Below are 102,651 nucleotides of genomic sequence, written 5' to 3' on the forward strand. Positions count from 1 at the left end.
GCGTCCACCCTGGCGGCTTAGCAAACCCCGTCGATGGACAGCAACTTGTTTTGTGGTCGGGTTGTGACTTTGATAACCGAGTGAAGTTTACTAAAACGTCGGCTAATGCTATTAAGCATGTATCAGGAGGTAAATGTGTTCAACCAACTAACACATCAGACGGTAGTAATTTAGTTGTTAAATCGCAGTGTGGTGCAAATCAAAGTAAGTTTGTTGTTGAGCAACAAATAAATAGCGGTGCAAACGTTAGTAACGATACAGTCAAGGTACAGTTTAATATTGATACTAAGCATGCGGTGGGTCAGTTTGATAGTTTTGATCGTCGTAAGTTTATTACATTACATTCATCAAATACCGAAAGTGACTGGTTTGGAAATAATGCTCAAAGTTTAAATGCGCCTAATGCTGATCCTAATTTAATGACGAACTTTTTAGAAAATTATGATGTATATTTTGGCCGCGATACCGGCAGCATGAAATATCAATTAACACAGTTACCAGAAGATTCGGCTAAACCAGGTTATGTAAGTGCGGTAACGGCTACAACTAATGGTGGCGGTGTTAAATGGAATTACTCCAATATTACCACAGATGAAGCTAAAGCAATGCGAAAGCATGAAGGGCGTAACAGTGATTTAATTGTCGCAGCACAGCAGCACCCTTATTACCCAGATGGTACTAAAATTGGTAACCAAAACTGGTCTTTTTCGCAAACTGATACTGCCGGCGAACCACTAGGCACCGCGCTTGGTGATTATATGGCGCAGTTTTTACAAAAGTACTTTAAAGCTGGCGCATCAGATACTCTAGGTCAAAAGCGCCCAACATACCTTGAAGTTATGAACGAGCCACTATTTGAACTACACGACTTTCCTCATAAAGGTTATGACAAAGAAAGTCTATATGACATCTTTAGGCTACATAACTCAGTTGCAGATGTAGTTCATAATAATTCAGCATTGAACGATGTAAAAGTAGGCGGTTTTACAGTGGCATTTCCTGATTATGAAAAAGGGGCAAACTATTTTGATAATTGGAAGCAACGCGACAAGGCATTTCTAGATATTGCAGGAGATAAAATGGATTTTATTTCGATGCACTTATACGATTTTCCAAACTTTCCAGGCGGCCCTGGTGGTCAACATCAAGAGCAATACCGTAAAGGTAGTAACATGGAAGCGACTCTTGATATGGTTGAGCAATACATGGCTTATAAATGGGGGAGTATTAAACCAATAGTCATTTCGGAATATGGATCGCAACTGCAAGGGTCTTTTGGCACTAAATGGACACCGCAACGTGATTGGCTATGTTTAAAAGCAATGAGCTCTATGCTTATGAGCTTTATGGAAAGGCCTAACCGTATTGATAAAGCCATACCGTTTATTCCATTAAAAGCAGAGTGGGGCCGTATAAGCGATACCATTCCGTATTACTGGCGTTTACTACGTCAAGCTAAAGAGGGAGAAGGTGAAACCGGCGAGCAGTGGGTTTACACCGAAATGGTTAAGTTTTACCAGCTTTGGTCAGATATTAAAGGGACGCGAATCGATAGCTGGGCGAGTGATTTGGATATACAAGCAGATGCTTATGTTGATGGCAAAGATGTTTATTTGGTATTAAACAGCCTTGAAAATTCACCAACCAATATTGATTTAAGTGTTTTAGGCGATGGTTCTAATAGCGTTACTGGCGTAAACATTAAGCATTTACATCCTGATGCTCAAGGTAAACCAGTCCTTGATGATAACGATAGTACAGTATTACCTGATTTAGTTAATTTGGGCACAGAGTCAACGATGATCATTAAAATTAGTCATCAAAGTAATGTGATAATTAATAATATTAATCAAGAAACTAAGCACTACGCAAGTGCTGTGGTTAAAGATATTGTTGCTAACTCAACTCAGTTTTTTACAATTAATAACGTTGATAAAGGAACTAATGGCGAGGCAGTATTACGCTTAGGTGTTGGTCGTCCTCATGGTAAGTCGCTTACACCTACGGTTACTGTTAATGGTAATAAAGTCGCTGTACCTACTGATTTTAGAGGGTACGACCAGGTTAATGGAGGGTTAGGACGCGAACGTTTCTTTGGTGTACTTGAAATACCGGTACCTTATAGCGACCTTGCAAAAACGAATAGTATTGAAGTGACATTTCCAGACACTGGCGGCGCTGTTAGTTCACTTACATTACAAAACTTTAAAATGAGTAAAAGCATTACTCGCTAAAAACGTGTAATAAAGGTTTAGTAATAAACAAACTGCGGGTTTATCTATATGATAGCTTCGCAGTTTTTTATTTGTATCGCTACAACTGCCTAACACAATACAAATAAACTAATACTAAATATGCGAGGAATGGCTTTAGGTGTATTTTTGCTGTTAAGCCTGTGAGTTTTATGCTTTATAATGAGTACAAGGTACTCATTATTAAAAATAAACACTATTCTCAGAGCGTTAAACTTAGCATGGTTGTTTTATTAATTTAATTGGGTATGTTTTAGAGGAGTTCCACTGGCCTACATATAAGTTGTCGTCTTGATCTACGCAAATACAATGCACGTGATTAAAAATGTCCCCGTTACTTTGCATCGGCTGTAGTTCACCATTTTTGTACTGGGGTTGCGGTGCTCCTAAATTAGCTATGAGCGTGTTATTTTTATCAAATATACTAATAAAGCCAGAGTCGTCAGCATTTTTATTGTCAATATGCGACCAGCAAACAGGTGCATAAAATAGTTCGCCTTTGAACACGGGACCGCCAATATATGCCCCATTAGCGCTAATTCTATCAAGGTACTTACCATCAAACGAAAATACTTTTAAACATTGCTCAAAACGAGAGCTTACTATTAATATGGGATTTGATGGATCGCGTAAGTCTACTTCAATACCGTGGGTGTTGTGTAAATTGTAATTTTCGTCATCATTATGGTGACCGCCCCAATGGTTTATATAGCGGCCTTGTTTATCATAATGCAGTAAAAAGTCGCTGCCATAACCATCGGTTACATATAAGTCCCCATTGGGGGCAATGGCAATATCAGTAGGACGAAAAGGTTGCTCGGGTTTATAAGCACCGCACGTTTGTGGGTGGCCAATACTGTAAATCAGTTTGCCATCTAAGGTCATTTTGGAAATAAAGCCAGCCTGTGGAATGACATTGTTAGTAGGGCTATCCCATTGCTCTGTGCTGTGACCATCCCAGTGGCGATTAACAATCCAGCCACTATCTACAATGTATAAAAATTCTTGCTCGCCTTCTTTTACAATTTTTATAGCGTGTCCACCAGGAAAAGAGCTTCCAAAAGCGTCAAGTAATTCACCGTTTTGGCTATACACTAAAATATTATTAGTCGTGTTATCGGTGATCATAAATATTCTCCCTTGTGAGTCCATCACCATCGCATGACAATTTTCTATAGGGTATTTATTGGGGTTTAACTTCCCCCAGTGGGCGTCTATTTTGTATTTAAATTGACCCTGGCCAATTATTTTCCCGTGCGGGTCTTCGTCATTTTTAGGAGTAGCGTGAGGTATAAGGTGTTTTTGCTCTGAGGTTAACATACAGAATTTTCCATATAAAAAAACCAGCTTATGCATTGGGCTATAATGCATAAGCTGGTTTAGGCTAGAAGGTTACTTTAAGTGCGTTCTTTTGCTTTAAAATTTAAAATAGCATCATCGTTAACGCGATTTAAAGGATAATAAACAGCTTCGTTTTCTTTAAATGGTTGGTTGCTAATCGCATTGTAAGCACTGATCATTGACCAACGAGGTTCTGCAGCACGGTTTTGATTTGATTTATGCAGTAAATTACAGTGGAAAAACAGTACATCACCTGGTTCAAGTTCTACATTGATAAGTTCATGGTACTTCATTGCTTCTTCTACAAACTCTAAACAGGCGCCTTTTTGGTCACCCGTTTTACTGTGATCCAATCGTCCCAAATGATGTGAGCCTTTAAGTACTTGCAAGCAACCATTTTCTTGCGTCGCTTTATTAATGGCGACCATACAGCTAATTGATTTTGGATAAAGCATGTAGTTATCACGATGCCAGTAGCCAAAATCTTGGTGCCATTCCCAGGCACCACCTACAAATGGTTCTTTCATCATAATTTTAGTGCTGGTGTGGTACACCTCTTCGCCAATAAGTGTTTCGCATACTTCAATTAAGCGACGACCGCGAGAAAACATACTGTATAAATCGTCGCCTGTTTTTTGCCATAAACAGACTTTACTTACAGCGCCGTCGGCGTCTTTTTTGTCCCATGCTCGCTCATAGAGTGTATCGTCATTAAAAGCAGTTTGTTGTAATAGCTCAATTTCATCAGCGCTGTAGTAATTTTTGACAATAATATAACCATCACGATGAAAATCAGCTATTTGTTGTGGTGTTAAATAAGTGTGTGACATAAATATATTTCCATTTTCTCTTACAGTTGTATATTGTTAACAATGATTGCTCGGTTAAGCATTTAGGTCAAGCGTAATTTATATAAAAATATAGAATTCATATATGAATGAATTTTGTTTTATTAAGTTATTGATTTTAAATTATTATTGAAAATTTCAAGCTAAAAAAAAGTTTTAAATTTATATATAAACAAACGTATTGTTTATCAATTTTAAAAGGCATAAATAAGTACAAATGAACGATAAATCAAAAACTAAATATGCAGTTCCTGCTTTAGATAAGGGGTTGGATATATTAGAATTTTTAGCAAAAAATAAAAGGCCTTGTACACAAAGTGAGATAGCGGCTGGTATTTTAAAAACACCTAACGAAGTCTATAGAGTACTTATTGGGCTTGAAAAACGCGGTTATCTAATTCGCTCTGAAACCTCTGGTCGATATCATTTGTCATTAAAGTTGTATAATTTATCGCGAAGTATTTCACCAATGGATAATGTACTAAAATCGGCCTTGCCACATATGGAAGATCTAGCTGTAAATATTGAACAGTCATGTCATCTAAGTATGCTTTATCAAAGCCAAGCTATGGTGGTAGTGCAAGCGCGTAGCAAAAGCCCTATGCATTTGAGTATTGCAGAGGGGGCTTTATTTCCACTTAGTAGCTCAAGCGCTGGTAAACTGCTTTTAGCCAACAGTAATGACGAAGTGCGGCAAATGCTTATCGAACACGATGAAATTTACAGTGCTAGTAAAGACGTCTATAAAGCATTATTAAATGAGCTAAACACAATCAAAGTGCAAGGGCACATAATGCAAAGCAATCCACTTATCGCCGGAGTACACGATTTTAGTGTCTTAATTGGCAGGCCTAATGCAAATTTAATAGCTGCATTGACCATTTCTTCTTTTGACTCAACCCTAAACACTCACGCTAATAAACACAGTGTAATTAGCGAGCTTAAAAATACCGCCCAAAAAATAACCTCATTATTAGAGCGCTAATACCAACTAGCGCTTTTGTAGGGAGCAACCCGCTCAACAGTCATGCATAAGTCTCAGTACTTTACTGCTTGCTTACAATGTCGAATAAAAAACCAACGCTAACTGTAAAATAAATGGTCAATTTGTTTGACTTAATTAGCTAAACTAATTTATTGTAAAGTTAATTGTTAACAATATTATGATGACAATAATCATCCCGTAAATAATCCGTCAACGATTACACGTAATAAACACAATATTTAGGTGCAAAAATGACTAACACACAATTTAAATTAAATGCGATTTGCGCAGCAATGCTGATAACGTCTCCTGTAAGTTATGCCGCACAGGAAAACGAGACAACTGTACAAAGTGATGTTGAAGTTATCCAAGTAACAGGTATCAGAAGCGCATTAAGTAAATCTGCTTCAATAAAGCAAGATTCATCAGGCGTAGTTGATGCTATATCAGCAGAGGACATTGGTAAGTTACCTGATACTAACTTAGCTGAATCGCTGCAACGTATAAGTGGTGTATCAATCGACCGTGCAAACAATGAAGGCAACCAAGTTAGTGTCCGTGGTTTTGGTCCAGGTTTTAACCTTGTCACCTTAAATGGTCGTCAAATGCCTAACTCCTCTGTATTGCAAGAGGCGGGTGTTTCACGCAGCTTTAACTTTAGAGAAATAGCGGCTGAAAGTGTGTCGGGCGTAGCCGTTTATAAAACGGGCAAAGCGAATGTGGCCTCAGGCGGTATTGGCGCAACGATTAATATAAATACAGCAAAACCATTTGATTTTGACGGTTTTAAAGCATTTGCAAATGCAAAGGCAATTAAAGACACCAGTTCAGAGAAATCAAACGTAACACCAGAAATTTCGGGAATGGTTAGCCAAACATTCGCTGATGATATGTTTGGTGTTTTACTTGCCCTGTCGCATTCAGAGCGAGAAAGTGGCCGAGAGCGCGTAGGCACATCGCAAGGTTGGGTGCGTAACCGAGCAAATGCTGCAGGTGTTGATAGCAGTGCAATTGATACAACAGCTAATCCAACGGGTACTTATTGGGTACCTTGGACGCCAGAAATGGAGCGCTTTGAAACTAAGCGAGAACGCCAAAATGCGCAGTTGGTTTTACAGTACGCTCCTAGTGACAACTTAACGGCTACCCTTGATTACACTTTATCGCGCTTTGAAGAAACTAGTAACACAAATAAAATGGCATTTTGGTTCGATAATCCAACCGGTACAACTGATGCCAACGGTACGTTAGTTGATATTAAAAATGCAAATGATGAGTTAAATTTTTGGGCGTGGGAACTTTACGAAAAAAAAGAAAATGATTCACTAGGCCTTAACTTAGCGTGGCAAGCCAGCGATTCATTGAAACTTACGTTTGACGCTCATAACTCTACATCGCACTCAAACCCTGATGGAGATACTGCCGAAACGATTGCTAACTTAAAAAATGTACCTGGTTCTGTTAAATCAATTGGTGCTAACTTTTCGGGTGATATTCCGAGTATTACTGTCGATGACTCTACATTGCCAGGCGGTGCATACGATCCTGCTAATATCGTATCTGATTTATATCAGCGCCGTGGCTATGAAATGAAAAATACCATTAAGCAGTATCATGCAAGTGGACAATGGGAGAATTTGAAGAGTGGGGCACTCAGCGCTATTAATTTTGGTGTAATGTATACCGATTACCAAATTGATACTTATCTTTCTGAGCAGTTTTCATTTGTCGATATTCCCCTAGACAACCTAGGGCTAACCTTTGATGAACAAGGTGACTTTGCTGATGAGTTTTCAGGTTCGGATCAGCTATTTCCATTTATTCCACGTTACAGTGCCAACGATTTTGTAGATATTGTCAGAGATGAAGGATTATTTATTGAGCCAAATATTTCTACAAATGGGGTTGAGGAGCAAACGCTCGCGATATATGTATCATTTGATCTTAAAACCGAATTTAACGATATTCCAATTGATATGAATGTCGGTGTGCGCTACGAAGACACCGATGTAACAGGTTATTCAGTCAAGCCTGGGGTTGTTGCTTTTAACTATCGTCATGCTGAAGAACTTCGCCCTGTATTTGCTGCAACAGCAACACCGCAGGAGCTTGAAGGTGGTTATACACGTATATTACCAAACTTTGATATAAGCGCCGACTTAGATGACGGCTTTAAAACTCGTTTTTCATATAGTCGTACATTAGCCCGTGCAGGTATTGGTGGTATGTTCCCATCAACTACCATTAATGCCCGTCCTGAAGGACCGTTTAATGCATCGCAAGGTAACCCTAACTTATTGCCAATTACATCAGATAACTTTGATTTTTCAGTTGAGTGGTATGGAGACGACGGAAGCTATGCATCGGTTGGTTACTTTAAAAAGTTTGTTGAAAACTTCATTGGTGCAGGCGTAGTGCAAGGTACGCTAAATGATGTAAATGGCGAGCCGTTACGCGATCCAAGTGTTAACCCCCGCCCTGGTTGTCCTGATAGTTCAGATACACCTAACCCAGCATGTTTAAGCCAAGCGTCAGACCCGATTGTTAAATTTGATATTGCAACGCCAGATAATCTTCAAAATCGTGAAGTAGATGGTTGGGAATTAAATGCGCAGTACATGGTGCCTGATACAGGCTTTGGCGTCGTTGCTAATTATACGATAGTTAATAGCGATGAATCGTTTAAACCGTATGATTTTGACCAAACAATTGCACTAGCAGGACTAAGCGACTCAGGTAATTTGGTCGGCTTTTACGAAAACGATGATTACCAAGTTCGTTTAGCCTATAACTGGCGCGATGATTTCTTACTGTCTTTGGGAACTGAGCCTACATTTACAGAGGCGTACGGTCAGCTAGATTTTAGTTTTAATTACACCATTAACGACACCTTGGGTGTTAGCTTTGATGCACTTAATTTAACTAATGAAACAACACGCCGCCATGGTCGTTTTGCAGAGCAATTAGTATCTGCTGAGCAATATGGTCCGCGCTTTAGCATTGGCTTAAGTGCTAAATGGTAAATGATAAGTTAGTTTTTGACAAATAATACAAAACGACAGCTCAGCGCTGTCGTTTTTGCCTTTTAACTAACGAGGTTGCTATGAACGATGATATTAAATTAATAGTAATAGTTGGCGGTGGAACAGCAGGATGGCTAAGTGCAGGAATAATTGCAGCTTATTTACAAAAGCATCACAGTAAAAAAATAAATATTACGCTGTTAGAGTCATCTGATATTCCAACAGTGGGAGTAGGTGAGGGGACGTGGCCTACTATGCGAAGAACCCTTAAAGATATGGGAATACGTGAGAGTGAGTTTATTCAAAAGTGTAATGTGTCGTTTAAACAAGGCGCCAAGTTTGCCAAATGGATTACAGGTGAAGAAGACGACTATTACTATCACCCGCTTGAACTACCAACAGGGATGTATGAACATAACTTAGCTACTAGTTGGCTAACTAAAAACGAGCCAAAACTTCCTTTTGCCCAGTATGTAAGTGCGCAGCAATCAATATGCGAAAGCGGATTAGCTCCCAAACAAATCACCACACCCGAATTTAGTGCAATAGCAAATTATGCTTATCACTTGGATGCAGGCTTATTCGCTACATTCTTAAAAAACCACTGCATTAATAATCTTAATGTTAAACACATTGTAGGCACTGTCGTCGGTGTAAACAATTGCACAAATGGCGATATTAAAAGCGTTAGCCTTAATAATAAAATAGAGATAGCTGGGGATCTATTTATTGATTGCAGTGGCTTTAAATCGTTATTACTAGGTGAGAACTTAGGGGTGGGGTTTAAATCTTGTAAAGATGTATTATTTGCTGATAGTGCGCTTGCCATACACATGCCATACAAAGATGACGAACCAATATGCTCGCATACTTTATCTACAGCACAAACATCTGGCTGGATTTGGGATATAGGGTTACAAACACGCCGTGGAGTAGGGCATGTGTACTCTAGTAAACACATTAGTGATGAAGATGCTAAGCAGCAATTATTTGATTACTTAAATATTAATAAAGATCAGCAAAGCGAATACAAAGTTAAAAAGCTTAGTTTCGAACCAGGACATCGTGAAAAATTTTGGCATAAAAACTGTGTCGCAGTAGGCCTCTCAGCTGGTTTTTTGGAGCCACTGGAAGCCTCTGCTTTATTACTGGTAGAAATATCAGCCAATTTTGTTGCCCAGCAATTTCCGGCCAATAGGCATGTAATGAATATAACTGCGCAGCGTTTTAACCGCACATTTAGTTATCGATGGGAGCGAATAATCGACTTTTTAAAGTTGCATTATATGTTGAGTAAACGAACCGACAGCCCATTTTGGCAAGCGCACTGTCATCAAAGTACTATTCCACAAAGCTTAAAAGATAACTTATCACTTTGGGAATTTCATACACCAAGCGATAACCACTTTGATCATTCACAAGAAGTGTTTCCAGCAGCAAGCTATCAATATGTGATGTATGGCATGGGGTTTACAGGCTCAAGCGAACTGTATGGCAACTCAGAAAGTTATTTTAAAAAGGCCATTGCGCTTGTTAATAACAACCAGCAAGTCACCCAAAAATTACTTAATAAATTACCTACAAATAAAGAATTATTAGTGCAAATTAATCAATTTGGTATGCAGCAAATATAGTTAAAACATAAGAGCGACACACTATGACAAACTCAGTATTACTCGATAAAAATACACATAAGTACACTCGCATTAAAACTGAGCGAGGTGCACAGTACGGTGAGGCAATAAACTACATTCCGGTTGTTGCCGATGAGCTTTCTCAACTTGCATTAGACTACCCAGTCTATTTTATGAAAAATAATCAGACTGGGCAATTTGAGCTGTTTGCTTTAACCGGTTTTGATGAGGGACAAAATCTATTTTTACAAAAGGATATCTGGCAAGCTACTTACGTGCCATTACACATTCAGCGACAACCATTTAAGCTAGGCGTAGGTAATAGGCTTTCAAATAATAGTGAGCAAACCCAGTTAGCCGTTACAATTAACGAGCAGCACCCAAGAGTAAGTAATAGCGAAGGGGTACAATTATTTGATGAAAATTCAGAGCCAACTGCTTATCTAACTAATGTGAGTGAGCAATTGATAAAGCTTATGCATGGCGGCGAACGTACAACCGCTTTTATCAATACCTTACTAAAACACGATTTAATTGAAGCAGTGCAGCTAAACATCACTAAATCAAATGGCAAAACACAAGGCTACAATGGCTTGTATTCTATTGCCGCAGATACACTACAACAACTACCGACAGAAACACTAAACGTTTTGCACTCAATGGGTTACATACAAGCTTGCCATCTAATCTTATGTTCGAGCGGACATGTTCAAAAATTAGTAAAATGGTTACACGATTTAAAATAAGTTTTTTATTAATTAGCGTTACTTACACCCACTGATTGTTCGTGTGAATTAGTTAATGCTCATACCTATGAAATAAGGAATGAACTACAACTCGAGACTATTATGTGTTCACTTCTTAGGTTTTGGAGTTCGATTATTTGCCTTGGTTTTGGTATCATTTAACTTATCGGCTTGTATCGCAATGGGAAATGTCTAGCCAGTAAACATTGATGATTAAGAGAATGGACATGCTCGAACAAATAGAACAATGGATTGATGCAACAAATATTAAATATAAAAACCAAAGAATTAGCTGTGAAAAATTTGCCAGTGAGTTTGCTGGGTTTTATCCTACTGAATTTTTAAAAAATGCCTTTTACGTTATTGTCGATGAAATACCCAAACCTAACTTTCCTTTTTTGCGTGAAATGGGGCTAGGCGATTTTATTGACATGGATGCGGCTGGTACTACATACAAAAACACTTACTACATGCTTCCTTACGTGGCTGATAATTTAGCTGTGCATTTTCATGAACTTGTTCACGTAGCCCAATGGAGTGAACTTGGCGCCGAGGCTTTTATGTTGCGTTACATAACCGAAATTCAGCAGGTTGGTTATGCAGCTGCGCCACTTGAAGTAATGGCGTATGGTCTTGATAAGCACTTTACAAATAATGGCAAGAAAATAAACGTGCCTGAACACGTGGTTCAAGCGTTGTAGTTAATGAACATTTTCAAAGGATTGCATATGACACGCTTTACTGTTTTTTTACTGAGCTTACTTAGTGTAAATGCCTATGCGGCATCGTTTGATGACGATATTGTTGCAGCGCTGCTTGAAAGAACAACATACAACGTTACCTACGATGGGTCTTATCGCTCTATTACTTATCCGGGTGGCGATGTGCCCGCTAATGTAGGGGTGTGTACCGATGTAGTTATTCGATCATATCGACTTTTAGGTATTGATTTGCAAAAGCTTGTGCATGAGGACATGCTAAAAAGCTTTGAGCTATATCCCTCTAAGCGTATTTGGGGTTTAACCAAACCTGATAAAAATATAGATCACCGCCGAGTGCCAAACTTACAGGCTTACTTTAAAAATCATGGTCAAGTGCTCACTAAATCAAGTAACGCGAACGACTATAAAACGGGTGACATTGTAACGTGGATGCTGCCAGGTAATTTGCCGCATATTGGTATGGTTGTGAATGAGTTAGCAAAAGACACAGGGAATCCATTAATTGTTCATAATATTGGTAGAGGACCTGAAAAAAGCGACATGCTTTTCGATTTTAAAATTACGGGGCATTACCGTTTCGTCCCACAAGAATATAAATAATCAGATTATAAGTATGAGTTCTCTCATTTATTGATATGCAGTATAAAGAAAAAGGATTTTGAACGTGAATACAAAAACCGATTCAAAAGAGGCTAACCCAAAAGAGGTTAATCTTAAACAAAGTAAACTCGCTCCCAAAATAGCGAGCTTATTTATGAGTATTGTTTTTTCAGCCATAGGAACGGGCTTGTTTGGTTTGGTTGCAAGCTTATTTGGCAACGTAAATGTAACCGAAAAAACAGTTGGCAGTGTGTGGATTTTACTGACCACGTTTTTTGTTATTTTAAATGTATTTGGTGTCATTATTTGGCACAAGCCAAAGTGGTTAATTACTGCTATAAATAATGTGCTTAGATTTGCTAAAGAGCGTAAAACAGCATTTTTTAGCGCCGTGCTAATGCTGATATTAATTATAGCAGGCTATTGTTTTTTTCTTTCCTTACCACAGCCAATTAGTTACAAAGCAACTCACTCTACACCTGCTGTTACCACTTTATCTGATGTTTTAAACCCTGAACCGCTTTATATTGATTTTACTCCCGCTTTAGATGATGTAGAGAACACGGATGCAGTGTCTTACTCTGTGGCCAAGCTTGCGCTTGTTGGTAAAGTGATCCCCAAAGGTATTAAAGTCACGCCAGAGCTCATTGGACAGTGGTCTTGGAATAGTGAAAGCCAGCTTAAATTTATCCCAAAACAAGATTGGTCAGCAGGGCAAGAATATACAGTACGTTTTGATTCGTCTATTTTTAAAAGCGATATACACCTAAGCGATAATGAGCATGTATTTAAAACTCCCAACTTTGAACTAACGCTTAGCTCGCTCGCTTTTTATCAAGATCCTAACGTTAAAAAAAGTCACAAGGTGGTTGCAACATTAAAAGCGACTCACCCAACAGATATAAGCACCATAAAAAATAATTTAAAGCTGACTCAATCACTTGATCAAGATGGCAAAAACGAACTCGCGCAATATAAATTTGATGTTACTTACGACAAACATCAACGAGAGATTTACATTACTTCAGAGCAAATACGTATTCAAGATACCGAAAGCTATCTGTATTTTGTGCTTAATAGCGGTGTAAAGCCGGTTATGGGTCCTTCTAAAACAACAGTAGAGATTAAAGACGCTGTGTTGATCCCAAGTGTAAATAGCTTTTTTAGAGTAAATACTGCCAATGTGTTGATGGTAAAAAATACGCAAGGGGAGCCCGAACAAACACTTGTTTTAGACTTCACAGACGATATTTCATCGCAAGATGTGATTAGTAAAACGATTGCTTACGTATTACCGACTAAAGATTCAAAAGGTAATTATAAGTACTTCGGTAGTCCACGAGAGGTTACTGATGCAGTGCTTAAGCAATCTCAAAAAGTTAAGTTAAATGCGATTCCTACCGCGCAAGATACAACTAAGTTACACAGTTTTACGTTTGACGCCCCTCAAAACCAGCAAGTTTATATCGCGATTGATAAGGGATTAAAGTCGACGGGTGAATTTACAATGGTGAATAAATACGACACTATTTTAGATACGCCGGCGTATCCGACACAAGTAAATATTATGTCTAAAGGGTCTATATTATCAAAAAATGGTGACCATAAATTGTCATTTTTGACCCGTGGTGTAAACGCACTTCAAGTTAAAGTAGGTAGGGTAGAAGCCAATCAAATTAACCACCTTATAAGTCAAACCAGTGGTGATATTTCTAATCCAGAATTTAATAATTATTACTTTACAGAAGAAAACATAAGTTCAATTTTTACCAGACAAGTTAATTTAAAATCGGAGCACCCTAAAAAAGCGGTCTATTCATCTATTGATTTGAGTAGTAAGTATAATGAGTCAGTTGGTTTAGGCTTATTTTTTATAAATGCTCAAGCGTTAAATACAAAAGATAATTACGTATATGGACCCCAAGAAAAACGACTTATCCTTATTACTGATTTAGGTATTTTGGTAAAAAATAATGCAGATGGATCTCGCGATATATTTGTCCAATCTATTGAAACAGGAAAACCGGTAGCAAAAGCGAAGGTGTCGTTATTGGGTAAAAACGGATTAGTTATTTTAAATACTAAAACAGATTCTGAGGGGCACGCATTTTTCGACAACACAAAGTGGTTTACTGATGATCAAACTCCCGTTGCTTTTGTAGTAGAAACTAAAAGTGACATGTCTTTTATTCCTTATAATCGCTATGCCCGAATGGTTAACTACTCTCGGTTTGATACCGGCGGTGTAAGTTCTGGGCTCAGTGGTAGTAATAAAATAGATGCGTTTGTTTTTTCTGACCGTGGAATTTATCGACCAGGCGATAGCGTTAAACTTGCCACGATTGTGAAGCAACAAAACTTTACAAAACTGGGCGATATACCGCTTGAACTTATAATTACCGATCCTAAAGGGGCAACTGTTTATAATAAACGTGTGAGCTTGGATAAGTACGGATTGCTTGATTTTGACTTTAAAACACAAAATAGCGCCAACACTGGAACGTATTATGTATCGGTCCAGCTTATTAAAAATAATAATAGCCGCGACCAATTAGGCAGTACTGAGTTTAAAGTTGAAGAGTTTGTACCCGATAGATTGAAAATCAGCAGTCAATTTTCTCAGTCATCTGCAAAGGGGTGGGTAAACAGCTCAAAATTTAAAGCATTGGTGAGCCTTCAAAACTTATTTGGTACACCTGCTCAAAATAGACGTGTTACTGCTGATTTACGTTTATCTCCAGCTGGTTTTTACTTTAATGAATACAAAGATTATGTGTTTTCTGATCCCCACAGTGAAGGGAAAAATATTAGACACAGTAATGAATCATTAACCGAAACCAAAACTGATGAACAAGGCAAGGCAGAGTTTGATATTGACTTAACCCGCTATGAGGCAGGTACTTATCAGTTAAATTTTGCAGTACAAGGGTATGAAGAAGGCGGTGGTAAAAGTGTTCGCGCAAGCAGCTCGGTGCTTGTTTCGCCAGTTGAGCAATTAGTTGGTTATAAAGCCGATGGCGATTTAAGCTACATATCAAAAGAGTCAAAACGTGTTGTAAAATTTATTAATATTAATTCAGAAACTGAGCAAGTAGCTCGTGATGATTTATCGCTAAATTTAATAGAACAACAATATGTATCTACGTTGGTGCAACAAAATAACGGCACTTATAAGTACCAATCGGTTAGAAAAAACAAACAGGTATCAAGCAATCCGTTTTACATTAAAGAAGATGGCGCAGACTACGAATTACCCACTGCTGAGCCAGGTGATTACTTAGTAGAACTCGTTGATGGCAAAGGGAATACCGTCAGTAGAGTATCGTTTACGGTAACCGGTACGGGTAACATAGCGGGTAAGCTTGAAAAAAATGCTGAACTGCAAGTTAAATTAAATAAACCGGATTACAAACCGGGCGAAACAATTGAAATAAGTATTGTAGCGCCTTATGTTGGCTCGGGTTTAATTACAATTGAAACCAATAAAGTACACGCTTTTAAATGGTTTGAGAGTAAAACAACAAGTAGCATACAAACAATAACGCTACCTAAAGGAATAGAAGGCAATGCGTATGTTAATGTTTCATTTGTTCGAAGCCTTGAATCGAAAGAAATATTTACAAGCCCATTAAGCTACGCAGTTAAACCATTTGCGATTGATCGTAGTAAACGCGCAATAGATTTTGACGTAAACATACCTGATAAAGTAAAACCAGGTGACGATTTAGTCATTTCATATAGTGCCAAATCACCGTCACGTGTTCTTTTATTTGCTGTAGATGAAGGTATTTTACAAGTGGCGAATTATCGGACGCCAAAGCCGTTAAATCACTTCTTACAAAAACGTGCATTAGAAGTTAGCACTATGCAAATTGTTGATCTTATTTTACCTGAATTTAAGCTAGTGCAAGAGCTTGCAGCTGCCGGTGGTGGTTATGCTGACTCAATGGCAATGAACCGCAAGAGCAAGCAACTTAACCCGTTTTCTCGTAAGGTACAAAAACCAGTCGCATTTTGGTCTGGTATTTTATCGGCTGATGCTAAAACGAAAAAACATACGTTCACTATTCCAGATACTTTTGCAGGTCAGGTACGTGTAATTGCGATTGCCGTAAATGACGAGGGTGTTGGTGTTAAAGAAAGTACAACACTTGTAAAAGGGCCCTTTGTATTAAGCCCTAATGTATTAACGACAGCGGCACCAGGCGATGAGTTTGATATTGTACTTGGTATTGCCAATGGCGTTGAGGATTCAGGTAAACAACTCCCAATTACGGTAGAAGCGCTTGCTTCAAGCAACATTGAAATAATAAGTGATAAAAAACTAACGCTAAATATTGATGAAAAATCAGAAGACACATTGACGTTTAGAGTAAAAGTGCTCGATAAGCTTGGCGCTGCATCAATTACATTTACTGCGCTGTCGGGTGACAATGTTAGCCAACGTACGGCTACGTTAAGTGTGCGCCCTGCGGTTGCATTTGTTAGTAGTTTTGAAAGTGGCTTTAGTGAATCAGGTAAAAAAGAAATAGCGGTTTCGAGACAGCTATATCCTAATTTAGCACAAAATAATATTACCGCTTCACAAAGCCCGTTAGCGCTTGTTGATGGTCTTATTAGTTATTTAGATAACTTTCCTCATATGTGTACCGAGCAAGTGGTAAGTAGTGTGTTTCCGGTGCTGAGTTATTTAGAACACCCAAGTTATATGGGCGATGTATCTTATAAACATGAGCGTATAAACAACTTAATAGATACCCTTCGTCAACGTCAGTTACCTGATGGCAGATTTATGTTATGGCCGGGTAATGCTAGTGCATCTATTTATTCTTCTCTTTATGTTATGCATTTTTTATTAGATGCAAAAGAAGCGGGCGTAGCAATACCTTATGATATGTGGAGCAGTGGTTTTGAAGGTGTGCGCAGTATAGCGAGCGGATCTTTAGAGACGAATGACAGAAACCGCGCTTATGCTATTTATTTGCTAACACGACAAGGTGAGGTAACAACTAATTACTTATCTGATTTAGAAAAAAGCGTAAATGCGAGTAATAGCAAAGTATGGCAGCAAGATATAACGTCCGCGTTTATGGGCGCAACTTATCAGCTATTACGTGCAAGCGATAAAGCGCAAGCACTGATCAATAGCTATAAAATTGGGCAAAATACGCAACACGATAATTGGGGCGCTTACGATTCTCGTCTAGCTCACGACGGACAGTATATTTATTTATTATCAAAACATTTTCCGGCTCGCTTAAAGCAGTTAACTAAAGATGATTTGTTTACTGTAGTAGACCCTATTTTTGAAGGAGACTACAACACGTTGTCGTCTGCTTGGTCGGTACTTGCTATGACGGCATACTCAAAAGTTGCGTTATCACAAGCCCAGCCTGAAGATGTAAAAATAATGGCAACAACGACAAAGGCAGATAAAAAGGCATTAGACGTAACCTATACACCTTATCCTAAAGCCTCGTTTTTAAATGACGTTAAAACGCTTGATGTATTAGCGCAACCTCGCTCATTTTACATGATGAGCCAAGCTGGTTTTGATACAAACGTGCCACAAAAGTCATTAAGTAATGGCTTAGAAGTTGTCAGAGAATACCAAGACGATAAAGGTAATATTGTAACCACCGCAGTTCAAGGTCAAGAACTAAACGTTGTATTGCGAGTGCGTAGTACAACGGGTAAAAATATTTCGGATGTTGCTGTTATTGATTTACTACCTGGTGGCTTTGAAGTGCTCAGAGACAGCGTTCGCAATAGCTATAACCGCTGGACCTCTGACTATAAAGATATACGAGAGGATCGCGTTATATTGTATGGCAGCTTTGGCGATAGCATGAGTGAGCTTACTTACAAAGTTAAGGTTACTGCATCTGGCAGCTTTGTAGTGCCATCGGCTTATGCTGAATCTATGTATGATTTAAGTATTAAAGCGCACTCAAAATCGGGTCGTTTTGATGTTACCGCCGCTAAATAAAAAGTTTAGTTTTATAATAAAAACGGCTTTTTTTACAACAGCACTGCTTGCAGTGCTGTTGTATTTATTTACTCCAAAGCCTGATATTACTCAGCCTAATGCTTACTCAACGGCTTTTTACGATAGCAGTGGTAAATTACTGCGTTTAAATTTAGCCGCAGACGATAGATATAGATTATGGACGCCAATAGATAAAATCCCTTTGAGCGTTCAACAAGCGACTTTATTGTATGAAGACCAAGACTTTTATGAGCATGTTGGTGTCGATTTTATTGCTTTAATAAATGCGTTTTATACTAGTTATATTAAAAGAAGTCACCGAGTCGGTGCATCAACAATAACTATGCAAGTAGCTCGGTTACACTTTGGGATGAACACGCATGTTATTTCTGGAAAAGTAGAACAAATATTTCGAGCGTTACAAATTGAGCGACACTACAGTAAAAACCAAATACTCGAGGCGTATTTTAACTTAGCGCCTTATGGATCAAATATTGAAGGTGTTGGTGCAGCCAGTTTAATTTACTTTAAGAAACCAGCCATTGATCTTAATTTACCTGAGTCATTATTACTTAGCTTAATTCCGCAAAACCCTACCAAACGAAATCCCATTAAAAAATCGGCTAAATTGATATTGCTAGAAACAAGAAAAAAACTGTTTACTCGTTGGCTTGAAAAATACCCAGACGATAAACATTGGCTAGCAGCTATGCAATTACCGATAAAGGTATATGCCTCTTCAGACTTGCCTTTTGAAGCCCCACATTTTATTAATAATTTACAAAGCGAATACCCGCACTTAAAGCCTGGAGAATATAAAACGTCGATAGACCTTAATTTACAAAACTTACTTCAGCGCAATGCAAAAAATTATATTAATCGTAGGCAAAGAGACGGGCTTAGTAATACGTCTGCTATTTTACTAAATTATAAAACTATGGAAGTAGTTGCTGAATTAGGCTCTGTGGATTTTTTTAATAATGACATTAGCGGTCAAGTAAATGGTGTAAGGGCTAAACGGTCGCCAGGTTCAACCCTTAAACCCTTCATTTATGCTCTGGCGATAGATGAAGGGTTAATTCATCCATTAACGCTTGTAAAAGATGCCCCCAAACGCTTTGGAGGATATACACCAGAGAACTACGATCAGCAGTTTTTAGGCCCTATATCAGCCACTGAATCGCTCGTGTTGAGCCGTAATGTGCCTGCCGTTAATTTGATGTATCGCTTACAAAAAGTTGGGTTATACGATTTACTCGTTGCAGCCGATGTTAAAAAGCTTCAGCCTAAAGAGTTTTATGGTTTAGCGCTTGCGCTGGGCGGCAGTGAAGTAACGATGCTAGAGCTCGTTAAGTTATACGCTATGTTAGCTAATTTAGGGGTGTATAAGGATGAAGTTATATTAAAAAAAGACGCCACGGTTATTAACCAAAACAACCCAAATAATCAAAACAATCAAAACAATCATATCAAGCAACTCATCAGCCCAGAGGCAGCCTACCTGACTTTACAAATGCTAAGTGAAAATAGTGCAGTTGATGAAATCTCATTTCAAAAAGAAAGAAGACAATCATACCCTGTATATTGGAAAACAGGTACTTCATTTGCTTTTCGCGATGCATGGTCAGTAGGTATTTTTGGTCCGTATGTTTTAGCTACATGGGTGGGTAATTTCTCAGGAGAAGGGCACCCATCTTTTATTGGGCGACAAGCAGCCGCGCCTTTATTTTTTGAAATAATACGTTCATTAGATAGTTACGGCTTAATCAAAGGCAATATAAAACCAGGTGGTTTAAATATTACAGAAGTAGATATTTGTTCTACAACCGGTGATTTACCTAATGTGCATTGCCCTAAAACAGAAAAAGGGCTTTTTATTCCAGGTAAGTCACCAATTAAAGTGTCCGATGTACATCGTGAAATTTATATTGATAAAGCGTCGGGATTACGTGCTTGTCAGTATGATGAATTTACAACGACAAAAGCAGTTTATGAATTTTGGCCATCTGACTTAGTCAGATTATTTAAGCAAGCAGGTATTGTTAAACGCCAGCCTCCACCTTATTTAGATTCATGCTTAATTAATGACACGAGTACACAAGGCTCAGCACCGAGTATTACATCCCCGAGTAATTTAATTAGCTACACGATAAGAGCCAGTAAATTGAAGCAAGAAGGCCTGCCTTTTAGCGCAATCACAGATACAGATTCACGTATTTTATATTGGTTTGTAGATAACAGCTTTGTTGGTAAAGTAGAGCGAGATACGCCTTTTTTCTGGCACCCGCAAGTAGGCGAATTTGACGTAAGAGTGGTTGATAATTTAGGGCGTAGCGCATCAGTTTCAATGCGTGTAAAGCTCGTTCAGTGATATTGAGTGTTCATGCATTTAATGTAATAAATAAAGGGTAGTTTTTTATAACTGAAATTTATATAAACTAGGGCGATTTACTCTTTCTTACCTACATGGATGATGGTAAGGGGCGTGAGCTGGATGCGGAGGTTTTGCTCGGTAGCCCACTAGACTACAAATCTCGGGCCGCGATTAAATCGGCTCCTAGATTGAACAAATTTCAATCCACAAAGATCAACATGCCCTTATGACTTCATAGCCGCTAGTTTATATAACGGAGTATCAAAATGACTTCGAAAGTAGTTACTTGATATTATGTTTTACAGCCTTAACTGCTGCGGCGCTATCTTGAGCTTTAAGTGCTTCTAAAATAGCGCGATGCTCATTAACACACTCAGAGCTTGAGGTAATACGTTTGTAGTTTAAACGCATACGCATGACATACGGATACCAAATATTTACCAGCTCTTCGCCCCCAGCTTGGTATATTAAATACTGATGAAACGAAATATCGATTTTAGTTACTTCGGTATAATCTTCGCGATCGAGTGCGTCTTCTAGAGATGCTAAGATACCTTCAAGTTCAGCAATGTTTTGCTCAGTTAAATTACCGTTTAACTCTGTGATTGCGTACTCTTCTATGCTGCGACGAAGTTTAATCATTAAACGTTGTAGCTTAGGCTCTAGTACGCTGTTGACTGATGCGCCGCAATTATTTCGCGAAATCAACAGACCTTCTTTTGTTAATTGCAAAATCACATCTCGAATTGGACCTCTGGAGAGACCAAAGCGCTCTGCCAGCTCTTTTTCATTTAACTTAGTTTGTGGTGGCATTTCACCAGAGATTATATCTGAACGTAATTGTTCAGCGATTTGATCTTTTACAGACAAAATTTTTGTTGCTCTGTTACCAGCCATATTTATTCCTAGATTTAATTTACTTTATGTGACCTTAGCTACGGTTAATAAATAGTCGTTATTCGAGTTAAGATCATGTACTTATCTCAGTGTATATAAAAAAAAAGGAATGGTCTATTGTTAACACATTACAACAGACCAATAAATATACAATTAAATGATGAATGTGTAATTATTTTTTAAATCGTCGCTCATACATAGACTCATTCATCGCTTTAGCGGCTTCAATCATTTCAATGTAGGGTCTATCAGTGACACTTATAAAGCCTACATTATAATTTTCGCCATCGTAAGCTCTGCCTGTAATTGGAGAATCTATATACTGAAACCAATGAGCACCTATAAAGTAGGGGTTGTCGATCACTGAGTTCATATAATCGGTATACATATTTGCTCTGTCTTGTTGATTAGCAGCATGTATTAACCCAGGATGAAATAATCCTGAATCAGATGAACCAACATGAAACTCACCAATTATAGCGGGTTTGTCAAATTGTGATAAAAACGCCCACTTGTCATCCCTTAGACCTTCTTTGTATGCGTTAAAACTTATTACATCAACATATTTAGCTGAGGCTTTAACAACTTCTATAGGCATGCCCCAATCAGGAAAACGCGCTCCTAAATACATATGATTTGGTAGGTATTTATCCATAGCGGCATTTACCACACTAAAGTACTTATCAGCATAGGCGGTGAGTAATATAGAAAAATCGACCAGCTGCTCTTCATTTTTTATATCAACCGTTACACCTTTGTCAAACTCAACCCATGAGGCTAAGTTTAAGTGCCATACCTTATTAAGTTTAGCGACATCAGTATATTTTTCTTTCATTAAGCGAGAAAATTCAGCTTTAGTAGGCACTGTTTTAGCATCACGGCCTAATGTGTTTATTACAATACCATAATGGCTTTTAACAGAATCAGGGCGGCCAAAGCTTTTTTCGTTATCAATGAATACACCTACTGCCCAAGGCGAATTTTTAACTTCTTTTGCAACAACACTAACGGTTTCGTTAGCACGCACTGTAAATTCAGGGTCGAATACATCCGGCATGGCTCCCCAAAAATCGTTGCCGCTTGATACGGTTTTAAAATCACCTATAATCCAACCATTGGCAAAGTAGGGCACTTTTTGATTATCGTAGTAGCTTGGATCTGTCCAGTTGCCTAATGAACTAAAGCCCCATGTAATCATTCTATCGAGGGTAACTTCTCGCCATTTTTGCATGTAATCTGCATTATTTTGACCATATTTACGTTCTAAATTAGCTGCGTAAAAGCTATATGTTTCGCCGTGTTCTAACGGACCCGAATGCGCACTTTTACGATAGCCAAAATGTTTACCGAGTGGATCGGTATAATCAGGTAGCCATTCAAATAAATTTTTACGCACTTTTGACGCTACAAAGCGGCTTTTAAGCGCTTCTTTATTTACTTGGTTTAACCCTTTTGAATCCTCAGGTGTTACACCTGCATTAGCTGGTTTAGCCAACAACGCTTGATCAAAATCGTAACCAGTTAGTGTTGTTGAGTTTGCAAGACGAATAATATCAATTCCAGTTGCAAGGTATAAATAGCCATCAGGGTCGACTAATGACCATTTATCATTATATTTAGCCGTTCTAAAATAACCAGTAGCTTCTAATTTTGGACCTTCTGCCCAGCCACCAAAGCGTGAGCGATTAGTAGGGCGTTTAGAAAGTAACTGTGCTGCTTCTTGTTTTTTGTCGCTCAATAGCTCGGCTTCTGAATGTACCTTCCCTGAAAATTCTTGTTTGGCATTTTGGCCAAATTCATCAACAATTTTGGTTAAAAAAGCAGTATTAAATTGAGGGTTTTTACGAAGTGAAATAGATTTTATTGCCAGCTCTTTGTCGTGCAGATTGCTTTGCACGCTAATGGATATTTTATTTATACCTTTTAAATTAAGATTTTTTTTACCCCACATAGAAATAAACTGTACCTCATCAGACTCCCACGTATCGGGGTTTGAACGAAGTCCTGAGGTAAAGTTTAGTTCTACATTTTCCTCGCCATCAGGGGTTGCAAGGTCATGCCCATCAAGCTTTGCGTAATACGTGTTGTATCCACCTACCGGTACATTAACGCTACGCGTATAGTTAGCACCGTCAATATCGGAGATATCTAAATAGATTTGTACAGAGTGTGTTCCTGGGTTTGCCAATTCAAAGGCAAGATTAAAATCACTAAATTCACTCCAATCCCAAGGTTTTTCCGGTGAAAAAACAATACTAGCGTACGAATTTTTCTTAGATTGAAATGTCACATCTAATACAGAGTTTTCTGCCTTTACAGTGGCTGCATTACTTTTGTATTGAACTGGGGTTAGCTGTGTGTGTGCAGCATCAGCAAATAAATACATTAATGTATCTGCTGAATTAACCTCTGTAGGCTCATTGGTTGGTTTTTCAACCTTGATTTCTTGTTGGTTACAGGCACTTAGCGCAAGTAAGAGCGATGTGAGTAGTATGTTCTTTTTATATTTCATTGCTGTTCAACCTTTAATTACAATTTAACATACCATACAACAAAAAAACCAAATTGAATATTGTTGACAATATGCAATTTTTGTTTTTATGTGTTATTTATAATAAACTTTTGATTTTGTTTAACTAATTTTTAATGTTAATTGTAAAAGAGTTTAAGTTAAAGCATGATTTCTTAAAATAGATGTTGCAAGTGCGTTAATTTTGAAATAGTCTCGAAGTTATTACTCATGGTTAATTGTTAACAATGTTGGGTTTTGACACTAGCACTCGCTTTATTCTCTATATAAAGCAACACACAATGATAACAACAAAGTTGGATAGAAGTATGAATGGTAGCAAACGTAATGTGTTTTTCTTTGCATTTATCGTCGCCTTTGGTGGCTTTATTTTTGGATTAGACGCTGCTCTTATTTCAGGTACGGTTCGTTTTGTATCTGCAGAATTTAATTTATCTGACATCCAAATAGGCACTGTAGTAAGTGCGCCTGGTTTTGGTGTGCTATTTGCTTTAGTCATTACCGGTTACATATGCAATATGTTTGGCCGAAAAAATACCTTAATAGGCATTGCGTTTATATACATACTGTCGGCAATTGCATCGGTTTTCGCGCCAAGTTACGAGCTATTAGTTACTGCTCGTTTTATAGGTGGATTAGCATTCACGTCTTTATCGGTCGCTGCTATGTATATAGGTGAAGTTGCACCGTCTAAGTACCGTGGTAAATTAGTGTCTATGATTCAAATAAATATTGTTGTTGGATTATCCGCAGCGTATTTTGCTAACTACTTACTTGTTGATTTAGCTCACAGTAATTTTGAGTGGGTAACACAGTGGAATGTACAAGATAATTTATGGCGCTGGATGCTAGGCGTTGAGATTATTCCTGCTATTTTATGGTTTTTATTATTATTTACTATTCCCCAAAGCCCGCGTTGGTTAGTTATGAAAGGCAACGAAACACGTGCTATAACTATCTTGCATCGTTTAAATAAAAATACTGAATTGGCCCAAGAGCAACTTAAGAGTATTAAAGAGAGCTTGGTTGATTACAGCGAAACAGGTGGGTATTTTTCTTCATTTAAACAACTACTCGAAAGTCGTGTTCGCACAGCTGTCATTATTGCTTTTACTATTGCTATTGTGCAGCAAGTGACGGGGATTAACGCCATAATGTTTTATGCTCCAACGGTGTTTGAACAACTGGGAGTCGGCACTGATGCTGCTTTTTTTAACGCTGTTTTAATTGGTTTAGTCAGTATTGTATTTACTGTGGTAGCTATTGCTTTGATAGATAAGTTAGGGCGCAGACCCCTTGTTATTTGGGGATTAGCAGCTGCAACAATTAGTTTGTTTATGTGTTATTTAGGCTTTAGCCAGGCAGAATATAGTTTGTCGGCTGAAGATATAACCTCGTTTTCAGCGTTAAACTCTATTACAGGACTGGAGCACATAATTGGTACCGTGTATCACAGTGATATTGAATTTAAGCAGGCTTTAGCGAGCGTACTTACAGCTTCGCAACAGCAATTATTTGAAAGCGATTTAATTTCACGCGCAGCAACTATAAACGCGCCACTTATATCATTTGGTATAGCGGGCTTTATTGCAGCCTTTCACTTTTCGATTGGGCCAATTATGTGGGTAATATTTTCTGAAATATTCCCGACTCGTATTCGAGGTGTGGCCATTCCTACCTTTGCATTTATAGCCAGTGTAATTAGCTATTTTGTTCAGCAGTTTTTCCCATGGCAGCTAAGTAATTTAGGCGCTGCAAACATCTTTTTACTTTATACCGTATCGGGTGTAGCCGGCTTTGCATTGTTATTTAAGTTTATGCCAGAGACTAAAAATAAATCGATAGAAGAAATTGAAGTCTACCTAGAAGGCCTACACACTAAAAAAGTACAGGAGGGTGTGTGAGTACTTTACTCGCTATAGGCGAATGTATGGTTGAGCTAGTACCAACAGGTATTAGCGAATGCAAGCAGTCATTTGCGGGCGATACTTACAATGCTCTTGTGTATGCAAAGCGTTTTGCTAACACACTAAATTGCGCGCTATTTACAGCTGTAGGTAGCGACGTCCTGAGTGCCAATATGCTCAAATGTTGGCAACAAGAAGGTATTAATACACAAAACGTGATTACAACAGCAGACTATAACGTGGGTATTTACGCTATTTCAACGGATGCTGATGGTGAGCGAAGCTTTGATTATTGGCGTAATCAATCAGCAGCGAAGCATATGATGAGTTTATATACTCAAAAGCCATTTAATTTAGGTTTGAAAGAATCAGACTGGGTGTTTTTCAGTGGCATTAGTTTAGGTATTTTAGATGATGAATCTAAACAAGGTTTACTCACATTATTAGCTGCTCTTAAAAAACAAGGCTGCACAATTGCGTTCGACCCTAATTATCGCGCGCGTATGTGGCAATCAAAAAGCCACGCTATTGAATGGCTAGAGCGTGCTTATGCGCTTAGTAATGTAGTTTTACCAGGTCTTGATGATCACCGTGTGTTATTCGGTCATTCAAGCATTGAAGAGATTGTTCAGTACTGTACACAATTTGATATCGACGAAATTGTTATTAAAGCTGGTAGTGCCGGGATGCAGGTTTATTGCAAAGATGATCTTAAAGCGTCATGTCCGTTTACACCCGCTGCAAAGCAAGTTGATAGTACAGCGGCAGGTGACTCATTTGCCGGAACCTACTTAGCCGCCAGAATGTGTGCACAAAACCCTCAAAATGCATTAGAAATGGCTGACAGTGTTGCCTCACAAGTTGTGCAGCATCAAGGCGCGATTTTACCTCTTGACGTATACCAGTCGCTAAATATAAGCCTAGGTAAGTAAGGAATTAACATGTCTGATAAAAAATTAAGTTTAGCAAGTAAGCGTGCAATAGAGCGTGGCTACGATAAATATGGCCCGCAGTGGCTTACAGAATTTGATATAGAACCGTTGCTGGGTGATTTTGCCTATGAAGAAGGGGTTATACGTCGCGATCCTTCATCTGTTTTATACATTGATGGTGTTTACCATTGTTGGTACACCAAAGGTGAGGGGGAAACGGTTGGTTTTAACTCTACTAATCCGAATGACAAAGTATTTCCATGGGATTTAACGCAAGTTTGGCATGCCACCTCAAAAGACAGTATTACATGGCAAGAACAAGGCTTAGCTGTAAGCCCAGGTAAACCAGGTGATTACGACGACAGAGCAATTTTTACGCCTGAAGTGTTTGAACACCAAGGTCATTATTATTTGGTTTATCAAACAGTACAAACACCTTATACAAATCGTCAGTACGAACATATTGCAATAGCTCACTCTGAATCTGCATTTGGGCCGTGGATAAAATCACCAAAACCGATTGTAAGCCCAAGCAAAGATGGTAAATGGCTTGGTGATGAAGACAGTCGTTTTGCAGTAACAGCTAAAGGTAGTTTTGATAGTCATAAAGTACACGACCCATGTTTAGTATTTTTTAATAATAAATTTTACTTGTACTACAAAGGCGAAACCCAAGGTGAAGGAATGAACTTTGGTGGTCGTGAAATAAAACACGGTGTTGCTATTGCTGATGATGTATTAGGTCCTTATGTTAAATCGCCTTATAACCCTATTTCAAATAGCGGTCATGAGGTCGTTGTTTGGAATTATAAAGGGGGTATTGCTAGTTTGCTAACAACCGATGGCCCTGAAAAAAACACCATTCAATTTGCTCAGGACGGTATTAATTTTGAAATTATGGCGCATATAAAAGGCGGTCCAGAAGCGATAGGCTTATATCGACCAGCGCAAGGGTTTGAGCAAAATCCAGCACCTGGAATTAGCTGGGGGTTGTGCCATAAATACGATGCCAGTTGGAACTGGAACTATATTTGTCGTTTTACTCCTCGTAAGCAAGTGCTCGACGCCGGTACCTTTCAAAACAGTAACTAGGGAAAGTAAAGAATGAGTGAGCAACAAAATCAATTTGACCCGACAGAGCATCCACACCGGCGTTTAAACCCATTATTAAATGAATATGTGTTGGTGTCGCCACACCGGGCTAAACGCCCATGGCAAGGTCAAGAAGAAAGTGTAGATATTGAGGTTAAACCAGAATACGACGAAAGCTGCTTTTTATGTAAAGGCAATACGCGTATTAACGGTGAAGTAAATCCAGATTACAAAAACACCTTTGTGTTTACTAATGACTTTGCCGCCTTGCGTGAAGGTGTGCCTGATGTGGAGCAAACCGAACCCCTATTTAGTATGCATACAGAGCGTGGCACTGCGCGTGTTATTTGTTTTTCGCCTAATCATGCAAAAACACTACCAGAGCTTAGTGTTTCGCAAGTTACAAATGTAGTAAGCACATGGCAAGAGCAATGCATAGAGTTATCAAAAACTTACAAATGGGTTCAGGTATTTGAAAATAAAGGCGCTGTAATGGGGTGCTCTAACCCACATCCACATGGTCAAATTTGGGCACAAAATAAATTACCTAGTTTGGTTGCGCGTAAACACGAAAACCTCAAACGATATTACGAAAAGTATAAAAGTAATTTACTGCTTGATTACGCAAAACGTGAAATTGAAAAGCAAGAACGCGTGGTTTGTGTAAACGATGATTGGCTGGTGGTTGTGCCTTATTGGGCTGCATGGCCATTTGAAACACTGCTATTGCCTCGGTTTGCGATTACTCAAATGATACAGCTGACAGACCCTCAACAAAGTAGTCTAGCTGAAATTATTAAAAATATAACAACTCGTTACGATAACTTATTTCAATGTTCATTTCCGTACTCTATGGGCTGGCATGGCGCGCCTTATGATGGTCAAAGCCACTTATTTTGGCAATTACATGCGCAGTTTTTACCGCCATTACTACGATCAGCCAGTGTTAAAAAATTTATGGTTGGTTACGAGATGATGGCCGAAGCACAGCGTGATATTACACCCGAGCAAGCTGCCACTATTTTGAAGAAACAATCACTAACGCATTATAAAGAGAACACTAAATGAATGTTGAACAAAGCGCACGGTTAGCTTTTTCAAACCACTTTGGACGCGATGCCGACTTTGTTGTCAAAGCCCCAGGGCGTGTTAATTTAATTGGTGAGCACACCGATTACAATGATGGTTTTGTACTGCCTTGTGCCATTGAATACGCTACTTACATTGCGGTGTCCCCTCGAACTGACGATGTAGTAAATGTACTTGCACTTGATTGCGATAACCAAACCGACAACTTTTTAGTAAATAAACCGCTTAATAGCCACAGTACGCAAACGTGGAGTAATTATGTTCGCGGCGTAGTTGATGAACTGCAAAAACGAAATCATAAACTCAGTGGCTGCGATATATGCATCACAGGTAATGTCCCGCAAGGAGCTGGTCTTAGTTCATCGGCTGCACTTGAGGTAGGTATTGCTTATGCATTTAATCATTTATGTGAATTGTTTATTGAGCGAAAAGACATAGCTCAAATTGCACAAGCCGCTGAAAACAATTTTGTGGGCTGCAACTGTGGAATTATGGATCAGCTTATATCGGCGTGTGGTCAGCAAGGACAAGCATTGGGTATAGATTGCCGCTCACTTGATTTAATTGAAGTGAGCATTGACCCAAAGATGACTATTTTAATGGTTAACTCAAACGTTAAACGAGGCTTGCTTGATAGCGAATATAACTTACGCCGAGAGCAATGTTATGCAGGGGCAGAAGCTTTGTCTAAACCGAGCTTGCGCGATGTAAGTATTGATGAGTTTGAGGCAAAAAAACATACATTAAGCGTTGAAGTAGCCAAGCGTGTAGAGCACATTGTGTATGAAAATGCGCGCACATTAGAAGCCATGCAAGCCTTTAGCAATAACGATATAGCCAAACTAAGCACACTAATGGCACAAAGCCATGCCTCTATGCGTGATTTGTTCGAAATAACCACCTCCCAAATTGACACTCTTGTGAATATTATCGCAAAAGTAATTAATGAACACGGCGGCGTAAGAATGACGGGCGGTGGCTTTGGTGGTTGTGTAGTGGCGTTTGTTCCTAATTTTTTTGTAGAGAATGTAATTAGTGCTATTGAAACGCAGTACGAGCAACAAACAGGATTAAAAGAAACGATTTACACAAGCGTACCTTCAGCTGGTGTATCACTTATAAGAGCATAAGGACAATCTAATGAAAAAAGTACTGGTAACAGGAGGCGCGGGATATATTGGCAGCCACACTGTTTTAAGCTTATTAAAAGATGGTTTTGACGTAGTAGTAATAGACGATTTAAGTAACTCGAGTCGTGAATCGCTAACTCGCGTAGAAGCGTTATCAAAGCGAAAAGTTGAATTTATTCACGCCAGTTTACTTGATAACGATAAGTTGTCTGCCACGTTTAGCGAGCATAAATTTGATTCGGTTATTCACTTTGCAGGTTTAAAAGCGGTAGGCGAATCCATAGAAAAACCACTTGAGTATTATTATACCAACTTGGTGTCTACCTTAAATTTATGCCAATGCATGCTTAAATATAATGTTGATAAACTCGTGTTTAGCTCATCAGCTACAGTTTATGGACAAGGCGCATCGGTGCCTTATACCGAAAGTTTACCTCTAGGGCGTGCAGCAAGCCCGTATGGGCAAACAAAGGTAATGATTGAGCAAATACTACAAGAAATAGTCGCCTCAAATACTGGTTTGCAAGTAGCCAGCCTGCGCTACTTTAATCCTATTGGCGCAGATATTAGCGGCCAAATAGGAGAAGACCCATTAGGTATTCCTAACAATTTAATGCCCTTTATTGCTCAAGTTGCTGTAGGTAAACGTGACAAATTAGCTATTTTTGGAGGTGATTACCCTACTGAAGACGGTACATGTGAGCGGGACTATATACACGTTAGTGATTTAGCCAATGGTCATATTAAAGCCCTTAAATGGCTTGGCGAGCAACACCACAGTCTATATGAAGCATTTAACCTAGGCACTGGTACTCCTTATTCTGTGCTTGGCATAGTAAAAGCATTTATTGAGTATACCGGAGTTGATATTAACTTTGACATTGTAAAGCGCCGAGATGGCGACTTAGCTGCCTTTTGGGCCGATTCATCTAAAGCCCAGTCTGTTTTAGGCTGGCAATGTCAATATACCCTCGCAGACATGATGAAAGACACATGGCGCTGGCAAAGTAATAACCCTAATGGCTATCCAAATGTATAACTTCCTTATGTAAAGCACTGTCTACACAAGGCGCCCTAATCCACACACAATAATAAAGGTGATTAAAATGAAACGGAGAAGTTTTTTAAAACTCAGCGCTGGTCTACTAAGTTCAAGCCTGTTAAGTGGTTGCAGCGGTTTATTTACATCATACCGAGGTGACTTAACCTCAACTGCGCCATTAGATAATACGAATTTTAGTAAGCAGGTGTGGCTTGGTAAGCATTTTTGGGGCAACAGACTACAAGATTGGCAGCGTATAGGTAATGAGCTTTTATGTACCCGAGAAGGAAAAGATTTTGAAGCGCGTACTGTATCGTTACTCACCAGGCAACTTAATGGCTCATTACAAAGTGGGCGCATAAAAGCCACCGTACGCAATTTAACACCGAATGAAGAGGGCTTTTGTGGATTTTTATTAGGAATTGGCAAAGGTGAGCTATCAGCTAAAGGTGCTGCTTTAGCACAGCGAGCTGGTGGCGAAAATGGCGGAATAATTGCCGCCTTTGACAGTTTAGGTAAATTATCATTTAGACAGTTTGATGATGAAAGCAAAGCGCTTGATTTTACTATTATTAATCGTGCTCCATTTAATATACAACAATATAAAAGCGGCGATAAAATAACACTCGATTGCCATTTAGACCCAATAGATGCACACCATTTTGATATTCGTCTTGTGGCAAGTAACACAAATACAGCCCAGGAGTTAGGATTTGCAGTACTTCACAAAGTACCCGCAGATCAACTGCAAGGGGGGATTTCGTTATTAAGCTCCTCAGAGCCTTTTGTAGCAGGCGCACGTTGGGGGTTTAGTGATATTGAAACCGGTGGCGGTAAAATAACTCTAAATAATGCCAATACCTTAGGCCCGGTTATGGGGTGTATGTATAGCGTTAATAAACAGGTACTCAAGTTATCTTGTCAGTTAATGCCTATTAATATTAAAGAATTTTCACGCGTAGAGCTGCAATATAAGTTTGAAAACCAATTGGATTGGCAGCATGCAGGCACAGCAAAAATTGAAGATGGGTTTGTAGCAAGGTTTAGGTTAAGTAATTGGAACTATTTAAAACAAGCTCAATACAGAATTGTTAACCCACAAAAGCCTGAAGACACTTTATACTTTGGCACTATTGCTAAGGACCCACAAAATACTAAAGAATTCACGATTGCATTGTACTCTTGTATTATTCCTACCTCCAAAAGCTTAGACAACACACATTACACGCGCCTTATTAGCAGCGAGCGCGATTTAGGGCGTTACACCAAAGATAATATTTTATTCCCTCACACTGAGCTTGTTGAAAATGCCAATTATCATAACCCTGATATGTATGTTTTTTGTGGCGATCAGTACTATGAAACATACCCAACTCGTTATGGTCGGCACACAAAAGATGCCAAACTAGATACCTTATATAAATGGTACTTATGGTACTGGGCATTTGCCGATAGTATAAAAGATAAGCCTACACTTGTTTTGGTTGATGATCATGATGTACTGCAAGGTAACTTGTGGGGCGATGGAGCCGAGCACTCCGATATGCCAAAAGAAGAAGACGGTGGTTATAAGTGGGATAAAGACTTAGTTAGAATGATTTACCGTATGCAAAACGGTCACAATCCAGACCCTTACGACCCTACGCCTATTAAATATGATATTCCTGTAGCCTACGCCGCTTTTGAATATGGCGGAATTAGCTTTGCGATGGTTGAGGATCGTAAATTTAAAACGCCACCTGACTACAAAGCTAATAAGCTTGCCACAACGGGTGAGTTATTAGGTAAACGCCAAGAAGCCTTTTTAAAAGACTGGCAAACTATGCACCCGGGTAAACCTAAAATATGTATTACAGCTTCCATGTGGGGGTCGCCTCAAACCGATGAAAATGGCAAAGCATTAATAGATTACGATGCACATGGCTACCCGGCGGATGGGCGTACACGCGCAGTAAAACTAGTAAGTGACGCTAATGCATTAGTAATTGCGGGAGATCAACACCTCGGGTTGCTTGCCTACCAAGGAATAAATACCTTTGATGATGGCAGCTTATTTTTTGCAGGCCCAGCTAGTGCGGCGTTTTGGCAGCGTTGGTTTGAACCCCACGCACCTTTACCCAATCAGCGAAACAACGACAAAAATACCGGTGATTTTACCGACACGTTTGGTAATAAAATGCGTGTACTGGCCGCAGCTAATCCAAAAGTAACGCATAAGCTTTTTGCTAAACAAAATACAACGTGGGGTAAATTTTTAGCAGACCGAAACTTAAAAAGCGAAGGTTACGGAATTATTAAAATAAATCACGCTAAAAAATATTATCAGTTAGAGTGTTGGGAATGGAATACCGATCCTTCTATAGGCAAACAGTTTGCTGGTTGGCCGTATATAAAAGAATTTTGATTAGGCTAGGGCGTGTTGATCTTTGTGGATTGAAATTTGTTCAATCTAGGGGCGATTTAATCGCGGCGCGAGGTTTGTAACCTAGTGGGCTAAGTAAAAACCGAGCAACAAAGAGTTAATCGTCCCTAGAAAGAACCCAACAGGCAGCGCATGTTTGGTATTTATGCTGCGTTATCGCCTATTTATGGGGAATAACCACACTTTATAGGCTCTGCCTTGCCTAAAAACCAAACATACTGCTGCAAATTAACCCACCAAAGATCAACACGCCCTAGATAAACTCTGTGTAAATATTTACTTTAACACTGTTAATTAAGAGCAATTTAATGCTTACGCATTAAGTTGCTTTTTTATAATTAAGTAAAGATTGTTAACAAAATACAGTTGACAATTGTTTGGTTATTATATTATTGTTTACAAAAGATTAACCTGACAACATAATAATACCTTAGAAAGGGAACACACATGACAATCATCAACAAAGCGTTCAAGTTGAGCGCGATTACAGCTGCAGTACTTGCAACACAATTGGTTTACGCCAAGCAAGACGAAAGCACACAAGAAAAATCGAAAGTAGAAGCCGATATTGAAATAATTGAAGTCAGCGGGTTAGCCGCCAGTCTTAAAAAATCTATTAATGATAAGCGTTTTGCTGAAAACGTTGTTGACTCCATAAACGCTGAAGACATTGGTAAGTCCACTGATCAAAACATCGCTGATGCGCTTTCTCGTGTAACTGGTGTGTCGGTGCAATCTGTTGATGGTGAAGGCGCACGGGTGACTGTTCGTGGCGCTAATTCACAACAAAATAACATCAGTATGAATGGTGTCCAGCTTGGCTCAACAGGTTATAGTCAAGGTGTCGATTTATCGCAGTATTCTTCAGATATCTTATCTAAAATAGAAGTGGTTAAAACCCCAAGTGCCGATCATGAAGAGGGGGCATTAGGTGCCAATATAAATTTAACAACAACTAAGCCGTTAGATTTAAACTACGAAATAAACACCATGACGCTCGAAGGTCGTTACAATGACTTATCAGAAGAAGATAATTACAAAGTGTCGGGTACATTTTCAAGAAAGTTTTTTGATGATACGTTTGGCGTGGTTGTAACAGCAGTTAAAGAAACCAATGCGTATCGTAAAGATCAATACTCGGCAACAGATTGGTATGCCTTAGAATCCCCTTTAGCGAAAGATACTAACGGTAATGTTATTGAAAATGCTGTAGGTATTACACCTCGAGCCGTACAGTATCAATATCAAGAAAGTCAAAATGATCGTGTGAATTTCAGTCTAGGTTTACAATGGCGCGCAACAGAAAATACTGAATTTAACTTTAATGCTATTGTTGGTAAGCAAGATATAAATAATTCTATGCATGGAATTAACACCCGCTCAGTAGAAACTAAAAACTTGGTTGAAGGTGAAGACCCTGGTTTGGCTGGTGTAACTGCTGAATATACAGATCCTGAACAAGACTGGCGTACCATTGATTTAGAAACGAATACATTTACTAAATTTGTTAACCGCTTTGGCAGTGGTGGCTTGGTGCAATCTGAAGGGGATTTTGAAAATAACAATCAAATATTTTCTTTAGATATGAACCATAATTTTAGTGATTCATTAACGATGGATGCGGGAGTTGGTTACTCTAAAACTGAGCAAATACCCAATAATTCTGTATATGTAGCATTACAAAATTTTGCAAACATTAGTGCATGGAGTTTAAAAAATGTTCCGCCTGAAGATATGGAACCTGTGGGTTATGACTGTATTAGTGGGAAGTGTAATTTAGTAACCGGTACGGGCTTAATTGACTATGGCGAAAATAATACCTTTGGTGATCCAGAAAGCCTGTGGGATAACTATAGCACTACCGGGTTTAACCCTGACGAATTAGATGCTCAGCATTTATCTTACATGGGCAGAACTTTAAATAGGGTAGAAGATGAACAAAAGTCATTATTTGTCGACTTTGACTACGTTCTAGATTCAAATAACTTTCGTTCAATCGAATTTGGTGCTAAATGGTCTAAACGTTCTAAGTATGTTGATGCACAGCAAGGGTCTTTTAACAGTGTAGGTGAAGGCGTTGTAATTACAAACCCAAATACTGGATTACCTGCGGTTTTAGGCAGTGGCTTACGTGATATCACCGGGGCAATGGTTACGGACGGCAATGAATTCCCAGTAGATGATTTTATGGCAGGCCTTGGTTATGGTCGCGATAATGTAACTGATGGTTGGAATAGCTTTTCAGCTTTCAAAGCGTTTGAAGTTGCGTTAGGTAGCCCAGAAGTGGCATTTAATACTGATAATTCAAATACAAGAAATACAGAATTCGATAACCTAGCATTTTACACAAAGCTCAACTTTGAGTTATTAGATGGACGCATTAGTGGTGATGTCGGTGTTCGTTATGTTAAAACAACGGTTGAAGTTCAAGGTGCATCAGGTGTGCAGTTTGCTTATGACCCATCAAATAATGCCCGTTTAATGGATCCATTCAAGCTTGCAGAACTGCGTGACCCAAGTTTACCGCTTTGTGCAGCGACTCCGTTTTATGGCACTAATTATAATGAAGAAATTCGTTGGTCTAGAACGGATGGTTTGGGTTATGACACCTTAGGAACCAATGATAAGACTGATGATGTTAGGATACCAGATCAAGGCCCGTGTCATGATCCTAACGCGATACAAGGTAGCGAGTTTGAATCTGAGTGGTATTTATGGCGTCATTCTGATGTTTCGACAGAAAAACATTGGATTTACGGTGAACGAGTTTATGATGAAGCAGGAAATTTATTACCAACGGAAGACAGAAGTTTGCGCTCTTTTGCCGTTACGGATGAGCATGAATATGATTTATTTTTACCGAGTTTAAATCTAAATTACTTATACAGTGAAGATACCATTATTCGTTTCGCAGCATCAAAAACAATGGCACGCCCGCAAATTGACTCGCTTCGCCCTGGTTTTAAAGTGAGAGAAACGCAATGGGGTGGCGAAAATCGTAATAACTCAATTACACTGACTAATCCTAAATTAGACCCTCTTGAATCATTTAATTTAGATTTATCTTATGAATGGTACTTTAATGATTCCGGCTTATTAGCCGCGACGTTATTCTATAAAGATATGACTAACTTTGAAGAATCAGAAACAATCGTTACTTACATGGATGATTTACGTGACGTAGGTTTAACAGAAGGCGAAACCTATGATCCAAATGATTTAGTACTGATTGCTGGCCAAGATAGCTTAGAAGGGTGTATGCCTAAACGGTTCCAAGGTGGCCAGGATTATCAAAAAGAGTGGATGTATTCAGGTGACTTAGAGCAAATGTGTGCCAAATTTAACACTACCCGTATTAAAAATGGTAAAGGGGCAAGTATTAAAGGGTTAGAGCTTCAATACATGCAAACCTACGATAACTTACCGGGTATTTGGTCCGGCCTTGGCTTACAGGCTAACTATACATATCAAGACAGTAAGTACGATCAAGAAGTATCATCGATTGATAATAATGTAAAAATTCCTTCATTGGCGGTTGCCTATACGCCAGAGCATAGCTACAACGTAACGGGTTTTTGGGAAAAAGATGGTCATCAATTACGTCTATCTTACCAAGGGACAACCGATCAGCTTGTACAACGCTCATGGGAAAACGGATCGCTGTGGGAAGAGGGACGTAAAACGCTCGACTTTTCTGCAAGTTATAAAGTAAATAACTACATGACGGTATCACTACAAGTTGCCAATGTAACCGACGAAGGCGTACGCCAATACTTTACGAGTCGTTTCTTAAATGCTGGTGGCCAAACGTTCTCCGAAGGCAGCCCACTAGAAGGGGATGCAACTAAGTCACGCACGGTCTACCAGTATCATACCGGACGTACATTTAGACTTAATACCCGTATTAATTTCTAAATTTTTAATCTAATAAAAAGCCCGCAGCATTGCTGCGGGCTTTTTGGCTTTTGTTACTTGTCTCGTCCTGAAATGTGTTTACACATTTAGGACTTATTATGACCAAGTCAAATAATACACCGATTAAAAGAACACACCGATTAAAAGAACACAACGAGATTATTCATTAGGCTTTAAATTGCAAGTTGTCGACGCTGTAGAAAAAGGCGATATGACTTATAAACAAGCCCAAAAAATTTATTAACTGAAAGTGGAGAATCTATCTCATTTTAGAAATTGTTACTGTAGTTTTCTCATAGTGGGAAGCTCTAATCGGTTATCTAAACAAAGCTTTATATAGGGCGGGTTAAGAAAACTATCAGCAATAATACCTTTTTATAACAAGCTAGGTAAAATATTTAGTGTCTAGGTAAACATCTCTGATAATACTTGCAATTAACTTTTATCAATTTGTAACCGTTTTTAGAAAAAAAATGCTGATCTTTAGTAAAAAATCAAATATAGTTTGTTTACTGTTAACAATATTTGATTTGTGAGATTAAAACTATGAACAAAAACATATCTCGTCGTTCAGTCCTCAAAATGCTAGCTGCTGGTGTTGCTGCTACAGGAATTTCTGGTTGCACTAGCAGTTTTGGGACAGTGGCTTCAACAACTACCCGCGGTACTAAATCTCATCATGATAATTGGTATAAAACGTATGATAGAGTATGGCTTGGAAAACAATATTGGGCTAATCCAATGGAGGATTGGCGCGTAGTTAATGGTGCTGCTGAATGTAGAAGTAGAGGTGGTAATCGTAGTGTTCATTCACTCACTCACCAAATAGCGCATCTTGACCAAGCTTTTACAATGTCGGTGCAAGTGTCTCGCTTAGAGCAAAACAGCAACGATGGTGGCGCGGGTATTCGTCTTGGTGCTAAAAGTGAATTAAATGAATACCGTAGTAATTGTTTTGTCCAGCAGGGTTATGACCTTGGTATTAAAAACAACGATTTATTGTTAGGCAATAACACCGTGCCTATATCGATTCCGATAGAGGATCAAGCTGTTACTTTAACGCTGACTGGAACACCTCAATCAGGTGCCATGGCTTTAGAGTTAACGGCTAGTTTAACGTCGTCAGGAAAAGTGATAGGTACTCTCACTCATTTGGCTGCAGCCACTGAATTATTAGGCAATGTGGCGTTGGTGAGTAACTTTTCGATTCCATCCGTCACATATGAAAATGCACCTGAAGACAAGTTGGGCGCACGATATAAATTTAGTAATTGGACCATGCAAGGTGAAGCATTTTCAGTAATAGATGAACAAGCGTTTGGTCCGATACTTTGGACTATGTATTCGTTAAACGATACATTGAGTGATGAAGGCTTTGTGATGAAGTTAAGTGCTTACACAGGGCCTATAGGTGAGCAAGATAATCAGCAAATAGAACTACAAATACAGCGTGATGATCAGTGGCTCGCTATTGATTCGCAAGTCATAGACCATGATGGCTGGTTGGCGACCTTTCGTATTGCTAATTGGGATGAAACACTCGATACGCCTTTTCGGGTTGTATACCGTGAAAAACACACAGATGGTACACAAACCCCAGATATATATTCAGGGATTATAAAAGCGAACCCAGCGAGTGAAAAATTACGAATGGCCGCGCTCACGTGTCAAAATGATTATGGTTTTCCGTACCAACCGGTTGCTCAAAATGTCGAAAAACTAAACCCCGATTTGGTGTTCTTTTCTGGTGATCAAATTTATGAAAGTCATGGCGGATTTGGTGTAATTCGTACTCCAGATAATTTAGCGATTTTAAATTACTTACGCAAATTCTATCAGTTTGGCTTGGCTTTCAAAGAGGTAATGCGTAATCAACCGACAATTTGTTTGCCCGATGATCATGATGTACTCCAAGGTAATTTGTGGGGGGAAGGTGGTGCAAGGATGGAAAACATTTCCAAAGACCCTTCAGCAAGTGCATTAGGTGGTTATATTGATTCTGCACGCGTGGTAAATATGATACATAAAACCACTCTCAACCATAATCCAGATCCTTATGATCCAACGCCAACTAATGGTATTAGCTCGTATTATGGCACTATGCTATATGGCGGTGTCGGTTTTGCGATTCTTGCCGACAGACAATGGAAAAGTGGCCCAGAGCGTATTAATGTTGCGGTTGGCGAAACGGGACAAGATGAAGACCCACTTTTTTATAATCCTATATTCAATCCCCCCGGCTTAGACCTGTTAGGAAACCGCCAAGAGAACTTTCTTATAAAGTGGGGTAATGATTGGCGTGGACATAAATTAAAAGCGGTATTAAGTCAAACGGTGTTTGCTGCTATTTCTACTCATCAGCCCTTGCCTGATCGCTTCTTGAAATATGATTTTGATTCGAGTGGTTGGCCTGCATCTGCACGTAACCGTGCAATTGACGCAATGCGTGACTCTATGGCGTTACATATTTGTGGAGATACCCATTTAGGTTCTTTATCGCAATATGGCGTAAACCAGCAAAGAGATAGCAATTGGGCTTTTTGTACGCCAGCTATTTCTGCCGGTTGGCCAAGATGGTGGAAACCTGATTCGATGAGCATGCCTTACCAAAACCGGCCAGCACACGGCCTTGGAGAAACTGGCGAATATAATGACACTTTCGGTAATAAGATTTATGTCTATGCGGTAGGAAATCCACAGGTTGGTAAATCCAGTAATCGTTATGTAAAGGCACATGAGAAAGGGAGTGGTTTTGGCTTTATTACATTTGATTCTGAAAAGCTGACATACACAATGGAAGCATACAAGTTTTTAATAGATATAGCCGATGGTAAAGCAAGTAATCAGTATCCAGGATGGCCAGTAACTATTCATCAACAAGAGAATAAAGGCAAAAATATATTAAGTTAACTTATATGTATTAGTTCAGACAATATCTGACAATTCAACTTGAAAAAAGTGAGAGTTACCCGTTTTGATAAAGGTGTCGAATCTTTAAATCAAAACAAACAAAAAGGTAACTCTCATGTTGCACACTAACAACCCAACCATAAAACACAAAGCCGGTTTACTTAACCTTGCTGAAGAACTAGGCAATGTATCAAGAGCCTGTAAAGTCATGGGCGTATCACGAGATACATTTTATCGTTATCAAGAACTCGTTAATGAGGGGGGATTGATGCGTTAATCGAAAAGAACCACCGTACACTAAATATAAAGAATCGCGTTGACGAAGAAACAGAGCAAGCCGTCATTAAATATGCAGTTGACTATCCTGCTCACGGCCATCATAGAAGCAGCAATGAGCTTAGTAAATTAGGCGTGTTTTTTTCAGGTAGTGGTGTTCGTTCAATTGTTAGCTATACGCTTAAGGAAGAACTATAAAAAGATCTGGACGAATGGATGGATTACTACAACAATGATCGGACTCATCAAGGGAAAGTATGTTGCGGTCGAACACCACTTAAAACATTACTGGATGGAAAAACGGTTTGGGCAGAAAAGAATTTAGCTCAAATCTAAACTAACAGTCATCATTAGAAAAATGGGTAACTGTCAGATCAAGCCTGAGCTAGTACATATTAAACAGGACTTACTTAAATTCACCCACTTTTATTAGTGAGTCTACCTTAACATTAGTGAGCGTTTTTTTGCTGCCATCTCGCCATGTAATTACAACTGATGAAAGCGTATCAGCTTGTGCTAATCCAAAATGCACAATATTAAGTAAGCTTTGCGAGTGAGATGCGCTTTGCGAACCAATAACTTGATATTGAGCTGCACTTGGCGTTTTAATTTGTACTTTTGCACCATACGGATCAATACCACTTTTTGAGTAGCCAACTCTTATAAGGGTATAATGAGCGTCGCTTAACTCAGTGGTATTTTTATACAAATGCCACTGGCCGTTGTCTGTATCACCGCTGAGTAGGTCCAATTTACCATCTTGGTCATAATCAAAGGCAGCCCCCATATCACCATGAGAATCTTGGCCTATTTCAGTATTGGCATTATGTACTGTTGTTGCTTCAAACTTGTAATCGCCTTGATTTATTAAGAGTACATCAGAAATACGCTCTTTTAACTTACCAAAGCGATAAACCATAAAGTCTATTTTAGTGTCATTATTAAAATCTCCTGGTACAACACCCCAGTTATTACTGTTTGTTAATGCTGGTAATTTAGATGAAATATCAACTAGCTTACCGTTATCGTTACGTAGTAATACATCGGTAAGGACTTGATTTTGTGGCTGCCAATCACTTTGGTATTCAGCTACATTTTTGAACGATGCACGTATATCCCATGCAAGGTTATCTGTAAGTACCCATTCAACACGCCATTTATTATTACCTAAATAACCAATGTACCAGCCGGTTTTATCAAGCTTAGTTGGAAAACCGAGCGCTTTTTGTTGGCTAATAGTTGTATTTTTATTAGGTGTATTAATTAATTTTTTTTGCTCTCCGATATATACATCCATTTGGCTTAATAGTTTGGCGCGTGGGAAGTGATAAAAGTCACTTAATATAAGGCTTCCTGAGTTTGTGTTGTCTGTAATGAGTGTTATACCGTCGTGACTCTTGTTACCTTCATCGCGCAAATCTAACCGCTTATTTTCTTTGTTATACGAGATACTATTATTAGCTATTTGGTAATTTGGTTTACCGCGAGCTAGGTAGTAATCCATATCACCATCGTTATCAATATCAGCTTGAGCAATAACTAACGTGTTTTTATATTCTTTGTTATTTGTAATAACGTTGTTAGTTTCATCAGTAAATGAAAAGTCGTTATTTCCTTTGTATATACTTAAATTATTATAAGCATCGAAGCCAAAAATATCGAGTATGTTGTCGTTATTATAATCGGTTAATAATACGCGCTCGGCTTTTATATTTTCAAAAGAAGGTGAGGGGTGATGAGCAAATTTTCCGTTACCAATATTTTCAAAAATTATATTACGTGGCGAGTTTTCGTGAATTAATTTCTCGGCGTTTATCTGTATAAAGTCCAGATCGCCATCGCCATCTACATCAATCCAACGCACAGAGCGCCCGCGAGCTCCCATTTTAGATAAGCCAGCTTCAACAGTTTTATCTTCAAATTTGCCATTATTGTTTTTAAGTAATCGTTGTGGTTTAGGTTTGGTGCCATTTCCGCCACCTAGGGCAATAAGTACGTCGAGATCGCCATCGTTGTCGTAATCACCGGCCGACATCCCATGAAGATCTGCTCGTGGAAAAATATTATCTTGTAGTGTGTATGTATTATCGCCATTTGCCATAAATAACCGAATAGGAGTGGTGTCGTGATTTGTTAGTAGTAGGTCATAGTGACCATCACTGTTTATATCTGCAATGGTAGGGCCGCCATACTTCCAATTTTTTTGTGTTATTAAACCTGCTTGTTCAGATACGTCAGAAAAGACTACGTTGTTATTTGTTTTACTACTGGGCGTGTGTGTTTGTATGTTTTGACTGCATCCCGCTAAGTTTAGAGCGCTGATAATCACTACGCTAAGCGCAGATTTTTTGTTTTTAATCATTATTGTCCCTCTTTATACCGTGTTAATTGTTGACAATATATGTTGATATTAAAACATACAAGTAAATTTTAATAACTATTCTTAATGCTTTTTAACGTATTGGCTTTTGCGCTCTAAAGTTATATTAAATTTTGATAGTGGCTTTACAAACAACATACCTAGGTGTAAATTGTTAACAATAAACCATATTAAGGTGTGATAGTTCACTTTGATATTCCTCGTATCGGCATTGTTTTAATGATGCTTTACTTGGTTACTATTTAATTAAACATTCTTGAAGGTATAAAAATATGCAAGCTGCACAATATATAGGTAACAAGTCATTTAACATTGTTGAAGGCACATCTATTAAACCTAAAGCGGGTGAGATTAGATTGAGTGTTGGATACGTTGGGATTTGCGGTACAGATATGCACATATACCACGGCGTAATGGATCAACGAGTGTCTATTCCGCAAACAATTGGCCATGAAATATCAGGTGTTGTTGCAGAAATAGGTGAAGGCGTTGAAGGCTTTGCTGTAGGCGAAAACGTGGTAGTACGTCCATTAGATTGGTGTGGCGATTGTCCTACGTGTAATGCAGGGCATACGCATATTTGTCAAAACTTAAAGTTTATGGGAATAGATACGCCAGGTGCTTTTCAGTCAAGCTGGACAGTTAAAGCGCGTACTTTGCATAAATTACCAGCAGGCGTTGATTTAAAACAAGGCGCATTAATAGAGCCGTTATCGGTTGCGTGCCATGATGTACGACGCTCGCGCTTACAAGCGGGTGAGAAAGTGGTTGTACTTGGTGGCGGGCCAATTGGGCAATTAGTTGCTGCGGTTGCTAAAAGTGTTGGAGCAGAAGTGCTCGTGTCTGAGCCTAACGAAAGCCGCCGTGCTTTTGCCAATGAGCTAGGTGTTAAATCGGTTAATCCCATTGAAGAAGATTTAGCAGCCTATGTAGATAGCTGGACGCAAACAAAAGGTGCAGATGTTGTATTTGAAGTATCAGGCGTAAAACCCGCAATAGAGGCTATGACCGAAATAGCAGGGCGTCGGGGTCGTATAGTCATGGTGGCTATTCACAGTGTTAAACCTGAAATCGATTTATTTCAATTCTTTTGGAAAGAGTTGGAGTTATTAGGTGCGCGCGTATACGAAGCGGCAGATTTTGATTGGGCAATAGAGTTAATTTCATCGGGCCAAATAGATCTTAAACCTTTTATTAGTTCGGTTAGTTCGTTAACTGATATTGGTAGTGCATTTTCGAGTATGGATGGAAATCCAGAAGGCATGAAAGCGCTTGTTGAATGTAATCCACAATAATAAAAATTATAAAGGTATTAAAATGAATAATATGTTAGAAAAATTTAGCTTAGAAGGCAAAGTAGCCCTTGTTACAGGTTGTAAGCGCGGTATTGGTAAAGGTATTGCACTAGGTTTAGCACAGGCTGGCGCTGATATTATTGGTGTGTCTGCAAGCTTAGAGCTTGAAGGCTCAGAAGTAGAAAAAGAAGTTAAAGCCCTTGGCCGAAACTTTAAAGCCTATCAATGTGACTTTGGTGATCGTGATGCGCTTTATTCTTTTATTAATGATGTTAAAAGCGATTTTCCTAAAATTGATATTTTAGTCAATAATGCAGGTACAATCCTACGTGCTCCTGCGGCTGAGCATGGAGATGATTTATGGGATAAAGTGATTGAAGTTAACTTAAATGCTCAATTTATTTTAAGCCGCGAAATAGGCAAACAAATGATAGAACATGGCGAGGGTAAAGTTATTTTTACAGCTTCTTTGCTTACCTTTCAAGGTGGTATTACAGTACCAGGTTACGCAGCTAGTAAAGGTGCTATTGGGCAATTGGTTATGGCGCTTTCTAACGAATGGGCAGGTAAAGGCATTAATGTAAATGCCATTGCGCCAGGTTACATTGATACCGATAACACTGAAGCATTACGCAATGACAAAGAGCGTAATGCAGCCATCTTAGCGCGCATTCCACAAGGTCGATGGGGAAATCCTGAAGACTTTAAAGGACCCGCAGTGTTCTTGGCTTCTGAGGCTGCTAGTTATGTAAACGGCGCTATTTTATTGGTTGATGGCGGATGGATGGGGAGATAGTTCAATGAACTTCCATAATAATGTAAATTTTATAAACGGTGAATATGTTGCGTCTAAAGCGAGCGGCATCATTGAAATACTAAGCCCCTCTACGGGTAAAAAAATTGGTGAAATACCAAAAGGCTGTATAGAAGATGCGCAGTATGCACTTGAGTCAGCGAATGTAGGCCAGAAAAAGTGGGCTAAATTGACAGCTCGCACACGTCAAAATATATTGCGCGTGTTTGCTAATAAAATTCGTGAAAATAAAGATATTCTTGCACCAATGCTTGTTGCAGAGCAAGGTAAATTGCTATCAGTTGCACAAATGGAAGTCGACGTAACAGCGACTTTTATTGACTATGCATGCGACCATGCACTTACTATTGAAGGCGATATTTTACCTTCAGATAACGAAGATGAAAAAATATACATTCATAAAGTGCCGCGTGGCGTAGTTGTTGGTATTACTGCGTGGAATTTTCCGCTGGCATTGGCTGGTCGTAAAATTGGACCTGCGTTGATTACAGGTAACTCTATTGTATTAAAACCTACCCAAGAAACACCTTTAGCAACCACCGAGCTGGGTCGTTTAGCAAACGAAGCGGGGATTCCTGCTGGCGTGCTAAACGTTATTAATGGATCAGGTTCTGTTGTTGGCCAAGCATTGTGTGAAAGCCCAATTACTAAAATGATCACCATGACAGGCTCTACTGCGGCAGGTAAGCAAATTTATAAAACTAGCGCAGAATACATGACGCCTGTAATGCTTGAACTTGGCGGTAAAGCCCCGATGGTTGTTATGGCAGATGCCGACCTTGATGAGGCTGTTGAAGGTGCGCTTTGGGGTCGCTTTGCTAACTGCGGGCAAGTATGTACCTGTGTTGAGCGTTTATATGTTCAAGAGTCTGTGTACGATGCATTTATGGCTAAATTTATACCAGCAGTAAAAGCACTTCGTGTTGGGGATCCTATGAACCCAGATACACAAATGGGGCCTAAATGTAATCAACGTGAAATAGACAACATTGATCACATTGTTCAACAAAGTATTAAGCAAGGTGCAAGCATTGCCACTGGTGGTAAAGTTGCGTCTGTTGAGGGTTTCGAAGGTGGTTGTTGGTACGAACCAACGTTACTTGTAGACGTTAAGCAAGATAACATTGCAGTACACGAAGAAACTTTTGGCCCAGTACTCCCTATTGTAAAAGTTAAAGATATGGATCAAGCAATACAGTACTGTAACGACAGTATTTATGGCTTAAGCGCCTATATATTCACTCAAAACTTTTTTGATATTAATAAAGCTATTAACGAATTAGAAGTGGGTGAAGTTTATATTAACCGTGGTATGGGTGAGCAGCATCAAGGTTTTCATAATGGCTGGAAACAAAGTGGTTTTGGCGGTGAAGACGGTAAGTTTGGTTTAGAGCAATATCTAGAAAAGAAAACCGTTTACTTAAAAGAAAAATAATATGATAAAACAACAATCTCCCTGGGTCGTTGATTTATAAATAACAAAGCCGATAATTTATTATCGGCTTTTTATTTTGTTCATAATTATTTTAAATTTATGCTTATGTCACCATTAGGCTTGCAGCAGCACAGGAGTATTTCGCCTTCGCGCACAAACGCCAGTGGCTCTTCGTTATACTCAACACTACCTGACACTAACGTTGCCCTGCAGGCGCCGCAATAACCTTCGCGACATTGATACGCAACGTCTATTTTCATGGATTCTAAGCACTGTAAAACAGAAGGGCAGCCAGTGGTAAATTCTATACACTGGCTGTTTTCTGCAAGCGTTATGCTTGCAGTAGACTTGTCACTCATTATAAATCAAAGTCACCAAATTCAGAGGCATCTACTTGCGAGTCGATTTGACCAACAAGGTATGAGCTAATTTCAGCTTCTTGTGGTGCTACTTGCACGTTATCAGACACTAACCATGAATTGATCCATGGAATAGGGTTACTGTTATTTTCAAACTGTGCTGGTAAGCCAATAGCGGTCATACGTGCGTTAGTAATGTATTCAACGTACTGACATAAAATATGCTTGTTTAGACCAATCATAGAACCATCTTTAAATAGGTACTCTGCCCATTCTTTTTCTTGCTCTGCGGCTTCTACAAACATTTTAATAGCTTCGTCGCGGCACTGAGCTGCAACAATTGCCATTTCTGGGTCGTCTTTACCGTCTTGCATAATATTTAAAATATGCTGAGTACCCGAAAGATGAAGTGCTTCATCACGCGCAATAAGCTTAATGATTTTAGCGTTACCTTCCATTAATTCACGCTCAGCAAACGCAAACGAACACGCAAAGCTTACATAAAAACGAATGGCTTCAAGAATATTTACCGACATCATGGCAAGGTAAAGTTTCTTTTTAAGTTCGAACAAATTAACGATCACTGTTTTGCCGTTAATTTCGTGTTTGCCTTCACCGTAAAGGTTGTAAAGCGACACTGAATTAATTAAGTCATCGTAGTATGTGGTTACAGCATCGGCACGTTCGCTGATTTTATCGTTGCTAACTATGTCATCAAAAATAAGTTCAGGGGCTTGCGTAACATTACGAATAATATGCGTGTACGAGCGGCTGTGAATCGTTTCACTAAATGCCCACGTTTCTATCCATGTTTCAAGCTCTGGTAACGATACTATAGGAAGTAGGGCAACGTTAGGTGAACGACCTTGTACGCTATCAAGCAAAGTTTGATATTTTAAGTTACTTAAAAATATATGCTTTTCGTGATCTGGTAATGCTTGAAAGTCTAAACGGTCTTTGCTTACATCTACTTCTTCAGGACGCCAAAAGAAAGACAGTTGCTTTTCGATTAACTTTTCAAAAATTGGGTATTTTTGTTGGTCATAACGAGATACGTTAACAGTTTGGCCAAAAAACATTGGCTCTAGCATTTGGTTATTATGGTTTCGGCTAAATGTAGTATAAGACATGTTTATCACTCAAAAAACTATCAGAAAAAGCGGGCTAAATGCCCGCTTAAAATAAAAATTAATAACTATATTTTACACGCGCCGCCTTCACAATCATCATCTTCCACTTCTGGAGTATCTTCTTGCATATCTGAGGCACCATCGCGAGTGTTGTGGTAGTACAAGGTTTTAACACCCAGTTTGTACGCTGTTAGTAAGTCTTTTAATAAGACTTGCATAGGTACTTTACCGCCTTCGAATTTATTTGGATCATAATTTGTGTTTGCCGATATAGTTTGGTCAACAAATTTCTGCATTATGCCCACAAGTTGTAGGTAACCATCGTTTGATGGAATATCCCATAATAACTCGTAGTTATTCTTTAAACGTTCGTACTCAGGCACTACTTGTTTCAAAATACCGTCTTTACTTGCTTTAACGCTAATGTGACCACGTGGTGGCTCAATACCATTTGTTGCGTTAGAGATTTGCGACGATGTTTCTGAAGGCATTAACGCACTTAGTGTTGAGTTACGCATGCCGTGCTCTTTAATGCTGGCACGTAGTGTATCCCAATCAAGATGAAGTGGTTCATCACAAATTTTATCTAAGTCACGTTTGTACGTATCTGTTGGCATAATGCCCTGTGAATACGTTGTTTCGTTAAACTTAGGACATGCACCACGTTCTTTAGCAAGCTCGTTTGATGCTTTCATTAGGTAGTATTGAATAGCTTCAAAGGTTTTGTGAGTCAGTGCATTTGCGCTGCCATCTGAGTAACGCTTACCGTTTTTAGCTAAGTAGTATGCGTAGTTAATTACGCCTATGCCTAGTGTACGACGACCCATAGTCGCATTTTTTGCAGCCGGTACTGGGTAGTCTTGGAAATCAAGTAAGTTATCAAGTGCGCGCACTGCAAGTTCAGCTAGCTCTTCAAGCTCGTCTAGTGACTCAATGGCACCTAAGTTAAACGCAGACAGTGTACAAAGGGCAATTTCGCCTTCTTCGTCGTTTACGTTGCTTAGTGGCTTAGTTGGCAATGCAATTTCTAAACATAAGTTAGATTGGCGAATAGGCGCAACTTTAGCAATGAACGGGCTGTGTGTATTACAGTGGTCCACATTTTGTAAATAAATACGACCTGTACTTGCACGCTCTTGTGCAAACATAGAGAAAAGCTCAATCGCTTTAATACGCTTTTTACGAATCGATTCGTCTTGTTCGTATTTTACGTAAAGCGCATCAAATTCTTCTTGGTCTTCAAAAAATGCATCGTAAAGGCCTGGCACGTCTGATGGGCTAAATAACGTAATGTAATCGTCTTTAATTAAACGAGAGTACATTAATTTATTAAACTGTACGCCGTAATCAAGGTGGCGAACACGGTTGTCATCTACACCACGGTTATTTTTAAGCACAAGTAGGTTCTCTACTTCTAGGTGCCAAAGCGGGTAAAACAATGTTGCTGCGCCGCCACGTACACCACCTTGTGAACAGCTTTTAACAGCTGTTTGAAAGTGCTTATAAAAAGGAATACAACCTGTGTGGTACGCTTCGCCGTTACGAATGTGGCTACCTAGCGCACGAATACGACCTGCGTTAATACCAATGCCCGCACGTTGTGATACGTATTTAACAATCGCAGACGATGTAGCATTGATTGAATCAAGGCTGTCGCCACACTCAATTAATACACATGAGCTAAACTGGCGAGTAGGCGTACGTACACCTGCCATAATAGGCGTAGGTAATGATATTTTAAATAACGAGACTGCATCATAAAAACGCTTAATGTAAGAAACGCGTGTTTCACGTGGGTAGTCAGAGAATAAGCTTGCCGCGACTAAAATATATAAAAACTGTGCACTTTCGTAAATCTCACCCGATACACGGTTTTGAACAAGGTATTTACCTTCAAGCTGTTTTACAGCCGCGTAGCTAAAATTAAGATCGCGAGAATGATCGAGGTATGCATCAAGCTCGTCTAACTCTTGCTCAGTGTAATCTACAAGTAAGTGAGCGTCGTAGCGTTTATCTTCAACCATTTTTGTTACATGGTTAAATAAACGTGGTGGCTCAAATTGGCCGTACGCTTTTTTACGTAAATGGAATACAGCTAAACGTGCCGCTAGGTATTGGTAATCAGGCGATTCTTTTGAAATTTGATCTGCAGCAGCTTTAATAATGGTTTCGTGTATGTCTTTAGTACGAATACCGTCGTAAAACTGAATGTGTGATTTTAATTCAACTTGCGAAACCGATACGTTTTTTAAACCTTCGGCGGCCCATTCAATAACGCGATGGATCTTATCAAGATCAAGAGGCTCTTTACGCCCGTCACGTTTGCTTACAGATAACTGTTGGTTCATTTGCCTGTATTCCTTGGGAATTATGTATTTTGACCAATGCGTCATACCTCGCAATGGCAAGGTAAGTACTCATTTATTATAAGTTTCACCGTAATGGCGAATTTAATTGAATAACATTTGGCCACAATATCTGGTGTTGTTCAATTTAGAGATCACAAGATAGTGTGGTCTGAGTTGTTTTGCAAGGGACATAATTGCCCCTATATGTGGATAACTTTGGGATAACGCATTTGTGTTAGTAGACACTCACCTTCGAACAATCATTTAAGTTAGAATATGCAAAAATCAACTAATGATCTGCTAAATTTACGCATTTTAAAAATAAATTTTGACTGCTTTTTTTATCGACAAGCTTTGTGTGAAAACTAACACAATCACAATATATAGTGTTTAATAATTAACATGGCACTATATATGGTTAAAACCATCAATTGGACTTTGCCAGTTAAAATCAGCATTCCAGCTGTTGGCTTTATCAATACTTGGTATATAACCCCAAAGTGCCGTTGCAGTGTGCATACCTGCCGCTTTGCCTGCTTGTATGTCACGCTGTGCATCACCAATGTACAAACAACGGTTTGGTTTTACCCCCATAAGCTTTGCACAATGTAGCAGTGGTAGCGGTGATGGTTTGGCCTCAGCGAAGGTATCGCCACTTATTACTACACTGGCGTTTTTTAAAGCGAGGATAGCAGCCACTAAAGGCTCGGTCAAAAAGCCAGGTTTGTTAGTCATGATCCCCCATTTGATCTTTTTTTGATCAAGGGCGATAAGTAACGATTCAACTCCAGAGAAGCAATGCGTGTGTTTTGCTATGTTTGCAGCGTACTCGTCAACTAATTGCTTAATCAGCTCGCTTTGGGGTTGTTTAGCCCATAACTCTTTAAAACCAGCCTCTAATAGCGCACCTGCGCCGTTAGATGCTGCAGGGCGGTATACATCACTACTAACAGGTGTGATTTTATTACTTATAAGCACTGCGTTTAAAGCGGCGCCTAAATCATCAGCGGTATCGAGCAGGGTGCCGTCTAAATCAAATAAAAATGCATCGTACTCAATAAGAGGCAGTGGGGCTTGAGAGCTAGCCATTAAGCTAACTTCTCAAAATAAAGTATGTAATTTACGCTAACGTCGTTATTAAGCGTATATTGCTTTGATAGTGGGTTATAAGAAAGCCCTGTACTTGCACGTACTTTTAAACCCGCTTGCTCCGCCCATGCAATAAGCTGTGCAGGCTTTATAAACTTTTTATGGTCGTGTGTACCTTCAGGCACCATTTTTAAGAGTTTTTCAGCGCCAACAATCGCGTATAAATATGCTTTAGGGGTTTTGTTCAGGGTTGAAAAAAACACGTCTGCACCTGGTTTGGCAAGTGCAGCTACAGCATGAATGATAGAAGCTGGGTCGGGTACGTGCTCAAGCATTTCCATACACGTTATTACATCAAAGCGCTCAGGGTACTGCGATGCAAACTCTTCGGCAGGTACTTTTATGTAATCTACATTTACGCCTGTCTCTAAACTATGCAATTTAGCAACAGTTAAAGGCTCTTGCCCCATATCGATACCGGTTACTTTAGCACCCATACGCGCCATGCTTTGGCTTAAAATGCCGCCACCACAGCCAACATCGAGTGTTTCTTTATCGAATAAGCCTTGCGTTTTGTTTGCTATAAAATCTAAACGTAACGGGTTAATTTCGTGAAGAGGTTTGAATTCTCCGTCTAGGTCCCACCAACGCTCTGCGATGGCTTCAAATTTTGCTATTTCTGCGTGATCTACATTTTGATGTTCGGTCATAAAATACTTCCTCGTCAATCTGAGGCCATTATATAGGGCTAAATTGATAAATCGCAAAGTTTTGCGCCTGTAAATTGAAATTAATTGTGATAGCATGGCTATTAGTAATAATAACAAATACTCTTAATACCCAATACCGGGTTGTTGAGAGCTGATACTGAAGGAATGTGATATCAAATGACTGATCTCGCCAATGAAATTCTGCCAGTCAATATTGAAGACGAGTTAAAAAACTCCTACTTAGATTACGCAATGAGCGTAATAGTAGGACGTGCATTACCAGACGTACGTGACGGTTTAAAACCTGTTCACCGCCGCGTTTTGTTTGCAATGAACGAGCTTAGTAATGACTGGAACAAGCCTTACAAAAAATCGGCCCGTGTGGTCGGTGACGTAATCGGTAAATACCACCCACACGGCGACAGTGCAGTTTATGACACGATAGTTCGTATGGCTCAGCCATTCTCACTACGTTATATGCTTGTAGATGGCCAAGGTAACTTCGGTTCGGTTGATGGTGATTCAGCAGCGGCAATGCGTTATACAGAAGTACGTATGGCAAAAATGTCGCATGAGTTATTAGCCGATCTTGAAAAAGAAACGGTTGATTTCGTTCCTAACTACGATGGCACAGAGTTCATCCCTGATGTTTTACCAACGAAAGTTCCTAATTTATTAGTGAATGGTTCGTCGGGTATTGCAGTAGGCATGGCTACAAACATTCCACCACATAACTTAACTGAAGTTGTGAACGGGTGTTTGGCACTTATTCAAAATCCTGATTTAACTATTTTAGAGTTAATGGATTATATCCCTGGTCCTGATTTCCCAACGGCTGCAATTATCAACGGTAAGAAGGGCATCGAACAAGCCTACTTAACTGGCCGTGGTAAAGTGTACATGCGTGCACGCGCCGACGTCGAAACCGATGAAAAAACAGGCCGTGAAACAATCATCGTTCACGAAATTCCTTATCAAGTTAACAAAGCCCGTTTAATTGAAAAAATTGCTGAGCTTGTTAAAGATAAGAAAATTGAAGGTATTAGTGCACTACGTGATGAATCAGATAAAGACGGTATGCGTATCGTTATTGAGATCAAACGTGGTGACGTAGGCGAAGTTATTCTAAATAACTTATATTCACAAACTCAGTTACAAACTGTGTTTGGTATGAATATGGTTGCTTTAATTAATAACCAACCTAAGTGTTTTAATTTAAAAGAAATGCTTGAAGAGTTTATTATTCACCGTCGTGAAGTAGTAACTCGTCGTACCGTGTTTGATTTACGCAAAGCCCGCGACCGTGCACACACGCTTGAAGGCTTAGCGATTGCACTTGCAAACATTGACCCAATTATCGAGCTTATTCGTAAATCTCCTACACCTGCTGAAGCTAAAATTGCTTTAACAGCGCGTCCGTGGGAACTAGGTCATGTACAAGGCATGCTTGAGAAAGCGGGTGAAGATAATGTAGCTCGTCCTGATTGGTTAGCCGCTGATTTAGGTATTCGTGATGGTCAATATTATATTTCTGAGCAACAAGCTCAAGCAATATTAGATTTACGTTTACATAAGTTGACTGGTCTTGAACACGAAAAAATTATAAGTGAATACCAAACCTTATTAGATTTAATTGCTGATCTTTTATATATTTTGGCTACGCCTGAGCGTTTAATGGAAGTTATTCGTGACGAACTAGTAGAAATTAAAGAGCAATATGGCGATGAGCGTCGTACAGAAATTAACGCCGCAGCTCACGATATAAGCTTAGAAGATTTAATTACTGAAGAAAACGTTGTAGTAACGCTTTCTCACGAAGGTTATGTGAAGTATCAGGCATTGTCTGATTACGAAGCGCAGCGTCGTGGTGGTAAAGGTAAGTCAGCAACGAAGATGAAAGATGAAGATTTCATTGAACGTCTGTTAGTTGCAAATACACACGATACTATTTTATGTTTCTCTACGGCCGGTCGTTTATATTGGCTTAAAGTGTATCAGTTACCACTAGCAAGTCGTGCAGCGCGCGGCAAGCCAATTGTTAACTTGTTACCACTTGAAGCTGATGAACGTATTACAGCTATATTGCCAGTACGCGAGTACGCAGAAGATAAATACATCTTTATGGCAACTGCATTTGGTACTGTTAAGAAAACACCATTAACGGCTTACAGTCGTCAACGTGCAAGCGGTATCATTGCTGTTAACTTAAATGATGGCGATAGCTTAATTGGTGTTGATATTACCGATGGTAGCAACGAAATTATGTTGTTCACTGATGCTGGTAAAGTAGTACGCTTTAAAGAAGCTGAAGAAACAACCGTTGTTGATGAAAACGGTAACCCAGTACTTGATGAAGAAGGCAACCCTGAGATTCGTTTCAAAGGTGTTCGTCCAATGGGTCGTACTGCTACAGGTGTTCGTGGTATTAAAATGCCAGACGAGCAACGCGTAGTATCGTTAATTGTACCAAAAACTGACGGTGCTATTCTAACAGTAACTGAAAATGGTTACGGTAAACGTACACAGCTTGAAGATTATCCATCTAAGAGTCGTGCAACACAAGGTGTTGTATCTATCAAGGTGAGTGAACGTAACGGTGCTGTTGTTGGTGCTGTGCAAGTTGATGACAACGATGAAATAATGATTATTTCTAATCGTGGTACCTTAGTACGAACTCGCGTTAATGAAGTTTCTACGGTTGGACGTAACACGCAAGGTGTTATTTTGATCAGAACTATTGACGGAGAGCAAGTAGTTGGTTTACAACGTATAGAAGAGATTGAAGTTACTGAGAGTGACTTAATTGATATTGAAGACGTTGAAACAGTAGATACGGTTATTGATGAAGTAGCGGATGATAATCCTCCTTCAGAATAATTGATATTGAAAAAGCGGCCTTGGCCGCTTTTTTTAATGTTGTTGAAAAAAATTAATAGGGTGTGAAATTATACTCATACCAATTCGCTTAATTAAGAGATCTATTTTGAGGGTGGAAAAACGTGTTGATAGCTAGGCAAAAAATTCGCTATTTAGTTGTTCTAAATGAGAATTTTTTAACGCAAGTAGCGACACGTTTAGCCCCGCAAAATGATTAAGTATTATTGCGGATTGGTATTATTCATTAAATTTTAAAGGTTTAGCGGATTGGTATTAAATGTTCATGCTTAGTAGTTAAATTACTGGAATGAGGCAAAGGTAATGAGTAAATATAATTTTTGTGCGGGGCCAGCTATGCTTCCGCAAGCGGTTATGAAAAAAGCGCAAAAAGAGTTTCTAGATTGGCAAGACCTAGGTGTGTCTGTGATGGAGATTAGCCATCGTAGTAAAGAGTTTTTAGCGCTTACAGCTAAATGTGAAGCTAGCCTTCGTCGCCTAATGAATATTAGTGATGAATTTGAAGTGCTGTTTATGCATGGTGGTGGTCGTGGTCAGTTTAGTGCTGTGCCATTAAACTTACACCAAGAAGGCAAAACAGCGTTTTATTGCGAGAATGGCGTATGGTCGAAAAGCGCCAGAGATGAAGCGAATAAGTTTACTCAAACGTCTTTTACGGATGTCCGTAATGATGCTGATGGTGAGTTTTCAATTAAAGACGTTGCTGACTGGGAATTACCAGAAGACGCTGCGTACATCCACTATTGCCCTAATGAAACTGTCGATGGCTTAGAGATTTTTGATGTACCAAGCCACCCAACAGCTCCGATTATTGCTGATATGTCTTCAACTATTTTATCGCGTGAGATAGACGTTAATAAATTTGATTTGATTTACGCTGGTGCGCAAAAAAATATCGGTCCATCGGGCATATCAATTGTTATTGTTCGTAAAACATTACTTGAGCGCGAAGGTTTGCCAAAGCCCGGTATTTTAGATTACGCACTTGAAGCAAAGCAGGGCAGTATGTTTAATACCCCACCTACCTTTGCTTGGTATTTAGCGGCTGAAGTATTTGAATGGCTTGAAAGCAATGGTGGGGTAAAAGCCATGGAAGCACAAAATATTGCTAAAGCAAATTTACTGTATGATTTTATCGATAACTCAGATTTTTATTCAAATATAGTCGCTAAACACTGCCGCTCACGCATGAATGTTCCATTTTGGTTAAACGATGAAAGCTTAAATAGCAAATTTGTTGCTCAATCAAACGAGGCCGGTTTACTTGCACTTGAAGGTCACAGAATTGTGGGCGGTATGCGCGCAAGTATTTATAACGCTATGCCTCTTGAAGGTGTTCAAGCACTTGTAGATTTTATGGCTGCATTTGCAAAGGAGCACAGCTAATGGAGCAGCTCCGTTTAGAACCTATTTCTAAAGTAAATGGCACGGTAACCCTACCAGGTTCAAAGAGTCTATCGAACAGAATTTTATTATTAGCAGCACTGGCAAACGGTACCACCGTTGTAGAAAACTTACTTGATAGTGACGATATACGCCATATGCTGGGTGCTTTAAAGTTATTAGGTGTAAATGTAACTTTAAATGATGAACACACTGTAGCGACCGTAGAGGGAGTTTGTGGTGTGTTTAATACACCTACTGAGCCTTTGTTTTTAGGTAATGCGGGTACTGCTTACAGACCTTTAACGGCTGTACTTGCTGCCGTTGCTGGTGAGTATGAGCTAATAGGCGAGCCACGTATGGAAGAGCGTCCGATAGGGCACTTAGTTGATGCTCTACAAGCGCTTGGTGGTGATGTTACCTATACAAAACACAAAGACTATCCACCACTTAAAATTGTAGGTGGTCAAATAAAAGGTGGTGAGGTTGAAATTGACGGTAGTATTTCAAGTCAATTTTTAACGGCTCTATTAATGGCAGCGCCATTATTTAGCGGTGATACAACGATAACTATTAAAGGTACTTTAGTATCTAAACCTTATATTGATATTACGCTTGATGTAATGGCACGTTTTGGTGTTAATGTTGAACACAGTGATTATGCAACTTTTAAAGTTAAAGGTGGTCAACAGTATCAATCACTCGATCGAATTATGGTTGAAGGCGATGCATCTTCTGCTTCTTACTTTGTTGCTGCGGCTGCAATTGCTGGCGGCGAGATTGAAATTAAAGGCGTGGGTGCTAAATCAGTTCAAGGTGATATAGGCTTTGCTAAAGTAATGGAGCAAGTAGGCGCAAAAATCGATTGGTATGATGAGCGTTTAGTTGTTCGCAAAGGCGAATTAAAAGGCGTAGATATTGACGCTAATGCAATTCCTGATGCTGCTATGACCCTTGCAACTGTTGCTCTTTTCGCTAAAGGCCCAACTGCCATTCGTAACATTTATAACTGGCGAGTAAAAGAAACAGACCGTTTATATGCGATGGCAACTGAGCTTAGAAAAGTAGGTGCAGAAGTGGTAGAAGGGCATGACTTTATAGAAATCACACCGCCTAAACACTTCAACGATGTAGCAATAGACACTTACGACGATCACCGTATAGCCATGTGTTTTGCAATGGTTGCCGTTGGTGGAAAGCCAATAACGATTAATGATCCAAAGTGTACCTATAAAACATTTCCTACATTTTTCAATGTTTTAGCGTCAGTCAGTGAATAAGCTAATTAGAAGTAATTACAAAAGTTACACACTAATAGCAGATATATTTTAATAACTGACGTATAATGTCGCGGTTTATTTAGGTGTGCATTGCAGGAGGTTTTAAATGCAGGCGTTATTAATGCCCGTGATCACCGTTGATGGCCCAAGTGGTTCAGGTAAAGGAACTGTTTGTCGCTTGTTAGCCGACAAGTTAGGGTGGGATGTATTAGATAGCGGTGCGATTTATCGCGTTTTATCTTTAGCTGCACTTCATCACCAAATTGCATTAGACAATGAAGAAGGGCTTGTCCCTCTTGCTGCAAATTTAGATGTGCAGTTTTTGGTAGATAGCCAAACTAATGCAGGAAAAGTTATTTTAGAAGGCGAAGATGTAACTACTACTATTCGTAATGAAGAAGTAGGCGCTGCAGCATCAAAAGTTGCAGCATTACCTCGCGTTCGTGAAGCGTTATTACGTCGCCAGCGTGCATTTCGCACTGAAAACGGCTTAATTGCCGATGGCCGTGATATGGGCACTGTGGTTTTTCAAGATGCGCCGTTAAAAATATATTTAACAGCAAGTGCAGAAGAGCGTGCTCGTAGACGCTTTGTTGAGTTGAATACGCGCGGTCTTGATGTTACACTAAGTGGTCTATTACAGGACATTCAAGCTCGTGACGAGCGCGATATGAATCGTGCCGTTGCTCCGCTTGTACCTGCAGATGATGCTATTGAGCTTGATACTAGCGAGCTCAATGCACAGCAAGTGTTTGATAAGGTAATAACTTTATTGGATATTGCAATCTCTGAAGGTAAGCTTCCTAAACGAAGCTAAACACATTTTATGCGCCAGCAGGATGCCAGTGCTATTTTAACAACCCCATGCAGCATGGTTGCTTATTGGTATTAATATATGAGACGTATATTCGTATGTCAGAAAATTTTGCGCAGTTATTTGAAGAAAGCTTAAAGGGTTTTGAAGCAGAGCAAGGCTCTATCGTTAAAGGTACAGTAATCTCTATCGAGAATAACATTGTACTTGTAGATGCTGGTCTTAAATCAGAAAGTGCTATCCCTGCAGAGCAGTTCAAAAATGCTGCTGGTGAACTTGAAGTTGCTGTAGGCGACGAAGTAGATGTTGCACTAGATGCAATTGAAGACGGTTTCGGTGAAACTATTCTTTCTCGTGAGAAAGCTAAGCGTCACGAAGCATGGATCCGTCTTGAGAAAGCATGTGAAGAGCAAGAGACTGTTACTGGTGTTATCAACGGTAAAGTTAAAGGCGGTTTCACAGTTGAAGTTGATTCAATCCGTGCTTTCCTACCTGGTTCACTTGTTGATGTTCGTCCAGTACGTGACACGACTCACCTTGAAGGCAAAGAGCTTGAATTTAAAGTAATCAAGCTTGACCAAAAACGTAACAACGTTGTTGTTTCACGTCGTGCAGTTATCGAATCTGAAAACTCACAAGAACGTGAAGAGCTTCTTGCTAACCTTGTTGAAGGCCAAGAAGTTAAAGGTATCGTTAAGAACCTTACTGACTACGGTGCATTCGTTGACCTTGGTGGTGTTGATGGTCTACTACACATTACTGATATGGCTTGGAAGCGTGTTAAGCACCCTTCAGAAATCGTTAATGTTGGCGACGAAATCGCAGTTAAAGTTCTAAAATTCGACAAAGATAAAACTCGTGTATCTCTAGGCCTTAAACAGCTTGGTGAAGATCCATGGGCAGCTATCGCTGGTCGTTACCCAGAAGGTTCTAAACTTTCTGGTCGTGTTACTAACCTTACAGATTACGGCTGTTTCGTGGAAATCGAAGAAGGCGTTGAAGGTTTAGTACACGTTTCTGAAATGGATTGGACTAACAAGAACATCCATCCTTCAAAAGTTGTTAGCTTAGGCGACACTGTTGAAGTTATGGTTTTAGAAATTGACGAAGAACGTCGTCGTATTTCTCTTGGTCTTAAGCAATGTATTGCTAATCCTTGGCAGGAATTTGCTCGTCTACAAAACAAAGGCGATCAAGTTACTGGTAAGATCAAATCAATCACTGACTTCGGTATCTTTATCGGTCTTGACGGTGGTATTGACGGTCTTGTACACCTTTCAGACATTTCTTGGAATACACCTGGCGAAGAAGCTGTACGTGAATTCAAGAAAGGCGACGAAATCACTGCTATCGTATTGCAAGTTGACCCAGAGCGTGAACGTATCTCTCTAGGTGTTAAGCAAATCGAAGCTGACCCATTCAATAACTACCTTGATGCAAACAAAAAAGGTGCTATTGTTAAAGGTAAAGTGACTGAAGTTGATGCGAAAGGCGCAACTGTTGAACTTATCGAAGGCGTTGAAGGTTACATCCGTGTAGCTGATATCGCTCAAGAACGCGTTGAAGATGCAACTTCTGTTGTTTCTGTAGGCGACGAGATTGAAGTTAAATACGTTGGTGTTGATCGTAAGAACCGCACTTTAAGCTTATCTGTAAAAGCTCTTTTCGAAGCAGAAGAGAAAGAAGTACTAGAGAAGCTTAAGAAAGAAGAGCCAGTGTTTGAAAACGCAATGGCAGCTGCTTTCGCAAATGCACAAAAAGACTAATATATAATTAGTTTTTAGTTGGAAGGGCATTTTTTGCCCTTCCTATATCTCTTTTTAAGGAAACGCTATGACTAAGTCAGAACTGATAGAAACACTTGCGGAACAACACGCACACGTTCCAGTGAAAGATGTTGAGAATGCTGTAAAAGAAATTCTTGAACAAATGGCCGGCTCATTATCTACTTCAGATCGTATTGAGATCAGAGGTTTTGGTAGTTTCTCTTTGCATTTCCGCGCTCCTCGCACAGGTCGTAATCCTAAGACTGGCGATACAGTTGAGCTTGAAGGAAAGCATGTACCTCATTTTAAACCAGGCAAAGAATTACGCGACCGCGTAAATGAAAGCATTGCCTAGTTAACTTAGTGGAGTAGTTACTTGTTCAAGGTATTAAAAATTATTCTGGTTGCGCTATGCCTCATCAGTGCATTTGTATTAGGGTCACAAAACCCACAGTTAGTACAAATAAATTATATTATAGCCAGTAATACACTACCTTTAGCTGTAATAATAAGTATCTGCTTTTTATTAGGTGTTTTAGTGGGTTGTTTTATTAGCTTTAAATTGTTTTCACAATTAAAGTGGCAAAACTACCGCTTAAAAAAGCAATTAGCGCCTGAAAAAGATAAAAAAAAGCTTGCCGCGAATAAAGACACCTAACTATGATTGAGCTTTTGTTTTTACTATTACCTGTTGCCGCCGGTTACGGCTGGATTATGGGTAAAAACAGTGCTAAAAACCAAGCTCATCAACTAAATCGTCAGATCACTTCTGAATACAGCAAAGGCTTAAAGTTTCTACTCGACAGAGAAGAAGACCAAGGCTTAGAGCACTTGATTAATTTGCTTGAAGTTTCAGCTGACTCTGTTGAACACTATTCTACACTTGCCACCATGTTTCGCCGTAGAGGTGAATTAGACCGCGCAATTAAAATTCATGAACTTCTGTTAAAACACCCAGGCTTAAATGAACAACAAGCTGCAACTAGCCGTTTAGAACTTGCCGAAGATTATATAATGGCTGGTCTACTAGATAGTGCAGAAGAGCACTTAGTTTGGTTAGTTAAGGCTGGCCATGTAGAAGCGCTAGACCCTATTATTACTTTATACTCGCAAACCCGTGAATGGGAAAAAGGCATCAACATGTTTGAAGCCCACAGCGAACTATTTTCAAAAGAACAACAATTTAAAGCGATTGCTAATTTTTATTGTGAATCAGCTTTAAGTGATAACACACCCCAACTAATGAGAAAAGCGATTAGCTTAAATTATAAAGCCGTACGTCCGCTTTACGAGTTAGGATTAGTTGCTTACGCGAGAGAAGATTACGTTAAAGCTATTTATTACTGGCGTGAGCTTGTATCACAATTCACTTTGTTTGCGCCGTTGTTTATTGATGAGCTAGCTCACAGCTATAAACAATTAAATTTAACGCATCAATTTCATGAATTAGTCAGTGACTTGTTAGAAAAGGGCGGTGTATTAATTAAAATAAAACATTGCCAGGCACTGCTTGAGCAAGGACACACTAAACAAGCCTTTGAATTTCTAACTGATAGCTTAAAACGTCAACCTACTATTCGTGGTTTCAGTTTTTTACTGCAATTAATGGGTGACCAAAATAAAAATACTAAAGAAGTACTTAATGAAATTGATAAGCTTGTAACCTCTTATATTGCTACAAAACCTGATTTCCAATGTCAGCATTGCGGTTTTACAAGCTACACCATATATTGGAATTGCCCTTCTTGTAAGCATTGGGAAACCATTGTTCCAAGTCGAGGCTTAGACGGATTTTAATAACCCCTTAAATAATATCGGATTTAACTATGATAATTTTAGCAAATTAAACTGAGAGTTTACTGGGTTGGAATTTTTTGATGTTGTGTCTATATAAATTTCTCTACACCTTCTCTCAAATTACCAGCTAGCACTATTGCATTAAATCTACTTATACAATTACTTTATATCAATTCGCTTAATTAAGTGGTCTGTTTTGAGGTAAAAAAATTGTGTCGATAACAAGGCAAAAAATTTCGTAATATTATTGTTCTATATAAGAAATTTTTAACGCAGTTAGCGTCAGATTTGGTCCTCAAATTGATTAAGTATTATTGCGGATTGGTATTATAGCCATACATTAGGATAGTCATGTCTTTCGAACACTCAAAAAAAATTCTTATAGCATTAGATTACGATGATCAAGAGGTTGCTTTAAGCTTTGTTAAACAACTTTCTCCTGATACATGTCGTCTTAAAGTAGGCAAAGAGATGTTTACTTATTTTGGACCTACATTTGTTAAAGAGTTAATTGATTTAGGTTTTGATGTTTTTCTAGATTTAAAATTTCATGACATCCCTAATACAGTAGCTAAAGCTGTTACTGCAGCTGCGAAAATGGGCGTGTGGATGGTAAACGTTCATGCTTCTGGTGGTTTTGAAATGATGAGCAAAGCTAAATCGGCTCTAGAACAATTTGGCGATAAAGCGCCATTACTTATCGCGGTTACTGTATTAACAAGCATGGATGAAACAGAACTAAAGCGTTTAGGCGTTGATAAATCTGCTCAAGAGCAAGTTATATATTTAGCTAAGCTTGCAAAGGAAGCTGGGCTTGATGGCGTTGTGTGTTCTGCACAAGAAGCAAAAGCTTTAAAAGCAGAGTTAGGTGAGAACTTTAAACTTGTAACACCAGGTATACGTCCTGAAGGCAGTGATGCTGGCGATCAAAAGCGTATTATGACTCCTAAGCAAGCAATAGATGCAGGAAGTGATTATTTAGTTATAGGACGACCTATTACTCAGGCGGATGATCCCGTAAAAGTGCTTAGTGATGTTAATATATCTATAGCATAATTTAACAAAAAGCAGCAATATAGTGCTAAAAGCCCTTACCTCATGTGTATTTTATGTTACATTATTAGGATTGAAATGTAGTAGGGGTTTGTTTTGAAGTTATTATTAGGTTTTATAATTATTATTGTTGCGGGTTTTTCAGTAAATAAAAATCTTTTTTCTAATAAAGCATATGATGATGTTACATCAGTAACAGATATAATCACGAATTACCCTGTCAATATGTTCGATTTTAAACAAACAATGCAAGATTATGCACACCACCTGTGTTACAAAAATGAGGATACACTTACATCTCAGCATATAACAGTAACTGATTGCATATCTAAGCTTGATGATAAAAAATAGAATGCGAAAAGAAGATTTTTCGTTTGGCACCGCTTAACCTAGAGTCAAAAGGTGAAGTGCTTGATTATTCAAGGCAATATACGCAATGTACATTGCCTTATAAGTATATTTTAGGTTAATTACAAACAGATAATATTAGTAATTACAGCTTATTATTTATAATTAAGATCTTAAGCGAATGGATTTCGCTTCAATATCTATCAACTCTTGTTTGAATAATCCACCAATTGCTTTTTTATAGTTAGCTTTACTAGTAGAAAACATCTTTTTTATTGCTTCAGGTTCAGATTTATCACCTAATGGGATAACACCACCTTCATTTTTTAGTTTTTGCATAATAGTTTCACCAAGGTCACTTACTTTTCCCATACCTGGCTTTTCTAATACAACATCAATTTTTCCATCTTCACGTACTTTTTGAATGAAGCCTTTAAGCTTTTGACCCACAAATAAGCTTTTAAATACCATATTGTAAAAAACAACACCGAAATGCGATTCTTCAATTAATACCTTGTAGCCAATATCTGTTTTGCCAGCAACAATTAAATCTACTTCTTGTAAGTGAGTATATTGTGGCTCATCTTTAGATAGGAAGCGATTAAAGTTGTTTGATGCACAAATACGTTGGCTTGCATTATCAAGGTACAAACGAACTAAATATGAGTGACCTTCTTGCATGCGTGGTTTTTGTTCGTTAAACGGGGTTAGTACATCTTTCTCAAGACCCCAATCTAAAAATGCACCAATACTATTAATTTCTTTAACGCGAAGCAGGGCATATTCACCTACTTGTGCGTGTGGCTTTTTAGTTGTGGCAGTTGCTAAGTTAGCGTTGTCTAAAAAGATAAATACACTAATGCTATCGCCCGCTTCAAGCTCATGTTTAATTTCTTGTTTTGGTAAAAACACTTCACCTAAATCATGACCATCTAAGTAAGCACCTTCGTTACTCACTTCTTTTACAAATAATGTTTGTGTGGTTCCTAGGTAACTCATAATTATTCCTGCTCAGTCTTTTTTTTACGGCGCATTGGTGTATCGCCATCAATGTTCATTGGTGCTTTAATTGGTGCTGTTGGCTTTTTAGGTTTGGCTTTGCGTTTAAATACAGGCTTTTTAACAGCGGCGGATTTTTCTTTAGATTTATCCCACGTTGCCTCAGGCTTTTTCTCTTTTAAACCTTTAAACTTAGCTTTTAAGCCCTCTACGCTCGCAAATTTTAACTCATCATTTAAAAATGCTTTAATAGCTAAATAACTTGCCCAATCTTTTGGGCCAACTAATGAAATTGCGTTACCTTTAAAGCCAGCTCGTCCTGTACGACCTATGCGGTGTACATACTCTTCAGCGTGTTTTGGTAAATCAAAGTTAATAACATGCGTTACACTTAGTAAATCTAAACCACGAGATGCAACATCGGTTGTGATTAATATTTTAAAGTTTTCGCGACTAAACGAATCCATTATATCTAAACGTTTATTTTGTGTTAAATCACCAGCAAGCGCTACAGACTTGAAGCCTTTAGCATTAAGCGCTTCACTCAAGCGACTCGTGTCAGAACGTGTTGCTGTGAAGATAATGCATTGACCAACATCATCTTGATTCAAAAAGTGCTCTAATAGCGCTTCTTTATGATCAAGGTGATCGGCTAGATATAAAGTTTGTTTAATATCGCTATGTTGCTCGTTCGCTGCACTTAGCGTAATTTGCTTTGGTTTTTTTAATAGGTTACGTGATAGAGCATCTACTTGAGCATGGTCAAGTGTTGCAGAAAACAATAACGTTTGACGTAAACGGTGATTAGCTTGCTCGTTAATCATTTTTAACTGCTCGGTAAAGCCTAAATCTAAAATACGATCGGCTTCATCAAAAATAAGCAGTTCTAGTCCACTCAATTGTAATGAACGTTTTGTAATGTGATCAGCTAAACGCCCTGGTGTAGCAACTACGAATTGTGGGTCGTTTCTAAGTGCTTTTATTTGGTCATTAAAGTTTTCGCCACCAAGTATTTTTACGGCCTTAATGGCTGTGCCTGCAATTAATAAACGCAGCTGAGTAAATACTTGCGTAGCAAGCTCACGAGTAGGAGCAACAATAAGTACACGAGGATCGCGTTTACTGAGTGCTTTTTGTTTCATAACCCTTTGTACAGCAGGTAATAAAAACGCCAAGGTTTTGCCCGACCCAGTTTTAGACTGAGCGAAAATGTCATGCCCTGCAAGTGCGGTAGGCACTGCATGCGCTTGAATATCGGTGGGCTGGGTGATCCCTTGATGTGCTAGTTGTGTTTCAAGGCGTGTATCAATCCCAAGATCAGTAAACTGCAATGTGTGTTTCTCCAAAATGAGCAAATTAAGTCTATAAATTTATCAGCGCATTATAGCTTACACAGATAGGTCGCTAACAGTAAAAACCAATCTATAGCGCTATTTTTTGCAATTAAACTAAAAAAGCGTAAAATACGCGCCCCATATGCGCCGGATTTACGATTCGGTAAACGCCAATACTGGCTAACAAGGCAAAATAGGAAATATAATGACTGTTGTTCATAAAGATAATGTAACGGGCGATCACTTTGTAGTATGTGCGCTGTATAAATTTGTTGGTTTACCTGAATTTGAAGCTATCCGTAAGCCGTTGCTTGAAGTGATGGAAGCAAATGAAGTACGCGGTACTTTACTACTCGCTGCCGAAGGTATAAACGGCACTGTTTCTGCAAAACGTGAAGGGATAGACAACTTATTAGCATGGCTTGATGAGCAACCAAATTTAAAAAACATTGTAACAAAAGAATCTTACGATGATGAATGCCCGTTTTACCGCACTAAAGTAAAACTAAAAAAAGAAATTGTAACGATGGGCGTTGAAGGTGTAGATCCGCTTAAAGTTGTGGGTAGCTATGTAAAGCCAAATGAGTGGAACGCACTTATATCTGATCCAGAAGTAATTTTAATTGATACACGTAATGATTACGAAATTGAAATTGGTACATTTCAAAACGCAGTCGATCCAAATACTAAAACTTTTCGCGAATTTCCACAGTGGGCTAAAGAAAACTTAGACCCTGAAAAACATAAAAAAGTAGCGATGTTTTGTACAGGTGGTATCCGCTGCGAAAAATCGACGGCCTACATGAAAGAGCAAGGTTTTGACGAAGTTTATCATCTTGAAGGCGGCATTTTAAAATATCTAGAAGAAGTGCCAAAAGAAGAAACCATGTGGGAAGGCGAATGTTTTGTATTTGATAATCGCGTTGCGGTTGATCACGACTTACAAAAGGGCTCTTATGATCAATGCCACGCGTGCCGTATGCCAATTACAGAAGACGAAAAGTTAAAGCCTGAATACATGGAAGGTGTATCTTGTCATCATTGTATTGAAGAAGTGACAGACGAGCAGCGGACACGTTTTGCGGAGCGCCAAAAGCAAATAGAATTAGCGCAAGCACGTGGCGAAGGCCATATTGGTAATGAGGCACAAGCTGTTTTACAGCAACGTAAAGAAGCCAAAAAAGCCCAAAAAGACGCTCAGCGCGGTAAATAAATTTTTACAATAAGTATTACATTTAAAGAGTCTATTTAGGCTCTTTTTTTGTGCCCAAAATTGTGCAGTAATTGTTTTCACACTCCGATGATAGTGTTAATCTGCAAAACATATTTAGTCATTTTAATGCGCATACAGGAAGGGATTTATGCAAGCCGAACAAGTTGAAATCGCACAATTTTTAGCACAACATCCTCCTTTTGATGACTTACCTCAAAAAGCGCTTAATGAGCTAGCTCAACAAGTAGAAGTTGCTTATTTTAGAGCAAAAACAGACATTTTAAGTTTTGGACAAGACATATCTGATTTGTATGTGATTAGAAGTGGTTCTGTAGAAATGTATCGCCGAAATGGTGAGCTATACAATCGCTTGGCCATCGCAGGGATATTTGGTCAAATGGGTTTATTGATGAACCGTAAGGTGCGTTTTCCTGCAACTGCTCTTGAAGATACGTTAGTTTATTGTATAAATGTTGAGCTATTTAATCGTTACTGCGATGAGTTTGATGCGTTTGCTGATTACTTTGAAACAGATGGTAACGTGCGTTTACGTCAAGCTATTGTTGAACAAGCTGATGGCAACGACCTTACAACAGCTAAAGTAAAATCATTAATTCACAGAGATGTAGTCACCGTAGATGCAACCTCTACAATACAAGATATCGCTAAATTAATGACCGAAGAGGCGGTATCGTCAGTTTTGGTAACCGATGTAAATAAACCCATAAATGATGACCCAGAAGAAGATGACGGACAAGTAGTTGGTATAATAACCGATAGGGATTTACGTTCAAAAGTAGTGGCTAAAGGGCTTGATTTTAACACACAAGCAAAAGAGATTATGTCTACTAACTTAGTGCTTTTAGATGCTAATGACTATATTTTTGAGGCGGTACTGGCCATGCTCAGAGATAATCTCCATCATTTACCCGTAGTACAAAAAAGACGTCCTATAGGAGTTATCTCCCTCTCTGATATTTTACGTTACGAATCGCAAAGCAGCTTATTACTTGTACGCGGCATACTTGCTCAACAAACAATTGAGGATTTAGCGCATTATGCACGCCAATTACCCAATGTATTTGTCCGTATGGTTAACGAAGATGCAAATTCACATATGATTGGCACTGCCATGGCCGTTATAGGACGTACATTTAAACAAAGATTACTTGTATTAGCTGAAGAAAAGTTTGGTTCACCTCCTGTTCCTTATTGTTTTATTGCACTGGGCTCCATGGCTCGCGACGAGCAACTTATTGTAACTGATCAAGATAATGCACTAATTTTAGATGACAGTTACGACGAAGAAAAACATAACGCGTACTTTCAAAATATTGCCGATTTTGTGTGTGATGGCTTAGCGCAGTGTGGTTACACTTATTGTGATGGCGAAATAATGGCGTCGTTTAAAAAATGGCGTAAAACTCGCTCAGAGTGGTTCGATCAATTTGCTGATTGGATAGCCCAGCCAAAACCACAAGCACTGCTTAATAGCTCTATATTTTTTGATTTAGACGGTGTGTGGGGCAAAACCAAGTGGGCCGACGAGCTTAAAATATTTATAGCGAAACAAAGTAAAGTGAATCGTATATTTCTAGCAAATATGGCGGCAAATGCTCGAAATAGGACACCACCTCTTGGCTTTTTTAAAGGCTTTGTTATGGAGCATAACGGCCAACATAAGCGTTCAATGAACTTAAAACGAAGAGGTACTGCACCACTTTCTGATGTTATACGTGTACACGCATTAGCTATTGGTTCGCGTAAACAAAACTCGTTTGAGCGATTAGAAGATATTATTGAAGCTAAGCTATTACCGCAGGGTAAAGCGCAAGATTTACGTGATTCACTTGAGTATATTGCCATGATGCGAATTCGCCATCAAGCGTGGCAAATAGAGAAGGGCGAAGAGCCTGATAACGACTTAGACCCACATTTACTGTCTCCTTTTGAACAGCGAAACTTGAAAGAGGCATTCGCTATTTTAGAAAAAGCACAAAGCTATTTAAAATTTAGCTACACAGCAAATTCTGGTGTGAAGTAGCCTATGAATCCGCGTAATTACAAAGCAGTTGATTGGCAAGCTAGATACAACGAGCTTGCCAACAACACCGAAAATAAACTTCTAAAACACTTTTATGCAGGTGCTTATAACCAAGATAAAGCAGCAGTAGAAGATGTGCCTTTTGTAGCAATGGACTTTGAAACAACAGGTTTAAATAGCCAAAACGACGATATTGTGAGTGTTGGCTTAGTGCCATTTAATTTAAAGCGTATTTATTGTAAGCACAGCCGTCATTGGGTTGTTCAACCAAGACGTAACCTGCATGAAGAATCTATTTTAATCCATGGAATAACGCACTCTGAGGTGGATGACGCCCCTGACTTTAACCGAATTATTGAACCTTTACTTGAAGCGCTAAGTGGCAAAGTTGTCGTGGTGCATTACGCTGCAATAGAGCGACATTTTTTAAATAATGCGTTATTACTGAGGCTTAAAGAAGGTATTGAGTTTGCACTTGTTGATACAATGGAGCTAGAAAAAAGAGCACTAAAAGCAAGGCAGGGAGTATTAGGTCGATTGTTTAACACAAAACTAGGATCGCTCAGATTAACAGATTGCCGCGAGCGTTACTCATTACCTCCATATAATAACCATAATGCTTTAACGGATGCGCTTGCTACAGCCGAGCTTCTACAAGCGCAACTGAGTCATCATTACCGTGTAGATACTCCAATTTCAGAGTTGTGGCTATAATACCAATACGCAATGATACTTTAATCGTTTTTGGAGTTAAACCTGACGCTAGCTGTGTTAAAAATTTCTCATTTAGAATAACTAAATAACGAAATTTTTGCCTTACTATCGACACGATTTTCCTGCCACAAAATAGATCACTTTATTAAGCGAATTGGTATGATTTTAAATAGTTAAACAAAAAAACGCCGCAAAAATTGCGGCGCTTTTGTTACTAAGTAAAAGTGTTACTTACTCAAAGTATTATTTAATTGAGCGAGGCTCAGTTCGTAAACCTAAAACTAAGCTTAAACACATAAATAACAATACAATAGTGAAAGGTAATCCTGCTGATACAGAGCCAGCTTGAAGTGCTTGAATCGCTTCAGTCCCGCCTATCCAAAGTAATGCAGCGGCTACCGCACCTTGAGTCACAGCCCAAAAAATACGCTGTGGTACTGGAGCATCAATTTTGCCACCGGCAGTGATTGAATCAATTACCAAAGAACCAGAGTCCGATGAAGTAATAAAGAAAACCAATACTAAAATAATTGCTACAAATGATAAAATGTTCGCCATAGGTAATGCATCAAACATTTGGAACATAGCTAAAGGTACTTCAGTTAGGCCATTAGCACCTAGTTCACCTACACCGTTGATTACTTGATCAATTGCAATTCCGCCGTATATAGACATCCATAAAATAGTAACAGCAGTAGGAACAAGCAATACCGCAATTAAGAATTCACGAATTGTACGACCACGTGATACACGCGCGATAAACATACCTACGAACGGTGACCAAGAAATCCACCATGCCCAATAAGATACAGTCCACCCGTGCATCCAAGTTTCATCTTCACGACCATGAGGATTACTTAGTGGAATAATATTTTCTATATACCCCATAACAGTAGTTGGGATATTACCTACAGAAACAGCAAAGCCTACTAAAAAAACAAAGATAAGCAAAACTAAGGCGATTAGCATATTGGCATTACTAAGTACTTTAACGCCGCCATCAATCCCTCGAATTACTGAAACAATAGCTAAAAGTGAAACACCTATAATGACTAAAATTTGTGAACCAACTCCGCCTGAGGTACCAAATACATGGTCTATTCCTGCAGAAGCTTGCTGTGCCCCAAGTCCTAAAGAAGTAGCAAGACCAAACAGGGTTGCAAGCACGGCTAAAATATCGATAAGGTGACCTGGCCAGCCCCATGCTCTATCACCTAAAATAGGATAAAAGATAGAACGAATAGACAGTGGTAAGCCTTTATTATAAGTAAAAAATGCAAGCGAAAGCCCTACAACGGCATAAATAGCCCACGGGTGAAGACCCCAGTGGAACATAGTCGCACCCATTGCTACTTTTGCCGCCTCGGGTGTATTAGGTGTTACATTCAGTGGTGTTTCAAACCAGCCTGTATAATAAGCAAGTGGTTCAGCAACGCCCCAAAACATTAAGCCAATACCCATCCCCGCAGCAAATAACATAGCTAACCATGAGATACGTGAATGAGTCGGTTTAGCATCATCACCACCTAAACGAATGTTACCGTAAGGTGAAACAATAAGCGCTAAACAAAAAACAACGAAAAAATTAGCAGCCCACATAAATAAGGCGTCAAAGTTATTGATAATATCTGTTTTTATACCATCAAGAGCAGATTTAGCCGTTTGTGGATCGGTAACAAGAATGGCGATTAAAAAAATGACAATCAGTCCGGCACTTATGCCGAAAACAGAGTTATGTATATCAAGCCCCCATTTTTGTACGTTGTCTTGACCTACAGTGTAGTCTGTACTGTCAATACTATATTTGTCATGATTTTCCTTCATGCAATACCTCTTTAGTTGTCCTAACAAGCCAAAATAAATTCGGCGTCATATCGAATTACATTAGCCTTTAAATATTAAGTAAATGTAATACCATAATTATTTGAAGACTAACTAATTTGAAGAGTGATCATACAGCTAGTAGTGTATGAGTTAAATATTAAATGTAAATGAATTTGCATTTAAAACGCTGTTTATATAGCCAAATTCATGATTCTTTTATTTAAAAAGCCCTAAAATTATAAATTCAGTGAACGTTAAAATTTAGTTTGCTATTAAAAGTATTAATTTACTTGGTTAAGTAAAAAAAGATCACTTTTAAGCAACTTAATTAATGCTTAAATACTAGGGCTTGTTGACCTTTTAGGATTGAAATTTGTTCTATTTAGGAGCGATTTAATCGATCCTAAGTTTGTAACCTAACGGTGCTGTTTCAAATCTGCGTTATTCTACATGCTTACATACACGTGAGAATAATTAAAAGCTGAGCAGTAAAGAGCAAATTTCCCTCCAGGGCTAGTATAAATTTATAAGCTGATAAGCATCTTTAATCAAGTTGTAATATGAATATGATTTAACACAACACTAAGCTATATTTTATAAATAGATAGGCAAAGGATTAATACTATTATGCGTGAATGCGCTTTAAACAATACCAATCAAAACGAACTTGTTAAACGCTTTTACAGCGTTAGAGGCGAAAGCCTGGCTATTATTGAACCACTCACTGTAGAAGATTGCCAATTACAAGCTATGGCAGATGCCAGCCCAAGTAAATGGCATTTAGCGCACACGACGTGGTTTTTTGAAACGTTTTTACTTAGTGTTTATTGCAAGCAGTACACTGTGTTTAACTCTCACTATAGAATGCTTTTCAATTCTTACTACAATGGGATTGGAGAGCAATTTAAGCGCGCACACCGAGGTAGTTTATCCAGGCCTAGTTTAGATGAAGTGCTAGCTTACAGAGAGCATGTTGATAGCTGTATGGTTGAATTACTTAAAACTGAAGTTAGTCCAAAAATTAAAGATATTATTAATCTTGGATTACACCACGAGCAACAGCATCAAGAACTAATGCTTATGGACATCAAATATAACTTTTCAGTAAATCCATTATTTCCGCAATATAAAACATCGCCTTTAAACAGCCAAAACAAATCAGCAGATATTAAGCCTCTTAATTTTATAAATTTTGAGCAAGGTATTATTAATATAGGTACAAATGCTGACGATGAATTTGCATATGATAACGAGCGCCCCAAACACCAAGTATTAATTCATCCATTCAGTTTTGCTAATAGATTGGTCACCAATGGTGAATATTTAGACTTTATAAATGCAGGTGGATACAGCAATCCACAGTATTGGTTAAGTGACGGTTGGGCAAATATACAAAACAACGCTCTAACGCAACCATTATATTGGCATTGTATAGATAACGAGTGGTTTGAGTTTACACACTATGGATTAGAGCCTCTCAATTTAAATGCCCCGATCTGTCATGTTAGTTATTTTGAGGCCAGCGCCTATGCTAATTTTGTTAAAGCTCGCTTGCCTACAGAGTTCGAATGGGAATATGCAGCTAAAAATACTCCTTCAAAAGACACTAATAATCACCACCTAACACCACCGCAAGCAAAAGGTGATGCTGAAATAAACCAGTTAACTGATTCGTGTTGGCAATGGACGAACAGTGCATATTTACCATACCCCGGTTTTAAGCCTATTGAAGGAATAGCAGGGGAATACAATGGTAAGTTTATGAATAACCAAATGGTGTTACGTGGTGGGTGTGTGTTTACCCCTCAAAACCATTTACGACAAACATACCGTAATTTTTATTACCCGCATCAAGCGTGGATGTGCAGCGGGATAAGACTAGCTAAGGATATAGTATGAGCCAAGTAACAGCGATTAAGCAAAGCAACATAACCGACACTGAATTTCTAAACGACGTGATAAGCGGATTAACTCAACAACAAAAAACGCTTCCGTGTAAATATTTTTATGATGATAAAGGTGCTGCATTATTTGAGCAAATAACAACCTTACAAGAGTATTATGTTACACGTACTGAGCTTTCTATATTAGCGCAACACTCAAAGTCGATTGCTCAAATGCTACCTGAAAACCTCTCTATTATAGAGCCCGGCTGTGGCTCGGGTAAAAAGGTAGCCTATTTATTAGCGCATATGGCAAACGTTAAAACCTTTGTACCGTTTGAAATATCTGAGGAGATGCTCAGTTATTCACTTGCACATTTGTCACCGTTATTTCCAGATTTGGCAATTTCGCCATTATTAGGAGACTTTACACATAGCCAAATGGTCAAACAGCTAACCAAAGACACCGCTTTAGACAGTCAAACTAATTTGGTGTACTTTCCGGGCTCTACTCTTGGTAATTTTGCCCCAGTTAAAGCCATAGAAATTATGAATAATTTCCATCGCTTATGCGGTGTAAATGGTTATGTATTAATTGGGGTTGATTTAGTAAAAGAGCGCCAAGTGTTACTTGATGCATATAACGATAAAGCGGGAGTTACCGGTGCTTTTAATAAAAATTTACTACAACGTATTAATAACGAGCTAAACGGCACATTTAATATAGATAACTTTAGCCACGAGTCACGCTTTAACGAGCAACATAGCCGTATCGAAATGCATTTAGTAAGTAATCGTACTCAAAGCGTGATTATAAATGATCAGCAAATAGACTTTATAGAAGGCGAAAGTATCCATACAGAAAACTCTCACAAGTACACGCTCGAGTCGTTTAAGCAGCTTGCAGCGCAAGCTAATTTAAAGTTAGAGCAAACATGGCAAGACGATAGTAACTATTTTGCCCTGTGTTTATTAAGACCGCTTTAAGCATTACTTAAGTTATGTTTAGTAAATGACAACTTTAGCATTGTTAAACTCATAGTTTAGCAATGCGCCATTATTTGATTGTTGTATAAGCTTGGCTTTATTTAAACCGTACAGTCTAAATAGCAGGGGGGCAATAACAGATATCGCAGAGCCTGTAGCACTGTCTTCATTAACACCAAACTGGGGTGCAAAGTATCTAAAATGCGCTATGGTATTTTTTTTGTCTGTATTTTTTATACTGAGCGCTATAACAGCATTCTTATGGAGTTTATTCAACGCGTTAAAATCAACGTGTAAGCTTTTTAAATCATCTTTTTTAACTGATTTATCGAATTCTTTACTAAATTCCTTATTAAATTCTTTACTAAATAATACAACCGTATAACCGTTTTTGTCGCCGGTACTGTAGGCTGCTTTTATTGCTACTGAAAACACACTTTTTAACTCACCTTCAGCTAACTCGCTTTTTTTAGGCTCTATGCTTTTTAGTAACAGCTGAGCGCGTTGTTTTTTTACTCTTATAGTAAAGCGCTCATTACTCATTGAAGTAAATATTTCAGGGCAATAACCCAAATAACCTATTAAAAAATTAGCGGCCGCTAAAGTGCCATGTCCGCAGCGTTTAATTTCACTTGTTTGGTTAAACCAGCGAATATTGCAATGGCGTTTAGCTATCTCATTTTGATTTAAAAATACGGTAGCAGGGTAAGTTGATTGTGATGCAATATATTGCATTGTTTTTGATGTTAACCCATTTTTATAAATAACAATTAAAGCGCTTGAGCCTTTTAAGTTATGTGCAGAGCTATAAAAAACAGATTCGGTGGAAATGAGCTCTATAAAGCGAAGCGTAAACCATTTAGGCTTACGCTTCGCTAAACAAAGAGTATTAACCTTTGCTTGCATATGCGTCGTTATGAACGCCTGCAGCACGACCTGATGGATCAGCATTGTTTTGGAACGATGCGTCCCATGCAAGTGCTTCAGGAGTCGAACACGCTACCGATTTACCATGAGGTACACATTTAGCTGATGCATCACCAGGGAAATGCGATTCAAAAATAGTACGGTAGTAGTAAGCTTCTTTTGAATCTGGCGTATTAATAGGGTATTTAAATTTCGCATTTTCAAGCTCTTGATCGCTCACTTGCTCATTTACAAACTCTTTTAAGGTATCAATCCAGCTGTAGCCTACACCGTCTGAAAATTGCTCTTTTTGACGCCATAGCACTTCATCAGGTAAGTAACCTTCAAAGCCTTCACGTAAAATGTGTTTTTCAATTTTGCCATCTTTACACATTTTAGCTTCAGGGTTGATACGCATAGCAACATCAACAAATTCTTTATCAAGAAACGGTACACGTGCTTCTACGCCCCATGCCGCCATTGATTTATTAGCACGTAAACAGTCAAACATATGCAGTTTTGATACTTTACGGTTTAGCTCTTCATGAAACTCTTGTGCGTTAGGGGCTTTATGGAAGTATAAGTAACCACCAAATAGCTCATCAGCACCTTCGCCAGATAACACCATTTTAATGCCCATTGCTTTAATCTGGCGAGCCATTAGGTACATAGGTGTAGAGGCACGAATAGTTGTTACGTCATAGGTTTCTATGTGGTAAATCACTTCACGTAATGCATCAATACCTTCTTGAATGGTAAAAATGATAGGGTGGTGAATAGTACCAATCATGTCAGCTACTTTTTGTGCAGCCGCTAAATCAGGCGAGCCTTCAAGGCCTACTGAAAAAGAATGCAGCTTAGGCCACCATGCGTCGCTTTCGTCGTTATCTTCAATACGTTTTGCAGCAAAGCGCTGGGTAATAGCAGAGATAACCGATGAGTCTAAACCACCAGACAGTAATACACCGTAAGGCACGTCACACATTAATTGGCGTTTAACGGCGGCTTCTAATGCATCTTTAACGTCTTGCGCTTCTGCGCTGTTATCTTTAACTGCATCAAATGTTTCCCAATCACGTTTGTAATAAGGCGTCATTTTGCCATCTTTGCTATACAGGTAATGCCCTGGAGGAAATTCTTCAATATGCTTACAAATTGGAGAAAGTGCTTTTAGCTCAGAAGCAACGTAAAAGTTACCGTGCTCGTCGTGACCGGTGTAAAGCGGGATAATACCAATATGGTCACGGCCAATTAAGTAGGCGTCATTTTCTTCATCGTATAAACAAAATGCAAAAATGCCATTTAGGTCATCTAAAAAGTCAGGCCCTTTTTGTTTATACAGCGCTAAAATAACTTCACAGTCTGATTGAGTTTGAAAAGTAAAATCAACATCTAGCTCTGCTGCAAGTTCTTTATGATTATAAATCTCGCCGTTAACCGCTAAAATATTTGTTTTTTCAGGATTGTATAAAGGCTGCGCACCGCTTGATACACCAACAATAGCTAAACGCTCATGCACTAAAATAGCTTTTTCAGATGCATATACACCAGACCAATCTGGGCCACGGTGTCTAAGCAGCTTTGACATTTCAATTGCTTGGGTACGCAATTGAGTGGGATCAGATTTAATATCTAATACCCCAAAAATTGAACACATAGTAACTCCTCATTCCTATTATGTGTGCAGCAGAGCCAATTTGCTGTGCTGCGAAACCTTGTTTTATCAGAAAAAATTACTCAAGTCACATAGCTTTTACAATTAATTAAGAATAATTTATGCACCAAGCTAGATGTAATTGCACCAAAGTGGTTAATGCGTGGTTCCTGCTGCTATTTTTACGTCGCTATTATTGTTCAAAGCTTGTGCAATCATAACTCTCAGGGCATTAATAACGGTTTCTTCGCTCATGCTTGGTGCGCCATTGTGGTGCACAGCTTGGCTTGGTAAATAAGGAATATGCACAAAGCCACCTTTCATTACAGCGCAGTGATCATTTATGTAATGCATAAGACCATACATAACGTGATTACACACATAAGTACCTGCTGTATTGGAAATGGCAGCAGGTATATTGCTGTTGTGCAATGCTTGTAACATGCGCTTTATTGGTAAGTTTGTGAAATAGGCATCAGGGCCATTTTTTTCTATTGGTGTATCGATAGGCTGCTTACCTGCATTGTCTTTAATGCGTGCATCGTCAACGTTTATTGCAATACGCTCAATTGATATTTCGCTGCGCCCACCAGCTTGGCCTATACATAAAACAACCGCCGGATTGTGCGACTCAATGGCGTTTATAAGCTGACTGATAGACGTATTAAATTCACAGGCAAGGTCTAGTGTACATATTTTGTGTTTCATGATGATAGTTTCATCAAGTTTTTGCACTGCTTGCCAAGAAGGGTTTATAGCTTCGCCACCAAAAGGAGCAAAGCCAGTTATTAATACACACGGCATAGTAGAAGTTGATTTAGTCATTAAACACCAAGCTATACATTAAAATAATATTAACGGCGAGTAAGGAAACGGCCGTCGGAATTTGAACCTTTATTACATGGTACCTATTTTTTAAATCTAGGGCGTGTTGATTCTAGAATATTTTATAGGTTATTTTTAAGTGCAAGGCTCAATTGATGTAGGTGCCCGTCAAGTTTCTGCTTCGCCTTTGCTGCTTCTTCAAACGTTACATATTTAAATTCAACAGTATCTAAAGGTCTAAATTGTGCAAATTGATGTAAGTCGGCTTCAATTACAGTCCCTAAAAGAGGGTAGCCCCCGGTTGTTTGACCATCGTTAAGTAGCACAATAGGCTCACCATTCGGTGGCAGTTGAATACTCCCAGGACTCACCCCTAGTGATGGCAAAGAGTGCGAATGTGCCAAATTATTTTTATGCTCAAGCCTTACGCCCATTCGGTTGCTGTTACTACTAACTTTAAATGCGGTAGATACAAAGTTGTTAAGTAAAGGCTCGCCTAATAAATTAGCATGAGGACTTGGGTGCAGTCGTATAAGCTTGCGCTGGGCGGGAGCAATTGCGCCTACTTTTATAAACTCTCCATAATAAGGAGTAATAGGTATTTCATCACCAGTGGCGAGAGCTCTACCTTCAATACCACCAAAACATGCGTTTAAATCTGTAGATTTAGAGCCCATAACATCAGTATTTTGTATACCGCCTTTCACTGCTAAATAAGCTCTTAAGCCGGCTCTACCAGTAGCAAAGCTCAGTACTTGTTTGTTTTTTACTGCGTATGTCCAACCAGGGTAAATTGCTTGTCCATCAAGGGTTGCTTGCAAATCTGCACCATGAAGCGCAATTACTGTGTCGCAGGTGAATTCCAGCTCGCACAAACCAACGGTTATTTCTAAAACGGCATCATTGTCGTTATTGTTAAGTAATCTATTAGCAATTATTTGTGCAAATGGGTCTAAGCTACCCGCTTTGCTTACACCTAAATGGCGGTAGCCTTCACGGCCAAAATCTTGAATTGTAAGTAATACACCACTTCTAAGTACTTTAATCATGAGTTGCTCCTTTATTAACTAGCGGAACAAATTCAAGCGTATCGCCTGGTTGAATTAAACAAGGTTGCTCCGAGGTCGAATCAAACAAAGCAGTATCTGTATGACCTATTATGTGCCAACCACCAGGGGTATCTGCGGGGTAAATTCCGGTTTGTTCAGCACCTATCGCAACAGAGCCTTTAGGAACTTTAATGCGTGGCTCATCACGCCTTGGTGTATGTAATTGCTGATTTAAGCCATGTAGGTAGGCAAAACCGGGCTGAAAGCCTAAAAATAAAACGTGGTATTTGGTTTCACTATGAATATTAATAACCTCATCAGCGCTTAAATTATGATAACGAGCCACGTAATTAATATCCTCACCCTTGTATATAGTTTCGATTAAGTGATGTTGCCCTTTAAAAGTACTCGTTTTAATATCATTCCACAGCGAAGGTAGCACTTGTAACCACTTATTTAAGTGTTTATCTGATTTTAAATAGAGAGTGAGCGAGTTCATGGCTGGCACCAAATCGGTAAATTCATCAGTGCATTTACAGTGGCTGGTTAAAGCCCAAATTTTCTTTTGAACAGAGAGTCTATCTGTAGCGTCTAAATGCGATGCATCAAGTAGTAAACTACTGTTTGTTAATGCATAAATATGGGGAGCTGGCTTCATTAAATAAACCTATTTGTACAACATAATTTAAACGTAACACAGTTTTATTAATTTATTTACACCATTGCGACTAAGTGGTTATGTTTAGTGTTTATTTACCCAGCTTACCTTAAGAGTGTTTTTATATTCAATTAATCGTATTTAACTTATTGAGGACTAAAACTTAATACATTTCGTACTAAATAAGTAATTAGGTTGAAATGAAAATTAAGATAAGGAGGTCTTAATTAGCACGCACTTGTTTATGAGGTACTTTATGAAACACCAGCATTTATTATATTTATCAGGCGCTGCTATTATATTTAGCGCAGGCAGCTTTGCTTTATCTATGGAAAAGGTAGAACACAGTAATGTAGAAGCCACCATGCATGTAGAAACCATTGTACTGGGGTCTGGTTGTTTTTGGGGAGCAGAAAAACGCTACGAAGCGCTTAATGGCGTTATTGATGCTGAGTCGGGTTATGCTGACGGTAATGGGTTTAAAGCAACGTACAGAAATATTACTGATCAGTCTCGTCGTTTTGACGAGGACAATTATGCTGAAGTTGTGCAAGTTATGTATAACAGCAATATAATTTCAGCAGAAGACCTCTTAAAAAACTATTTTGAAAGTCACGATCCTACGCAAAAAAATCGCCAAGGTAACGACATCGGTACTCAATATCGTTCAATTGTATTAACGACTACTGATGCACAAGCTAAAGTAGCTGAGCAAGTTAAATCGCAATATCAGCAGCTTTTAACTGATGCGAGCTACGGCAAAATCGAAACGGTTATTAAACCGCTTACAGGTTTTGTATCGGCAGAAGAATATCACCAAAATTATCTAGAAAAGAACCCTAATGGCTATTGCCCCGATCATTCTACAGGCGTAGTTTTTAATAAAACACCCGTAGAAAAAGCAGACAACAGTGCTCTACTCGCAGGTAAGCAAATAGTGGTACTTGATTCTCGTGATTACTGCCCGTACTGTGAAAAATTTAAAAAAGCAGTCGCAAATGATTACAAAGGCACAATACCTATGACATTTCGCCATGCTGACCAACTTAATGATTTAACTATTAAGTCAGCCACGTGGGCAACGCCGACTATTTTGTTTCTAGAAAATGGCGTTGAGGTATATGGCCGTCAAGGCTATGCAACACCTGAAGAGTTTTATAAAGCATTAGGCGCTTTTAAATTAGGTAACAGTGATGCTTATAAAGTTGCATTCGATGCACGAACAGATAGACCTTATTGTAAAGAGTACAAAGAGTTTAAAAATACACCTGATGGTACTTTTGTTGATAAATTAAGTGGAGAGCCACTATTTGATACAAGCGATAGGTTTAACTCCGGTACTGGTTGGTTGTCGTTTAAGCACCCAGTAAAAAGTAGTGTAACGCAGCATGACGATAGCAGCTGGGGAATAACACGTATTGAGCTACGTTCTAAAAGTACAGGTATTCATCTTGGTCATTTATTCCCAGGAGAAGGCCCTAGAGGCACAGACCGCTACTGTATAAACGCAACAGTACTCGATTTTGTACCAAGAGATAAAAGCTAAACCTTTTACTTTGTAAAGCCTGATTTTAATCAGGCTTTTTTTTGCATAAAATAAAATAGATTTATCATATTCTTTGCAAATTTGTTAAAATTAAAGCGTTGAGCTACACATCAATAATATTACTTAGGTTGTAAATGAATCAATTTATAAAAATAACAACGCAGTTAATGTATTTGCCTTTAGCTTTATTAATTTTTATTACCGATGCTAAGTCGGCAACGCACTATGTCGTCGGCGTAGAGAATATAGAGTATAGAGTATCTACCTTACTTTGATGGTAGTGGAACAAATGGTGCAGATTATTATGGCTTCAGTCAAAAATTACTTACTTTGTTCGCCCAGCAGCACGATTTTGAATTTGAGTTTTACACGCTGCCAATTAATCGTCTTTATAAAGAATTTATTGATCACCATCATGTTGATTTTAAATATCCAGATAACCCTCAATGGAAACCAAGTTATAAAGCTTCCTTTGGTGATTTAAATGAAATTATTTATTCGCAGCCAACCGTTGTGACTAAAACGGGTATTGCGAGTTTAAATAAAAATATCACTATTGATGAATGCGTTAGTTTTGCAACGGTGAGAGGGTTTACGTCTCAAAGCTTTAAACCTTTAATGAATAACGAAAACGTTGAGCTAATTGAAACAGCTAACGTAATGGAATTAATAGAGATGCTTTTGAAAGAGCGAGTGGAGTGTATTTACATATCTAACGATGTATTAAACTATAATATCGTTAAATATTTCAAATTAACCCGACCCGTTTATTTTCAAAACGAATTGCCGACAGATTTACAAGCCTTTTTATTATCGTCGATTGACTACCCTGAGGTAGTTAAGAAATTTGATACATTCTTGCTTTCACATAAAGTGCAAATAAGTAAATTAAAAAAAGAGTATCAAATAAAAAATTAACTAAAAAAGCCCCGTAAGTTATAACTTACGGGGCTTTTTAAAAGGTATTAACCTGTATATAACTATATTATGTATGTGCTTAATAATAAAAACAGTCCAAGCCAAGTCACCACCTAACTTGAACCGCTTTTCACACTGACAACATCTTCACACACAATATAAAGATTCTGTTTACTACGCTCTCAAAGCATTTGTATTGCATATCATGTGGTTTGAGCCAAGAATAAAAACAGTTCAAGCCAAGTCACCACCTAACTTGAACCGCTTTTTCACACTGACAACATCTTCACACACAATATAAAGATTCTGTTTACTACGCTTTAGTAGCTTTGTAATGCATATCATGTGGTTGAGCCAAGAATAAAAACAGTTCAAGCCAAGTCACCACCTAACTTGAACCATTTTTCACACTGACAACATCTTCACACACAATATAAAGATTCTTTTCACTGCAAGGTTTGAGTCACTAAAACTCAAAAGGTTGCATTATTACTCTTAAAAAACAAATTAACTAAGTTGTTTTGAGCTGATGAAGTAACTTTAATATTTAACTTTATTTTCGACAAACGATAAAAATGAAACCAATGAGTGAAAAAAATTAAACTATAGACTTTAGTCTAATGCTCGGCGTTAAGTTTATGTATTTAAATAAAAAATATTATTAAAAATTGCAGAGAGGTTTAGACGAGTTCAGTAATAAAACACAGAGTGGGTTGTATTACTGAACTCGTCTAATAGGGGATTATTCTTGGATTTTTCTAAACGTATTTACAACCCACTTCGCAAATAAATCAAGCGGGTGATTAGGCGTGCTTGATTCGTGCTGCACTAAATAGTATTTATCTTTAGTTGTTAAAGGCTGCTCGAATAATTTGTACAGCCATTGCTCATCTAACCAGCTTTGACTAATAGGCAGTGGAATAAGCGCAATGCCCATGCCTTGCTGCGCTGCACGCGCTACACCAAACATGCTATCTATTTGAATAATCTGCGAAGGAGAAAAGTCATCAATACCCGCTTTTTCGGCCCACTGGTGCCATGCCCAAGGGCGAGCTTTGTGGAGGATCAGCGGAACTTGGTTAAGCGCTTGACGATGATCGTCTTTCCATTGATCGAGCAATTTTTTATTACATGCAGGGATGTATTCAAGGTTAAATAACTCTGTCGCTAACCCTTCAGTAGGTTTACCTGAGGACAATACAATAGATAAATCGCTATGACGCGTTAATTCTTTGCGCGTTTTAAGCGTGTCCATTTGCAGGTTTATATTAGGATGCTCTGACGTCCACTCACTTAATTTAGGCATGAGTAGCTCGCTGGCAAAAAACTCAGGCAACGTAATTGTCAAATTTGTATTTTGCTGCATCTGACTAAACTCGTTAATGGTGCCCTCTAACATTGTGATGATAGGAGACACTGCATCAAAAAAGTTTTTACCCGCTGTGGTTAAGCTAATTGAACGCGTTTTACGTTGAAAAAGTTCAATACCAAGTTGTTCTTCAAGTTGTTTTATTTGATGGCTTACCGCAGACGGCGTTAAGTACAGCTCATTAGCTGCATGCTTAAAACTTAGGCTTCTTGCGGCAAAGCAAAAAGAGCGAAGGCCACGAATAGGAGTTTGCATGTTTTCCAGAATTATTTAATTTATTGAGACGCCTTACTTAGGCAAAATTTGAACCAACTATTTAATATTTAAATATCAGTAGGTTAAAAATAAATTTAACGCTAGTTCACAAAAAGGGTGCAGACTATCCACAAAATAGTGCAAAGAATCTAAGCGCTTACATTTAATTTATATTTGTATTATAGATAAAATTTACTACAGATGTATGAATGACGGTAAAAATAATGGCAAAAGATAAAAAAAATCCCTCGTGAGAGGGATTTTGGGTAACTCAGCGCCATTGGCACTGGGAATGAGGTCGGTACAGGGTAAAGCGTTATTTTAAGCTAAAGCTTAAAAAACCATTTCTGGTACTTCACCGTCAACAAGTAATTTACCTGCTGTTTTACTAATGATTTCATCAACAGTTACGCCCGGAGCGCGTTCTAATAAATGAAATGCGCCGTCTTTAACTTCTAGTACGGCTAAATCTGTCACTATTTTTTTAACGCAATTAACGCCAGTAAGCGGTAAAGAGCAGGCTTCTAATAGTTTAGAGTCACCATGCTTACTTGCATGGGTCATAGTAACAATAATGTTTTTCGCGCCAGCGACTAAATCCATCGCGCCACCCATGCCTTTAATCAGCTTTTTAGGGATCATCCACGATGCGATGTTGCCGTTCTGGTCAACTTCAAATGCACCCAGAACAGTTAAGTCTACATGACCACCCCGTATCATGGCAAAACTATCTGCACTATTAAATATGGCTGCACCTTTAGCTGCTGTCACGGTTTCTTTACCCGCGTTAATCATATCGGCATCTAGCTCTGCTTTAGTAGGGTACGGGCCCATGCCTAAAAGGCCATTTTCGGACTGTAACATAACTTCAATATCATCCGGTACATAGTTTGCGACGAGTGTCGGAATTCCTATGCCCAAATTTACGTAGTAACCGTCTTGAAGTTCTTGTGCAACGCGCATTGCAACTTGTTCACGTGATAATGCCATAATTATGCTCCTGCTTAATCTCGTGTTGTTACACGTTCAATGCGTTTTTCAAAGCTGCCTTTAATAACGCGATTTACAAAAATACCCGGGGTATGAATTTGGCTTGGTTCAAGCTCACCCGGCTCTACAATTTCTTCTACTTCGGCAACGGTAATTTTACCCGCCGTTGCTGCCATTGGGTTAAAGTTCATGGCGGTGTGTCTAAACACTAAATTACCGTAACGATCGGCTTTCCATGCTTTTACTATGGCAAATTCACCTGTTATAGACTCTTCTAAAATATACGGGCGACCATTAAATTCTTTTACGTCTTTACCTTCAGCCACTGGAGTACCGTAACCTGTAGCGGTGTAAAACGCAGGGATACCCGCGCCACCAGCACGCATTTTTTCAGCCAAAGTACCTTGTGGCGTAAGTTCTACATCAATTTCGCCACTTAATAACTGCTGCTCGAATAGGGCGTTTTCGCCAACGTATGAAGCAACTACTTTTTTAATTTGTTTGTCTTGTAATAAAATACCTAAACCAAAGTCATCAACACCACAGTTATTAGATACCACGGTTAAGTCTTTTGTTTGCATGTACTTAATTTGTTTAATTAAGCCCTCAGGAATACCACATAAACCAAAACCACCGGCAATAATAGTATCGCCGTCTTTTAATCCTTCCATTGCAGCTTCGTAACTAGAAACTACTTTATCAAAACCGGCCATGAGTCTCTCCTCATTGTGTGCTATTTGTTGTTAACTATCTTGTATTAGTAGTGAGTTATCATTTTATAAGATAGCTATTTAGTGTGTAGTGCCACAGATACTTTGCTCACAGGTTGCTTACCAAGTGCTTTGGTTATCTCCCAGCCAGCATTACTTAACCTTTGTAAATCAATTCCGTGTTCAATGCCAAGCCCTTGCAGTAAGTAAACTACATCTTCGGTGGCAACATTTCCTGACGCACCCTTAGCATAAGGGCAGCCACCAAGGCCTGCAACTGCTGCGTCAACCGTTGCTATACCTAGGTTTAAGGCTGCGTAAATATTTGTAAGCGCTTGCCCGTAAGTATCGTGAAAATGCACGGCCAACTTGGTTTTATCAATGTGTGTTAAAAGTAATTCTATTAGCTGCGTTACTTTTTTAGCAGTGCCAACACCTATGGTATCGCCAAGGCTTACTTCGTAACAGCCTAAATCTAATAGCTTTTGCGATACACTCAGCACTGCTTGCGGGTCAATCTCACCTTCATAGGGGCAACCTAACACACAGCTTACATAACCACGTACGCGGATATTATTCGCTTTAGCAAACGCCATTACTTCACTAAAGCGCTCAATACTTTCATCAATTGAGCAGTTTATGTTTTTTTTACAAAACGACTCACTCGCAGCGGTAAATATAGCAAACTCTTTAATGCCAACAGCGTGCGCTGCTTGTGCACCTTTTAAGTTAGGTGTAAGGGCACTTAAATTCACATCAGGTAAATCAAGGGCTGATATTACATCCGCTGAGTCTGCCATTTGCGGCACCCATTTGGGTGATACAAACGCGCCGGCTTCAATGTCTTTTAAACCAGCAGCACTTAGCGCGTTAATAAGCGCTACTTTATCGGCTGTGCTTACTGCTTTTTCGTTTTGAAGGCCGTCACGAGCGCCAACTTCAACAATACGTACTTTACTCGGAAAAGCACTCATTATGCACCTTCCTCAGTCGTATCTTCGACTATTGCAAGCAGGGCACCATGGGTTACCAATTCGCCTTCACCAAAACAGTAGCTTTTTAAAATACCATCGTGAGGCGCGTTAAGTGTGTATTCCATTTTCATAGCTTCAATAATCACTACCGCGTCGCCTTTGGTAATTGTGCTGCCAATGTCGATTAAGTTTTTTACTACCGTACCATTAAGAGGAGCGGCAAGTGGCAAAGCTTCGCTTTCGTGCGAACTAATATAATGCTTATCAACTAGTTCAAGCTTAGTTTGCAGTGCTTTATTCATCACAGTCACACTATTACCTACTGTACTATTGCCAACGGTATTATTACCTACCGTATTTACGTGTGCGCTGTGTTTTTCACCGTTAATAAATACGCTGCACAGGCCGTTATTCAATGTGCCTTGTAGGTTAAATACGTGCTCGTTATGCGTAATACTATATCCCTCGGCCGTTTTTATAGCGCTTAGCTGTAAATCGGCAAAAGGAATTTTAATTGCTTGCGGCGCATTGAGTGTAAAACCACTCAGTTGTTGCCAAGGATTTACACTCTTTGCTGCATTTTGTGTATTAGTTAACGACTCTAAATATGCAAACGCACCAATAAGTTGGCTTGCTTGCAATAACTGCTCATCAACAGTAACTAACGAGTCTCCTTGCTCTGCAATAAAGTGCGTACTTGGCGCTCCTTTTTTAAAGGTAGGGTGGCTTGCTAAATTATGTAAAAAACCAATGTTAGTGCTAAAACCCGCTAAATGAAATTGCTCAAGGGCGTGTTGTAAACGGATCAAAGCTTGTTCGCGATTGTCGTCGTGCACAATAAGTTTTGCAATCATCGGGTCGTAAAATGGGCTGATTTCATCGCCTTGTGCAATACCTGTATCAATGCGTACAAATTCACTGTTAAGTGGTGTGTGCAGTGCTTCAATAGTGCCCGAGCATGGAATGAAGTCGTTGGCTGGATCTTCTGCGTATATACGCGCTTCAAAGCTATGACCCTGCAATTGAATATCACTTTGTGTCAGTGGCAGTGTTTGCCCACCCGCAATATTAATTTGCCAAGTGACTAAATCTACACCGGTTACCATTTCGGTCACTGGGTGTTCTACTTGAAGGCGCGTGTTCATTTCCATAAAGAAAAATTCATCACCGCACAGTAAAAACTCAACCGTACCCGCGCCTCTATAATTTATTGCCAGTGCACAACGTACAGCTGCTTCGCCCATTTCTTTGCGTAGCTCGTCAGATAAACCTGGAGCAGGGGCTTCTTCAATTACTTTTTGATGCCGACGTTGCAAAGAACAATCACGATCGCCTAAATAAACACAGTTACCGTGGTTATCTGCAAATACTTGTACTTCAACATGGCGAGGCTGATTTACGTAGCGCTCAAGCAGAACTAAATCGTTACCAAAGCCGGCAATAGCTTCACGTTGCGCACCTTGTAGTGCGCTCATAAAGTCTTTTGCTTTTTCAACTACGCGCATGCCTTTACCACCGCCACCAAAGGCGGCTTTAATAAGTACAGGGTAGCCAATTTTTTCAGCTTCACTTTGTAAAAAAGCAGGGTCTTGTTTATCACCGTAATAACCAGGTACTAAAGGCACATTAGCAGCGGCCATTATTTCTTTAGCGCGGGTTTTAGACCCCATTGCTTCAATACTGCTTGCTGGTGGCCCTACAAAAGCAATATTGTTCGCTTCGCAGGCTTTAGCAAATTCGCTGTTTTCAGATAAAAAACCATACCCCGGGTGAATACAATCAGCGCCGCAGTCTTTGGCTACTTGTAAAATTTTGTCTGCCACTAAATACGAGTCTTTACTTGGCGCAGCGCCAATATGGTAAGCCTCGTCAGCCATTTTTACGTGCTGGGCATTTTTGTCTGCATCAGAGTAAACCGCGACCGTGGTTAAGCCCATTTGTTTCGCGCTACGCATTACGCGGCACGCAATTTCTCCACGATTGGCAATCAGTATTTTTTGTAATCGTTGTGTGTTCATAATTAATCCTACAGTTGCCAAGCGGGTGGACGTTTATCAAAAAAAGCAGTAAGCCCTTCTTGACCTTCTTCAGATACACGAATTTTTGCAATACGCTCAGCGGTAAGCTCAATGAGTTCATCGGTAATTGGCTTATTTGCGACATCGTTAATTAATGCTTTTGCGGCTTTTACTGCAACAGGCCCGTTATCAACCAGTGTTTGCAACATGTTATCGAGCGCACAGTCTAAATTACCGGTTACTTGATGAATTAAACCCAGTTGCTTAGCAGTATGCGCATCAAATACTTCAGCCGTTAAAAAGTATCTGCGAGCAGAGCGCTCACCAATGGCTTTAATTACATACGGGCTAATAACAGCCGGAATAAGGCCAAGCTTTACTTCGCTTAAACAAAATTGCGCATCGTCTTTACTAAGGGCTATGTCGCAACAGGCTATTAAGCCCAGTGCACCGCCAAAAGCAGCGCCTTGTACGGCGCAAATTGTTGGATGCGGCGAGCTTGCCAACACTTGCATTAATTTAGCTAATTGCATTGAGTCAGCTAAATTATCGGCGTAGTTATTATCCGCCATCGACTTCATCCAGGCTAAATCGGCACCGGCTGAAAAATGCTTACCTTCAGTTTTTAAAACCAAAGCGCGAATATCAAGCGTATTTGCATGTTCAATACACTGAATCAGCTCGTGTATTACTTCACTGTTAAATGCGTTTCTTTTTTCTGGGCGACTTAACACAAGTACAGCCACATTAGATTTTGTTATTTGTAGTGTTACTGACATTTTGCGCTCCGGTTACATTCTAAATACGCCAAATTTCGAATCACGTTTTGGTGCGTTGTTCGCAGCCGTTAACGCAAGCCCTAATACATTACGCGTATCGGCAGGGTCTATAATGCCGTCATCCCACAAGCGGGCGCTGGCGTAATACGGATGACCTTGCTCTTCGTACTGATCAATAATTGGCTTTTTAAAGTCACTGATTTCTTGCTCGCTCATGCTTTGACCTTTGCGTGCTAAACCATCTTGTTTAACTTGCGCCATTACACCGGCTGCTTGCTCGCCGCCCATTACCGAAATACGGGCATTAGGCCACATCCACATCATGGTAGGTTCAAATGCACGGCCACACATTCCGTAGTTACCTGCGCCGTAAGAGCCGCCAATAAGTACTGTGAATTTAGGCACATCAGCACACGAAACCGCCATCACCATTTTAGCGCCGTGCTTTGCAATGCCTTCGGCTTCGTATTTTTTACCCACCATAAAGCCAGTAATATTTTGTAAAAACACCAAAGGAATATTGCGCTGAGCACACAGCTGAATAAAGTGCGCGCCTTTTTGCGCCGACTCACTAAATAAAATACCGTTATTAGCCACTATGCCAACAGGGTTGCCATAAATGCTGGCAAAACCGGTGACGAGTGTCTCACCAAAGTAGCGTTTAAATTCATCAAATGATGAGTCGTCCACTGTGCGCGCTATTACTTCGCGTACATCAAATGGCTTTTTAAGGTCGGTGCCTACAATGCCGTAAAGCTCGTTAATATCGTAACGCGGTGGTTTTACATCCTCTAGAAGAGGGGCTGTAGGGCGTGTGTAATTAATTCGCTCAATACACTGGCGCGCAATAGAAAGCGCATGAGCATCATTCTCAGCAAAGTGGTCAGCCACACCCGACACTTTACAGTGCACATCGGCGCCGCCTAGTTCTTCGGCTGTTACTTCCTCGCCGGTTGCTGCTTTTACAAGCGGCGGGCCTGCTAAAAATATAGTGCCTTGTTCTTTTACGATAATGCTTTCGTCTGCCATTGCTGGTACATATGCACCGCCTGCGGTACATAAACCCATTACCACGGCAATTTGTGGAATACCTTTACCCGACATACGCGCTTGATTATAAAAAATACGACCAAAATGCAGCTTATCGGGAAATACATCGTCTTGCTCTGGCAGGTTTGCACCGCCCGAATCAACCAAATAAATACACGGTAAGTGGCAACGCTCTGCGATATCTTGTGCACGTAAATGCTTTTTAACAGTAAGCGGAAAGTACGTACCGCCTTTAACCGTGGCATCGTTTGCAATAATCATGCATTCAATGCCTTTAACACGGCCAATACCGGCTACAACACCGGCGCACGGTATTGCTTGTTCGTACACACCAAATGCCGCAAATTGTGAAATTTCTAAAAACGGTGAGCCTTCGTCAATTAACGTACTTATACGGTCGCGTACAAATAACTTACCACGGCCTTCGTGGCGCTCTTTTAATGCGGCGCCTCCGCCTTGGCTAATAGTGGCTACTTTACTGCGTAAATCATCCACCAGCGTCGACATGTTTTTATGGTTTTGCACAAACGTTGGATCGTGAGGATTAACGCTCGATTTTAAAATCGTCATGGTTTAATCCTTAACGGCTTTCAGTGAAAAGTTCGCGGCCAATAAGCATGCGGCGTATTTCTGATGTACCTGCACCAATTTCGTATAATTTGGCGTCACGCAGCAGGCGGCCTGTGGCGTATTCGTTTATGTAGCCATTGCCACCTAAAATTTGAATCGCATCTAGCGCCATTTTGGTTGCAAGCTCTGCGGCGTATAAAATTGCACCGGCGGCATCTTTACGGGTGGTTTCACCTCGGTCACAAGAGCGAGCTACCGTGTATACATATGAGCGCGCAGCATTCATTTGTGTATACATGTCGGCTACTTTGCCTTGAATTAACTGAAACTGCCCAATAGGGGTGTCAAACTGTTTACGCTCATGAATGTACGGTACTACTATATCCATACACGCTTGCATTATGCCAAGCGGGCCTGCTGCAAGCACTACGCGTTCGTAATCAAGGCCACTCATAAGTACTTTAACGCCTTCGTTTAAGTTACCTAAAATGTTTTCCTCGGGTACTTCACAGTTTTCAAATACTAGCTCACAGGTGTTTGAGCCACGCATGCCCAGTTTGTCGAGTTTTTGCGCCGTAGAAAAACCAGGAAAGTTGCTCTCAACAATAAACGCGGTAATACCTTTAGCACCAGCATCTAAATCTGTTTTAGCGTAAATAACGAGTGTATGTGCGTCTGGGCCATTGGTGATCCACATTTTGTTACCGTTTAAAATGTACTTATCGCCTTTTTTCTCAGCTTTAAGTTTCATTGATACAACGTCAGAGCCTGCATTAGGCTCACTCATTGCAAGGGCACCAATGTGCTCACCACTAATAAGCTTAGGTAAGTATTTTTCTTTTTGAGCTTGTGTGCCATTACGGTTAATTTGATTAACACACAGGTTTGAATGCGCGCCATAGCTTAGGCCAATAGAGGCACTGGCACGGCTAATTTCTTCCATAGCAATAACATGTTCTAAGTAACCTAACCCCGCGCCACCTAACTCTTCAGATACGGTCATACCCAGTACGCCCATTTCGCCCATTTGTGCCCAAAGTTGATTTGGAAAAGCGTTATCTAAGTCAGTTTTTTCAGCAAGCGGGGCAATTTCCTGACTCGCAAAACTGTTTACGTGGTCGCGGATCATATCGGCGGTTTCGCCTAGGCCAAAGTTCATTTCTTTATATAGTGAAATAGTGCTCATGATTCATTCCTGTGTGTCGTCAGTGTGTTGTTATTCTTAAAATAGGCTACTCGTCTATTTTGTTAAGTGTGTCTCTGCAGCGGCGTTCGGCCGTCACTAATTCCATAAGAACAACTTTAATGTCGTCCATTTGTTGAGATAGGTCAGACTTTTTATCAGCTATTAAATCAAGCATGGTAACCAGCTGCTTAGCGCTCGACTTATCAGCGTCGTACAGTTCAAACAAACGGCCGGTTTCGGCAAGCGTAAAGCCCAATCGTTTACCACGTAATATTAGTTTTAAGCGAACTTTGTCGCGTTTTGAATAAATACGGGTTTGACCATTACGCTCAGGTGTTATTAGCCCTTGGTCTTCGTAAAAGCGAATAGAGCGGGTAGTAATGTCAAACTCTTTAGCGAGTTCGCTAATGCTAAATGTTTGTTCATTACTTGCTGGCACCTTGGCAGAGCTTGCAAAGTTTGTTTGATTATCTGGTTTCATAGTTGTATTTACCTCATTCGAATAACCCCAATATAAGTGAAGTTTACGTAAAGGTAAAGCTTGGCGTGATTTGAAACTATTTATAAAGGAGTGTTGGTGTAAAATGTTAAATTATATTATTAATATTCAATGGTTTAATTTCATTTGTTTGATGCAGACTTACGACTGGAAAATAATGCTTACACTTTTAAAACTAAAAATTAAGCTGTTTTTAGTTGACGTTGGCGTAAACGTTAGTATTGTGTGTAGGTATTAAATAATAAATGAATACTAAATTAATAGAGCAAATATACTAACAATTATTTGCATTAAATTACAACGGAGTTAGTTATGACTTTAGAATCAGTGGTAATTGTAGCAGCAAAACGCACCCCAATGGGTGGTTTTATGGGAGCGTTAAGTGATGCGCAGTCTACCGAGCTTGGCGCAACCGCCATTGCCAGTGCACTTGCACAAACTGGTTTAGCTAATGATGCAATAGACGAAGTAATTATGGGTTGTGTATTACCAGCAGGCCTTGGGCAAGCACCCGCACGCCAAGCCATGTTAAAAGCAGGGCTTGCACTTAGCACCGGTGCTACAACAATCAACAAAGTATGTGGCTCTGGTTTAAAAGCGGCCATGCTTGCAAACGATTTAATTAAAGCAGGCTCTATTCAATCTGCTATTGCCGGTGGCATGGAAAGCATGACTAACGCACCGTACTTTATTCCAAAAGCGCGTGGCGGAATGCGTATGGGCCACGGCGAAATAAAAGATCACATGATGAGCGATGGCCTTGAAGATGCTTACGACAACAAAGCAATGGGCTGTTTTGCACAAGACACGGCCGACGAATACGGCATTGGCCGCGAGCAAATGGATACGTTTGCACTGGGCTCATTAAGTAAAGCAAAAGCCGCTATACAAAATGGTAGCTTTGATAACGAAGTTGCGCCGCACACTATGCAAACACGAAAAGGCGATGTAACAGTTTCGATTGACGAGCAACCAGGTAACGCCCGCCCAGAAAAAATTCCAAGCTTACGTGCAGCCTTTAAAAAAGACGGCACTATTACTGCCGCTAATTCATCGTCAATTTCAGACGGTGGCGCAGCGCTTGTATTAATGAGCGAATCAAAAGCAAAAGAGCAGGGCTTAACACCGCTTTGTAAAATTGTAGCGCACAGCACGCATTCTCAAAAACCAAGTGAATTTACAGTAGCGCCAGTAGGCGCAATAAGCAGCGTGCTTGAAAAAGCAGGTTGGGCTGTAAACGACGTTGACCTTTGGGAAATTAACGAAGCATTTGCCATGGTAACCATGCTGGCTATTAACGAGTTAAAACTCGATGAAAGCAAAGTAAACGTAAATGGCGGTGCATGTGCACTTGGCCACCCAATTGGTGCAAGCGGCGCGCGTATTTTAGTCACGCTTATTCATGCCCTTAAAAATCGTGGTCTTAAAAAAGGCATCGCGTCTTTATGTATTGGTGGCGGTGAAGCGGTTGCTATGGCCGTAGAAGCTTACTAATTAGCTATTTAACAGCAACATGAATAGCTAGACGAATGCTTTAACGAATAACTTAATTAACAACTATAAAAGCGCTGCACTAATAATACTAACAAAGCGGCGCTACCAATTTTAAAAGAGAACACACAACTCACACACTAGGATTTAATCATGCACCAAGTACCACTACTTATTAATGGCGAATTTATTCAATCAGCATCCAAAGAGCTTATCGATGTTATAAACCCAGCAACTCAAGAAGTACTTGCACAAGTGCCATGTACCACCGAGTCAGAAATGGACGCGGCAATTGCCTCAGCTTCTGAGACGTTTAAAACATGGAAAGACGTACCCATTACCGAACGTGCTCGCATTATGATGAAGTACGCAGCGTTATTAAAAGAACATCACGATGAGCTTGCTACTATTATTTGTCATGAGCTGGGTAAAACATTTGAAGATGCAAAAGGCGATGTTTGGCGTGGTATTGAAGTAGTAGAACAAGCAGCTAACGCGCCATCATTAATGATGGGTGAAACAATGGAAAACGTAGCGCGTAAAATCGATACGTATTCTTACATGCAGCCACTTGGCGTATGTGCGGGCGTTACTCCGTTTAACTTCCCTGCAATGATCCCACTTTGGATGTTCCCGCTGGCTATTGTGTGTGGTAACACCTTTATTTTAAAACCGTCTGAGCAAGACCCACTTACACCAACGCGCTTAGCCGAGCTATTTATTGAAGCGGGCGCACCAAAAGGCGTATTACAAGTTGTACACGGTACAAAACCACAAGTAGACCGTCTACTAGAAGATAAAGCAGTACGCGCTATTTCGTTTGTTGGTTCGTGTGGTGTAGGTGCTTATATTTATTCTAAAGGCACGCAAAACCTTAAACGCGTTCAAGCGTGTGTTGGTGCTAAAAACCACATGGTTATTATGCCAGATGCAAGTAAATCGCACGTTGTAAACAACCTAGTTGGCGCCTCAGTCGGTGCTGCTGGCCAACGTTGTATGGGTATTTCGGTTGCTGTATTTGTAGGTCAAGCGAGCGAATGGGTAGATGAAATTAAAGCAGGCTTTGAAAATGTACGCCCAGGCGTGTGGAATGATGCAAATGCGGCATACGGTCCACAAACATCAAAAGCAGCAAAATCGCGTATTTTATCGCTTATTGCCGGTGGTAAAGAGCAAGGCGCTACCTGTTTAATTGATGGCTCAGACTTTACGGTTGAAGGGTACGAGCAAGGTAACTGGGTTGGCCCAACGTTATTTACTGACGTAACCAAAGAGATGGATTTATACAAAGAAGAAATATTTGGTCCCGTACTAGCGTGTATGTTTGTAGACACGCTTGATGAAGCAATCGCACTTATTAACGACAGCCCTTACGGTAACGGCACCTCGTTATTTACCTCAAGCGGCGCAGTGGCTCGTAAATTCCAACACGAAATTGAAGTAGGGCAAGTAGGTATTAATGTGCCAATTCCGGTGCCGCTTCCGTTCTTTTCGTTCACTGGTTGGAAAGGCTCGTTTTACGGCGATACGCACACGTACGGTAAGCAAGGTATTCGCTTTTACACAGAAACTAAAACGATTACCTCACGTTGGTTTGAAGACGATATTGCCTCGGGTCCAAACATGAGCATTAACTTAAAGTAATCGTAATAAAAAATGAGTAACTAAAAAACGAATAACTAAATAACTAATAATAATAAAGATGGGCGCGAAGGCTACTTCACACACAACACACATAAGCCTTCGCCGCTCGTCACGATATCCCCGTAACGGGAAAACACACAACAACACACACACAACTAACACAATTAAAGAGGTCTACCATGGACTTTAACTTATCAGAAGATCAGCAAGCTTTTGCGCAAACAGCGCGCCAATTTGCCGAGTCAGAACTCGCACCTTATGCAGCAAAATGGGATCGCGAACATATTTTTCCTAAAGACACGATTAAAGCCGCAGGCGAGCTTGGATTTTGTGGTTTATACACGCCAGAGGAAGCCGGCGGCCTTGGTTTATCGCGTTTAGATTCGAGTATTATTTTTGAACAGCTTGCTATGGGCTGTACAGCAACCACTGCCATGTTGACCATTCATAATATGGCAACGTGGATGGTAGCAAGTTTTGGTACCGATGCAGTTAAAGACCAATACGTAGAGCAATTAGTAATGGGCGAGCTACTTGCCTCTTACTGTTTAACAGAGCCAGGTTCGGGTTCAGATGCAGCATCACTTAAAACAAAAGCCGTGCTTGAGGGCGATGAGTACGTTATTAACGGCTCAAAAATGTTTATATCGGGCGCTGGCGAAACCGAAGTATTAGTTGTAATGGCACGTACAGGCGGCGAAGGCGCAGCGGGTATTTCGGCATTTTTAGTCCCTGCCGATGCAAAAGGCGTTGAATACGGCAAAGCAGAAGAAAAAATGGGATGGAACGCACAACCTACACGGCTAATTAGCTTTGAAGATGTACGCATTCCTGCACACAACTTATTAGGCGCTGAGGGCGAAGGCTTTAAATTTGCAATGCAAGGCCTTGATGGCGGTCGAATTAACATTGCCACGTGTTCAATTGGTACAGCGCAGGCAGCACTCAATACCGCCCGTGAATATTTAAAAGAACGCACGCAATTTGGTAAACCACTCGCTGCGTTTCAAGCGCTGCAATTTAAAATTGCAGATATGAACACCGAGCTTGTAGCTGCGCGTCAAATGGTAAGGCTTGCTGCATTTAAACTTGATAATAACGACGTTGAAAAAACCACTTACTGCGCCATGGCTAAACGCTTTGCTACCGATGTGGGCTTTACCGTGTGTAACGATGCACTGCAAATACATGGTGGTTACGGTTACATAAAAGAATACCCGCTAGAGCGCCATGTACGCGATGTACGCGTTCATCAAATTTTAGAAGGCACTAACGAAATCATGCGCGTAATTATTGCGCGCCGTATTTTAGCAGAGTCAGCAAGCGACGTTTTATAAGGAGCAATGTATGTCAGAATCTAAATCTAATCCAAGTATTGAACTTACAACCGAAGGTCATGTTGCTATTTTAACAATGTCTAACCCGCCAGCAAACACCTGGACAAAAGACACCTTAGTTGATTTAAAAAATATCGTTAACGAGCTAAACAATAATAAAAATATTTATGCATTAGTGCTCACTGGCGAAGGCGAGAAGTTTTTTAGCGCCGGTGCCGACCTAAACGTATTTGCATGCGGCGATAAAGGCGTAGCCGCTGATATGTCGCGTGTATTTGGTGAAGCATTTGAAGCGCTTACTAATTTTAGAGGTGTATCGGTCGCTGCCATTAACGGTTATGCAATGGGCGGCGGGCTAGAAGTTGCCCTTGCGTGCGATTTACGTATAGCGGAAGAACAAGCACAAATGGCATTGCCTGAAGCTAAAGTAGGGTTATTACCGTGTGCGGGTGGTACACAAAATTTAGCTTGGCTTGTAGGTGAAGGCTGGGCAAAACGCATGATTTTATGCGGCGAGCGCTTAAAAGCCGATAAAGCCCTGCAAATTGGCTTAGTAGAAGAAGTAGTACCACAAGGTGAAAGCTTTGCAGCTGCATTAAAACTAGCTAACCAAGTGGTCGATCAAAGTCCAAGCTCAGTAGCTGCGTGTAAAATATTGATTCAAAAAGGGCGTCATCAACCAATGGCAAGCATATTACCCCTTGAACGAGAGTTATTTGTTGGTTTGTTTGATACCGAAGATCAACAAGAGGGCGTAAATGCCTTTTTAGAAAAACGCCGCGCTAACTGGGTAAACGGCTAATGAGTGCTTTAACAGTATTAAATAGCGCCGAAGAGCCTGTAGTATTTGAAACTGCAACCGCAGAAAATGGCAGTTTAATAGGGCTTGTTACACTCAATGCGCCAAAAGCGTTAAACGCGCTTAATTTTGAGATGATCAAATTACTTGAGCCGCAATTGCGAGCTTGGCAAGACGATGATGCTATTGCAATGGTCTTGTTAAAAGGCGCTGGCGATAAAGCATTTTGTGCTGGTGGCGATGTTGTCAGCCTTCATCATGCAATGGCGCAAGGTAAACCAACAAGCTTAGTTGAAGCGTTTTTTACTCTTGAGTACAAACTTGATTACCTTATTCATACCTTTGATAAACCAATTCTTGTTTGGGGTAACGGCATAGTAATGGGCGGCGGTTTAGGGTTAATGGCTGGTGCTAGCCACCGCGTAGTAACTGAAACATCACGCATTGCCATGCCAGAGCAAACCATTGGTTTATACCCAGATGTAGGCGGCAGTTACTTTTTACATAAAATGCCACAAAGCGTCGGGCTATTTTTAGGGTTAACGTCGGCTTCTATTAATTGCGACGACGCGCGTTTTGTATCGCTTGCCGATCACTTTATCGATAGCAACAAATATGATGCCATGCTTGCGCAAATTTTAACTGCCAAGTGGGGAAAAACTGCAAGTCTAAATCATGACAGGTTAACCGATTTGCTCACCGATTTAGACAACCAATCGGCGCGTATGCCCAAAGGCAACGTAAAAGCTAACCTAAAAACGATTCAAAAACTGGGTGAGTTTACAACCTTGCAGGAGCAGGTTGATTATATTTTAGGGCTAACCACTGACGATAAATGGCTACAACGCGCTCAAAAATCACTTAAACATGGCTGCCCACTAAGTTGTGCACTTGTAAGTGAGCAATTAAAAAAAAGCCAAGGCAAAAGCTTATTAACGTGTTTTAAAATGGAACTGGGTATGTCGGTTCGCGCTGGCGAAGTAGGTGAATTTCAAGAAGGTGTAAGGGCGCTACTAATAGATAAAGACGGCTCGCCAAATTGGCAATACAAAACACTTAGTGATGTACCACAAACGATAATAGATAGCTTTTTTGCTAACCGCTTTGGCGAAAATCACCCGCTCAATGAGCTTGCTGTTAAATAAAATTGGTATCTAAAAGGAACAACTATGAGTAAATTAAACATAGGTTTTATTGGTTTAGGTAATATGGGCGGCCCAATGGCGGCTAACTTAATTAAAGCTGGGCATACTGTTAGCGTGTTCGATTTAAACCAGTCGGTCGTAAATATACTTGCAAGCAAAGGCGCAAAAGCAGCGGTTGATGCAAAGCAGTGTGCAACTAATGCTGACGTGCTTATTAGCATGTTACCTGCGGGCAAACATGTTAAGTCGCTTTACTTAGGTAATAACGACGACAGCGGTTTAATTAACGTGCTAAGCAAAAATACATTAGTCATTGATTGCTCAACAATAGATGCAGAATCAGCCCGTGTTGTAGGCAGTGCACTTGGCAAACAAGGCATAAGCTTTGTAGATGCACCGGTGTCGGGCGGCGTTGCAGGCGCAACTGCAGGTACACTTACTTTTATTGTAGGCGGCGAAAAAGCAGCGTTTGATAAAGCAAATACAGTGCTTAGTGATATGGGTAAAAACATATTTCATGCAGGCGATATTGGCGCAGGGCAAGTTGCCAAAATATGTAACAACATGCTACTTAGTATTTTAATGGCAGGCACCAGCGAAGCCCTGCAAATGGGCATAAATAACGGCCTCGATCCTAAAGTACTTAGCGACATTATGACCGCAAGTTCTGGCCGTAACTGGACGCTCGAACTTTACAACCCTTGCCCAGGTGTAATGGATACAGCACCTGCAAGTAACGATTACAAACCAGGCTTTATGGTTGATTTAATGGCTAAAGACTTAGGACTTGCCATGGAAGCCGCGCAGCAAAGTAATTCATCAACCCCTATGGGTTCAATGGCTAAAAATTTATACACTATGCTACAACACCAAGGTGCGGGTAGTGATGACTTTAGTGCCATTTTTAAACTGTTTTCTAAGTAGGAGCAACGCGTGGAAATTAAAAATAACACGGTAGTAATAACCGGTGGCGCACAAGGTTTAGGCTTTGCAATGGCGCAAAAGTTCGCACTTATGGGCGCAAACATTGCTTTAATAGATATGGCGCAAGACTTATTAAACACCGCATGCGAGCAGTTAACGCAGCTTGAAGGTGTCACAGGCAACATTAAAGGTTATGCCGCAAACGTAACAACTGAAAGCGAAGTAGAAAACGTATTTAATACCATTAACAGCGATTTTGGCCACATTGGTGTGCTTATAAACAACGCCGGTATTTTACGCGATGGCATGTTTATAAAGGCTAAAGATGGCAAAGTCGTTAAAAAAATGTCCCTAGAGCAATTTCAATCCGTGATTGATGTAAACCTGACAGGTGTGTTTTTAGCCGGGCGCGAAGCTGCAAGCCACATGATTGAATCAGGCAAAGGCGGCGTAATCGTTAATATGTCGAGCGTAGCGCGTGCAGGTAACATAGGCCAAACAAATTACGCGGCATCAAAAGCTGGCGTAGTGGCACTTACCACCACATGGGCTAAAGAGCTAGGTCGTTTTGGTATACGTGTAGGCGCTATTGCACCAGGTGTAATAAGCACCGCCATGACCGACGCCATGAAGCCCGAAGCCAAGCAACGTATGCTTGCAGTAACGCCAGTAGGGCGCTTAGGTGAAAGCGACGAAATTGCCCATACCGCACAATACATTATCGAAAACGACTTTTTTACCGGTCGCGTGGTAGAAATAGACGGTGGGATTCGTTTGTAAACCGATCTGGATTAAGGTTTATTTAAAAAGCATGGCGCTTGTGGGCTGTGCTTTTTTGTTTTAATTCGGGGAGTTTATAATCTTGAAAAAGTGCTAATAATGGCATTGGCAATTTGTTGTAAAACATGAGTAGGATACCCGTTGAATTAAAACGTAGAACATTCTAACGTTCTAATTAACTGCGTTAAAAACTTCTCATATAGACAAACAATATAACTAAATTTTTGCCTTGTTACTGAGATATTTATAATCTTGAAAAAGGGCTAATAACACCGTTGGCACCTTGTTGTAGTACATGGGTATATATTTGTGTAGTACGCACATCACTATGACCTAGCTGTGTTTGTAATGTGCGGATATCAGCGCCGCTTTGCAGCAAATGCGTAGCGAAAGAGTGACGCAAAGTATGTGGCGTAACGTGTTTATTAATTTCAGCTTTTGTTGAAGACAGTTTAACTGCCTTTCTTACCCCTGAATGATCTAAGTGGTGACGTCTTATTTCTCCTGTTTCAGGGTCTGTACTTAATTTATGTGATGGGAACAAAAACTGCCATTGTAAAGACTTATTAGCGCTTGGGTATTTTTTACTAAGTCGATGAGGCATCCATACACCGGCGTACGCATCATTTTTTAAATCTAACTGTAAATATTCATCAACTTGAATTATTTGATTTCTTAGCATTGGTATTAATTCTTCAGCAAGTGTCACAATACGATTTTTATTACCCTTACCGTTCCAAATGCGTATGTTTTTATAGTCGAAGTCAATATCTTGAACTCTTATTTTTACTGCTTCCATCAGCCGCAAACCACTTCCATATAGCAGGCTTGCTATCAAATAATGTCGTTTATTTATATTTCTAAAAAATAGCGATACCTCAGTTTGTGTAAGTACGACAGGAAGTTTCTGTTGGCGGTTACTTTTAACGAAATTTAAATCTAATGAGAGCTCATTCTTGATAATATGTTTATATAAAAAAGCAAGTGCATTTAAAGCGGTTGCTTGTGTTCTCGCTGCCACTTTTTTAGTGACTGTTAAGTGATTTAAAAATATTTCAACTTCATTATTGCCCATACTGGTAGGGTGCCGCTTATTATGAAAATGGATATAGGCAGTAATCCAAAATACATAAGTTTCAATAGATTTTTTAGCATAGTGATGGCTATACATATAGTTGATAATACTATTAAGAAAAGGGGATTTAGTTTTCATTTTAAATCTCAGTTAACTGTATTTATATACAGTATTGGCGTTTTTCCTCCTAAGTCAAGAAATGAGGACATTTTCCTCTTTTCTGCATTTTAATAAAAGAACAGCCTGACTTAAAGTTTAAAGCTGGCAATGTGTTACAGGATTTGTTATTAATATTAAAAATAATTAAGAGGACATACATTGCTCATAAAAAGAGGAAAGTGTCCTCTGATAAAGCTGTTATATTTTTTTGATGTTGGAGTATTCAAATGGCTCAAGGCAACAATAAGAAATTACTAACCAAAAAGGTTCGTAAAGGTGACAAAGGTTACCCTATAGCAACGATAGCTTTTTATGGTCCAAACAATGATCTTGCATCAAAAGCAGTATGCGCAATTATAATGCATGAAGGTGCAGAAACAAAACCAATGAAAAAGTGGTTTTCTTCAACAGACTTGAGAAAATCAGAACAGGTTATGAGTGAAATGTTGAATTTCATTGATGCAAACGGAGCTAAATCCGTTAGCATGATCCAAGAGGTAATAGGTTGCCCTCATGAAGAAGGAATTGATTATCCTGTAGGTGACTATTGTCCTGAATGTAATTATTGGAAAGGCCGAGATAGATTCAGCGGCGAGATGGTGCATTAAAAATATAACAAGGGTTTTCAAGTCGGACAAATTACAGTTGGCTTTTTGTTCGTGCCTCACTTATTTTAGCCAACTGCAATTTGCCGCTTAAAACGGCGTTGAGGCTGTAGAATTACTCTTTTTAGGAACGTATCCAACTATTTTTTTGTTGGTTGCTTTTTAACCTTGAATCCATCTGTTCGC

At 39.5% G+C, this 102,651-nt stretch carries 74 protein-coding genes and 3 pseudogenes (1 of these 77 only partly in view); 48 read left to right on the plus strand and 29 right to left on the minus strand.

Translation table 11 applies throughout. The annotated features are described in order from the left end of the window. A protein-coding gene (locus GQR54_RS01240; protein WP_166376296.1) for a ricin-type beta-trefoil lectin domain protein crosses the window boundary here: on the plus strand, positions 1 to 2,234 show its 3' portion. The gene continues 232 nt to the left of window position 1, outside the view; the window shows 2,234 of its 2,466 coding nt (coding positions 233-2,466); its start codon lies beyond the left edge, outside the window; the stop codon is at positions 2,232 to 2,234. Between the two features lie 234 nt (positions 2,235 to 2,468). Here the strand turns inward: GQR54_RS01240 and GQR54_RS01245 are convergent, their stop codons facing one another. Both GQR54_RS01245 and GQR54_RS01250 read right to left on the minus strand, forming a co-directional pair. Further along, positions 2,469 to 3,572, minus strand: a complete 1,104-nt coding sequence (locus tag GQR54_RS01245) for a 6-bladed beta-propeller (RefSeq protein ID WP_166376297.1) — start codon at positions 3,570 to 3,572, stop codon at positions 2,469 to 2,471. A gap of 77 nt (positions 3,573 to 3,649) precedes the next feature. Next, positions 3,650 to 4,423, minus strand: coding sequence for a phytanoyl-CoA dioxygenase family protein (locus GQR54_RS01250; protein WP_007378079.1), 774 nt, complete (start codon positions 4,421 to 4,423; stop codon positions 3,650 to 3,652). A gap of 235 nt (positions 4,424 to 4,658) precedes the next feature. Here GQR54_RS01250 and GQR54_RS01255 point away from each other — a divergent pair, with 235 nt between their 5' ends. The 8 genes from GQR54_RS01255 (at position 4,659) to pbpC (ending at position 20,511) form a co-directional block, all read left to right on the plus strand. Then, positions 4,659 to 5,426 (plus strand): IclR family transcriptional regulator, encoded by a 768-nt coding sequence (locus GQR54_RS01255; RefSeq protein WP_166376298.1) that lies wholly within the window; start codon positions 4,659 to 4,661, stop codon positions 5,424 to 5,426. 251 nt (positions 5,427 to 5,677) lie between these two features. After that, on the plus strand, positions 5,678 to 8,449 hold the full coding sequence (locus tag GQR54_RS01260; RefSeq protein WP_166376299.1) for a TonB-dependent receptor: 2,772 nt from the start codon (positions 5,678 to 5,680) through the stop codon (positions 8,447 to 8,449). Between the two features lie 80 nt (positions 8,450 to 8,529). Further along, a complete protein-coding gene (locus GQR54_RS01265) occupies positions 8,530 to 10,083 on the plus strand; it encodes a tryptophan halogenase family protein (protein WP_166376300.1) in 1,554 nt (517 codons plus the stop codon). A gap of 23 nt (positions 10,084 to 10,106) precedes the next feature. Further along, on the plus strand, positions 10,107 to 10,829 hold the full coding sequence (locus tag GQR54_RS01270; RefSeq protein ID WP_166376301.1) for a SapC family protein: 723 nt from the start codon (positions 10,107 to 10,109) through the stop codon (positions 10,827 to 10,829). A gap of 221 nt (positions 10,830 to 11,050) precedes the next feature. Next, the gene (locus GQR54_RS01275) at positions 11,051 to 11,530 is read left to right on the plus strand and encodes a hypothetical protein (protein ID WP_197119167.1); all 480 of its coding nucleotides are present in this window, start codon (positions 11,051 to 11,053) and stop codon (positions 11,528 to 11,530) included. 27 nt (positions 11,531 to 11,557) lie between these two features. Beyond that, on the plus strand, positions 11,558 to 12,151 hold the full coding sequence (locus GQR54_RS01280) for a DUF1287 domain-containing protein (protein ID WP_165740628.1): 594 nt from the start codon (positions 11,558 to 11,560) through the stop codon (positions 12,149 to 12,151). A gap of 64 nt (positions 12,152 to 12,215) precedes the next feature. Further along, entirely contained in the window at positions 12,216 to 18,140 is a 5,925-nt protein-coding gene (locus tag GQR54_RS01285) for an alpha-2-macroglobulin (RefSeq protein ID WP_166376303.1), read from the plus strand. Further along, positions 18,121 to 20,511 carry a penicillin-binding protein 1C gene (gene pbpC, locus GQR54_RS01290; protein ID WP_166376304.1) on the plus strand — a complete coding sequence of 797 codons (2,391 nt, stop codon included), beginning with the start codon at positions 18,121 to 18,123 and terminating at the stop codon, positions 20,509 to 20,511. The genes GQR54_RS01285 and pbpC overlap by 20 nt, the downstream gene beginning before the upstream one ends. Before the next feature lie 285 nt (positions 20,512 to 20,796). Here pbpC and GQR54_RS01295 read toward each other — a convergent pair whose 3' ends face one another. Then, the gene (locus tag GQR54_RS01295) at positions 20,797 to 21,411 is read right to left on the minus strand and encodes a GntR family transcriptional regulator (RefSeq protein ID WP_007586156.1); all 615 of its coding nucleotides are present in this window, start codon (positions 21,409 to 21,411) and stop codon (positions 20,797 to 20,799) included. A 172-nt stretch (positions 21,412 to 21,583) separates the two neighbouring features. Continuing rightward, positions 21,584 to 23,923, minus strand: coding sequence for an agarase (locus tag GQR54_RS01300; RefSeq protein WP_166376305.1), 2,340 nt, complete (start codon positions 23,921 to 23,923; stop codon positions 21,584 to 21,586). 326 nt (positions 23,924 to 24,249) lie between these two features. On the opposite strand from GQR54_RS01300, the gene GQR54_RS01305 reads away from it, so the two are divergent. The 10 genes and pseudogenes from GQR54_RS01305 to GQR54_RS01350 all read left to right on the plus strand — a co-directional run bounded on the left by GQR54_RS01305 (position 24,250) and on the right by GQR54_RS01350 (position 40,992). After that, positions 24,250 to 25,845: an MFS transporter gene (locus GQR54_RS01305; protein WP_165727473.1), complete on the plus strand. Its 1,596-nt coding sequence runs from the start codon at positions 24,250 to 24,252 to the stop codon at positions 25,843 to 25,845. After that, complete coding sequence (locus GQR54_RS01310) at positions 25,842 to 26,780, plus strand: sugar kinase (RefSeq protein WP_165727474.1); 939 nt, start codon at positions 25,842 to 25,844, stop codon at positions 26,778 to 26,780. The genes GQR54_RS01305 and GQR54_RS01310 overlap by 4 nt, the downstream gene beginning before the upstream one ends. A gap of 9 nt (positions 26,781 to 26,789) precedes the next feature. Next, positions 26,790 to 27,872, plus strand: a complete 1,083-nt coding sequence (locus GQR54_RS01315) for a glycosyl hydrolase (protein ID WP_165727475.1) — start codon at positions 26,790 to 26,792, stop codon at positions 27,870 to 27,872. A gap of 12 nt (positions 27,873 to 27,884) precedes the next feature. Then, a complete protein-coding gene (locus GQR54_RS01320) occupies positions 27,885 to 28,940 on the plus strand; it encodes a UDP-glucose--hexose-1-phosphate uridylyltransferase (RefSeq protein ID WP_166376306.1) in 1,056 nt (351 codons plus the stop codon). After that, positions 28,937 to 30,091 (plus strand): galactokinase, encoded by a 1,155-nt coding sequence (galK, locus tag GQR54_RS01325; protein WP_166376307.1) that lies wholly within the window; start codon positions 28,937 to 28,939, stop codon positions 30,089 to 30,091. The genes GQR54_RS01320 and galK overlap by 4 nt, the downstream gene beginning before the upstream one ends. A 10-nt stretch (positions 30,092 to 30,101) precedes the next feature. Further along, on the plus strand, positions 30,102 to 31,130 hold the full coding sequence (gene galE / locus GQR54_RS01330; RefSeq protein ID WP_165740990.1) for a UDP-glucose 4-epimerase GalE: 1,029 nt from the start codon (positions 30,102 to 30,104) through the stop codon (positions 31,128 to 31,130). A 67-nt stretch (positions 31,131 to 31,197) separates the two neighbouring features. Then, a complete protein-coding gene (locus GQR54_RS01335) occupies positions 31,198 to 33,537 on the plus strand; it encodes an alkaline phosphatase D family protein (protein WP_166376308.1) in 2,340 nt (779 codons plus the stop codon). A 465-nt stretch (positions 33,538 to 34,002) separates the two neighbouring features. Continuing rightward, the gene (locus tag GQR54_RS01340; protein WP_166376309.1) at positions 34,003 to 37,470 is read left to right on the plus strand and encodes a TonB-dependent receptor; all 3,468 of its coding nucleotides are present in this window, start codon (positions 34,003 to 34,005) and stop codon (positions 37,468 to 37,470) included. Positions 37,471 to 38,016: 546 nt separating this feature from the next. Continuing rightward, positions 38,017 to 40,380, plus strand: coding sequence for an alkaline phosphatase D family protein (locus GQR54_RS01345; RefSeq protein WP_166376310.1), 2,364 nt, complete (start codon positions 38,017 to 38,019; stop codon positions 40,378 to 40,380). A gap of 115 nt (positions 40,381 to 40,495) precedes the next feature. Beyond that, positions 40,496 to 40,992: pseudogene (locus GQR54_RS01350) on the plus strand (helix-turn-helix domain-containing protein). Between the two features lie 70 nt (positions 40,993 to 41,062). Here the strand turns inward: GQR54_RS01350 and GQR54_RS01355 are convergent. Next, positions 41,063 to 43,018, minus strand: a complete 1,956-nt coding sequence (locus GQR54_RS01355; RefSeq protein ID WP_166376311.1) for a CRTAC1 family protein — start codon at positions 43,016 to 43,018, stop codon at positions 41,063 to 41,065. Positions 43,019 to 43,308: 290 nt separating this feature from the next. Between GQR54_RS01355 and GQR54_RS01360 the strand changes: the two genes are divergently transcribed. The 3 genes from GQR54_RS01360 to aldA are packed head-to-tail and all read left to right on the plus strand — an operon-like array spanning position 43,309 to position 46,580. After that, the gene (locus GQR54_RS01360; protein ID WP_166376312.1) at positions 43,309 to 44,331 is read left to right on the plus strand and encodes an alcohol dehydrogenase catalytic domain-containing protein; all 1,023 of its coding nucleotides are present in this window, start codon (positions 43,309 to 43,311) and stop codon (positions 44,329 to 44,331) included. Between the two features lie 31 nt (positions 44,332 to 44,362). Further along, positions 44,363 to 45,127 (plus strand): 2,5-didehydro-3-deoxy-L-galactonate 5-reductase, encoded by a 765-nt coding sequence (locus GQR54_RS01365; RefSeq protein ID WP_033016439.1) that lies wholly within the window; start codon positions 44,363 to 44,365, stop codon positions 45,125 to 45,127. 4 nt (positions 45,128 to 45,131) lie between these two features. Then, positions 45,132 to 46,580 carry an aldehyde dehydrogenase gene (gene aldA / locus GQR54_RS01370; protein ID WP_166376313.1) on the plus strand — a complete coding sequence of 483 codons (1,449 nt, stop codon included), beginning with the start codon at positions 45,132 to 45,134 and terminating at the stop codon, positions 46,578 to 46,580. A gap of 86 nt (positions 46,581 to 46,666) precedes the next feature. Here aldA and yfaE read toward each other — a convergent pair whose 3' ends face one another. The 5 genes from yfaE to ubiG form a co-directional block, all read right to left on the minus strand. Continuing rightward, positions 46,667 to 46,939 (minus strand): class I ribonucleotide reductase maintenance protein YfaE, encoded by a 273-nt coding sequence (yfaE, locus tag GQR54_RS01375; RefSeq protein WP_166376314.1) that lies wholly within the window; start codon positions 46,937 to 46,939, stop codon positions 46,667 to 46,669. Further along, a complete protein-coding gene (nrdB, locus tag GQR54_RS01380; protein ID WP_165727486.1) occupies positions 46,939 to 48,069 on the minus strand; it encodes a class Ia ribonucleoside-diphosphate reductase subunit beta in 1,131 nt (376 codons plus the stop codon). Before nrdB ends, yfaE begins: the two co-directional genes overlap by 1 nt. 65 nt (positions 48,070 to 48,134) lie before the next feature. Then, positions 48,135 to 50,417, minus strand: a complete 2,283-nt coding sequence (gene nrdA, locus GQR54_RS01385) for a class 1a ribonucleoside-diphosphate reductase subunit alpha (RefSeq protein ID WP_165739716.1) — start codon at positions 50,415 to 50,417, stop codon at positions 48,135 to 48,137. A 408-nt stretch (positions 50,418 to 50,825) separates the two neighbouring features. Beyond that, on the minus strand, positions 50,826 to 51,506 hold the full coding sequence (locus tag GQR54_RS01390; protein ID WP_166376315.1) for an HAD-IA family hydrolase: 681 nt from the start codon (positions 51,504 to 51,506) through the stop codon (positions 50,826 to 50,828). Further along, a complete protein-coding gene (gene ubiG / locus GQR54_RS01395) occupies positions 51,506 to 52,216 on the minus strand; it encodes a bifunctional 2-polyprenyl-6-hydroxyphenol methylase/3-demethylubiquinol 3-O-methyltransferase UbiG (protein ID WP_166376316.1) in 711 nt (236 codons plus the stop codon). Before ubiG ends, GQR54_RS01390 begins: the two co-directional genes overlap by 1 nt. Before the next feature lie 177 nt (positions 52,217 to 52,393). Between ubiG and gyrA the strand changes: the two genes are divergently transcribed. From gyrA to GQR54_RS19510, 10 genes and pseudogenes are all read left to right on the plus strand, one after another. Beyond that, positions 52,394 to 55,093 carry a DNA topoisomerase (ATP-hydrolyzing) subunit A gene (gene gyrA / locus GQR54_RS01400; RefSeq protein WP_166376317.1) on the plus strand — a complete coding sequence of 900 codons (2,700 nt, stop codon included), beginning with the start codon at positions 52,394 to 52,396 and terminating at the stop codon, positions 55,091 to 55,093. A gap of 321 nt (positions 55,094 to 55,414) precedes the next feature. Further along, a complete protein-coding gene (gene serC, locus GQR54_RS01405) occupies positions 55,415 to 56,497 on the plus strand; it encodes a 3-phosphoserine/phosphohydroxythreonine transaminase (protein WP_010552860.1) in 1,083 nt (360 codons plus the stop codon). After that, entirely contained in the window at positions 56,497 to 57,774 is a 1,278-nt protein-coding gene (gene aroA / locus GQR54_RS01410) for a 3-phosphoshikimate 1-carboxyvinyltransferase (protein ID WP_166376318.1), read from the plus strand. The genes serC and aroA overlap by 1 nt, the downstream gene beginning before the upstream one ends. Positions 57,775 to 57,880: 106 nt before the next feature. After that, on the plus strand, positions 57,881 to 58,591 hold the full coding sequence (gene cmk, locus GQR54_RS01415; RefSeq protein ID WP_007583052.1) for a (d)CMP kinase: 711 nt from the start codon (positions 57,881 to 57,883) through the stop codon (positions 58,589 to 58,591). Positions 58,592 to 58,686: 95 nt separating this feature from the next. Beyond that, on the plus strand, positions 58,687 to 60,354 hold the full coding sequence (gene rpsA / locus GQR54_RS01420) for a 30S ribosomal protein S1 (protein ID WP_166376319.1): 1,668 nt from the start codon (positions 58,687 to 58,689) through the stop codon (positions 60,352 to 60,354). A 67-nt stretch (positions 60,355 to 60,421) separates the two neighbouring features. Beyond that, positions 60,422 to 60,709, plus strand: coding sequence for an integration host factor subunit beta (gene ihfB, locus GQR54_RS01425; RefSeq protein WP_007583054.1), 288 nt, complete (start codon positions 60,422 to 60,424; stop codon positions 60,707 to 60,709). A 21-nt stretch (positions 60,710 to 60,730) separates the two neighbouring features. Continuing rightward, positions 60,731 to 61,012 carry a LapA family protein gene (locus GQR54_RS01430; protein ID WP_007583056.1) on the plus strand — a complete coding sequence of 94 codons (282 nt, stop codon included), beginning with the start codon at positions 60,731 to 60,733 and terminating at the stop codon, positions 61,010 to 61,012. A 2-nt stretch (positions 61,013 to 61,014) separates the two neighbouring features. Then, the gene (gene lapB, locus GQR54_RS01435; protein ID WP_166376320.1) at positions 61,015 to 62,151 is read left to right on the plus strand and encodes a lipopolysaccharide assembly protein LapB; all 1,137 of its coding nucleotides are present in this window, start codon (positions 61,015 to 61,017) and stop codon (positions 62,149 to 62,151) included. 351 nt (positions 62,152 to 62,502) lie between these two features. After that, a complete protein-coding gene (gene pyrF, locus GQR54_RS01440; protein ID WP_166376321.1) occupies positions 62,503 to 63,207 on the plus strand; it encodes an orotidine-5'-phosphate decarboxylase in 705 nt (234 codons plus the stop codon). Positions 63,208 to 63,300: 93 nt separating this feature from the next. Then, positions 63,301 to 63,674 (plus strand): annotated as a pseudogene (locus tag GQR54_RS19510) (hypothetical protein). A gap of 43 nt (positions 63,675 to 63,717) precedes the next feature. Here GQR54_RS19510 and GQR54_RS01445 read toward each other — a convergent pair. Beyond that, positions 63,718 to 64,551, minus strand: a complete 834-nt coding sequence (locus tag GQR54_RS01445) for a S1-like domain-containing RNA-binding protein (protein WP_024590152.1) — start codon at positions 64,549 to 64,551, stop codon at positions 63,718 to 63,720. Between the two features lie 2 nt (positions 64,552 to 64,553). Continuing rightward, positions 64,554 to 65,882 (minus strand): DEAD/DEAH box helicase, encoded by a 1,329-nt coding sequence (locus tag GQR54_RS01450; protein ID WP_007583068.1) that lies wholly within the window; start codon positions 65,880 to 65,882, stop codon positions 64,554 to 64,556. A 208-nt stretch (positions 65,883 to 66,090) separates the two neighbouring features. On the opposite strand from GQR54_RS01450, the gene GQR54_RS01455 reads away from it, so the two are divergent. The 3 genes from GQR54_RS01455 (at position 66,091) to GQR54_RS01465 (ending at position 69,856) form a co-directional block, all read left to right on the plus strand. Further along, positions 66,091 to 67,098 (plus strand): rhodanese-related sulfurtransferase, encoded by a 1,008-nt coding sequence (locus GQR54_RS01455; RefSeq protein ID WP_007583069.1) that lies wholly within the window; start codon positions 66,091 to 66,093, stop codon positions 67,096 to 67,098. A 148-nt stretch (positions 67,099 to 67,246) separates the two neighbouring features. Beyond that, the gene (locus GQR54_RS01460) at positions 67,247 to 69,142 is read left to right on the plus strand and encodes a DUF294 nucleotidyltransferase-like domain-containing protein (RefSeq protein ID WP_166376322.1); all 1,896 of its coding nucleotides are present in this window, start codon (positions 67,247 to 67,249) and stop codon (positions 69,140 to 69,142) included. Between the two features lie 3 nt (positions 69,143 to 69,145). Then, positions 69,146 to 69,856 (plus strand): 3'-5' exonuclease, encoded by a 711-nt coding sequence (locus GQR54_RS01465; protein ID WP_166376323.1) that lies wholly within the window; start codon positions 69,146 to 69,148, stop codon positions 69,854 to 69,856. Positions 69,857 to 70,099: 243 nt separating this feature from the next. Here the strand turns inward: GQR54_RS01465 and GQR54_RS01470 are convergent, their stop codons facing one another. Then, complete coding sequence (locus tag GQR54_RS01470; RefSeq protein WP_007583074.1) at positions 70,100 to 71,680, minus strand: BCCT family transporter; 1,581 nt, start codon at positions 71,678 to 71,680, stop codon at positions 70,100 to 70,102. A 627-nt stretch (positions 71,681 to 72,307) separates the two neighbouring features. Between GQR54_RS01470 and egtB the strand changes: the two genes are divergently transcribed. Both egtB and egtD read left to right on the plus strand, forming a co-directional pair. Further along, positions 72,308 to 73,579 (plus strand): ergothioneine biosynthesis protein EgtB, encoded by a 1,272-nt coding sequence (gene egtB / locus GQR54_RS01475; protein WP_166376324.1) that lies wholly within the window; start codon positions 72,308 to 72,310, stop codon positions 73,577 to 73,579. Further along, complete coding sequence (egtD, locus tag GQR54_RS01480) at positions 73,576 to 74,550, plus strand: L-histidine N(alpha)-methyltransferase (protein ID WP_166376325.1); 975 nt, start codon at positions 73,576 to 73,578, stop codon at positions 74,548 to 74,550. The genes egtB and egtD overlap by 4 nt, the downstream gene beginning before the upstream one ends. 18 nt (positions 74,551 to 74,568) lie before the next feature. Here egtD and GQR54_RS01485 read toward each other — a convergent pair whose 3' ends face one another. The 6 genes and pseudogenes from GQR54_RS01485 to pxpB all read right to left on the minus strand — a co-directional run bounded on the left by GQR54_RS01485 (position 74,569) and on the right by pxpB (position 79,642). Then, complete coding sequence (locus tag GQR54_RS01485; protein WP_166376326.1) at positions 74,569 to 75,456, minus strand: PhzF family phenazine biosynthesis protein; 888 nt, start codon at positions 75,454 to 75,456, stop codon at positions 74,569 to 74,571. Continuing rightward, entirely contained in the window at positions 75,440 to 77,113 is a 1,674-nt protein-coding gene (gene asnB / locus GQR54_RS01490; RefSeq protein ID WP_007583083.1) for an asparagine synthase B, read from the minus strand. The genes GQR54_RS01485 and asnB overlap by 17 nt, the downstream gene beginning before the upstream one ends. Positions 77,114 to 77,266: 153 nt before the next feature. After that, positions 77,267 to 77,935 carry a pyroglutamyl-peptidase I gene (gene pcp, locus GQR54_RS01495; protein ID WP_197192311.1) on the minus strand — a complete coding sequence of 223 codons (669 nt, stop codon included), beginning with the start codon at positions 77,933 to 77,935 and terminating at the stop codon, positions 77,267 to 77,269. Further along, a pseudogene (locus GQR54_RS19740) lies at positions 77,928 to 78,035 on the minus strand (DUF979 family protein); the annotation flags it as partial. The gene pcp and the pseudogene GQR54_RS19740, both read right to left, overlap by 8 nt. A 22-nt stretch (positions 78,036 to 78,057) precedes the next feature. Further along, positions 78,058 to 78,984 (minus strand): biotin-dependent carboxyltransferase family protein, encoded by a 927-nt coding sequence (locus GQR54_RS01505; RefSeq protein ID WP_166376327.1) that lies wholly within the window; start codon positions 78,982 to 78,984, stop codon positions 78,058 to 78,060. Continuing rightward, positions 78,977 to 79,642, minus strand: coding sequence for a 5-oxoprolinase subunit PxpB (gene pxpB, locus GQR54_RS01510; RefSeq protein WP_166376328.1), 666 nt, complete (start codon positions 79,640 to 79,642; stop codon positions 78,977 to 78,979). The genes GQR54_RS01505 and pxpB overlap by 8 nt, the downstream gene beginning before the upstream one ends. Before the next feature lie 256 nt (positions 79,643 to 79,898). On the opposite strand from pxpB, the gene msrA reads away from it, so the two are divergent. From msrA to GQR54_RS01520, 3 genes are all read left to right on the plus strand, one after another. Beyond that, entirely contained in the window at positions 79,899 to 81,188 is a 1,290-nt protein-coding gene (gene msrA, locus GQR54_RS01515; protein ID WP_166376329.1) for a peptide-methionine (S)-S-oxide reductase MsrA, read from the plus strand. A 134-nt stretch (positions 81,189 to 81,322) separates the two neighbouring features. Beyond that, the gene (locus GQR54_RS19515; RefSeq protein WP_240918843.1) at positions 81,323 to 81,463 is read left to right on the plus strand and encodes a hypothetical protein; all 141 of its coding nucleotides are present in this window, start codon (positions 81,323 to 81,325) and stop codon (positions 81,461 to 81,463) included. 55 nt (positions 81,464 to 81,518) lie between these two features. Then, the gene (locus GQR54_RS01520; protein WP_240918845.1) at positions 81,519 to 82,106 is read left to right on the plus strand and encodes an amino acid ABC transporter substrate-binding protein; all 588 of its coding nucleotides are present in this window, start codon (positions 81,519 to 81,521) and stop codon (positions 82,104 to 82,106) included. 742 nt (positions 82,107 to 82,848) lie between these two features. On the opposite strand, the gene GQR54_RS01525 is transcribed toward GQR54_RS01520, so the two are convergent. The 9 genes from GQR54_RS01525 to GQR54_RS01565 all read right to left on the minus strand — a co-directional run bounded on the left by GQR54_RS01525 (position 82,849) and on the right by GQR54_RS01565 (position 92,488). After that, positions 82,849 to 83,730 (minus strand): LysR family transcriptional regulator, encoded by an 882-nt coding sequence (locus tag GQR54_RS01525; protein ID WP_165727509.1) that lies wholly within the window; start codon positions 83,728 to 83,730, stop codon positions 82,849 to 82,851. A gap of 333 nt (positions 83,731 to 84,063) precedes the next feature. Further along, positions 84,064 to 84,720, minus strand: coding sequence for a CoA transferase subunit B (locus GQR54_RS01530; RefSeq protein WP_007580251.1), 657 nt, complete (start codon positions 84,718 to 84,720; stop codon positions 84,064 to 84,066). Between the two features lie 14 nt (positions 84,721 to 84,734). Next, positions 84,735 to 85,433 carry a CoA transferase subunit A gene (locus GQR54_RS01535; protein ID WP_166376330.1) on the minus strand — a complete coding sequence of 233 codons (699 nt, stop codon included), beginning with the start codon at positions 85,431 to 85,433 and terminating at the stop codon, positions 84,735 to 84,737. A gap of 74 nt (positions 85,434 to 85,507) precedes the next feature. After that, positions 85,508 to 86,404 carry a hydroxymethylglutaryl-CoA lyase gene (locus GQR54_RS01540; RefSeq protein ID WP_166376331.1) on the minus strand — a complete coding sequence of 299 codons (897 nt, stop codon included), beginning with the start codon at positions 86,402 to 86,404 and terminating at the stop codon, positions 85,508 to 85,510. Further along, entirely contained in the window at positions 86,404 to 88,422 is a 2,019-nt protein-coding gene (locus tag GQR54_RS01545; protein WP_166376332.1) for an acetyl/propionyl/methylcrotonyl-CoA carboxylase subunit alpha, read from the minus strand. The genes GQR54_RS01540 and GQR54_RS01545 overlap by 1 nt, the downstream gene beginning before the upstream one ends. An 8-nt stretch (positions 88,423 to 88,430) precedes the next feature. Further along, positions 88,431 to 89,201, minus strand: coding sequence for an enoyl-CoA hydratase/isomerase family protein (locus tag GQR54_RS01550; RefSeq protein ID WP_166376333.1), 771 nt, complete (start codon positions 89,199 to 89,201; stop codon positions 88,431 to 88,433). A 12-nt stretch (positions 89,202 to 89,213) separates the two neighbouring features. Further along, the gene (locus GQR54_RS01555) at positions 89,214 to 90,821 is read right to left on the minus strand and encodes a carboxyl transferase domain-containing protein (protein ID WP_166376334.1); all 1,608 of its coding nucleotides are present in this window, start codon (positions 90,819 to 90,821) and stop codon (positions 89,214 to 89,216) included. 10 nt (positions 90,822 to 90,831) lie between these two features. Beyond that, complete coding sequence (locus tag GQR54_RS01560; protein ID WP_166376335.1) at positions 90,832 to 92,007, minus strand: isovaleryl-CoA dehydrogenase; 1,176 nt, start codon at positions 92,005 to 92,007, stop codon at positions 90,832 to 90,834. A 46-nt stretch (positions 92,008 to 92,053) separates the two neighbouring features. Further along, positions 92,054 to 92,488 carry a MerR family DNA-binding transcriptional regulator gene (locus GQR54_RS01565; RefSeq protein ID WP_166376336.1) on the minus strand — a complete coding sequence of 145 codons (435 nt, stop codon included), beginning with the start codon at positions 92,486 to 92,488 and terminating at the stop codon, positions 92,054 to 92,056. A gap of 330 nt (positions 92,489 to 92,818) precedes the next feature. Between GQR54_RS01565 and GQR54_RS01570 the strand changes: the two genes are divergently transcribed. The 7 genes from GQR54_RS01570 to GQR54_RS01600 all read left to right on the plus strand — a co-directional run bounded on the left by GQR54_RS01570 (position 92,819) and on the right by GQR54_RS01600 (position 100,626). Continuing rightward, a complete protein-coding gene (locus tag GQR54_RS01570) occupies positions 92,819 to 94,000 on the plus strand; it encodes an acetyl-CoA C-acyltransferase (protein WP_166376337.1) in 1,182 nt (393 codons plus the stop codon). Positions 94,001 to 94,150: 150 nt separating this feature from the next. Then, positions 94,151 to 95,641, plus strand: coding sequence for a CoA-acylating methylmalonate-semialdehyde dehydrogenase (locus tag GQR54_RS01575; RefSeq protein ID WP_166376338.1), 1,491 nt, complete (start codon positions 94,151 to 94,153; stop codon positions 95,639 to 95,641). Positions 95,642 to 95,820: 179 nt separating this feature from the next. Next, the gene (locus GQR54_RS01580; RefSeq protein WP_166376339.1) at positions 95,821 to 96,978 is read left to right on the plus strand and encodes an acyl-CoA dehydrogenase family protein; all 1,158 of its coding nucleotides are present in this window, start codon (positions 95,821 to 95,823) and stop codon (positions 96,976 to 96,978) included. 10 nt (positions 96,979 to 96,988) lie between these two features. Beyond that, on the plus strand, positions 96,989 to 97,780 hold the full coding sequence (locus tag GQR54_RS01585; protein WP_166376340.1) for an enoyl-CoA hydratase: 792 nt from the start codon (positions 96,989 to 96,991) through the stop codon (positions 97,778 to 97,780). Further along, positions 97,780 to 98,922, plus strand: a complete 1,143-nt coding sequence (locus tag GQR54_RS01590; protein WP_166376341.1) for an enoyl-CoA hydratase/isomerase family protein — start codon at positions 97,780 to 97,782, stop codon at positions 98,920 to 98,922. Before GQR54_RS01585 ends, GQR54_RS01590 begins: the two co-directional genes overlap by 1 nt. 24 nt (positions 98,923 to 98,946) lie before the next feature. Continuing rightward, complete coding sequence (gene mmsB / locus GQR54_RS01595) at positions 98,947 to 99,846, plus strand: 3-hydroxyisobutyrate dehydrogenase (protein WP_166376342.1); 900 nt, start codon at positions 98,947 to 98,949, stop codon at positions 99,844 to 99,846. A gap of 9 nt (positions 99,847 to 99,855) precedes the next feature. Beyond that, positions 99,856 to 100,626 carry an SDR family oxidoreductase gene (locus GQR54_RS01600; protein WP_166376343.1) on the plus strand — a complete coding sequence of 257 codons (771 nt, stop codon included), beginning with the start codon at positions 99,856 to 99,858 and terminating at the stop codon, positions 100,624 to 100,626. Between the two features lie 244 nt (positions 100,627 to 100,870). Here the strand turns inward: GQR54_RS01600 and GQR54_RS01605 are convergent, their stop codons facing one another. Then, a complete protein-coding gene (locus GQR54_RS01605) occupies positions 100,871 to 101,839 on the minus strand; it encodes an integron integrase (protein WP_166376344.1) in 969 nt (322 codons plus the stop codon). 248 nt (positions 101,840 to 102,087) lie between these two features. Between GQR54_RS01605 and GQR54_RS01610 the strand changes: the two genes are divergently transcribed. Next, positions 102,088 to 102,468 carry a hypothetical protein gene (locus GQR54_RS01610; protein WP_166376345.1) on the plus strand — a complete coding sequence of 127 codons (381 nt, stop codon included), beginning with the start codon at positions 102,088 to 102,090 and terminating at the stop codon, positions 102,466 to 102,468. Positions 102,469 to 102,651: the final 183 nt, after the last annotated feature.

Origin of the sequence: Pseudoalteromonas sp. Z9A4, from assembly GCF_011378845.1 — a bacterium.
Lineage (GTDB): Bacteria > Pseudomonadota > Gammaproteobacteria > Enterobacterales > Alteromonadaceae > Pseudoalteromonas > Pseudoalteromonas arctica.

Excerpts from the sequence above, each read along its gene's own strand:
- GQR54_RS01245 (WP_166376297.1), bottom strand. The coding sequence starts at position 3,572 with ATGTTAACCTCAGAGCAAAAACACCTTATACCTCACGCTACTCCTAAA.
- GQR54_RS01250 (WP_007378079.1), bottom strand. The coding sequence starts at position 4,423 with ATGTCACACACTTATTTAACACCACAACAAATAGCTGATTTTCATCGT.
- GQR54_RS01255 (WP_166376298.1), top strand. The coding sequence starts at position 4,659 with ATGAACGATAAATCAAAAACTAAATATGCAGTTCCTGCTTTAGATAAG.
- GQR54_RS01260 (WP_166376299.1), top strand. The coding sequence starts at position 5,678 with ATGACTAACACACAATTTAAATTAAATGCGATTTGCGCAGCAATGCTG.
- GQR54_RS01265 (WP_166376300.1), top strand. The coding sequence starts at position 8,530 with ATGAACGATGATATTAAATTAATAGTAATAGTTGGCGGTGGAACAGCA.
- GQR54_RS01270 (WP_166376301.1), top strand. The coding sequence starts at position 10,107 with ATGACAAACTCAGTATTACTCGATAAAAATACACATAAGTACACTCGC.
- GQR54_RS01275 (WP_197119167.1), top strand. The coding sequence starts at position 11,051 with ATGGACATGCTCGAACAAATAGAACAATGGATTGATGCAACAAATATT.
- GQR54_RS01280 (WP_165740628.1), top strand. The coding sequence starts at position 11,558 with ATGACACGCTTTACTGTTTTTTTACTGAGCTTACTTAGTGTAAATGCC.
- pbpC (WP_166376304.1), top strand. The coding sequence starts at position 18,121 with ATGTTACCGCCGCTAAATAAAAAGTTTAGTTTTATAATAAAAACGGCT.
- GQR54_RS01295 (WP_007586156.1), bottom strand. The coding sequence starts at position 21,411 with ATGGCTGGTAACAGAGCAACAAAAATTTTGTCTGTAAAAGATCAAATC.
- GQR54_RS01300 (WP_166376305.1), bottom strand. The coding sequence starts at position 23,923 with ATGAAATATAAAAAGAACATACTACTCACATCGCTCTTACTTGCGCTA.
- GQR54_RS01305 (WP_165727473.1), top strand. The coding sequence starts at position 24,250 with ATGAATGGTAGCAAACGTAATGTGTTTTTCTTTGCATTTATCGTCGCC.
- GQR54_RS01315 (WP_165727475.1), top strand. The coding sequence starts at position 26,790 with ATGTCTGATAAAAAATTAAGTTTAGCAAGTAAGCGTGCAATAGAGCGT.
- GQR54_RS01320 (WP_166376306.1), top strand. The coding sequence starts at position 27,885 with ATGAGTGAGCAACAAAATCAATTTGACCCGACAGAGCATCCACACCGG.
- galK (WP_166376307.1), top strand. The coding sequence starts at position 28,937 with ATGAATGTTGAACAAAGCGCACGGTTAGCTTTTTCAAACCACTTTGGA.
- galE (WP_165740990.1), top strand. The coding sequence starts at position 30,102 with ATGAAAAAAGTACTGGTAACAGGAGGCGCGGGATATATTGGCAGCCAC.
- GQR54_RS01335 (WP_166376308.1), top strand. The coding sequence starts at position 31,198 with ATGAAACGGAGAAGTTTTTTAAAACTCAGCGCTGGTCTACTAAGTTCA.
- GQR54_RS01340 (WP_166376309.1), top strand. The coding sequence starts at position 34,003 with ATGACAATCATCAACAAAGCGTTCAAGTTGAGCGCGATTACAGCTGCA.
- GQR54_RS01345 (WP_166376310.1), top strand. The coding sequence starts at position 38,017 with ATGAACAAAAACATATCTCGTCGTTCAGTCCTCAAAATGCTAGCTGCT.
- GQR54_RS01355 (WP_166376311.1), bottom strand. The coding sequence starts at position 43,018 with ATGATTAAAAACAAAAAATCTGCGCTTAGCGTAGTGATTATCAGCGCT.
- GQR54_RS01360 (WP_166376312.1), top strand. The coding sequence starts at position 43,309 with ATGCAAGCTGCACAATATATAGGTAACAAGTCATTTAACATTGTTGAA.
- GQR54_RS01365 (WP_033016439.1), top strand. The coding sequence starts at position 44,363 with ATGTTAGAAAAATTTAGCTTAGAAGGCAAAGTAGCCCTTGTTACAGGT.
- aldA (WP_166376313.1), top strand. The coding sequence starts at position 45,132 with ATGAACTTCCATAATAATGTAAATTTTATAAACGGTGAATATGTTGCG.
- yfaE (WP_166376314.1), bottom strand. The coding sequence starts at position 46,939 with ATGAGTGACAAGTCTACTGCAAGCATAACGCTTGCAGAAAACAGCCAG.
- nrdB (WP_165727486.1), bottom strand. The coding sequence starts at position 48,069 with ATGTCTTATACTACATTTAGCCGAAACCATAATAACCAAATGCTAGAG.
- nrdA (WP_165739716.1), bottom strand. The coding sequence starts at position 50,417 with ATGAACCAACAGTTATCTGTAAGCAAACGTGACGGGCGTAAAGAGCCT.
- GQR54_RS01390 (WP_166376315.1), bottom strand. The coding sequence starts at position 51,506 with ATGGCTAGCTCTCAAGCCCCACTGCCTCTTATTGAGTACGATGCATTT.
- ubiG (WP_166376316.1), bottom strand. The coding sequence starts at position 52,216 with ATGACCGAACATCAAAATGTAGATCACGCAGAAATAGCAAAATTTGAA.
- gyrA (WP_166376317.1), top strand. The coding sequence starts at position 52,394 with ATGACTGATCTCGCCAATGAAATTCTGCCAGTCAATATTGAAGACGAG.
- serC (WP_010552860.1), top strand. The coding sequence starts at position 55,415 with ATGAGTAAATATAATTTTTGTGCGGGGCCAGCTATGCTTCCGCAAGCG.
- aroA (WP_166376318.1), top strand. The coding sequence starts at position 56,497 with ATGGAGCAGCTCCGTTTAGAACCTATTTCTAAAGTAAATGGCACGGTA.
- cmk (WP_007583052.1), top strand. The coding sequence starts at position 57,881 with ATGCAGGCGTTATTAATGCCCGTGATCACCGTTGATGGCCCAAGTGGT.
- rpsA (WP_166376319.1), top strand. The coding sequence starts at position 58,687 with ATGTCAGAAAATTTTGCGCAGTTATTTGAAGAAAGCTTAAAGGGTTTT.
- ihfB (WP_007583054.1), top strand. The coding sequence starts at position 60,422 with ATGACTAAGTCAGAACTGATAGAAACACTTGCGGAACAACACGCACAC.
- lapB (WP_166376320.1), top strand. The coding sequence starts at position 61,015 with ATGATTGAGCTTTTGTTTTTACTATTACCTGTTGCCGCCGGTTACGGC.
- pyrF (WP_166376321.1), top strand. The coding sequence starts at position 62,503 with ATGTCTTTCGAACACTCAAAAAAAATTCTTATAGCATTAGATTACGAT.
- GQR54_RS01445 (WP_024590152.1), bottom strand. The coding sequence starts at position 64,551 with ATGAGTTACCTAGGAACCACACAAACATTATTTGTAAAAGAAGTGAGT.
- GQR54_RS01455 (WP_007583069.1), top strand. The coding sequence starts at position 66,091 with ATGACTGTTGTTCATAAAGATAATGTAACGGGCGATCACTTTGTAGTA.
- GQR54_RS01460 (WP_166376322.1), top strand. The coding sequence starts at position 67,247 with ATGCAAGCCGAACAAGTTGAAATCGCACAATTTTTAGCACAACATCCT.
- GQR54_RS01465 (WP_166376323.1), top strand. The coding sequence starts at position 69,146 with ATGAATCCGCGTAATTACAAAGCAGTTGATTGGCAAGCTAGATACAAC.
- GQR54_RS01470 (WP_007583074.1), bottom strand. The coding sequence starts at position 71,680 with ATGAAGGAAAATCATGACAAATATAGTATTGACAGTACAGACTACACT.
- egtB (WP_166376324.1), top strand. The coding sequence starts at position 72,308 with ATGCGTGAATGCGCTTTAAACAATACCAATCAAAACGAACTTGTTAAA.
- egtD (WP_166376325.1), top strand. The coding sequence starts at position 73,576 with ATGAGCCAAGTAACAGCGATTAAGCAAAGCAACATAACCGACACTGAA.
- GQR54_RS01485 (WP_166376326.1), bottom strand. The coding sequence starts at position 75,456 with ATGCAAGCAAAGGTTAATACTCTTTGTTTAGCGAAGCGTAAGCCTAAA.
- asnB (WP_007583083.1), bottom strand. The coding sequence starts at position 77,113 with ATGTGTTCAATTTTTGGGGTATTAGATATTAAATCTGATCCCACTCAA.
- pcp (WP_197192311.1), bottom strand. The coding sequence starts at position 77,935 with ATGACTAAATCAACTTCTACTATGCCGTGTGTATTAATAACTGGCTTT.
- GQR54_RS01505 (WP_166376327.1), bottom strand. The coding sequence starts at position 78,984 with ATGATTAAAGTACTTAGAAGTGGTGTATTACTTACAATTCAAGATTTT.
- pxpB (WP_166376328.1), bottom strand. The coding sequence starts at position 79,642 with ATGAAGCCAGCTCCCCATATTTATGCATTAACAAACAGTAGTTTACTA.
- msrA (WP_166376329.1), top strand. The coding sequence starts at position 79,899 with ATGAAACACCAGCATTTATTATATTTATCAGGCGCTGCTATTATATTT.
- GQR54_RS19515 (WP_240918843.1), top strand. The coding sequence starts at position 81,323 with ATGAATCAATTTATAAAAATAACAACGCAGTTAATGTATTTGCCTTTA.
- GQR54_RS01525 (WP_165727509.1), bottom strand. The coding sequence starts at position 83,730 with ATGCAAACTCCTATTCGTGGCCTTCGCTCTTTTTGCTTTGCCGCAAGA.
- GQR54_RS01530 (WP_007580251.1), bottom strand. The coding sequence starts at position 84,720 with ATGGCATTATCACGTGAACAAGTTGCAATGCGCGTTGCACAAGAACTT.
- GQR54_RS01535 (WP_166376330.1), bottom strand. The coding sequence starts at position 85,433 with ATGGCCGGTTTTGATAAAGTAGTTTCTAGTTACGAAGCTGCAATGGAA.
- GQR54_RS01540 (WP_166376331.1), bottom strand. The coding sequence starts at position 86,404 with ATGAGTGCTTTTCCGAGTAAAGTACGTATTGTTGAAGTTGGCGCTCGT.
- GQR54_RS01545 (WP_166376332.1), bottom strand. The coding sequence starts at position 88,422 with ATGAACACACAACGATTACAAAAAATACTGATTGCCAATCGTGGAGAA.
- GQR54_RS01550 (WP_166376333.1), bottom strand. The coding sequence starts at position 89,201 with ATGTCAGTAACACTACAAATAACAAAATCTAATGTGGCTGTACTTGTG.
- GQR54_RS01555 (WP_166376334.1), bottom strand. The coding sequence starts at position 90,821 with ATGACGATTTTAAAATCGAGCGTTAATCCTCACGATCCAACGTTTGTG.
- GQR54_RS01560 (WP_166376335.1), bottom strand. The coding sequence starts at position 92,007 with ATGAGCACTATTTCACTATATAAAGAAATGAACTTTGGCCTAGGCGAA.
- GQR54_RS01565 (WP_166376336.1), bottom strand. The coding sequence starts at position 92,488 with ATGAAACCAGATAATCAAACAAACTTTGCAAGCTCTGCCAAGGTGCCA.
- GQR54_RS01570 (WP_166376337.1), top strand. The coding sequence starts at position 92,819 with ATGACTTTAGAATCAGTGGTAATTGTAGCAGCAAAACGCACCCCAATG.
- GQR54_RS01575 (WP_166376338.1), top strand. The coding sequence starts at position 94,151 with ATGCACCAAGTACCACTACTTATTAATGGCGAATTTATTCAATCAGCA.
- GQR54_RS01580 (WP_166376339.1), top strand. The coding sequence starts at position 95,821 with ATGGACTTTAACTTATCAGAAGATCAGCAAGCTTTTGCGCAAACAGCG.
- GQR54_RS01585 (WP_166376340.1), top strand. The coding sequence starts at position 96,989 with ATGTCAGAATCTAAATCTAATCCAAGTATTGAACTTACAACCGAAGGT.
- GQR54_RS01590 (WP_166376341.1), top strand. The coding sequence starts at position 97,780 with ATGAGTGCTTTAACAGTATTAAATAGCGCCGAAGAGCCTGTAGTATTT.
- mmsB (WP_166376342.1), top strand. The coding sequence starts at position 98,947 with ATGAGTAAATTAAACATAGGTTTTATTGGTTTAGGTAATATGGGCGGC.
- GQR54_RS01605 (WP_166376344.1), bottom strand. The coding sequence starts at position 101,839 with ATGAAAACTAAATCCCCTTTTCTTAATAGTATTATCAACTATATGTAT.
- GQR54_RS01610 (WP_166376345.1), top strand. The coding sequence starts at position 102,088 with ATGGCTCAAGGCAACAATAAGAAATTACTAACCAAAAAGGTTCGTAAA.